This is a genomic window from Dyella thiooxydans (assembly GCF_001641285.1).
Classification (GTDB): Bacteria; Pseudomonadota; Gammaproteobacteria; order Xanthomonadales; family Rhodanobacteraceae; genus Dyella_A; species Dyella_A thiooxydans.
This window is the reverse complement of the sequence record NZ_CP014841.1, coordinates 227,644-342,144: the sequence shown is the minus strand read 5'-3', so window position 1 is coordinate 342,144 and position 114,501 is coordinate 227,644. Positions and strand designations below refer to the sequence as shown.

99 protein-coding genes, 1 tRNA gene and 1 riboswitch (2 of these 101 cut by a window edge) are annotated in these 114,501 nt (G+C 67.6%); of the genes, 54 read left to right on the top strand and 46 right to left on the bottom strand.

Annotated features, from left to right (window positions below):
* The 3 genes in view from ATSB10_RS01475 to pcp are tightly spaced (at most 20 nt apart) and all read left to right on the top strand, a layout consistent with a single transcriptional unit that may run on beyond the window.
* A protein-coding gene (locus tag ATSB10_RS01475) for a DUF969 domain-containing protein (RefSeq protein WP_063670101.1) crosses the window boundary here: on the top strand, positions 1-647 show its 3' portion. Its footprint begins 40 nt before the window's first position; 647 of the gene's 687 nt are visible here — the last part of the coding sequence; the start codon falls outside the window, past its left edge; its stop codon occupies positions 645-647.
* A gap of 3 nt (positions 648-650) precedes the next feature.
* Positions 651-1,622: a 5-oxoproline transporter, DUF979 family subunit gene (locus tag ATSB10_RS01470; protein ID WP_063670100.1), complete on the top strand. Its 972-nt coding sequence runs from the start codon at positions 651-653 to the stop codon at positions 1,620-1,622.
* Positions 1,623-1,642: 20 nt separating this feature from the next.
* Entirely contained in the window at positions 1,643-2,296 is a 654-nt protein-coding gene (gene pcp / locus ATSB10_RS01465; protein WP_063670099.1) for a pyroglutamyl-peptidase I, read from the top strand.
* A gap of 24 nt (positions 2,297-2,320) precedes the next feature.
* Here pcp and ATSB10_RS01460 read toward each other — a convergent pair whose 3' ends face one another.
* The 4 genes from ATSB10_RS01460 to apbC form a co-directional block, all read right to left on the bottom strand.
* Positions 2,321-2,818 (bottom strand): hypothetical protein, encoded by a 498-nt coding sequence (locus ATSB10_RS01460; RefSeq protein WP_063670098.1) that lies wholly within the window; start codon positions 2,816-2,818, stop codon positions 2,321-2,323.
* Between the two features lie 93 nt (positions 2,819-2,911).
* Entirely contained in the window at positions 2,912-3,478 is a 567-nt protein-coding gene (gene dcd / locus ATSB10_RS01455) for a dCTP deaminase (protein WP_017460385.1), read from the bottom strand.
* 103 nt (positions 3,479-3,581) lie between these two features.
* Positions 3,582-4,130 (bottom strand): NADPH-dependent FMN reductase, encoded by a 549-nt coding sequence (locus tag ATSB10_RS01450; RefSeq protein WP_063670097.1) that lies wholly within the window; start codon positions 4,128-4,130, stop codon positions 3,582-3,584.
* Positions 4,127-5,221 (bottom strand): iron-sulfur cluster carrier protein ApbC, encoded by a 1,095-nt coding sequence (apbC, locus tag ATSB10_RS01445; RefSeq protein WP_063670096.1) that lies wholly within the window; start codon positions 5,219-5,221, stop codon positions 4,127-4,129. Before apbC ends, ATSB10_RS01450 begins: the two co-directional genes overlap by 4 nt.
* 170 nt (positions 5,222-5,391) lie before the next feature.
* Between apbC and ATSB10_RS01440 the strand changes: the two genes are divergently transcribed.
* From ATSB10_RS01440 to nth, 4 genes are all read left to right on the top strand, one after another.
* Positions 5,392-5,856: a DUF2147 domain-containing protein gene (locus ATSB10_RS01440; RefSeq protein ID WP_063670095.1), complete on the top strand. Its 465-nt coding sequence runs from the start codon at positions 5,392-5,394 to the stop codon at positions 5,854-5,856.
* A 126-nt stretch (positions 5,857-5,982) separates the two neighbouring features.
* Positions 5,983-8,082 carry a methionine--tRNA ligase gene (metG, locus tag ATSB10_RS01435; protein WP_063670094.1) on the top strand — a complete coding sequence of 700 codons (2,100 nt, stop codon included), beginning with the start codon at positions 5,983-5,985 and terminating at the stop codon, positions 8,080-8,082.
* A 10-nt stretch (positions 8,083-8,092) separates the two neighbouring features.
* Entirely contained in the window at positions 8,093-8,698 is a 606-nt protein-coding gene (locus ATSB10_RS01430) for an RnfABCDGE type electron transport complex subunit B (protein ID WP_063670093.1), read from the top strand.
* A gap of 121 nt (positions 8,699-8,819) precedes the next feature.
* Positions 8,820-9,455 (top strand): endonuclease III, encoded by a 636-nt coding sequence (nth, locus tag ATSB10_RS01425; RefSeq protein WP_063674290.1) that lies wholly within the window; start codon positions 8,820-8,822, stop codon positions 9,453-9,455.
* 233 nt (positions 9,456-9,688) lie between these two features.
* On the opposite strand, the gene ATSB10_RS01420 is transcribed toward nth, so the two are convergent.
* Positions 9,689-10,957: a porin gene (locus ATSB10_RS01420; protein WP_063670092.1), complete on the bottom strand. Its 1,269-nt coding sequence runs from the start codon at positions 10,955-10,957 to the stop codon at positions 9,689-9,691.
* Positions 10,958-11,169: 212 nt separating this feature from the next.
* Between ATSB10_RS01420 and rnt the strand changes: the two genes are divergently transcribed.
* The 6 genes from rnt (at position 11,170) to phoU (ending at position 16,600) form a co-directional block, all read left to right on the top strand.
* The gene (gene rnt / locus ATSB10_RS01415; RefSeq protein ID WP_063670091.1) at positions 11,170-11,829 is read left to right on the top strand and encodes a ribonuclease T; all 660 of its coding nucleotides are present in this window, start codon (positions 11,170-11,172) and stop codon (positions 11,827-11,829) included.
* 121 nt (positions 11,830-11,950) lie between these two features.
* Entirely contained in the window at positions 11,951-12,973 is a 1,023-nt protein-coding gene (gene pstS / locus ATSB10_RS01410; protein ID WP_205631083.1) for a phosphate ABC transporter substrate-binding protein PstS, read from the top strand.
* Between the two features lie 149 nt (positions 12,974-13,122).
* Positions 13,123-14,142 carry a phosphate ABC transporter permease subunit PstC gene (gene pstC / locus ATSB10_RS01405; RefSeq protein ID WP_063670089.1) on the top strand — a complete coding sequence of 340 codons (1,020 nt, stop codon included), beginning with the start codon at positions 13,123-13,125 and terminating at the stop codon, positions 14,140-14,142.
* Positions 14,142-15,008: a phosphate ABC transporter permease PstA gene (pstA, locus tag ATSB10_RS01400; RefSeq protein WP_063670088.1), complete on the top strand. Its 867-nt coding sequence runs from the start codon at positions 14,142-14,144 to the stop codon at positions 15,006-15,008. Before pstC ends, pstA begins: the two co-directional genes overlap by 1 nt.
* Positions 15,001-15,816 (top strand): phosphate ABC transporter ATP-binding protein PstB, encoded by an 816-nt coding sequence (gene pstB / locus ATSB10_RS01395; protein WP_063670087.1) that lies wholly within the window; start codon positions 15,001-15,003, stop codon positions 15,814-15,816. The genes pstA and pstB overlap by 8 nt, the downstream gene beginning before the upstream one ends.
* A 61-nt stretch (positions 15,817-15,877) precedes the next feature.
* Positions 15,878-16,600 (top strand): phosphate signaling complex protein PhoU, encoded by a 723-nt coding sequence (phoU, locus tag ATSB10_RS01390; protein ID WP_063670086.1) that lies wholly within the window; start codon positions 15,878-15,880, stop codon positions 16,598-16,600.
* Between the two features lie 212 nt (positions 16,601-16,812).
* Here phoU and ATSB10_RS01385 read toward each other — a convergent pair whose 3' ends face one another.
* From ATSB10_RS01385 to rnr, 3 genes are read right to left on the bottom strand one after another with little or no spacing between them, the layout of a single operon-like run.
* Positions 16,813-17,079: a CBU_0592 family membrane protein gene (locus tag ATSB10_RS01385; RefSeq protein WP_063670085.1), complete on the bottom strand. Its 267-nt coding sequence runs from the start codon at positions 17,077-17,079 to the stop codon at positions 16,813-16,815.
* Positions 17,076-17,822, bottom strand: coding sequence for a 23S rRNA (guanosine(2251)-2'-O)-methyltransferase RlmB (gene rlmB / locus ATSB10_RS01380; RefSeq protein ID WP_063670084.1), 747 nt, complete (start codon positions 17,820-17,822; stop codon positions 17,076-17,078). The genes ATSB10_RS01385 and rlmB overlap by 4 nt, the downstream gene beginning before the upstream one ends.
* A 4-nt stretch (positions 17,823-17,826) precedes the next feature.
* Positions 17,827-20,526, bottom strand: coding sequence for a ribonuclease R (gene rnr / locus ATSB10_RS01375; RefSeq protein ID WP_083966033.1), 2,700 nt, complete (start codon positions 20,524-20,526; stop codon positions 17,827-17,829).
* Between the two features lie 139 nt (positions 20,527-20,665).
* On the opposite strand from rnr, the gene ATSB10_RS01370 reads away from it, so the two are divergent.
* Together ATSB10_RS01370 and ATSB10_RS01365 are read left to right on the top strand one after the other, a co-directional pair.
* Positions 20,666-20,750, top strand: a tRNA-Leu gene (locus ATSB10_RS01370).
* 76 nt (positions 20,751-20,826) lie between these two features.
* Complete coding sequence (locus ATSB10_RS01365; protein ID WP_063674288.1) at positions 20,827-21,432, top strand: HAD family hydrolase; 606 nt, start codon at positions 20,827-20,829, stop codon at positions 21,430-21,432.
* A gap of 107 nt (positions 21,433-21,539) precedes the next feature.
* On the opposite strand, the gene ATSB10_RS01360 is transcribed toward ATSB10_RS01365, so the two are convergent.
* Positions 21,540-21,950, bottom strand: a complete 411-nt coding sequence (locus ATSB10_RS01360; RefSeq protein WP_063670083.1) for a VOC family protein — start codon at positions 21,948-21,950, stop codon at positions 21,540-21,542.
* A 201-nt stretch (positions 21,951-22,151) separates the two neighbouring features.
* Positions 22,152-22,255: riboswitch (glycine riboswitch) on the top strand.
* Between the two features lie 39 nt (positions 22,256-22,294).
* Here ATSB10_RS01360 and gcvP point away from each other — a divergent pair.
* Positions 22,295-25,186, top strand: coding sequence for an aminomethyl-transferring glycine dehydrogenase (gcvP, locus tag ATSB10_RS01355; protein ID WP_063670082.1), 2,892 nt, complete (start codon positions 22,295-22,297; stop codon positions 25,184-25,186).
* A gap of 75 nt (positions 25,187-25,261) precedes the next feature.
* Here the strand turns inward: gcvP and ATSB10_RS19150 are convergent, their stop codons facing one another.
* On the bottom strand, positions 25,262-25,399 hold the full coding sequence (locus tag ATSB10_RS19150; protein ID WP_157468974.1) for a hypothetical protein: 138 nt from the start codon (positions 25,397-25,399) through the stop codon (positions 25,262-25,264).
* 260 nt (positions 25,400-25,659) lie between these two features.
* On the opposite strand from ATSB10_RS19150, the gene ATSB10_RS01350 reads away from it, so the two are divergent.
* Genes ATSB10_RS01350 through ATSB10_RS01320 form a run of 7 tightly spaced genes read left to right on the top strand, consistent with a single transcriptional unit; the run spans position 25,660 to position 30,760 of the window.
* Entirely contained in the window at positions 25,660-26,079 is a 420-nt protein-coding gene (locus ATSB10_RS01350) for a YjfI family protein (RefSeq protein WP_063670081.1), read from the top strand.
* A gap of 8 nt (positions 26,080-26,087) precedes the next feature.
* Complete coding sequence (locus ATSB10_RS01345) at positions 26,088-26,819, top strand: PspA/IM30 family protein (RefSeq protein WP_063670080.1); 732 nt, start codon at positions 26,088-26,090, stop codon at positions 26,817-26,819.
* A gap of 27 nt (positions 26,820-26,846) precedes the next feature.
* On the top strand, positions 26,847-27,896 hold the full coding sequence (locus ATSB10_RS01340; protein WP_063670079.1) for a potassium channel family protein: 1,050 nt from the start codon (positions 26,847-26,849) through the stop codon (positions 27,894-27,896).
* Positions 27,872-28,555 (top strand): DUF2491 family protein, encoded by a 684-nt coding sequence (locus ATSB10_RS01335; protein ID WP_063670078.1) that lies wholly within the window; start codon positions 27,872-27,874, stop codon positions 28,553-28,555. Before ATSB10_RS01340 ends, ATSB10_RS01335 begins: the two co-directional genes overlap by 25 nt.
* A 36-nt stretch (positions 28,556-28,591) precedes the next feature.
* On the top strand, positions 28,592-28,999 hold the full coding sequence (locus ATSB10_RS01330; RefSeq protein ID WP_063670077.1) for a DUF350 domain-containing protein: 408 nt from the start codon (positions 28,592-28,594) through the stop codon (positions 28,997-28,999).
* A 10-nt stretch (positions 29,000-29,009) separates the two neighbouring features.
* Entirely contained in the window at positions 29,010-29,579 is a 570-nt protein-coding gene (locus ATSB10_RS01325) for a DUF1190 domain-containing protein (protein WP_063670076.1), read from the top strand.
* An 11-nt stretch (positions 29,580-29,590) separates the two neighbouring features.
* Positions 29,591-30,760, top strand: coding sequence for a glutathionylspermidine synthase family protein (locus ATSB10_RS01320; protein ID WP_063674287.1), 1,170 nt, complete (start codon positions 29,591-29,593; stop codon positions 30,758-30,760).
* A 36-nt stretch (positions 30,761-30,796) separates the two neighbouring features.
* Here ATSB10_RS01320 and ATSB10_RS01315 read toward each other — a convergent pair whose 3' ends face one another.
* Positions 30,797-32,875, bottom strand: a complete 2,079-nt coding sequence (locus ATSB10_RS01315) for a putative bifunctional diguanylate cyclase/phosphodiesterase (protein WP_063670075.1) — start codon at positions 32,873-32,875, stop codon at positions 30,797-30,799.
* 207 nt (positions 32,876-33,082) lie between these two features.
* Between ATSB10_RS01315 and ATSB10_RS01310 the strand changes: the two genes are divergently transcribed.
* From ATSB10_RS01310 to ATSB10_RS01295, 4 genes are all read left to right on the top strand, one after another.
* Positions 33,083-34,345: a sensor histidine kinase gene (locus ATSB10_RS01310; RefSeq protein WP_063670074.1), complete on the top strand. Its 1,263-nt coding sequence runs from the start codon at positions 33,083-33,085 to the stop codon at positions 34,343-34,345.
* On the top strand, positions 34,342-35,109 hold the full coding sequence (locus ATSB10_RS01305; protein WP_063670073.1) for a LytR/AlgR family response regulator transcription factor: 768 nt from the start codon (positions 34,342-34,344) through the stop codon (positions 35,107-35,109). The genes ATSB10_RS01310 and ATSB10_RS01305 overlap by 4 nt, the downstream gene beginning before the upstream one ends.
* A gap of 18 nt (positions 35,110-35,127) precedes the next feature.
* A complete protein-coding gene (locus ATSB10_RS01300; RefSeq protein WP_063670072.1) occupies positions 35,128-35,514 on the top strand; it encodes a hypothetical protein in 387 nt (128 codons plus the stop codon).
* Between the two features lie 67 nt (positions 35,515-35,581).
* Positions 35,582-36,811, top strand: coding sequence for a carbohydrate porin (locus tag ATSB10_RS01295; RefSeq protein WP_063670071.1), 1,230 nt, complete (start codon positions 35,582-35,584; stop codon positions 36,809-36,811).
* A 549-nt stretch (positions 36,812-37,360) separates the two neighbouring features.
* Here the strand turns inward: ATSB10_RS01295 and ATSB10_RS01290 are convergent.
* A complete protein-coding gene (locus tag ATSB10_RS01290) occupies positions 37,361-40,009 on the bottom strand; it encodes a M1 family metallopeptidase (protein WP_063670070.1) in 2,649 nt (882 codons plus the stop codon).
* Positions 40,010-40,352: 343 nt separating this feature from the next.
* On the opposite strand from ATSB10_RS01290, the gene ATSB10_RS01285 reads away from it, so the two are divergent.
* From ATSB10_RS01285 to ATSB10_RS01245, 9 genes are all read left to right on the top strand, one after another.
* Positions 40,353-40,703 (top strand): hypothetical protein, encoded by a 351-nt coding sequence (locus ATSB10_RS01285; protein WP_063670069.1) that lies wholly within the window; start codon positions 40,353-40,355, stop codon positions 40,701-40,703.
* A 550-nt stretch (positions 40,704-41,253) separates the two neighbouring features.
* Positions 41,254-42,537: a 4-aminobutyrate--2-oxoglutarate transaminase gene (gene gabT, locus ATSB10_RS01280; RefSeq protein ID WP_063670068.1), complete on the top strand. Its 1,284-nt coding sequence runs from the start codon at positions 41,254-41,256 to the stop codon at positions 42,535-42,537.
* Positions 42,538-42,630: 93 nt separating this feature from the next.
* The gene (locus tag ATSB10_RS01275) at positions 42,631-44,454 is read left to right on the top strand and encodes an aminotransferase-like domain-containing protein (RefSeq protein WP_063670067.1); all 1,824 of its coding nucleotides are present in this window, start codon (positions 42,631-42,633) and stop codon (positions 44,452-44,454) included.
* Between the two features lie 77 nt (positions 44,455-44,531).
* The gene (locus ATSB10_RS01270) at positions 44,532-45,428 is read left to right on the top strand and encodes a carbon-nitrogen hydrolase family protein (protein ID WP_205631082.1); all 897 of its coding nucleotides are present in this window, start codon (positions 44,532-44,534) and stop codon (positions 45,426-45,428) included.
* A gap of 47 nt (positions 45,429-45,475) precedes the next feature.
* Positions 45,476-47,920, top strand: coding sequence for a TonB-dependent receptor (locus ATSB10_RS01265; RefSeq protein WP_083966031.1), 2,445 nt, complete (start codon positions 45,476-45,478; stop codon positions 47,918-47,920).
* 34 nt (positions 47,921-47,954) lie between these two features.
* Positions 47,955-49,553 (top strand): tetratricopeptide repeat-containing sulfotransferase family protein, encoded by a 1,599-nt coding sequence (locus tag ATSB10_RS01260; RefSeq protein ID WP_169816693.1) that lies wholly within the window; start codon positions 47,955-47,957, stop codon positions 49,551-49,553.
* Entirely contained in the window at positions 49,550-50,746 is a 1,197-nt protein-coding gene (locus ATSB10_RS01255; protein ID WP_157468972.1) for an MFS transporter, read from the top strand. The genes ATSB10_RS01260 and ATSB10_RS01255 overlap by 4 nt, the downstream gene beginning before the upstream one ends.
* Positions 50,743-52,227, top strand: coding sequence for an NAD-dependent succinate-semialdehyde dehydrogenase (locus ATSB10_RS01250; RefSeq protein ID WP_205631081.1), 1,485 nt, complete (start codon positions 50,743-50,745; stop codon positions 52,225-52,227). Before ATSB10_RS01255 ends, ATSB10_RS01250 begins: the two co-directional genes overlap by 4 nt.
* 1 nt (position 52,228) lies before the next feature.
* Entirely contained in the window at positions 52,229-53,977 is a 1,749-nt protein-coding gene (locus ATSB10_RS01245) for a serine hydrolase (protein ID WP_063670063.1), read from the top strand.
* A 142-nt stretch (positions 53,978-54,119) separates the two neighbouring features.
* Here ATSB10_RS01245 and ATSB10_RS01240 read toward each other — a convergent pair whose 3' ends face one another.
* The 3 genes from ATSB10_RS01240 to ATSB10_RS01230 form a co-directional block, all read right to left on the bottom strand.
* Positions 54,120-57,233, bottom strand: a complete 3,114-nt coding sequence (locus tag ATSB10_RS01240) for a type I restriction endonuclease subunit R (protein WP_063670062.1) — start codon at positions 57,231-57,233, stop codon at positions 54,120-54,122.
* A 36-nt stretch (positions 57,234-57,269) separates the two neighbouring features.
* Positions 57,270-58,424, bottom strand: coding sequence for a Fic family protein (locus ATSB10_RS01235; protein ID WP_063670061.1), 1,155 nt, complete (start codon positions 58,422-58,424; stop codon positions 57,270-57,272).
* Between the two features lie 105 nt (positions 58,425-58,529).
* Positions 58,530-59,168, bottom strand: a complete 639-nt coding sequence (locus ATSB10_RS01230; RefSeq protein WP_205631080.1) for a hypothetical protein — start codon at positions 59,166-59,168, stop codon at positions 58,530-58,532.
* Between ATSB10_RS01230 and ATSB10_RS01225 the strand changes: the two genes are divergently transcribed.
* Positions 59,167-60,393: an IS256 family transposase gene (locus tag ATSB10_RS01225; protein WP_063670059.1), complete on the top strand. Its 1,227-nt coding sequence runs from the start codon at positions 59,167-59,169 to the stop codon at positions 60,391-60,393. The genes ATSB10_RS01230 and ATSB10_RS01225 overlap by 2 nt on opposite strands.
* 339 nt (positions 60,394-60,732) lie before the next feature.
* Entirely contained in the window at positions 60,733-61,116 is a 384-nt protein-coding gene (locus ATSB10_RS01220; RefSeq protein WP_063670058.1) for a DUF302 domain-containing protein, read from the top strand.
* Between the two features lie 430 nt (positions 61,117-61,546).
* Here ATSB10_RS01220 and ATSB10_RS01215 read toward each other — a convergent pair whose 3' ends face one another.
* The 13 genes from ATSB10_RS01215 to miaA form a co-directional block, all read right to left on the bottom strand.
* A complete protein-coding gene (locus tag ATSB10_RS01215; RefSeq protein WP_063670057.1) occupies positions 61,547-62,002 on the bottom strand; it encodes a fasciclin domain-containing protein in 456 nt (151 codons plus the stop codon).
* A gap of 798 nt (positions 62,003-62,800) precedes the next feature.
* Entirely contained in the window at positions 62,801-62,941 is a 141-nt protein-coding gene (locus tag ATSB10_RS19145; RefSeq protein ID WP_157468970.1) for a hypothetical protein, read from the bottom strand.
* The gene (locus ATSB10_RS01210; protein ID WP_063670056.1) at positions 62,938-64,173 is read right to left on the bottom strand and encodes a type II toxin-antitoxin system HipA family toxin; all 1,236 of its coding nucleotides are present in this window, start codon (positions 64,171-64,173) and stop codon (positions 62,938-62,940) included. Before ATSB10_RS01210 ends, ATSB10_RS19145 begins: the two co-directional genes overlap by 4 nt.
* Positions 64,163-64,417, bottom strand: coding sequence for a helix-turn-helix domain-containing protein (locus tag ATSB10_RS01205; RefSeq protein ID WP_063674284.1), 255 nt, complete (start codon positions 64,415-64,417; stop codon positions 64,163-64,165). The genes ATSB10_RS01210 and ATSB10_RS01205 overlap by 11 nt, the downstream gene beginning before the upstream one ends.
* Before the next feature lie 221 nt (positions 64,418-64,638).
* The gene (locus tag ATSB10_RS01200; RefSeq protein ID WP_157468968.1) at positions 64,639-66,741 is read right to left on the bottom strand and encodes an XVIPCD domain-containing protein; all 2,103 of its coding nucleotides are present in this window, start codon (positions 66,739-66,741) and stop codon (positions 64,639-64,641) included.
* A complete protein-coding gene (locus ATSB10_RS01195; protein WP_063670054.1) occupies positions 66,722-67,081 on the bottom strand; it encodes a hypothetical protein in 360 nt (119 codons plus the stop codon). The genes ATSB10_RS01200 and ATSB10_RS01195 overlap by 20 nt, the downstream gene beginning before the upstream one ends.
* 97 nt (positions 67,082-67,178) lie before the next feature.
* Positions 67,179-67,529, bottom strand: coding sequence for a hypothetical protein (locus ATSB10_RS01190; protein WP_063670053.1), 351 nt, complete (start codon positions 67,527-67,529; stop codon positions 67,179-67,181).
* Positions 67,530-67,693: 164 nt separating this feature from the next.
* Positions 67,694-68,986, bottom strand: a complete 1,293-nt coding sequence (locus tag ATSB10_RS01185) for an adenylosuccinate synthase (RefSeq protein ID WP_063670052.1) — start codon at positions 68,984-68,986, stop codon at positions 67,694-67,696.
* Between the two features lie 192 nt (positions 68,987-69,178).
* Complete coding sequence (hflC, locus tag ATSB10_RS01180; protein WP_063670051.1) at positions 69,179-70,045, bottom strand: protease modulator HflC; 867 nt, start codon at positions 70,043-70,045, stop codon at positions 69,179-69,181.
* A complete protein-coding gene (gene hflK, locus ATSB10_RS01175; RefSeq protein ID WP_063670050.1) occupies positions 70,042-71,193 on the bottom strand; it encodes an FtsH protease activity modulator HflK in 1,152 nt (383 codons plus the stop codon). Before hflK ends, hflC begins: the two co-directional genes overlap by 4 nt.
* Before the next feature lie 168 nt (positions 71,194-71,361).
* On the bottom strand, positions 71,362-72,675 hold the full coding sequence (hflX, locus tag ATSB10_RS01170) for a ribosome rescue GTPase HflX (protein ID WP_063670049.1): 1,314 nt from the start codon (positions 72,673-72,675) through the stop codon (positions 71,362-71,364).
* Positions 72,676-72,769: 94 nt separating this feature from the next.
* Positions 72,770-73,039, bottom strand: a complete 270-nt coding sequence (gene hfq / locus ATSB10_RS01165; RefSeq protein ID WP_063670048.1) for an RNA chaperone Hfq — start codon at positions 73,037-73,039, stop codon at positions 72,770-72,772.
* Positions 73,040-73,198: 159 nt separating this feature from the next.
* Positions 73,199-74,149 (bottom strand): tRNA (adenosine(37)-N6)-dimethylallyltransferase MiaA, encoded by a 951-nt coding sequence (gene miaA, locus ATSB10_RS01160; protein WP_063670047.1) that lies wholly within the window; start codon positions 74,147-74,149, stop codon positions 73,199-73,201.
* Between the two features lie 101 nt (positions 74,150-74,250).
* On the opposite strand from miaA, the gene ATSB10_RS19525 reads away from it, so the two are divergent.
* From ATSB10_RS19525 to kbl, 4 genes are all read left to right on the top strand, one after another.
* Positions 74,251-75,000 carry a hypothetical protein gene (locus ATSB10_RS19525; RefSeq protein ID WP_063670046.1) on the top strand — a complete coding sequence of 250 codons (750 nt, stop codon included), beginning with the start codon at positions 74,251-74,253 and terminating at the stop codon, positions 74,998-75,000.
* Between the two features lie 105 nt (positions 75,001-75,105).
* Positions 75,106-76,140, top strand: coding sequence for an L-threonine 3-dehydrogenase (gene tdh / locus ATSB10_RS01150; RefSeq protein WP_205631079.1), 1,035 nt, complete (start codon positions 75,106-75,108; stop codon positions 76,138-76,140).
* A 183-nt stretch (positions 76,141-76,323) separates the two neighbouring features.
* Positions 76,324-79,989, top strand: coding sequence for a DUF748 domain-containing protein (locus ATSB10_RS01145; protein WP_063670044.1), 3,666 nt, complete (start codon positions 76,324-76,326; stop codon positions 79,987-79,989).
* 82 nt (positions 79,990-80,071) lie between these two features.
* Entirely contained in the window at positions 80,072-81,268 is a 1,197-nt protein-coding gene (kbl, locus tag ATSB10_RS01140) for a glycine C-acetyltransferase (protein ID WP_063670043.1), read from the top strand.
* 19 nt (positions 81,269-81,287) lie between these two features.
* Here kbl and ATSB10_RS01135 read toward each other — a convergent pair whose 3' ends face one another.
* Positions 81,288-82,043 carry a pseudouridine synthase gene (locus tag ATSB10_RS01135; protein ID WP_063670042.1) on the bottom strand — a complete coding sequence of 252 codons (756 nt, stop codon included), beginning with the start codon at positions 82,041-82,043 and terminating at the stop codon, positions 81,288-81,290.
* A gap of 204 nt (positions 82,044-82,247) precedes the next feature.
* Here ATSB10_RS01135 and ATSB10_RS01130 point away from each other — a divergent pair, with 204 nt between their 5' ends.
* From ATSB10_RS01130 to ATSB10_RS01100, 7 genes are read left to right on the top strand one after another with little or no spacing between them, the layout of a single operon-like run.
* A complete protein-coding gene (locus ATSB10_RS01130) occupies positions 82,248-83,192 on the top strand; it encodes an acyl-CoA desaturase (RefSeq protein ID WP_425478146.1) in 945 nt (314 codons plus the stop codon).
* A 7-nt stretch (positions 83,193-83,199) separates the two neighbouring features.
* Positions 83,200-84,441, top strand: coding sequence for an NAD(P)/FAD-dependent oxidoreductase (locus ATSB10_RS01125; protein WP_063674282.1), 1,242 nt, complete (start codon positions 83,200-83,202; stop codon positions 84,439-84,441).
* On the top strand, positions 84,435-85,286 hold the full coding sequence (locus ATSB10_RS01120; RefSeq protein ID WP_205631117.1) for a DUF1365 domain-containing protein: 852 nt from the start codon (positions 84,435-84,437) through the stop codon (positions 85,284-85,286). The genes ATSB10_RS01125 and ATSB10_RS01120 overlap by 7 nt, the downstream gene beginning before the upstream one ends.
* Before the next feature lie 3 nt (positions 85,287-85,289).
* Positions 85,290-86,588, top strand: a complete 1,299-nt coding sequence (locus ATSB10_RS01115; RefSeq protein ID WP_063670040.1) for an SAM-dependent methyltransferase — start codon at positions 85,290-85,292, stop codon at positions 86,586-86,588.
* 10 nt (positions 86,589-86,598) lie between these two features.
* Positions 86,599-87,150, top strand: coding sequence for a DUF2878 domain-containing protein (locus ATSB10_RS01110; protein WP_063670039.1), 552 nt, complete (start codon positions 86,599-86,601; stop codon positions 87,148-87,150).
* Positions 87,140-87,925: a DUF1295 domain-containing protein gene (locus tag ATSB10_RS01105; protein ID WP_063670038.1), complete on the top strand. Its 786-nt coding sequence runs from the start codon at positions 87,140-87,142 to the stop codon at positions 87,923-87,925. Before ATSB10_RS01110 ends, ATSB10_RS01105 begins: the two co-directional genes overlap by 11 nt.
* 11 nt (positions 87,926-87,936) lie before the next feature.
* Complete coding sequence (locus ATSB10_RS01100; protein ID WP_063670037.1) at positions 87,937-89,025, top strand: SAM-dependent methyltransferase; 1,089 nt, start codon at positions 87,937-87,939, stop codon at positions 89,023-89,025.
* 135 nt (positions 89,026-89,160) lie between these two features.
* Here ATSB10_RS01100 and ATSB10_RS01095 read toward each other — a convergent pair whose 3' ends face one another.
* The 6 genes from ATSB10_RS01095 to acnD form a co-directional block, all read right to left on the bottom strand.
* Positions 89,161-90,294 carry an OmpA family protein gene (locus tag ATSB10_RS01095; protein WP_063670036.1) on the bottom strand — a complete coding sequence of 378 codons (1,134 nt, stop codon included), beginning with the start codon at positions 90,292-90,294 and terminating at the stop codon, positions 89,161-89,163.
* A gap of 295 nt (positions 90,295-90,589) precedes the next feature.
* The gene (locus tag ATSB10_RS01090) at positions 90,590-91,723 is read right to left on the bottom strand and encodes an OmpA family protein (protein WP_063670035.1); all 1,134 of its coding nucleotides are present in this window, start codon (positions 91,721-91,723) and stop codon (positions 90,590-90,592) included.
* 148 nt (positions 91,724-91,871) lie between these two features.
* Entirely contained in the window at positions 91,872-93,323 is a 1,452-nt protein-coding gene (locus tag ATSB10_RS01085; RefSeq protein ID WP_063670034.1) for a bifunctional 2-methylcitrate dehydratase/aconitate hydratase, read from the bottom strand.
* Positions 93,324-93,456: 133 nt separating this feature from the next.
* Positions 93,457-94,641, bottom strand: a complete 1,185-nt coding sequence (prpF, locus tag ATSB10_RS01080) for a 2-methylaconitate cis-trans isomerase PrpF (RefSeq protein ID WP_063670033.1) — start codon at positions 94,639-94,641, stop codon at positions 93,457-93,459.
* 27 nt (positions 94,642-94,668) lie between these two features.
* Positions 94,669-95,253, bottom strand: a complete 585-nt coding sequence (locus ATSB10_RS01075) for a 2'-5' RNA ligase family protein (RefSeq protein ID WP_063670032.1) — start codon at positions 95,251-95,253, stop codon at positions 94,669-94,671.
* On the bottom strand, positions 95,250-97,844 hold the full coding sequence (gene acnD / locus ATSB10_RS01070) for a Fe/S-dependent 2-methylisocitrate dehydratase AcnD (RefSeq protein ID WP_063670031.1): 2,595 nt from the start codon (positions 97,842-97,844) through the stop codon (positions 95,250-95,252). The genes ATSB10_RS01075 and acnD overlap by 4 nt, the downstream gene beginning before the upstream one ends.
* A 400-nt stretch (positions 97,845-98,244) precedes the next feature.
* Here acnD and ATSB10_RS01065 point away from each other — a divergent pair, with 400 nt between their 5' ends.
* Positions 98,245-98,925 carry a TerC family protein gene (locus ATSB10_RS01065; protein ID WP_063670030.1) on the top strand — a complete coding sequence of 227 codons (681 nt, stop codon included), beginning with the start codon at positions 98,245-98,247 and terminating at the stop codon, positions 98,923-98,925.
* A gap of 1 nt (position 98,926) precedes the next feature.
* Here the strand turns inward: ATSB10_RS01065 and ATSB10_RS01060 are convergent, their stop codons facing one another.
* The 8 genes from ATSB10_RS01060 to prpB form a co-directional block, all read right to left on the bottom strand.
* Positions 98,927-99,451, bottom strand: a complete 525-nt coding sequence (locus ATSB10_RS01060) for a potassium channel family protein (protein ID WP_083966028.1) — start codon at positions 99,449-99,451, stop codon at positions 98,927-98,929.
* 134 nt (positions 99,452-99,585) lie between these two features.
* On the bottom strand, positions 99,586-100,950 hold the full coding sequence (locus ATSB10_RS01055; RefSeq protein WP_063670029.1) for a hypothetical protein: 1,365 nt from the start codon (positions 100,948-100,950) through the stop codon (positions 99,586-99,588).
* A gap of 62 nt (positions 100,951-101,012) precedes the next feature.
* Positions 101,013-101,558 carry a hypothetical protein gene (locus ATSB10_RS01050; RefSeq protein ID WP_063670028.1) on the bottom strand — a complete coding sequence of 182 codons (546 nt, stop codon included), beginning with the start codon at positions 101,556-101,558 and terminating at the stop codon, positions 101,013-101,015.
* Between the two features lie 11 nt (positions 101,559-101,569).
* A complete protein-coding gene (locus ATSB10_RS01045) occupies positions 101,570-102,259 on the bottom strand; it encodes a C39 family peptidase (protein ID WP_063670027.1) in 690 nt (229 codons plus the stop codon).
* On the bottom strand, positions 102,256-102,528 hold the full coding sequence (locus tag ATSB10_RS01040; RefSeq protein WP_236886467.1) for a hypothetical protein: 273 nt from the start codon (positions 102,526-102,528) through the stop codon (positions 102,256-102,258). Before ATSB10_RS01040 ends, ATSB10_RS01045 begins: the two co-directional genes overlap by 4 nt.
* A 269-nt stretch (positions 102,529-102,797) precedes the next feature.
* Positions 102,798-103,700 carry a hypothetical protein gene (locus ATSB10_RS01035; protein WP_063670025.1) on the bottom strand — a complete coding sequence of 301 codons (903 nt, stop codon included), beginning with the start codon at positions 103,698-103,700 and terminating at the stop codon, positions 102,798-102,800.
* A 386-nt stretch (positions 103,701-104,086) separates the two neighbouring features.
* Entirely contained in the window at positions 104,087-105,232 is a 1,146-nt protein-coding gene (prpC, locus tag ATSB10_RS01030; protein WP_063670024.1) for a bifunctional 2-methylcitrate synthase/citrate synthase, read from the bottom strand.
* Positions 105,233-105,361: 129 nt separating this feature from the next.
* Entirely contained in the window at positions 105,362-106,246 is an 885-nt protein-coding gene (gene prpB / locus ATSB10_RS01025; protein WP_063670023.1) for a methylisocitrate lyase, read from the bottom strand.
* A gap of 162 nt (positions 106,247-106,408) precedes the next feature.
* On the opposite strand from prpB, the gene ATSB10_RS01020 reads away from it, so the two are divergent.
* The 3 genes from ATSB10_RS01020 (at position 106,409) to ahpF (ending at position 110,073) form a co-directional block, all read left to right on the top strand.
* Complete coding sequence (locus tag ATSB10_RS01020; protein ID WP_063670022.1) at positions 106,409-107,626, top strand: citrate synthase family protein; 1,218 nt, start codon at positions 106,409-106,411, stop codon at positions 107,624-107,626.
* 151 nt (positions 107,627-107,777) lie between these two features.
* Entirely contained in the window at positions 107,778-108,341 is a 564-nt protein-coding gene (gene ahpC, locus ATSB10_RS01015) for an alkyl hydroperoxide reductase subunit C (protein ID WP_063670021.1), read from the top strand.
* Between the two features lie 142 nt (positions 108,342-108,483).
* Positions 108,484-110,073, top strand: coding sequence for an alkyl hydroperoxide reductase subunit F (gene ahpF, locus ATSB10_RS01010; RefSeq protein WP_063670020.1), 1,590 nt, complete (start codon positions 108,484-108,486; stop codon positions 110,071-110,073).
* A gap of 121 nt (positions 110,074-110,194) precedes the next feature.
* Here ahpF and prpE read toward each other — a convergent pair whose 3' ends face one another.
* The gene (gene prpE, locus ATSB10_RS01005) at positions 110,195-112,087 is read right to left on the bottom strand and encodes a propionate--CoA ligase (RefSeq protein ID WP_063670019.1); all 1,893 of its coding nucleotides are present in this window, start codon (positions 112,085-112,087) and stop codon (positions 110,195-110,197) included.
* Positions 112,088-112,289: 202 nt separating this feature from the next.
* On the bottom strand, positions 112,290-112,712 hold the full coding sequence (locus ATSB10_RS01000; protein WP_063670018.1) for a hypothetical protein: 423 nt from the start codon (positions 112,710-112,712) through the stop codon (positions 112,290-112,292).
* A 307-nt stretch (positions 112,713-113,019) separates the two neighbouring features.
* Between ATSB10_RS01000 and ATSB10_RS00995 the strand changes: the two genes are divergently transcribed.
* Positions 113,020-114,048 (top strand): MerR family transcriptional regulator, encoded by a 1,029-nt coding sequence (locus ATSB10_RS00995; protein ID WP_063670017.1) that lies wholly within the window; start codon positions 113,020-113,022, stop codon positions 114,046-114,048.
* Between the two features lie 40 nt (positions 114,049-114,088).
* Here ATSB10_RS00995 and ATSB10_RS00990 read toward each other — a convergent pair whose 3' ends face one another.
* On the bottom strand, positions 114,089-114,501 hold the 3' portion of the coding sequence (locus tag ATSB10_RS00990) for a hypothetical protein (protein WP_063674280.1). Its footprint extends 403 nt past the window's final position; the window shows 413 of its 816 coding nt (coding positions 404-816); the start codon falls outside the window, past its right edge; it ends in the stop codon at positions 114,089-114,091.

Sequence of the window (114,501 nt, the reverse complement as noted above, 5' to 3'; positions counted from 1 at the left end):
TGGGCTTCGTACTGCGCTTCAACCCGGTACTGGTGGTGGTCACCGCGGCAATCACCAGTGGTCTGCTCTCCGGCATGAGCGTGCCCGACCTGCTGACCCTGCTCGGCACCAGCTTTGCCTCCAGCCGCATCCTGCTGATCATCGTGATGACGCTGCCGGCGATCGGCCTGCTCGAACGCGCCGGCCTGCGAGAGCACGCCCGCGCCTGGATGGAGCGTCTGCGTGGCATGACCCTGGCCCGGCTGCTGATCGGCTACCTGCTCGGGCGCCAGCTGCTGTCGATGATCGGCCTGCAGAGCGTGGCCGGGCCGGCGCAGACGGTGCGCCCGCTGCTGGCGCCGATGGCCGAGGCCGCTGCCGCGCGGATCGATCCCGATCTGCCCGAAGACGAGCGCGACCGCCTGCGCGCACTGTGTGCGGCCACCGATAATGTCGGCCTGTTCTTCGGCGAGGATGTGTTCATCGCGCTGGGCGCGGTGCTGCTGATCCAGGGCTTCTACAGCCAGCACGGCATCGAACTGACGCCGCTGTCGATCGCCCTGTGGGCACTGCCGACGGCGATCGCCGCGTTTGTCGTCCACGGCGTGCGGATCGCGCTGTTCCAGCGCCACCTGCGGCGCCGCGTCGCGACCCGGCAGGAGACCTGAGCGATGCTCCGCGTCGAACATGTGCACCTGCTGCTTGCGCTGTTCATGGCCTACGCCGGCTGGCGCAACCTGCGCGAGCGCGAGGCCTGGCGCGGCGCGTTCTGGCTGATCCTGGCCGCGCTGTTCGGCACCGGCGGCGCGGTGCTCGACGCGACGCATGCCGGTCATCCGCTGCCGGCCCGGCTGGCCGGCGCGACGGTGATCGTGCTGGCTCTGATCGCGCCGAAGCTCGGCCACCGGCGGCCGGAGGAGGAGACCACGCCGACGCAGCGCGCGGCATCGGCCGCGCGGCTCGGCCACCGGCTGTTCCTGCCGGCCCTGCTGATTCCACTGGTGACGGTCGGCGTGGCGCTGGGTGGCGCGAAGCTGCAGTGGCACGGCTGGCAGCTGTTCGACCCGGTGCAGATGACCCTCACCGGACTGGCGCTGGCCTGCGTGCTGGCCCTGTTCGCGGCAGCCGCGGTGACCCGCGAGGCGCCGTCGCTGGGCCTGCTGGAAGGCCGCCGCCTGCTCGACACCATGGGCTGGGCCGCGCTGTTGCCGGTGCTGCTGGCCGCGCTGGGCCAGGTGTTCACCCGCAGCGGCGTGGGCGATGCGATCGCCCAACTCACCACCGACTGGCTGCCCGCCGGCAGTGCCATCGCCTGCCTGCTCGCCTACGGGCTGGGCATGGTGGTGTTTACCGTGATCATGGGCAATGCGTTCGCCGCCTTTCCGGTGATGACCGCCGGCATCGGCCTGCCGCTGCTGGTGCATCGCTACGGCGCCAACCCCGCCACGCTCGGCGCGCTGGGCATGCTGTGCGGCTACTGCGGCACCCTGCTCACGCCGATGGCGGCCAACTTCAACCTGGTACCGGCCGCATTGCTGGAACTGCGCTCGCCGTACGGCGTGATCCGTGCCCAGGTGGTCACCGCGCTGGTGCTGCTGGCGGTGAACCTGGCGCTGATGGCGCTGCTGGTATTCCGCCACTGAACCGTCGAGGCCAACCGACCATGACCCGCTCACCGCACATCCTGCTTACCGGCTTCGACCCATTCGGCGGCGAGACGATCAATCCGTCGTGGGAAGCGGTGCGCTCGCTGCACGGCCGCCGGGCAGGAGGCCATCGCATCGTGGCCGTGCAGCTGCCGACCGAGTTCGCCGCCTCGCTGAAGGCCTTGCGGCGGGCGCTGCGCGAGGTGCGCCCGGCGATCGTGCTTGGGGTCGGCCAGGCGGGAGGGCGCAGCCGCCTGTCGATCGAGCGCGTGGCGATCAACGTCAACGACGCGCGCATCCCGGACAACGCCGGCGCGCAGCCGGTGGACGAGCCGGTGGTCGCCGATGGTCCGGCGGCCTACTTCAGCAGCCTGCCGATCAAGGCGATGCTCGCCGCGTTGCGCGAGGCCGGCCTGCCGGCGGAAGTTTCGAACACGGCCGGCACCTACGTCTGCAACCACATCGCCTATGCCATGGCGCACTACACAGCGCGACAGCGTGGTGTGCGCACGGGCTTCGTGCACATTCCCTTCCTGCCGGACCAGGCCGTGACGCATGCGCATGCACCGAGCATGTCGCTGGAGGACGTACGCCGGGGCCTGCTGGTCGCCCTGCGCACCGCGGCGCGCGTCCAAACGGACGCGCGGCTGGCGGCGGGCGCGATCAGCTGAGCCGTCGCGCCCGCGAGGCGGGGCTCAGTAGCCCCGGGTGGCGTCTTCCACGCTCGATCCGGCCGCATCCTTGCCCTTGAGGTGATCATCCATCTTGACCGGACCGTGGTAGTCCTCAAGGCTGCGGGCCTTGGTGTCCTGGGGGTTGATCTCCACCAGCTTGCCATCCTTGTCATAGTAGGCGACGAAACCGTAATCCAGCTGCATGCGTGCCAGATATTGCAGGTGCTCCTTGCGCACCTTGTAGTCGTCGCTGGGAACCAGCAGCACGGTCTTGGGCAGCTTGCCGACTTCCTTCAGATAGGCGAAGTGGCTGCCGGTGTCGAGCGCCGAAAGCACCGCACCGTCGACCAGGAACTGGCCGCCCTTGTACGCCTTGATCACGGTATCGAACTGGCCCTTGGATTCAATCGCGGCCACCTGCTCCTTGGTCGCGCCGCGGTGGCATCCCGCCAGCAGCACGGTGCCGCCGACAAGGACAGCCATCGCCAGCCGGCCGGCGAGGGAAGAAAGACGGGTCATGCGGATCTCCTGCAAGGCATTCATCACAACTGGGTGAGTGTAGCGCCGGTACGGCGCGCGCGATGGGCGACGATCGCCATCGCCAGCGAACATTCAGGTGCGCGGCAGGGTCACGCCCTGCTGGCCCTGGTACTTGCCGCCGCGGTCGCGATAGCTGGTCTCGCACGATTCGTCGGATTCGAAGAACAGCATCTGCGCCACGCCCTCGTTGGCGTAGATCTTGGCCGGCAGCGGCGTGGTGTTGGAGAACTCCAGCGTCACGTGGCCCTCCCACTCCGGCTCCAGCGGCGTGACGTTGACGATGATGCCGCAGCGCGCGTAGGTGCTCTTGCCCAGGCACACCACCAGCACGTCGCGCGGGATGCGGAAGTACTCCACCGTGCGCGCCAGCGCGAACGAGTTCGGCGGGATGATGCACACGTCCGCCTCGACGTCGACGAAGCTGGTCGGATCGAACGCCTTCGGGTCGACGATGGTGGAGTTGATGTTGGTGAAGATCTTGAATTCGCGGGCGCAGCGCACGTCGTAGCCGTAGCTGGAGGTGCCATAGGACACCAGCTTCTCGCCATCGCGCATCTTCACCTGGCCGGGCTCGAACGGCTCGATCATGCCGTGCTGCTCAGCCATCCGGCGGATCCACTTGTCGGGTTTGATGCTCACACGCGCTCCGGTCGTCGGGTAGTGGGCAACCGAAGCATCCGGCTGCCGCAAAGACCCGGAAAAATACCACGCGAACCGGCCCGACAGGCCAGCATCGGGCCGATCAGTCGCTCCCGAGCGCCCGCGCAAGCCGCTTCAGCAGGGCCTCCAGCTCGCCGCGCGGTTGCGGCTGGGCGAGCACGGATGCCCGGTCGCAGCCCGCACCCGGCAAGGGCACGGTGCCGGACGCCGCGTCCAGCAGCTCGGCCGACATGGTTCGCAGGATTTCGCGAAGCGCGTCCTGCGCATGGTGGGATCCGCGCGCCGAGGCGTTGAGCAGGGCCACCGGCTTGCCCGGAAACCGCGGGCAGCCGACCAGCCAGTCGAGCAGGTTCTTGAAGGCGCCGGGCACGCCGTGCGCATATTCCGGACAGGCAATCAGCAGCGCGTCGCTGCCGTCGACGGCAGCACGCAAGCGCGCCACGGTGGGCGGCAGGGGATCCCGCTCGTCATCCGGATTGAACCAGGGCAGCGCGGCGAGACCGTCGTAGAGAACCAGCTCCAGCGAGGCCGGCGCCAGTTCGCGTGCGGCCTCAAGCACCGCCCGGTTCGCCGACACCGCCCGCAGGCTGCCCGCCAGGCACAGCACGCGATGGCGTGCGGCGACCGTCATGCCGACGGCGCGCCCTGCACCACCACCTTGCCCAGGCCCAGCGACTTGTTCCGCGGCTGGCGCGACAGGCGGCCCGCCGCGTTGCGGGCGATCTCGCGATAGCGCGCCGCCAGGTCGGACTCCGGCATCGCCACCACGGTCGGCGTGCCGCCGTCGGCCTGCTCGCGGATGCGGATGTCCAGCGGCAGCGAACCGAGGTAGGCCACGCCGTACTGGTCGGCCATGCGCTGGCCGCCGCCCGCGCCGAAGATGTGCTCCTCGTGGCCGCAGGCCGAGCACACGTGGGTGGCCATGTTCTCCACCACGCCGAGCACCGGCACCTCGACCTTCTCGAACATCTTCAGCGCCTTGCGCGCGTCCAGCAGGGCGATGTCCTGTGGCGTGGTGACGATCACCGCGCCGGCCACCGGCACCTTCTGCGCCAGGGTGAGCTGGATGTCGCCGGTGCCGGGCGGCAGGTCGACCACCAGGTAATCGAGCTGCTCCCAGCGCGAGTCGCCGAGCAGCTGCATCATCGCCTGGGTAACCATCGGTCCGCGCCAGATCATCGGCGTCTCCTCGTCGACCAGGAAGCCGATCGACATCGCCTGCAGGCCATGCGCCTGGAGCGGAATGATGGTCTTGCCGTCGGGCGACTCGGGCTTGCCGGACAGGCCGAGCATGCGCGGCTGGCTGGGGCCGTAGATGTCGGCGTCGAGAATGCCGACCTTGGCCCCTTCCGCGGCCAGCGCCAGCGCCAGGTTCACCGACACGGTGGACTTGCCCACGCCGCCCTTGCCGGAAGCGACCACGATGATGTTCTTCACGTTCGGCAGCGGCGCCAGCTGGCCCTGCACCTTGTGCACCTGCACGCGGCTGCCGACCGACACCGCAGCCGCGGCGATCGCCGGGTGGGCCTCCAGCGCCCGGCGGGCCTGCGCGGCAAGGTCCGCCGTCGCCGAGGCCGCGGGATAGCCGAGCTGGAGATCGACCGACACACGGTCGCCGTCCACCCCGATGGCGCGAACGGATTCGGCCAGGGGGGCGCCCGTGTGGGGGTCGGTAAGCGCGGCGAGCAACTCGCGCACCAGGGCTTCATTTGCCTGCGTCATGGGGGACTGTTTTGGGGGGAAAGAGCGCAATTATGCCAGTCATGCCGGTGTCACCGGCTGCGCTGGATCATGGCCCGACGGCCCCGAGTGGCTCTTGCGCATTGCAGCTTGACGCTCCCCCCGGCCCTCGCCAGTCTCATCGCCATACGCTTTCGTACGGGAGGAAAACCATGACCCTGCTGTCCCGCCTCACCCTCGCCACCGGCCTGCTGCTGATCGCCGGTTCCGCCTTCGCCGCCAGCGACACCCCGGTCGGCACCTGGAAGACCATCGACGACGAGACCCACATGGCCAAGTCGATCGTCGAGATCACCGACCACAACGGCGAGCTGCAGGCACGCATCGTCAAGCTGCTCAACCGCAGCCCCGAGGACATTGCCCGTGACGGCGCCGAGCCGATCTGCAAGAAGTGCGACGGCGATCGGCACAACCAGCCGATCGAGGGCATGAACATCATGTGGGGCGTCAGCAAGGACGACGACGTGTGGGACGGCGGCAAGATCCTCGACCCGAAGACCGGCAAGGTCTACAAGGTGCGCCTGAAGATGCTCGACGGTGGTCAGAAGCTCGACGTGCACGGCTACATCGGCTTCGCCCTGATCGGCCGCTCGCAGGTGTGGGAACGGCAGAACTGACGTTTCCCGCTTCCGCGGAACCCGGAGGCCCGCCACCTGGCGGGCCTTTTGTTTGCGGCATGCGCCGATCGGAGGGTTTGGACGGCCATGCCATAATGTGTGGTCACTTAAGCCAAGCAAGCCGCCATGAGCCGACGCATCCTCGTCACCAACGCCCTGCCCTATGCCAACGGCCCGCTGCACATGGGCCACCTGCTGGGCTACATCCAGGCCGACATCTGGGTGCGGGCGCAGCGCATGGCCGGCAACGAGGCCATCTACGTCTGTGCCGACGACGCGCACGGCACGCCGATCATGCTCGCCGCGGAGAAGGCCGGACTGGCGCCGGAGGACTACATCGCCGGCATCCGCGCCGGCCATGAGGCGGACTTCGCCGCGTTCGGCGTGGACTTCGACCACTACCACACCACCCATTCGGACGAAAACCGCGAACTGGCGACGCTGATCTACACGCGCCTGCGCGACGGCGGCGCCATCGCCCGCCGCGACATCCAGCAGCTGTTCGACCCGGACAAGCAGATGTTCCTGCCGGACCGCTACATCAAGGGCACCTGCCCGGTCTGCAAGACGCCCGACCAGTACGGCGACAACTGCGAGAACTGCGGCGCCACCTACGCGCCGACCGACCTGATCAATCCGTACTCGGTGATGTCCGGCGCCACCCCGGTGCTGCGTGCGTCGGAGCACTACTTCTTCGAGCTGTCGAAGTTCGAGGGCCTGCTGCGCGACTGGTTCGCCGGCAAGTACTCCGGCGGCCAGCCGGTGGCCAACAGCGGTGTGGCGGCCAAGCTGCGCGAGTGGCTGGACGGTGGGCTGAAGGACTGGGACATCTCGCGCGACGCGCCTTACTTCGGCTTCCCGATCCCCGACGCGCCGGGCAAGTTCTTCTATGTCTGGCTGGATGCGCCGGTCGGCTACCTGGCCAGCTTCAAGGCGCTGTGCGAGCGCACCGGCATCGATTTCGACGCCTATCTGGGACCGGACAGCGCCGCCGAGATGCACCACTTCATCGGCAAGGACATCATCAATTTCCACGGCCTGTTCTGGCCGGCGATGCTGCACGGGGCCGGCTTCCGCGTGCCGACCGCGCTGCACGTCAACGGCTACCTCACCGTCAACGGCGCGAAGATGTCCAAGTCGCGCGGCACCTTCATCCAGGCCCGCACCTACCTCGATGTCGGCCTGAACCCGGAGTGTCTGCGCTACTACTTCGCCACCATGCTCGACGACGCCCCGGTGGACGTGGACCTCGACCTCAAGGCCTTCGAGGAGCGCGTCAACTCGCACCTGGTCGGCAAGTGGGTGAACATCGCCAGCCGCACCGCGGGCTTCGTGCACAAGTTCTTCGACGGCCAGCTCGCCGAGCGCTTCGGCAGCACCGAGGCGGAGCTCTGGAACCGGCTGCTCGAGCACTACGACGGCATCGCCGAACTCTACGACCGCGGCCTGTTCGCCGAGGTCACCCGCCGCTTCGTGACCATGGCCGACCTGGTCAACGGCCACATCGCCGCCACCGCTCCGTGGACGCTGGCCAAGGACGAGTCGCGCCGGCTCGAGCTGCACCAGGTGTGCTCGTTCGCGATTGCCGCGTTCCGCCTGCTCGGCGGCCTGCTCAAGCCGATCGTGCCGGCCACGGTGACCGCGGCCGAACAGTTCCTCGCTGCGCCGATCCTCGATTTCGACGGTGCCCGCGCGCCGCTGCACAACCACATCATTTCGCCGTTCGAGCCGCTGCTCGGCCGCCTCGATCCCAAGCAGATCGAGGCGATGGTCGAAGCCTCAAAGGAATCCCTGGCCGCTCCCGCGGCGACCGCTCCCACCCCCAGCAAGACCGAAAAGAAGACCATGACCGAAAGCACCGCCACGCCCGCCACCGACGCTCCGGCCACCGCCCCGACCATCGGCATCGACGATTTCGCCAAGCTCGACCTGCGCGTGGGCAAGGTCACCGTGTGCGAGTTCGTGGAGGGCTCGGACAAGCTGCTGCGCTTCGAACTGGATGCCGGCCCGCTGGGCACCCGGCAGATCTTCTCCGGCATCCGCGCCGCCTACGGCGAGCCGGAGAAACTGGTCGGCCGCAACGTGGTGTTCATCGCCAACCTGGCGCCGCGCAAGATGCGCTTCGGCCTGTCCGAGGGGATGATCCTGTCCGCCGGCGACGGCGGCAGCGACCTGTTCCTGCTCGACGCCGACCAGGGCGCCAAGCCGGGTGCCACCGTCCGCTGACCGTATTGCCGTGGAGACGCTGGCCGAGCGCATCGACGCGATCCTGCCGCAGACCCAGTGCGAGCAGTGCGGTTTCCACGGCTGTCGCCCCTACGCCGAGGCGATCGCCGCCGGTGAGGCGCCGATCAACCGCTGCCCGCCCGGCGGCGCGGCCGGCATTGCCCGGCTGGCGGACCTGCTCGGGCAGCCGGTGCTGCCGCTGGACCCGGCCCACGGCGTGGAAAAGCCGCGCACGCTGGCACGCATCGTCGAGGCCGACTGCATCGGCTGCACCAAGTGCATCCAGGCCTGTCCGGTCGACGCTATCGTCGGCGCGGCCAAGCTGATGCACACCGTGCTGGTCGATGACTGCACCGGCTGCGAGCTGTGCGTGCCGGCCTGCCCGGTCGACTGCATCATGCTCGAACCGATGCCCCTGGCATGGGTGGACCACCCGGAACGCACCAACGCCGCGCGCAGGCACTTCCAGCGCCGCGAGGCGCGACTGGAAGGCGAACGCCTGGCGCACGAGGCCGAGCTGGCCGCGCGCAAGGCCGCCCTGGATGTCACCAGCCAGGCCAATCCGGTCCTGGCCGCACTCGCCCGCGCCCGCATGAAAAGCAACAAGTCGCCATGAAGACGAGCCGCGCCATGTCGTCATTCCAGCGCGCGCTGGAATCCAGTGACTCTCTCACCTCGACGACTTCAAGCCGCTTGGCGGCCACCCTCGCAGACAACGGAGGCGTTCCGCCATGCCCATGAAGCGTGCCGATGTCGTCGAGCTGTTCACCCGCCTGCGCGAACTGAACCCCAGGCCCACCACCGAACTGGACTACACCACGCCGTTCGAACTGCTGGTGGCCGTGGTGCTTTCCGCCCAGGCCACCGACGTCGGCGTGAACAAGGCCACGCGCCGGCTCTACCCGGTCGCCAACACGCCCGAGGCGATCCTCGCACTGGGCGAGGACAGGCTGAAGACCTTCATCTCCACCATCGGCCTGTTCAACGCCAAGGCGAAGAACGTGATCGCGCTGTGCCGGATCCTGGTCGATCAGCACGACAGCGAGGTGCCGCGCGAACGCGCGGCGCTGGAGGCCCTACCCGGCGTCGGTCGCAAGACCGCCAACGTGGTGCTCAACACCGCCTTCGGCGAGCCGACCATCGCGGTGGACACGCACATCTTCCGCGTGGCAAACCGCACCGGACTGGCCCCGGGCAAGGATGTGCGGGCGGTCGAGGACAAGCTGGAGAAAGTGGTGCCGCCCGAGTTCAAACTCGACGCCCACCACTGGCTGATCCTGCACGGCCGCTACGTGTGCAAGGCGCGCAAGCCGGATTGCCCGGACTGCGTGATCCGCGACCTGTGCCGGTTCAAGGACAAGACGCCGGGCTGATCCGCTCCGCCCGGAAAGCCCCGTAGGAGCCCGCTCGCGGGCGATGCTCCTGTGTCGAATCAGAGCGGCAGGCATCGCCCGCGAGCGGGCTCCTACCGGGAGCACATGGCGCTGGCTCGGCGCACAAAAGCAAACGGCGGGCTGCTGCCCGCCGTTTTTCCGTCCCTGGGTCGAACTCCCTTCCGATAACCGGAATGCGACACCGGCATCATGCCGGTGTCGCATGACAGTTTTTAGAACGCCACCTGGCCGAAGATACCCACTTCGTCCGTCTTCACGTTCTGCACGTGCGGCGGAACCGGGGTGCCCACCGACTTGTCGCCCTTCTCGTGCTTGTACACCGCGGCCAGCTGGAAGCCCTTGGTGATGTCGAACTGCACGCCGGCGTTGTAGTAGGTGTCCTTCGCCTTCGGGTCGAGCGTCTTGCTCAGCTTGGCGCTGTCGTAGCGGGCGAACAGCGAGACGCCGTCGGCGACCGCCACGCTGCCCCACACCGAGTAGCCGTCGGCCTTGTCGGTGGAGATCGTGGTCACGTTGTTCCAGTTCTTGGCCGTGAAGTACTCGGCGCCGAAGCGGTAGTTCTTGTCGGCGTAGGCCAGCAGCAGGTCGGCGCGCGAGGCGGTGTTGGTCGAGCCGCCGCCCTGGACTTCCTTGCCGCGATGACCGTCGTAGCCGCCAACGGCGATGACCGCGTTCTCGAACGGGACGAAACCGACGCGGGCCTCGACGTCCACGCCCTTCGAGCGACCCGGGTTCTTGTAGCCGTTGCCGTTGACCACGGACACCGCGTAGTTGACCGTCTTGCCGCCGAAGTCACCCATCGTGTGCAGGCCCCAGTCGGCCGAGTTGGCGTAGTGCAGGCGGTCGGTCAGGGTGTTCTCGACGTAACGGAAGCCGTAGTAGTTCTCGACGAACGGGATCCACGGCATGTCGGCCGAACCGATGCGCAGCTTGAACGCCGGGTCGAAGCTGCCTTCCACGTAGGCCTTCTTCACGAACAGGCTGGTCTGGCCGATGGCGCTGGCGTAGTTGAAGTCGGTGGTCAGGTTGGCCGACCAGACGTCGTCGAACTTGTGGGTCACCGACAGGTAGAAGCGCTTCACGTCGACGCCGGTGCCGCTGGCAGCGGTCTTGCCGGTATCGCTGTTCTTCTGGCTGATGTTGGAGAAGTCGAAGTACATCTTGCCGCCGATGCTGGTGTTGTTCACCAGCTTCTCGAGCTTGGCCAGCGACTTGTCGTTGGAGCCGGTGGCCTGCACCTTCTCGATCGCCTGGCCGGTGCTGACGTTGATCTGCGACTGGGCGTCGGCGCGCTGCTCGAGGTCGTCGAGCTTGGACTGCATGGCGGCGAGCTGGGCCTTCAGGGCCTCGATTTCGGCGTTGGTGGCGGCCGACGTCTGCTCGGCCCTGGCGGTCTTGGTCTTCTGGGCCGGCGCGGCCGAAACAAGGCTGGTGAAGCCGAGGCCGGCAGCGATGGCTACCACGAGCAACTTGGAACGCATGGGAAATCTCCGCTGGATGGATAACGCCACCTCGACCGCGCCCCTGGAAATTCCGTGGTCGGCGAAGCAGGACGTTAAAAGTTTGCGGGCATCCCTTTGCAGTCATGTTGACGGAATGTGACAAAACGAAGTCAGCGGGCCATGGCCGTCATCTTTCCGTATGGTGGCCAGCGGTCACCGGGATGTCGCGCCCCGACTGATATGCTTGTCCGATGGACGACCTCAACAAGAGCCTGGCCACACGCATGGCCGACCGTTTCCGCGGCTTCCTGCCGGTGATCGTGGACGTGGAAACAGGCGGCTTCGACGCCGAGCGCGATGCCCTGCTGGAAATCGCCGCGGTCAACCTGACCATGGACGCGGACGGCTACCTGCGCCCCCTGCCGGCGGTTTCGGCCCACGTCGAGCCCTTCCCGGGTGCCAACCTGGACCCGCGGGCACTGGAAGTCACCGGGATCGATCCGGACAACCCGCTGCGCGGCGCCCTCGCCGAGCGCCTGGCGCTGGATCACATATTCAATGAAGTTCGCCAGGCCATGCGCCACCAGCACTGCCAGCGCGCCGTACTGGTCGGCCATAACGCGGCCTTCGACCTGGGTTTCCTGAACGCCGCGGTGCGCCGGGTCGGACACAAGCGCAACCCGTTCCACCCGTTCAGCTGCTTCGATACGGCCACCCTGAGCGGGCTCGCCTTCGGCCAGACCGTGCTGAGCAAGGCCGTGCTGGCCGCAGGACACGGCTTCGACAGCCGCGAGGCGCATTCGGCGGTCTACGACGCCGAGCGCACCGCCGAGCTGTTCTGCGGCATCATCAACCGCTGGCGCCGGCTGGAAACCTTCGAGCGCGAGCACATCGGCGAAGGGGTGCTGTGACGGCCCGATGACAGGCTGTCACACGCGTGCAACATTGATCTCATTTCATTGCAACACGTCCCCCCTGTAATGGGGAAAGGACGGGCTTACCTCCCGTGTCTTTCCTCCTCAAGGAGCTACCGTGTTGACCTCGACCAAATCCCGTATCGCCCTGATCGCTGCCGCTTCGCTGTTCAGCGTGGCCGCCGCTCAGGCCACCGACATCACCGGTGCCGGTTCCAGCTTCGTCTACCCGGTCCTGACCAAGTGGTCGGCCGCCTATGCCGAGAAGACCGGCAACCAGCTCAACTACCAGTCGGTCGGCTCGGGCGCGGGCATCGCGCAGATCAAGGCCGGCACCATCGACTTCGGCGCCTCCGACGCTCCGCTGAGCGGCGAGGACCTGAAGAAGTTCGGTCTGGGCCAGTTCCCGCTGGTCGTCGGCGGTATCGTGCCGGTGGTCAACATCAACGGCATCCAGGCTGACCAGATCAAGCTCGACGGCCCGACCCTGGCCGACATCTTCATGGGCAAGATCACCAACTGGAACGACCCGAAGATCGCCGCCCTGAACGCTGGCGTGAACCTGCCGGCCGGCAAGATCACCGTCGTGCATCGCTCGGACGGCTCGGGCACCACCTACAACTTCACCAACTACCTGACCAAGGTCAGCCCGGCATGGGCCGGCAAGGTCAAGTTCGGCACCTCCGTCGACTGGCCGACCGGCGTGGGCGGCAAGGGCAACGAAGGCGTGTCGCAGTACGTGCGCCAGATCAAGGGTGCGATCGGCTACGTCGAGTACGCCTACGCGCTGAAGAACAAGATCAGCTGGGTCGACATGAAGAACGCCGCCGGTGAGGTGGTCAAGCCGAGCGCCGACAGCTTCGCCGCCGCCGCCGCCACCGCCGACTGGGCACACGCCAAGGACTTCAACCTGGTCATGACCAACGCTCCGGGTCAGACCGCGTGGCCGATCACCGCCACCACCTGGGCGATCATGTACAAGCAGCCGAAGAATGCCGAGCACACCAAGGTGGCGTTCGACTTCTTCAAGTGGTCCTACGAGAACGGCCAGCCGCAGGCCGCCTCGCTCGACTACGTGCCGCTGCCGCCGTCGCTGGTCAAGCAGATCGAAGCCTACTGGGCCTCGGAGTTCCAGAAGTAAGATGGTCTTCCCGGAGAGGGTGGTATCACGATGACCACCCTTTCCGTCGGAGGACAGCCGAACAGCCGCCCCGGAGGACCAGGGGCGGCTTTTCTTTGAAGGCGCCGGTATCCTTGCGCCCTTGAGTTACCCAGAGGACGGCCCGTTCCATGTCCAGTGCCCCCGACGCCCTCGCGATCCGCGATACCGGCGACCAGCGCAATCATCGCGATGCGCGCAACGACCGCTGGTTCCGCTGGCTGCTCATGGCCTGCGCGCTGCTGGTGCTCGCCTCGCTGCTCGGCGCCGCCGGCGCGACCCTGTGGGGGGGCCGGCATGCCTTCGGCACCTTCGGCTGGCACTTCCTCACCAGTTCCGCCTGGGATCCGGGCAACGACGTCTACGGCGCGCTGGTCCCGGTCTACGGCACCATCGCCACCTCGATCATCGCCCTGATCATCGCCGTGCCGATCAGCTTCGGCATCGCGCTGTACCTGTCCGAGGTCGCGCCGCCCTGGCTGCGTACCCCGGTCGCCTCGGCGATCGAGCTTCTGGCCGGCATCCCGTCGATCATCTACGGCATGTGGGGCCTGTTCATCTTCGCGCCGTTCTTCTCCGCGCACATCAAGCCCTGGCTGACCAGCTACCTGGGCGACAGCCCAGACGACGGCAAGGTGTCCTGGGTGGCGGCGCACGTGCCTTTCATCGGCAAGCTGTTCGCCAGCAACTACCCGTTCGGCGCCAGCGTGCTGACCGCAGGCATCGTGCTGGCGATCATGATCATCCCGTTCATCTCCTCGGTGATGCGCGAGGTGTTCCAGACCGTGCCCACGCGCCTGAAGGAGTCGGCCTATGCGCTGGGCTCGAGCACCTGGGAAGTGGTCTGGGACATCGTGCTGCCGTACACCCGCTCGGCGGTGATCGGTGGCGTGTTCCTCGGCCTCGGCCGCGCTCTGGGCGAGACCATGGCGGTGACCTTCGTGCTGGGCAACGCGATGAACCTGTCCGCCTCGCTGCTGGATCCGGGCGCCTCGATCGCGTCGACCATCGCCAACCAGTTCAGCGAGGCGGTGGGCCTGCAGAAGTCCACCCTGATGGCGCTGGCCTTCCTGCTGTTCGTGGTCACATTCTTCGTGCTGTTGATCGCGCGCCTGATGCTGCGCCAGCTGAAGAAGCGGGAGGGCGTGTGATGAATGCCCTATACCTTCGACGCCGCCTCACCAACTGGCTCGCGCTCGGCTTGAGCGTGTTCGCCACCCTGATCGGCCTGGGCTTCCTGGCCTGGATCCTGTGGGAAACCCTGCGCCAGGGCATCAGCGCGCTGGACCTGAAGCTGTTCACCAAGATCACCGCCTACGGCGCCGATGGCGGCCTGTCCAACGCCATGGTCGGCAGCCTGATCATCAACTTCATCGGCATCGCCATCGCCACCCCGATCGGCGTGTTGGCCGGCACCTGGCTGGCCGAGTATGCCAACCGCACCAAACTCGGCGAGACGATCCGCTTCCTCAACGACATCCTGCTGTCGGCGCCGTCGATCGTGATGGGCCTGTTCGTCTATACGATCGTGGTGCTGCCCAGCACCGCGCTGACCCACGGCAACACCACCTTCTCCGGCTTTGCCGGCGGCGTGGCGCTGGCACTGATCGCCCTGCCGGTGATCGTGCGCACCACCGACGAGATGCTGCGCCTGGTGCCCTCCACGCTGCGCGAGGCGGCGCTGTCGCTGGGCGTGCCGCAATGGAAGCTGACCCTGCAGATCCTGATCCGCGCGGCGCGTTCGGGCATCATCACCGGTGTGCTGCTGGCGCTGGCTCGTATCAGCGGCGAAACCGCACCGCTGCTGTTCACCGCGTTCGGCAACAACTTCATGGTGCTGAGCCCGATGAGCAAGATGGCCAGCCTGCCGCAGATCATCTACCAGTACGCGAACGACCCGGGCGACGCGATGCACGCGCTGGCCTGGGCCGGCGCCTTCGTGGTGACCATGTTCGTGCTGCTGCTGAGCCTCGCTTCCCGCCTGGTCCTTTCCCGCAACAAGGTGTCCCATGACTGAGTCCGCCGCCGCCGGCCTCCACCCGCAGCCCGCGGCCAGCCCCGAGGCCGTCGCGCCGACCAAGATCCAGGTCAACGACCTGCACTTCTACTACAACGGGTTCCATGCGCTGAAAGGCATCAGCATGGCGATCCCGGAGAAGAAGGTGACGGCCATCATCGGCCCGTCCGGCTGCGGCAAGTCCACCCTGCTGCGCATCTTCAACCGCATCTACGCGATCTACCCGAAGCTGGAAGCGCGCGGCGAGGTGATCCTGGACGGCGAGAACGTGCTCGACGCCCGGTACTCCATGAACCGCCTGCGCAGCAAGGTCGGTATGGTGTTCCAGAAGCCGGTGCCGTTCCCGATGACGATCTTCGAGAACGTCGCCTACGGCATCCGCCATCACGAGAAGCTGTCTCGTGCCGACATGGACGTGCGCGTGGAGAAGGCCCTGCGCGACGCGGCGCTCTGGGACGAGGTGAAGGACAAGCTCAAGCAGAACGCGCTCGGCCTGTCCGGCGGCCAGCAGCAACGCCTGTGCATTGCCCGCGCCATCGCGCTGCGCCCCGAGGTGCTGCTGCTGGACGAGCCGACCTCGGCGCTGGACCCAATCGCCACCGGCCGCATCGAGCAGCTGGTGGAAGAGCTCAAGAGCCAGTTCACCATCGTCATCGTCACCCACAACATGCAGCAGGCGGCGCGCTGTTCGGACCTCACCGCGTTCATGTACATGGGCGAGCTGATCGAATTCGACGGCACCGAGAAGATCTTCACCAAGCCGAGCAAGAAGCAGACCGAGGACTACATCACCGGCCGCTTCGGCTGATCCGGCTGAGCCGTCCCCGCGTTCCACCCGTTCCACGCATCCCAGACAGGCAGGTATCGACATGAGCAGCGGCAGCGAGCACATCATCAAGAGCTACGACAGCGAACTGGCCCGCCTCACCGGCGAGATCGTGCGCATGGGCGAGCTGTCGGTGACCCAGCTGGAGTCGGCGATCGACGTGATCGCCCGCCGCGACGAGCGCGCCGCCCAGCGCGTGGTGGCCAACGACGACGCGATCGACCAGCTCGAGCAGGAAATCAGCCACGACGTGGTGCGCCTGCTGGCCCTGCGTGCGCCGATGGCCGGCGACCTGCGCAATGTGTTCGCCGCCCTGCGCATCGCCGCCGACATCGAGCGCATCGGCGACTACGCCGCCAACGTGGCCAAACGCTCGATCCCGCTGTCGATGGTCGCCCCGGTCTCGCCGACCAAGGGCCTGGACTACCTGGCCAAGCTGGCCGCCGCGGAGGTCCGCGAAGTGCTGGTGGCCTACCGCGACCAGGACGCCGAGCACGCCTACCAGGTGTGGAAGAGCGACGCCGAGCTGGACGAGGCCTACACCGGCTACTTCCGCCAGCTGCTCACCTACATGATGGAAGACCCGCGCAACATCACGCCGTGCACGCACCTCTTGTTCATGGCCAAGAACATCGAGCGCATCGGCGACCATGCCACCAACATCGCCGAGAGCATCTGGTTCCAGGTGCATGGCGAGACGCTGGACAAGCAGCGCGTGAAGCGCGACTTCACCTCCAGCCCGGAGCTGACCAAGCTCGGCGAGTAGGAGCGCACCCTGTGCGCGATGCCCTCGGGCCCAGGAAGGACATCCGGTGGTCGCGCACAGGGTGCGCTCCTACCGCTCGTTCCGGGCAGCGGTGATCGAGGCCCGGCCAGCCCCAGGACGGCCCCGCGCGCGGGGCCGTCTTCATTTGAGCCTTCCGAGGATATGGAATTCGCCGGCCATCCAGCGGCGGAACGCTCCGCCGCCCCAGCGATTCAGCCACCCATCCGCCGCAGCCGCACGCCGCGCACGATGCCGTAGATGCCGATGGCGATCCAGGCCAGCTCGAGCAGAAACGCCGACCAGTTGAAGCTGCCGAACACCAGCGACACCAGCACGCCGAGCGCACCGGCGATGTTCATCAACTGGTAGGCCAGCCGGTTGCCGTGCAACTTGTGGGCCTGCAGCAGGAAGTAGGCCAGCAGGATCAGCAGAACCCCGGCAAAACCCACCAAGTCGTACCAGTGCAGTCCCGTCGTCATCGTTTCGCACTCCGCTGCCTGAGGGCCTCGAACAGCACCACGCCGGTGGCGACGGAGACGTTGAGGCTCTCCATCGCGCCCGGCATCGGGATCTTCGCCACGAAATCGCACAGCTCGCGGGTCAGCCGGCGCATGCCTTCGCCTTCGCTGCCCAGCACCAGCGCCACCGGCCCCTTCAGGTCGATGCCGTAGATCGAGTCGTCGGTGTCGCCGGCCATGCCGGTGATCCACACGCCGGCATCCTTCAGCTCGCGCAGGGTGCGCGCCAGGTTGGTCACCGCGATCAGCGGCACGCGATCGGCACCGCCGGCCGAGGCCCGGCGGACCACCGGGGTCAGGCCCACCGCGCGGTCCTTCGGCACGATCACCGCGGTGACCCTGGCCGCCGCGGCGCTGCGCAGGCAGGCGCCGAGGTTGTGCGGATCGGTCACGCCGTCGAGCACCAGCACCAGCGTGTCGGCGCCATCACGCTCGAGCAGCGCCGGCAGGTCGCCCTCGTGCGCCATCGGCGGCGGCTCGTAAAGCGCTACCACGCCCTGGTGGCGCGCCTCGCCGGACAGCTTGTCCAGTTGCTCGCGCGGCCGGTGATGCACGGGAATCTTCAGCGCCTTGGCCCGCTCGGCCAGCGCTTGCACGCGCGCGTTGCGCTGGCCCTGTTCGACCAGCAGTTCGCGCACCTGCCCGGCATCGTTGCTGAGGGCACCTTCCACCGGGTTGATGCCGACGATCCAGCTTTCGCTCATCTACTTACTTGCCTTTCGATCGAGTGGGACGCCCGCCCCGGCCTTTCGGCTTCTGCTTCGGCTCGGCCTTGGGCTTGGGCTCGGGCCGAGCACGGGACGCCTTGGTAGCCGCCTTTTTCGTTGCCTTGCCCTTCGGCTTGCCGGCGGGCGCTGCGACTGGCGGCAGCGCAGGCAAGGCCGAAGCCGGCCGCGCATGGGCGCGGGGCGGCGGATTATCGCTCACCGGCGCCTTTGCCGGCACCTCGGCGTCACGACGGCCGAAAGCGCGGCCGATCGCATTGGCCGCACGACCGAACATGCCCTGGCTCTTCGCGACCGGCGCCGGTGCGGCCGCGGTCTTGGGCAACGAGTAGCGTTCGCCACTGGCCGCGTAGTCATAGGCCCTGGCGGTCTTCGGAGGCGGCGCGCCGCGCTTCTTCTGCGGCACCAGCCGGAAGTCGATCTTGCGATCCTCCAGGCTGGCGCGCAGCACCTGCACGCGCACATGGTCGCCGAGGCGGAACTGCTCGCCGGACTTTTCGCCCTTGAGCAGCTTGCGCACCGGGTCGAAGTGGTAATAGTCGTTGGCCAGCTGGCTGATGTGCACCAGGCCGGACACCTTCGACTCGTCCAGCTCCACGAACAGGCCGAACGAGGTGACGCCGGTGACCACGCCGTCGAACTCGCTGCCGACGTGCTTGCTCATCCAGGCGCACTTGAAGCGCTCGTCGACGTCGCGCTCGGCCTCCTCCGCACGCCGCTCGCGCTGCGAGCAGTGCACCGCCAGCGAACCCATTTCGGCCGGGGTGTAGACGTAATTGGCCAGCTTGCCGCCAGCGAGTGCGAAGCGGATCGCGCGATGGACCAGCAGGTCGGGGTAGCGACGGATCGGCGAAGTGAAGTGCGCGTACGCACTCAGCGCCAGGCCGAAGTGGCCACGATTCTCCGGCTGGTAGGCGGCCATGCTCTGCGCCCGCAACAGCACCGACTGGATCAGCTCGCGCTCGGGGCGCTCGTGTACCAGCCGCAACAGCTCGGCGAAATCACCCGGGGTGACCTCGGCCAGCGGCGGCAGGCTGAGCTTGAACTCACGCAGGAACTGCTGCAGGTCCTCGTACTTCTCTGCCGGCGGCGGCTCGTGGGCGCGGAACAGCGCGGGGATCTTCTTCTTTTCCAGGAACAGCGCCGCCTGCACGTTGGCGGCGATCATGCACTCCTCGATCAGCTTGTGCGCGTCGTTGCGCTCGATCGCGCCCATCGCCTCGACCTCGCCACGCTGGTCGAGGCGGAACTTCACCTCCGGCGTCTCGAAATCGATCGCACCGCGGCGCAGGCGCTGGGCCGCCATCGCCTTGTACAGCGCGTGCAGGTGGCGGATCTGCGGCAGCACGTCGGCCACCTCGGCGATCGTGTCGGCATCTTCCAGCCCGACCACCTGCCACACCTTGTCGTAGGTCAGGCGCGCATGCGACAGCATCACCGCGTCGTAGAACTTCGACTTGGTCACCTCGCCCTCGGCATTGATCTGCATGTCGCACACCATGCACAGCCGCTCCACCTTCGGGTTGAGCGAACAGATGCCGTTGGACAGCGTCTCCGGCAGCATCGGCACCACGAAGCCGGGGAAGTAGGTCGAGGTGCTGCGCTCCTGCGCCTCGGTATCCAGCGCGGTGCCCGGCTTGACGTAGTGCGACACGTCGGCGATCGCCACGATCAGCCGCCAGCCGCCACCACGTTTCGGCTCGGCATACACGGCATCATCGAAGTCGCGCGCGTCGGCGCCGTCGATGGTCACCAGCGGCAGCTTGCGCAGGTCGACGCGGCCCTCGCGCTCGGCGGCGGTGACTTCCGGCTCGACCTGGGCGGCGTCGCGCAGCACCTCCGGCGACCATTCACGCGGCAGGTCGTAGCTGGCGATCGCCATCTCCACCAGCAGCGAAGGCTGCAGGCGTTCGCCCAGCACCGAGCGGATCTCTCCCAGCGGCGCACGATGCGCGGTCGGCGGGTCGGTGATCTCGACGACGACGATCTGCCCGTTGCGGGCGCCCTGCTCCTTGCCCGGCGGAATCAGGATGTCCTGGTGCAGGCGGCGATCGTCGGGCGCCACCACGGTGACGCCGTTCTCGACCGTCACGCGGCCGACCAGCCGCGGCGAGCGTCGCTGCAGCACTTCGACGATGGCGCCCTGGCGGCGGCCACGCCGGTCGAGGCCCACCACGCTGGCGAGGACGCGATCGCCGTGCATCACCGCACGCATCTGCTGCGGCGAAAGGTAGAGGTCGTCGCCACCCTCGTCCGGACGCAGGAAGCCGTAGCCCTCGGCGTTGGCGATCACCAGTCCGGGAATCAGGTCCAGCTTCTGTGCAGGGGCGTAGTCGCCGCGACGCCCCTGCAGCAGCTGGCCATCGCGCACCATCGCGCCGAGGCGCTTGCGCAGGGCCATCAGGTCGGTGGGATGGTCGAGCTGCAGGGTTTCGGCGATGCGGGCTTCGCTGAGCCATTCGCCGCGGTCGGCCAGCATCGAGAGGATCGCCTCGCGGCTGGGGATCGGTCGTTCGTAGCGCTGCGCCTCGCGCTCGGCCTGCGGATCGCGGACCGCGCCGGCGCCCTTGCGCGGCGCTCCGCCGTTGGAGCGGGGCTTGCCGGACGGCCGCAGGGGGGCGTCGTCGCGGTTGGGTGCTGCTGCGCGGCGCTTGCCGCCACGCGTGTTTTTCTTCTGGGTCACTCAGTTACCTTGGTTGAAGGCCTCCGGGACGGAAATCGTCCGGAAGCAGGGGAAAATTTTTGTCGACGTATTGTTGACAACCCTGGGGTAGATGCCTAATCTACGCGGCTCGCGCAGCCCGAACGGTTGCGCGGCACCTGCCCAGGTGGCGGAATTGGTAGACGCACTAGTTTCAGGTACTAGCGGGTAAAACCGTGGAGGTTCGAGTCCTCTCCTGGGCACCAATTGTAGACGAAGCCCGCAGCGATGCGGGCTTTGTCGTTTCTGCGGTTCATGCAGGCCGCCGGGGGTGATCCGCCGATGACGACCACGCGCCACGCCCTCGCCTCGCACCGCCACTGGGTGTTCGACCTGGACGGCACGCTGACGATTGCCGTGCACGACTTCGCCGCGATCCGCCGCGCACTGGCGATCCGCGACGACGAGGACATCCTCGCCCACATCGCCGCCCTGCCCGCCGCCGAAGCCGATGCCAAGCGCGCGTGGCTGCTGGAGCACGAGCGCGAACTGGCGCTCGCGTCGCGCCCGGCCTCCGGCGCCGTCCCACTCGTCCGCACGCTCGCAGCGCGCGGCTGCCGGCTCGGCATCCTCACCCGCAACCTGCGCGAACTGGCCCTGCTGTCGCTGGAGGCGATCGGCCTGGCCGACTGCTTCGATCCGGCGGTCGTGCTCGGTCGCGAGGATGCGCCACCCAAACCCGCCCCCATCGGCCTGCAACATATCGCCGCGCACTGGTCGGTCGATCCCGCCGAACTGACCATGGTCGGCGACTACGCCTACGACCTGGCCAGCGCCCGCGCCGCCGGCGCGCGCTCGGTGTTGGTGAACCTGCCCGACAACCGCTGGCCGGAACTGGCCGACTGGTACTTCGCCGACTGCCACGCCCTGGCCGCCGCGCTGGCCTGAGGCCCTGGCAGATCGGTAGGAGCCCGCTTGCGGGCGATGCTCTTCGCTCTGATCGGGCACCGGAGCGAAGAGCATCGCCCGGGAGCGGGTTCCTGCAGGAGCGGACATCAGCCCGGATGGGGCGGGCCCTTCAGCTCAATCATGTTGCCCTGCGGGTCGTACAGGTAGATCGATGGGCCTTCGCCTTTCGCGCCATAGCGCATGCCGAGGTCGCCGATGCGCACGCCGTGGGCGCGCAGGTGGGCCAGGATCGCCGCCTCGTCGTAGTCCTCCACGCGAAGGCAGACGTGGTCCATGTTGTGACCCTCCACGCCGGGCGGCGCACCGCCGTGACGGCCGATCCGCCCATCCACGCTCACCAGGTCGATCAACGAGGCCCCGGCGCGCAGCTGCACCAGGCCGATCTCGTCCTGCCGGCGCTCCTCGCGGCAGCCCAGCACGTCGCAGTAGAACCGCTGCATCGCGTCCAGGTCGCATACGCGCAGCACCACGTGGTCGATCTCGCCGATCCGGATCATGGGAAACCTCTTGTCGAAACCACCCCAGCTTAACCGGCCCCATCGGCCCCGCGACCGGGTGCCCCACCCGCTGACCACCACCCGGGCGGCCTGTATAATCGCCGCGGTAAACGTACGGTGGGAGAAGCGTCGGGCCTTCCAGGGCCACGTCGCTGCCGAAGGCGCAACGCCCGTAATCGCTCAGGCCCCGTAACCACCGCGCGCAAACACTCTGGAGAGACCGGTTGAATCCGGCGCCGAAGGGGCACAAGGCAGCAGTCCATCGCTGCCTCCAAACTCTCAGGCAAAAGGACAGAGGGGCGCCCCGCGTGCGGCACGGCACGCTATTCCCGGATGCCCCAGACATGAGCCAGTCCTCCTCCCCCTCGTTGCGCGAGCTCGAGCACCACGGTGCCTTCATCGAGCGTCACATCGGCCCGAACGATGCCGAGATCGCCCACATGCTCGCCGCCATCGGCCAGCCCTCGCTGGAAGCGATGACCGACGCGATCGTGCCCGGCTCGATCAAGTCGCCCGCCCCGCTGGCGCTGCCGGCGCCGCTGACCGAGGTGGAAGCGCTGGCCAAGATCCGCGCCGTCGCCTCGAAGAACCGCGTGTTCCGGAGCTTCATCGGCCAGGGCTACTACGGCACCCACACGCCGAACGTCATCCTGCGCAACGTGCTGGAGAACCCGGCCTGGTACACCGCCTATACGCCGTACCAGGCGGAGATCTCGCAGGGCCGCATGGAGGCGCTGATCAACTTCCAGACGATGTGCGCCGACCTCACCGGCATGGACATCGCCAACGCCTCGCTGCTGGACGAAGGCACCGCCGCCGCCGAGGCGATGACCCTGGCCAAGCGCTCGGGCAAGAGCAAGTCGAACACCTTCTTCGTGTCCCGCGGCGTGCACCCGCAGACGCTGGAAGTGCTGCGCACCCGCGCCGAGGCGATGGGGCTGCAGATCCTGGTCGGTGACGACGCCGACGCCGCCACTGCCGAGAGCTTCGGCGTGCTGCTGCAGTACCCGGACACCTTCGGCCAGGCGCACGACTACGCCGCACTGGTCCAGGCCGTGCACGCGCGCGGCGCGCTGGTGGCGGTCGCCACCGACCTGCTCGCGCTGACCCTGCTCAAGGCGCCGGGCGAATGGGGTGCGGACATCGTGATCGGCAACAGCCAGCGCTTCGGCGTGCCGTTCGGCTTCGGCGGCCCGCACGCCGCCTTCATGGCCTGCCGCGACGCCTACAAGCGCTCGATGCCGGGCCGGCTGATCGGCGTCTCGGTCGATGCCGAGGGCAACAAAGCCTACCGCCTCACCCTGCAGACCCGCGAGCAGCACATCCGCCGCGAGAAGGCCACCTCCAACATCTGCACCGCGCAGGTGCTGCTGGCGGTGATGGCGGCGATGTACGCCGTCTACCACGGCCCGGACGGCCTCAAGCGGATCGCCCGCCGCACCCATCGCCTGGCCGCGATCCTTGCCGCCGCGCTGCGCAAGGCCGGCGTGACGGTGGCCGACGGCTTCTTCGACACGCTGTACATCACCGGCGTGGACGCCGATGCGGTGCACGCCCGCGCCACCGCGCAGCAGATCAACCTGCGCGCCATCCACGGCACCAGCGTCGGCATCAGCCTGGACGAGACCACCACCCGCGCCGACGTCATCGCGCTGGCCGGCCTGTTCGGCGCGGAGATCGACGACATCGACGCGCTCGATGCCGCCACCGCCGATGCCCTGCCGGCCTCGCTGGTGCGCAGCAGTGCGTTCATGACCCACCCGGTGTTCAACACCCACCACAGCGAGACCGAGCTGCTGCGCTACCTGCGCGGCCTGGCCGACAAGGACCTGGCGCTGGACCGCAGCATGATCCCGCTCGGCTCGTGCACCATGAAGCTCAACGCCACCGCCGAGATGATCCCGGTGACCTGGCCCGAGTTCGGCAACATCCACCCGCTGGCCCCGGCCGAGCAGGCCGCCGGCTACAAGGAGCTGATCGACGGGCTGGAAGCGATGCTGGTCGAGTGCACCGGCTACGACGCGGTCAGCCTGCAGCCGAACTCCGGCGCGCAGGGCGAGTACGCCGGCCTGCTGGCGATCCGCGCCTACCACCGCTCGCGCGGCGAGGGCCATCGCGACATCTGCCTGATCCCCGAGTCCGCGCACGGCACCAACCCGGCCAGCGCGCAGATGTGCGGCATGACCGTGGTGGTCACCGCCTGCGACGCCAACGGCAATGTCGATGTCGCCGACATCCGCGCCAAGGCCGAGAAGTATGCCGACCGCCTCGCCGCGCTGATGGTCACCTACCCGTCCACGCACGGCGTGTTCGAGGAGGAGATCGTGCAGATCTGCGAGATCATCCACGCGCACGGCGGCCAGGTGTACACCGACGGCGCCAACATGAACGCCCTGGTCGGCGTGGCCAAACCCGGCAAGTGGGGCTCGGACGTCAGCCACCTCAACCTGCACAAGACCTTCTGCATCCCGCACGGCGGCGGCGGCCCGGGCGTCGGCCCGTGCGCGGTGAAGTCGCACCTGGCGCCGTTCCTGCCCAAGACGTTCGGCGGCGAAGGCGACGTGGGCATGGTCTCGGCCGCCAGCTTCGGCTCGGCCAGCATCCTGCCGATCAGCTGGATGTACATCGCGATGATGGGTGCCGAGGGTCTGCGCCGCGCCACCCAGCTGGCCCTGCTCAACGCCAACTACGTCGCCAAGCGCCTCGCACCGCACTACAAGACGCTGTACACCGGTCGCAACGGCCTGGTGGCGCACGAGTGCATCCTCGACCTGCGCCCGCTCAAGGACGCCACCGGCATCGGTGCCGAGGACGTCGCCAAGCGGCTGATCGACTTCGGCTTCCACGCCCCGACGCTGAGCTTCCCGGTGGCCGGCACGCTGATGGTCGAACCGACCGAGAGCGAGAGCCAGTACGAGCTGGACCGCTTCATCGACGCGATGATCCAGATCCGCGAGGAGATCCGCGCGATCGAGGACGGCCGCCTGGACCGCGAGGACAACCCGCTCAAGCACGCCCCGCACACCGCCGCGATGGTGTCCGGCAGCGAGTGGACCCACACCTACCCGCGCGAGCTGGCCGCGTTCCCGCTGCCCAGCCTGCGGCTGCAGAAGTACTGGTCGCCGGTCGCCCGCGTGGACAACGTCTACGGCGACAAGAACATCATGTGCTCGTGCATCCCGGTCGACGCCTTCAAGGGCGAGATCGAGGCGTTCAGCGAACCGAACGTGATGTAAGCCGTCGCACTCCCGTGCGATGCGAAAGACCCGGCTTCGGCCGGGTTTTTCGTTTCGACGCCCCGTTCACCGCACTCAGCCCGACGATCGCACCGCCTTGATGTCCTGCGCGGCGGCCCAGTCCAGCACATCCTCGCAACGCAGCGCGGTGGCCAACAGGTTGGGGAACTGGTTGGGCGCCAGCGCCTGCACGACATCGAGCGAGAGGGTCATCCGTGCATCACGCGGCACTGCCGGCTGCAGCGCACCCGTTCCATGGAAAACCCGACCCGCATGGCCACATCCCAGTCCCTGATGACCCGCCGGAGATTAGGGAGGCTGCCGTAGCCTTGGCAAGACGGACGAGGGGCCGACCTGCAAGCCGGCGGGACACCCGTCGAAGCCCCGCGTGCCTTTATCGCCAACGCCCTCGCTGGCCCATTCGCCAGTGATCTGCTAAAAACTTGCGTTCACGGTCCAGGGAAGCACTGTTCATGACAGGCAGGGATACGCGCGAGCTACACAGGCAGCTCGACAAGCGCTATGCAGACACGAATGACATCACGGTCGAACTGATCGACGAGGCCGAGCCGGTCATCAACCTCACGCTGCACGCCTACGGCGACATGCAGGTGCAGGTCGCCGCATCCAGCTCGCAGATCGCGGTGTCCACCGTGCTGGTCGACGCGGAACTCGTGCGGGACCGCTCCGGCTTCAACGATGCCTGCATGCGTATCAACCCGATCAACCCGCTGTCCAACCTCGGCCTGACCCAGATCGGCGGTCGCGACACGTACATCGTGTTCGGCGAGTTGTCGACCCAGGCGAGCATGGACGAACTGGACGAGGAACTTCAGGCCCTGGCGCTCAATACCCTGGACGCCGCCGAAACCCTCAAGACCCACTTCCTCTGAGGTCATCCATGAGCCTGCTGACCAAGCTTCTCACCCTGCTGCGCGGCGTCTCGCACGAGACCGGCCAGAAGATCGTCGACGCCAACGCCATCACCATCCTGGAGCAGGAGATCCGCGATACCGGCACCGAGCTCCAACGGGCACGGGACGACCTGGCCAAGCTGATGGCCCAGGCCAAGCTGGCCCAGCAGAAGATGGACGACCGCACCGGCAAGATGGCCGAGTACGCGCATTACATCGAGGGTTCGCTGGACAAGGGCGACGAGGCCCTCGCCCGTGAGGTCGCCGCGAAGCTCGCGCCGCTGGAGGCCGAGCAGAAGGTCGACGAAGGCAACCTGCGCAGGCTGCAGCAGTCGATCGCCACGCTGAAGGCGACGATCGGCAAGACCGAGATCCAGCTGAAGGGGCTGCGCTCGCAGGTCGACACAGTGAAAGCCACCGCGTCCGTGCAGCGCGCGCAGATGGCGATCGCCTCGCGCACCGCCGGCAGCAACAGCCGCATGGGTTCGGCGCTCGACTCGCTGGAACGCATCAAGCAGCGACAGGCCGAGGCCGCCGCGCGCATCGAGGCCAGCGAGGAACTCGATCCCTCCGCCGGCGATGCCGAACTGGAGCGGAAACTGGCAGCTGCCGGACTCGTCAGCGGCGGCACCGGTGCGGAAATGATCCTCGCCCGCTTCAAGCAGGAGCGGACACAGGGAAGCGTAAAGGTCGAGTCCAAGTCGACCGCGGGCAGCTGACGCCGGACGGGGAGACAGGGGGAGCACATGTGGGTTATCGGGCGCCTGACCAGGGCGCTGGCCCGGCACGTCCGCCGGGTAAGCTGGCTGGCCGTGCTGCTGGCGCTGCTGGTGCACATGGGGGTGACCTGGGCGCTGCTCGTGCTGGCGGGCGAATCCGCGCTCGTCGCGCCGCAGGCTTTTCCCTACTACTACATGACCACGGCCACGACCATCGGCTACGGCGACCTGTCGCCGCAGACCACCGCTGGACGCCTGATCGTCGCCTTCCTGCTGATGCCGGGCGCCGTGGCCTTTTTTGCCGCCGTGCTGGCCAAGACCAGCGCATCGCTGGCGAGCTACCTTCGACGCCATCTGGTGGGACGTATGACTTACGAACAAATGCGCGGCCACACCGTGCTGGTCGGTTGGCGAGGCGCCGCCTCGGACCGACTGGTGGACCTGCTGCTGTCCGATACCGCGACGGACGATGAGGGCCTGGTGCTGGTCGCCTGCGAACTGGACGAGAACCCGCGCCCGGAACAGATGCGCTTCGTCGCGGCGGGCAACTATGCGGACAGCCCGGTCTATGCACGCGCGTCGCTGCAGGGTGCCGACCGGATCATCATCCACACCCCCAGCGACGACCAGAGCCTCGCCGCGGTGCTGGCCGTGATGGCACATGCCCCGAACGCCCATGTCGTCGCCCATTTCGAGGGACCCGATGCGCTGCAGCTGGTGCGCTCCCATTACCCGCAGGTGGAATGCACCCGCCCGATGTCCGCCGAGGTGATCGCGCGGGCCGCGCAGGACCCCGGCAGCTCGATCATCGCGCTGGAGCTGCTCTCCACCGCTACCGGCCCCACCCAGTTCAGCGTGGCGATGCCAACCGGTATCGCCACATCGGCGCGCCAGGTCGCACGCTGCTTCAAGGATCAATCGGCGCTTTTCCTGGGCATGCGTGAGTCCGACGTAGCGCCGGTGCAGATCAACCCGCCCGACGACCAGCCGGTGCGCGAGGGCAACATCCTCTATTACCTGGCCCGGCAGCGCATCGATCCGACCGAGCTGGCATGCCTGCAGGGCACGATGGCGTGAGCCTGTTCCATCGTCGACCACCGTCGGATCCAAGTGCCGGCCAGGGACTGCCCGGCACGGCGCGAGCGCTGCTTCCGCTCGGATTGCGCATCGGTGGCCGCGTGCAGTTCGACCGCACCCTGTATCGCTTCGCCCCGCAGGCGATGCTCGCCGAGCTGCCGGATGGCGACCAGGGCATCGAGTGCTACGGGCATATCGAACTCGGCGACGGCTACGTGATGCACCGCTTCTATCTCGAAGACGACGCCTACCTGCAGGTGATGACGGTGGGCGACTCGATCGAGTCCATGCATGCGTTCACCTACTACGAGACGGTCAATCCTCCGAACATCGAAAGCTTCCAGCGCCTGGTGACCGGCGGCGCACACCTGGGCGCGCAGCGGATCAACTATGCCGGCCACGACTGGGATCGGGTCACCAGCGCCGATGCCGGCGACCAGATCCCGCCGATGGCCTTCGACGAGGTGCTGTTCCGCGAGCAGCCGCCCCGTCGCAGCGGCGACCTGACCAACTACGCCGTGGTCTACAGCCGCGCGGTCGCCGACCTGCAGCGCGACGAGCTGCTGGTGGTCAACGCGGAGGACTCCGGTCCGAACCAGTTCTGCATCACCTACGCGGTAGGTATCGAGATCGGGCAAGCCGATCTGGACATCACCTGAGCCCCGATCACCGGACAGCCAACCCAAGGACGCACCATGCAAAGCATCGTCACCCTAACGAGCCTGATCGCCTTCTTCTCCTACCTCGGCATCGGCCTCGCCCTGCTGATCGCTGCCGTCGTTGTGGTGGCGCTGGTGACGCCCCACCGGGATTTCACCCTGATCCGCCAGGGCAACACCGCCGCCTCGCTCGCGTTCTCCGGCACCCTGATCGGCATTGCGCTGCCTCTGCAGGCCGCCATCGCGCATGCAGTCAGCCTCGTGGACGCGGCGGTCTGGGGCGGTCTCGCCGCCCTGGTGCAGATCGTCGCCTATCTGCTGGCACGTGCCGTGGTGCCGGGGATTTCCCGGCAGATCACCGAGGACAAGATCTCCGCAGGCGTGCTCGCCGCGGGCATTTCGATCGCCGTGGGGTTGCTGAACGCCGCGTCGATGACGCCGTGAGGTGCCGCCGATGAAACGCTCAGCGCACCTGCGCCTGACCCTCATGGCCACGGCGCTTCCCGCGACGCTCTCCGGCTGCAGCCACGGCCCGGCGACCGGAGCCGTCGTGCAGTCGGTCGACGAGTGCCGCGCCCTCCCCACCTATATCTCGTCAGACGACTGCAAGGCGGCCTACCAGCAGGCGCTCGCGCAGAGCCAGCTCTACGCACCGAGATTCACCAACGGCAACCAGTGCAACGAACAGTTCGGCGACTGCCAGGCAGACGGCCAGTCGGGGCACGTGACGTACTACCGGCCGCGCATGGGCGGCTTCCTGGTCGGCTACCGGCACAAAGGCAATGTCCTTGACGGATACGACGGTCACAGTGCCCCGCTCTTCCGGGACCGCAGCGGCACGTTCTTCACCTCCGCGGGGGACGTGGTCTCGCGGCACACCGGCGCGGTGCGCGGGGCCCGCGGCAGGGCCAGCGCACCGACGCGCGCCCTGACCGTCTCTCGCCGCGGCTTCGGCTCGGCCAGCTCCGTGCGCAGCTCGTTCGGCCGGAGCGGTCGCTTCGGTGGCTTCCACTTCGGCGGATGACTCGCCAGGGCATGCGACGCATCGCCATCGCCGAGCGCGCCGACTGGCGTAGCCAGGCCGAGCGCCTCGGCTTTCTGTTCCACACCATCGACGGCGAGCGCTACTGGGACGAGCGCGCCTACTACGCGCTCGACCTGCGGCAGGTCGAGGATGACATCGAGGACCCCAGCCTCGCCCTGCATGGCATGGCGATGGATCTGGTGGACGAAGTCGTGCGCTCCGAGGAACTGCTTGCGCGCCTGGCGATCCCGCCGGCCTACTGGGACTGGATCCGCAGTTCGTGGCAGCAGCGCGATCCGCACCTGTACGGACGGATGGACCTGGCCTACGACGGCACCGGTCCGGCCAAGCTCTACGAGTTGAACTACGACACGCCGACCTCGCTCTACGAAGCGGCCTACTTCCAGTGGCTGTGGCTGGAACAACAGATCGAGGCCGGCGTACTGCCGCGGCATGCCGATCAGTACAACCGCATCCAGGAATTGCTGTGCGAAGCCTTTGCCACGCTGGCCAAGGGACGCCTGATCGGCTCACCGGTGCATTTCTCCGCCGTAGCAGACTCGATGGAGGATCGCGCCACGGTCGACTACCTGCGCGATTGCGCGCACCAGGTCGGCATCGCGACCGCCTACGTCGCGATCGAGGATATCGGCCTGAGCGCGGACGGATGGTTCACCGACACCACCGACCGGGTGATCCAGACCCTGTTCAAGCTCTACCCTCTCGAGTTCATGATGGAAGATCGCTTCGGACCGGATCTCCGACGCCACGCCATGCAACTGCTGGAGCCCGCCTGGAAGGCGATCCTGAGCAACAAGGCGATCCTGCCGCTGCTCTGGGAGCGGCACCCCGGCCATCCGAACCTGCTTCCGGCACACTTCGTCGAGGCCGACTTCCAGCCGCAGGCGGGATGGGTACGCAAGCCGCTGTTCTCCCGCGAAGGCGCCAACATCGAGATGGTCACGGCGGGCGGGGAGCGCATCCGCTCGGACGGGCCCTACGGCGACCACCCCGCCGCGATCATCCAGCAATACCACCCGCTACCGTGCTTCGACGGCAACTATCCGCTGATCGGCAGCTGGATCATCGCCGACGTACCGGCCGGCATCGGCATCCGCGAGGACACCAGCCTGATCACCCAGGACACCTCGCGCTTCGTTCCGCACGCGATCATCGACTGACTGCCTTGACGGCAGCGCCTGCCCCGGCACCCCGGGTCAGACCAGCGCCAGCACCATCAGCGTGCGGCAGTGCCGCTCGAACTCCTCCGGCGGCAGCGGGCGGGAGAAGTGGTAGCCCTGCAGCTGGTCGCAGCCGAGGGTGCGCAGCACGCTGGCCTGCAGCTGGGTCTCCACGCCTTCGGCGACCACCTCGATGGCCAGCGTGTGGGCCAGGTCGATGATCGCCGCGATGATCGCGCGCGCCTCCGGCCCGCCCTCGTCCAGCGCCTGCACGAAGAAGCGGTCGATCTTCAGCTGGCGCACCTGGAACTTCTGCAGGTAGGCCAGGCTGGAATACCCGGTACCGAAGTCGTCGATGGCAAACTCGAAGCCGCGCTCGCGGAAGTCCCGCAGCATCAGCCGGGTGCGTTCGGCGTTCTCCATGGCGATGCTTTCGGTCACCTCGAACAGGATCAGCGCCGGATCGACCCCGGCCTCCGCCGCGATGCGCGCAGCCGTGTCCACAAACCCCGACTGGTTCAACTGCAGCGGCGAGAGATTGATCGCGATACGCAGCGGCGCCATCCCCTGGCCGCGCCAGGCACCGATCTGCCGGCAGGCCTCGCGGATCACCCATTCGCCGATGCGACCGATCTGGCCGCTGCGCTCGGCCACCGCGATGAACTCCATCGGCGGCACCTCGCCCAGTTCCGGGTGGGTCCAGCGTGCCAGCGCCTCGGCACCGACGATCGCCCCCGTGGCGCTGTCGTGCTTGGACTGGTAGTGCAGCGACAGGCTGCCGTCCTCGATCGCCGCATGCAGCCCGCGCTGGATCGCCAGCGCCCGCTCGGCACGCCGGCGCATGCTGGTGTCGTAGATGCTGTAGCCGTTGCGGCCGGCCTGCTTGGCCGCGCTCATCGCCACGTCCGCATGCGCGATCAGCGCCTCGGCGGAATCGCCGTCCTGCGGAAAGTGGGCGACACCGATGCTCGGCGTGGCGCAAAGCGTGATCCCCCCGACCACCAGCGGCAGCTGCATGGCGTCGAGCAGGCGCTCGACGATGCGGTGGGCCGAATCCTGCGAACGCATGCGCTCGAGCACGGCGACGAACTCGTCGCCGCCGACGCGACCCACGCTCTCGTACCGCAGGTGCGTGGCCAGCCGCTCGGCCACCGCGCACAGCACCTGGTCGCCCGCGGTCTGGCCGAGCGACTCGTTGATGTGCTTGAAGCCGTCCAGGTCGATGTACAGCACGGCCACGTAACCGCGGCCGTCACGGGCGCCGTCCAGCGCGCGCTCCAGCCGATCGACCAGGGTCGCGCGGTTCGGCAGGCCGGTCAGTGCATCGTGGGTCGAGAGGTAGCGCAGGCGGTCATGCAGGTCGTCCAGCGAACCGGCCAGGCTGCGGGTGCGCTGGTACAGCCGGGTCACCCATTCGGACAGGCCGATGGCCGAGCCCATCGACACCAGCGCGATCACGCCGATCATCGAGCCGACCCAGACCACCGCCGCCGCGTCGCCGGCGTTGCCGGCGGGAAAGCGTTCGCCGGACATGCGCATCGCCAGGTGCAGCGTGGCGCCCAGGATCAGCGCATTGCCGAGGGCGACCGGGATCCGCCGCCGCAGGCTGCGGTTGTGCCGGGCCCGGAACGCGTGCAGCAACTTCAGCACTGCGGCGCCGATCACCACGACCACCACGCACCAGAGCCACAGATGCTGCCCCGCCCCCACCCGCACCGCCGGCAGGTGCAGCGAGGCGACCATCAGCAGATGCATCGGCAGCACGCAGCCGGCCAGCAGCATGCCGCCAGCGATCATCCGGGTGCGGGTGAGCATGACCACGTCGGTCATCGCCAGCACGACATAGGCCGCCAGCAGGGCCAGCAGCCCCGAGGCGATGCACAGCAGCGGATCGAGCCCGTCGCGCAGCTGCGGGACGCGGGCCAAGGTGCCGACGAAATGCTGCGACCACAGCCCGATGCCGATCATCCACACGCCGACCACGTACCACGCGGTGCGCTGCCAGCGCTCGCGCGAGGCGGCCAGCCGGGGCATCACGTCCAGGGCCTGGTAGGTGGTGGTCGCTCCGACAAGAGGGGCCAGCAACGCCAGGGCGAGATGGAAACTGCCGTTCATTGAGCGCCGGGGGAGGCCATTCGGGGAACCAGAAGCATAACGGCAACGCGGCCCCGCACTTGACCCCGCATGCGTGCGGCCGTTCCGGCTTCGCGCCGCGGGATCCGGGTTCCGTCGCCCCCTGGGCCGGTTCCGTCGCCTCCGGCCCGACCGGCGGCGGCCAAGCGACTAAGCTCTGTCGCGATTCCTGCCTCCGGCGAGCCGTCCATGTTCAAGAGCCTGTCCTTCGTCCTGCGCATCGCCCTGGCCTGGTCGGCGGCATTCCTGGTGGGCAGCATGTTCTGGAGCGCCACGCCGGGCTATCACGACGGCCACCTGATTTTCCCCATCTACCTCATCACGCTGGCTTTCGTGATCACCGGCGCGTTCTCGCACCTGGGCCGGGTGCGGCTGATCGCCGGGGAAGTCGACTCCAGCGCGCTGGCCAACCGGCAGCGCCGGCAGATCGAGATCCCGTTCGAGGCCGGCGAGGCGTTCGATCTGGTCGACGCGGCGATCCGCGAGCTGCCGCGCATCCAGGAAGTGGAGAGCGCCCGCGACAGCCTGCAGGTGCGCGCCAAGATCCACCGCCCGCAGCCCTACGGCCGCCACTGGGTGCAGCGGCTCAACCCGGCCAACTGGCTGGGCAGCCTGCGCAACCAGATCACCGCCACGGTCACCCCGGTCAACGGCACCGGCAGCGTCACCCTGCTGTGCGAGCCGGAGGCGGCCGCGTGGAGCGACTGGTTCCGCGTCGACGACGGCACCAACCTGGAGAACGCCGAGGCGATCACCCGCGCCATCGCCCGGCGGGTCGCCGAGCATCGCCGCAACGAGCAGCGCGCCGCAGCGCAGACGGCCACTGAGAAGGAACTCACCGTCGCCCGGCTCAACCTGCTGCACGCCCAGGTGGAACCGCACTTCCTCTACAACACGCTGGCCAGCGCGCAGCTGCTCACCCGCAGCGAGCCGGCCCAGGCCGACCGCATGCTCGGCCATCTCATCCAGTACCTGCGCCACTCGCTGCCCAGCGCCGACGAATCGCTGTCCACCCTCGGCGACGAGCTGGAGCGCACCCGCGCCTACCTGGAGATCATCCGCATCCGCATGGGCGCGCGGCTGACGATGGAGGTGGACGTGCCCGACGCGCTGCGCGCCATCTCGATGCCGCCGATGATGCTGCAGACGCTGGTGGAGAACGCCATCAAGCACGGCCTGGAGCCGAAACCCGGCGGCGGCACGGTATGGATCTTCGCCCGCCGCGACGAGGACCGCGTGATGGTCACCGTCGCCGACAACGGCCAGGGCTTCGGCGTCGCCACCGGCGGCACCGGCATCGGCCTGAAGAACGTGCGCGAACGGCTGCGCCTGATCTACGGCGAGCGTGCCTCACTGTCGGTGGTCGCCAACGTGCCCGACGGCGTCGCCGCCACCCTCGCCGTGCCGGCGGTCACCGAGACACCGAGCGACAAGACCCGGGGGACGCCATGACCCGCGCCGTCGTCGCCGAAGACGAAGCCCTGCTGCGCAGCGAGCTGGTGCGCCAGCTGCACCAGGTGTGGCCGGACCTGACCGTGGTGGCCGAATGCGAGGACGGCGCCAGCGCGCTGGAAGCGATCGCCACGCAGCAGCCCGAGGTCGCCTTCCTCGACATCCGCATGCCCGGCCTGACCGGCATGGACGTCGCCACCGCAGCCGCCACCTGCAGCCCCGGCACGCAGATCGTGTTCACCACCGCCTACCACCAGTACGCCATCGACGCGTTCGAGCGTGGCGCCATCGACTATCTGCTCAAGCCGGTAACGCCGGAGCGCCTGGCCGCCACCGTGCAGCGCGTCCGGTCGCGGCTGGCCAGCGGCCAGCTGCCCGCCAACCTCGGCCAGCTGCTGCGCGATCTGGCGCAGGGCGCGGCCACCACACCGAGGGCTCCGCCATTGACCTGGATCACCGCCAGCACCGGCCGCGAGACGCGGCTCATCATGGTTGACGACGTCGCCTACTTCCGCGCCGACCACAAGTACACCGTGGCGATGACCGCCGACGGCGAGGCGCTGTTGCGCACCTCGCTGCGCGAGCTGCTCGAGGTGCTCGACGCCAACGTGTTCCGGCAGATCCACCGCTCCACCATCGTCAACCTCAAGGCGATCGCCTCGATCGTGCGCGACGACACCGGCCGCGGCACCGTGCGGCTGAAGCAGCGACCGGAAACGCTCACCGTCAGCGCGCCGTTCATGACGCTTTTCAAGACCATGTAGACGCAAGGAGCGCCTGCCGTGGATACCGCCATGCACATGCTCTACCGACTGGTTGCCCTGCTCGCCTTCGCCGCCAGCGCGCTCGGCTGCGACCATCCGCACCGCAGCTTCACCCAGCGCTCCACCGCCAACGGCGTGGACCAGCTCGACAGCCGGGTGGAGATCACCGCCACCGGCGCCCATTTTGACTGCCGCGCCAGCCGCAGCGGGCAATGCCACTACAGCCTGTTCGCCGCCGGCTGCGACCGCGCGGACGACTGCCGCATCCCCGCCCTGAAGACGCTGACCGTGGCGGCCGGCAGCGAACGCGACGTCAGCCACCTGCCCGCCGTGGGGCAGGTGTGCGTGCGTACCGACGACGCCGCGGTGGACGCGCGCTGCCGGGCGCTCGCGCCCGGCGCCTGAGGCGCCGACCCGCCGTCCGCCACACCGAGGCCTATACTTCGCGCACTTTTCCGCCGAAGCGCCACGCATGCCCCACCGCTACGCCCTTGCACTGGCTGCGCTGCTGGCGCTGGCGGCGACCCGCGCACGCGCCGACGACGCGCCCTGGGCCCGCACCACGCTGACCTACGACGGCGCCGCCATCGGCAACCTCGAGGGCGGCGCGGCGCGCTCGTCCACCTACGTCGGCAACCTGCGCCTGCGCAGCCTGCTGGACCTGCAGCGCGCCGCCGGCTGGACCGGCACCCACGCCTACGTCGATGCGCTGTGGATCCACGGCGGCCAGCCCGATGCCTTCGTCGGCGACGCGACGGGCGTGAACAACCTGGCCGCGCCGCCCAACCTGCAGCTGGAAGAGGCGTGGATCGAGCACAACCTCGCCCGTGCCGACGTCTCGCTGCTGGCCGGCCTGTACGACGTCAACAGCGAGTTCGACCGCACCCAGTCCGGCGGGCTGTTCCTCAACAGTTCGTTCGGCATCGGTCCGGAGTTCTCGCAGACCGGCGTCGACGGTCCGTCGATCTTCCCGCGCACCGCGCTGGGTGCGCGCATCGCCTACAAGCCGGCGGCCGGCGTGGTGCTGCGCGCGGCGGTGCTCGACGGCGTGCCGCTGATCCGCAGCGGCGACCGCCTGCGCGCCTTCCAGGCCGGCGACGGCCGACTGTACGTGGCCGAGCTGGCCCTGCTCGACCGCCCCGGCGCGCGGCGGGCTCCCGACGCGCGCTTCCGCATCGGTCGCAACGCCATGCTGCCGATGTACGAGGGCAAGCTCGCCATCGGCGCCTGGCACTACACCACCACGTTCGACCGCCTGGTGCCGGCCGGCAGTCGCACCACGCAGCACGGCGCCACCGGCTACTACGCCGTGGCCGACCGCACCGTGGTGCACGATCCGCACGACAGCGATCGCAGCCTGTCGCTATTCGCGCAGCTCGGCGCGGGCGACCCGGACGTGGCGCGCTTCGGCCGCTACTTCGGTGCCGGCGCCGTGCTGGCCGGACCGTTCGCTTCGCGCCGCCAGGACGAACTCGGCCTGGCCGTCGCGGTGGCGCGCAACGGCCGCCCCTGGCGCCAGCAACAGGCTCCGCGGCCGACCACCGCCACCGAACGCTCGATCGAACTGAGCTACCTGGCGCAGGCCCGGGACTGGCTCGCGGTGCAACCAGACCTGCAGTACGTGATCCACCCGGACACCGATCCCACCGTGCGCAATGCACTGGTGTTCACCCTGCGCTTCGAGCTGTCCACCGGGCTGTGAACCCGCCCGACATCCCAACGCCCGCCCACCCGGTAGGAGCCCGCTCGCGGGCGATGCTTCTGCTCCTGATACACACCAGAGCCCAAGAGCATCGCCCGCGAGCGGGCTCCTACAGGGGTTCGCGCGTCGTGTGCCGCTCGGCGATGGGTGGCGCGTCGCGTGCCGTTCGGGAGCGTGTTCGCGGTCATGCCCGCGGATCCGGAGAATGCACTGGTGTTCACCCTGCGCTTCGAGCTGTCCACCGACCTGTAACCCCGCCCGGTATCCCAACGCCCGCCCACCCATTGTAGGAGCCCGCTCGCGGGCGATGCTTCTGCTCCTGATACACACCAGAGCCCAAGAGCATCGCCCGCGAGCGGGCTCCTACAGGGGTTCGCGCATCGTGTGCCGTTCGGCGGTGGGTAGCGCGCCGTGTGCACCGTCATTCTCGCCGACGCGGGAATCGATCCTGCCCGCACGATGCGGCACGAGCCGCCACGGTGCACCAGCCGCCAAAAAGAGAAGCCCCGCATGGCGGGGCTTCTCTCGTCACCCCTACGGCAACGCCGCTCAGTCGGCGTGCTTGGCCAGCCAGGCATCCACGTCGGGCAGGCGATCGTTGCGGATCATCATGCGGTACTGGATGTTGGCGATCACCGTGTTGGCCACGCGCTGCGAGCTCTTGGCGATATGCGCGTCGGCGTACGCCTTGATCTTGTCGATCATCTCCGGCTTCAGCGAGCTCGCGCCCAGCGCCGGGTAGTAGCGGCTGGCCGAGGTGGAGTCGACCAGCTTGTCCACCTGGTCGCGGTGCGCCACGGCGAAGTCGAACGCCATGTCCGGATGACGGTAGGCGACGATGCGGATCATGCCCGCGCTGTTGGTCGCGCCCGGCTCCGGGGTCAGCGCCAGGTCCAGTGCCTGCCTGGCCAGAGTGTCGTCCTTGGCCAGCGAGAGCATGGCGTACAGCTGGTCCTTGATCAGCGGCGTGGTCTCCGCCTTGGCCTCGGCGTGCAGCTGGTTCCAGGTGGCGGTGTCGGCACTGCGCGCGACGACCGCGGTGACGGTCTTGCGCAGGGCCACCGGCAGCGCCTTCGGATCGGTCTTCTGCGCGGCGAAACGACGGCGCGCCTCGGCGATCACGTCCTGGTCGCCCAGTTCGGCCAGCGAGCCGATCAGCTGGGTGCGCAGCAGGGTGGTCGGCACGCTCTCGCCGGGCCTGGCTTCCCAGCCGATGCGCGCGAACACCGGACGCAGGCGGCTGCGGGCGAAGGCGCGGAAACGCTCCTGGCGGGCCGCGTCGCCGTCGTAGTAGTTGTCGATGGCGTCGAAGTAGCCGGCCACCTCGCCCCACACCTGCGGGTCGGCATCGGCCGGGGTGGCCTGGGCCAGCGCCAGCACATTGGCCACCGGCTCCTTGCCGGCCATCGCCAACGCCCAGGTGTCGCCCATCAGGCCGAGCTGGTCGATCGGCCTGAGCTTGGCGAAGTCACCCTTCAGCGCGTCGAAGCCGGCGGTGGAGTACAGCGTGCGGTAGTAGCCCGCCTGGCCGGCGTTCACCAGCACCGGGCCGCAGCCCGGCAGGGTCATCGTGCCCTTGCCGTCCAGCACGGTGGTGACCGGCTTGCCGCCGACGGTCTGCGCGATCACCGGCACGTGCCAGCGCAGCGGCTTCTTGTCCGGGCGATCCTTGGTGAACTCGCCCTGGCTCAGCAGCACCTTGGTCGAGCCGGCGTTGCAGGCCATGGCCTGCACGTTGACCAGCGGGATGCCCGGCTGCAGCGTGAAGTCGTGGGCGATCTGCATGATCGGCTTGCCGGCCGCGGCCTGCACCGACTTCCACAGGTCGTCGGACACCGTGTTGCCGTACTCGTGCGCCTTGATGTAGTTGCGCACACCGGTGCGCCAGGTCTCCGGACCCACATAGGCCTCGAGCATGGTGATCACCGCCTCGCCCTTGGAGTAGGTGATCGAGTCGAACGCCTGGCTGGCCTGCTCCACCGTTTCCACGTGCTGCACCACCGGGTGGGTGGTGGCGACCGCGTCGAGCGACATCGCTCCTTCACGCGTGCCGACCAGATCCAGGTTGGTGTGCCATTCCGGATGCAGCTTCTCGGTGGTGCGCGCGGCCATCCACGAGGCGAAGCCCTCGTTGAGCCACAGGTCGTCCCACCAGCTCATGGTCACCAGGTCACCGAACCACTGGTGCGCCATCTCGTGCGCTGCGGTGTTGAACACGCGCTGCTTGTCGCCCTGGGTGGAGATGCTTGGATCGAGCAGCAGCGCGTACTCGAAGGTGAAGATCGCGCCCCAGTTCTCCATCGCCGAGAAGAACTGGCTCTGCCCCGGCGCGGCGATGTTGTCCAGCTTCGGCAGCGGGTACGGTACGCCGAAGTAGTCGTTGTATTCCTTCAGCACGGCACGCGCCGAGTCCAGCGTGAAGCCGGCCTGCTTGACCATGCCCTTCTGGGTGATCACGCCGATCTCGGTGCCGTTCACCTTCTCGGTGGCGCGCTCGAAATCACCCACGCTGAAGAACAGCAGATACGTGGACATCTTCGGCGACTGGCCGAAATGCACCTCGGTGAGACCGTTGCCCAGGTCCTTGCGCGAGGCGATCGGCATGTTGCTCACCGCCATCTCGTCGGTGGGCACGGTGGCGGTGAGATCGAAGGTGGCCTTGTAGTTCGGCTCGTCCCACGAGGGGATGAAGCGGCGCGCGTCGGAGTTCTCGAACTGCGTGTACAGCGCGCGCTTCTTGCCGTCCTTGGTGTCGTAGTCCAGCGCGAACAGGCCGTTGGCCTGGGTCTCGACCTTGCCGCTGTAGTCCATCGCCAGCTTGTACTGGCCGGCCGGGATCGGATGGGACAGGGTGAACGTGGCGGTCTGCGCCTTGGCGTCCACCGACACGGTGGGTGTCGGCACGGCGATCTTGAGCTTCGTCGGGGTCAGCGTGGCCGAATGGAAGGTGAGGTCCGCCGCATTCAGCGTGATGCTGCTGGTCGGCTTGAGCACGTTGAGCGTGATGGTGACCTTGCCGTCGAACGCCAGCTTGTCCGCATGCGGCACGATGGACACGTCGTAATGCGTGGGCACCACGCCGCGCGGCAACTGGGTGGTGGCTTCGCGCACCGGCGCCGCCTTGGCCTGGGCGGCGAGCGGCGCCATCGACACGCCGGCCAGGGCCAGCGCAATGGCGGAAACGAGATATCGACGCATGACAACTCCCTGCTTGGGTGGACCCGGGTGACGACCACCGGCGCACGCGCCGGCCCTGCCCGGAAAACGGAAACGGAAATCCCCTGATGCCGCCCATGGTGCGGGCACGCACCGGGCATCGGACACGGCCGGAAGTCACGACCGGCACCACCCGTCGTGCTGCAACGCCGCGAGACTGAACCGGCGCCATCGCCTCCACCGGATCGGTCAACTCCTTGCGAGGGAGTGGCGTTACTGTCCGCGCCCACCGGCCACCGCCGACAAATCCCTTGCCACGCAAGGTTTTACGGCGCACCGGCGGCCCACAACCGTGCCTGTCCATTCCACCCATCGAGGAATCGCCATGAGCCTTCGTACCACGCTTTGCCGCAGCCTGATCGCCCTGCTCGCCACCAGCGCCCTCGCCGCCACCGGCGTCATGGCGCAGACCGCCCCCGTGCCGCACCACCCCCGCGTCAACGAGGTGAACAAGCGCGTCGACCACCAGCAGCAGCGCATCGACAAGGGCGTCGCCAACGGCACCATCACCGGCAAGCAGGCCGCCCGCGACGAGAAGCACGACGCCAACATCGCCCAGCGCGCCAGCGCCGACGAGGCGAAGCACAACGGCCACCTCACCAAGAAGGAAACCCGCCGGCTCAACCGCTCGGAGAACCGCAACAGCCGGCATATCCGGAAGCAGCGGAGGCACTGAGAGATTCGTCGAAGCCCGCGCGGATCGCCTTGCCTGCGCACCCTCCGCCGGACGCGCTCCCTGCCGCAATGACGGTCGCTTGAAATGCCGCCTTGCCCGAGATCGGGCAAGGCGGCGAGGCGCCCCTTGATGGCGCTACCCGATCGCTGCTCCGATTGACGTCTGGTTCCCGTCGGTTGGCTCGATCGGCCGTTTGAGCCCAGTCACCTCGCCGGAGGATGCCGGCACGCCCAGTGTGTAGTCCTGCCGGGCGCTGCAAGCGCACCATCCGCTGCAGGCACAGACCGCCTTGCAACCGCCGGCCACCACCATCGTCCCGACCCAGCCGCACAGTAGCCTCGCGGCTCCCCAGCGGGCTTGCCCGCCGTTTCAGCCCGATGCGCGCGACCACAGTCATGCCGGCGCCCAGCGCTACGCGGCCTGTGGGGCGACTCCACGCGTTCCAGGGCGCGGCGGCGGACGATATTTCTGGCACCAATCCAGCATCACATCTGGCACTACTTGGCGTGCTGCCTTGCACACACACTGGCGCCATTGATGGAGATTCGCCATGAGCAAGAACAGTGATTGGGTGCTGCGCCGGGCCAACGCCCTTCCCCGGGGTATCGCCACGGCCATGCCGATCTGCGTGGAGCGGGCCTCGAACGCCGAGCTGTGGGACGTCGACGGTCGACGCTTCATCGACTTTGCCGCGGGCATCGCGGTGCTGAACGTGGGTCACCAGCATCCGCGCGTGGTGGAGGCGGTGCAGGCGCAGATGCAACGCTTTGCGCATACTGCGTTCCAGGTGGCGGCGTACGACGTCTACATCGAACTGTGCGAGCGACTTAACTCGCTGGCGCCGATTGCCGGCAAACGCAAGTCGATCCTGTTTTCGACCGGCGCCGAAGCGGTGGAGAACGCGATCAAGATCGCCCGCGCCGCCACCCGGCGGCATGCCGTGATTGCTTTCCATGGCGGGTTCCACGGCCGCAGCTTCATGGCCATGGCGCTGACCGGCAAGACCGCGCCGTACAAGCGTGGCTTTGGTCCGTTGTCTGCCGGTGTTTTCCATGCGCCGTTCCCCTGCGCGCATCGAGGCATCAGCGTGGCGGACAGCCTGCAGGCGATCGAGCGCATTTTCATGGCTGACGTGGCCGCCGAGGATGTGGCTGCCATCATCGTGGAGCCGGTGCAGGGCGAGGGTGGGTTCAACCCGGCGCCCGATGAACTGCTGCAGGGTTTGCGCGAACTGGCGGACCGGCACGGCATCCTGCTGGTGGCCGACGAGGTGCAGAGCGGCATCGCCCGCACCGGACGCCTGTTCGGCATGGAGCACAGCGGTGTGCAGCCGGACCTGATGATCGTGGCCAAGTCGCTGGCGGCCGGGTTTCCGCTGTCCGCCGTGATCGGTCGCGCCGAAGTGATGGACGCGGTCGACCCGGGTGGACTGGGCGGTACCTATGCCGGTTCGCCCACGGCATGCGCCGCGGCCCTGGCGGTGCTCGATCTTGTCCAAGAGCAAGGCCTGGCAGCGCATGCCGAAGCGCTGGGGCAGCAGGTGCGGGCTTTCCTTCAAGGCCTGCAGGGGCGGCCCGACCTGCATCCGATCGGGCATATCCGCGGCCGTGGCTCGATGCTGGCCTTCGACCTGTTGCAGTCGACCGGTGCCGATGCGGTGGCGCCGGAGAAAACCCGCGAAGTGATCCGGCGCGCGCACGAGCTGGGACTGGTGGTGCTGGGCTGCGGCGCCTACGGCGAATCGATCCGCCTGCTGTACCCGCTGACCATCGACGAACAGGTACTCGACGAGGGACTGGGTCTGCTGGAGCAGGCACTGAAAAACCCAGGCTGACGATCACTCAGGGAACAGCTTGCAGGCGCGCGCGGCAGGCCGGGCCATGTGTGAATATTGAGCCATGCTTGCACGCTGCCCGGAGCCGAAGTCTTGGAGGATCTGAACATCCTGCTGGATCCCGCCAGCCCGACAAGCCTGCAGCATCAGTTGCGGCAGAAGCTCATCGACGCCATCTACAGCGGCGTGCTGCGCCCGGGGCAACGGCTGCCATCGACCCGCAACCTGGCCAGGCGCATCAACGTGTCGCGGAACACGATCAGCCTGGCCTACGACGCGCTGATCGCCGAGGGCCATCTGGACAGCCGTCCGCGCAGCGGTATCTACGTGGCCCGGGAGGTGGCCGGGGCACATGTTGCGACCGGCCGCCGCGAGCATCACAACGGCGCTCTGTTCACCTCGCGGATGCGCTCGCGCGAGCCATCGTCCGGGTTCCAGGTACCGGGCAACTGGAGCCAGTACCCCTATCCCTTCATCGACGGTTGCGGCGACCTGGCGCTGTTGCCGGTCGATGAATGGCGCGAAGCCATGCGCCTTGCCTGTACCCGCCACGAATTGAGCCGGGCCTGGCAAGGGCCCGGGGACAACCGCAACGTGACCCTGGTCGAGGAGGTGCGCGGCAAGGTACTGCCCACCCAGGGCATCGTCGCCGGCTCCGATGAGGTCCTGATCACGCAATCTGTTCGTCATGCCCTGCAGTTGCTGGCCGACCTGCTGATCCAGCGCGGCACGCCGGTGGTACTGGAGGAGCCCACGGACGAAAGCCTCGGAAACTTGCTGGCGCACAACCAGATACCCATCGCCGCGCTTGACCCGGCATTGCCTGCGCCGCTGCCGCAGCGGGTGGTGGTGTTCACCGGCGCACGGCGCTCACCTCTGTATCAGCGCCCGGAGCCACGCCGTCTGCTTGAGGTCGTAACAGCGGCCGACGGCATCATCATCGAGTACGCCACGCTGCCGGGGATACTCGAGGAAGCCGCGACCACGTCGGCGCTTCGGGCCATGGATTCGGGCGGGCGCGTGATCCACGTCGGCAGCCTGGCGTCGTGGCTGTCCTGTGACAATCCGTTGGGCCTGGTGGTCGCCGCGGCGTCACTGATCGAGCGGCTGCGCCAGAGCCAGCGGGCAATGGGCACGCTCCCGTCGACGGTGGTGCAGGCCGGCTGGGCGTACTTCATCAGCCTGGGACACTATTCGGCATCGCTGGCGCGGGCACGACGTGTGCTGGAAAGCCGCAAGACCGCATTGCGCGACGCGCTCAATCACTACCTGCACAAGTCGGTCAGCATCACCACCTTGCCCGGGTCGTCGGCGTACTGGGTCAAGCTGAAGGACGACACCGGCATGAGCGCACTGGAGCTGGCGCAGCGCGCCGCCAGGATCGGCGTACTGATGGAGCCCATGCAACTGCCCAACGGCGAGTCTGCCCTGTGCATGGGTGTGACCAGTCTGGATGAACCGCGGATACGCGCGGGCGTCAAGGCACTGTCGCGGCTTCTTCGTGGTGACCTGGCGGCCACCCCGGCATTGTTGCGGGATGAGCCGATTGCCCCGCTGCACGGCGCCGCGCTTGCAGGGGCCATGTCCGGTGTGCGACTGGTCTACACCACCGTTTATGGCGAGCCGTGCACCCTGGAGCTGCTCGCCGACGGCCAGCTCCAGGGGGTCGCCGGGCACGCCGGCGAGGACTGCGACCACGGCCGCTGGTGGATCGAGGAGGATCGCTGGTTCCGGCAGTGGGAGCATTGGGCCTATGGCGAGGCTTCCGGCTACAGCGTGGTGGTCGATGGCGACCAGGTGCGCTGGTATGACCAGCAAGGCCTGCTGGCCGATGTGGCGGTGATCATTCGCGGCGCGAACAACCCGCAGGGTCTGCTGGAGCCCGGCAGTGAGGCCGGGGACAAACTGGTCCCATGATTGGCAGCTGACTGGCTCTAATTCAGCGAGCGCACTGGTTCTACGGTGGCCATGAAACTGGCCACACCGGAACCCACGTGATCAAGCAAGTCAACCCCTATGCAGCCCCCGGCAACGGCATCTTCGGCATTGCCGCGCTGCAACTCGCGCTGTCTCCCGGCGACAACGTCGAGCAGATCGTGCTCGAGGTCGCGCGGGTGGCGACGCGCTTTCCGTGGGTGAGCATGGTGGTGGCCAGCGAGCTGTGCGCTTTTGGTACCTCCCCGGACAAGGCGCAGAGCATGCCCGGCGACGCCGAACGGATGCTGTGTGACGCAGCGCGCGCGCACGGTCTGTGGCTGGTACCCGGATCGTTGTACGAGTCCTCGGGGGGCAAGGTCTACAACACCACGCCGGTGATCAACCCCGACGGCGAGGTGGTGGCGCGCTATCGCAAGGTATTTCCCTTCTACCCGTACGAGAAAGGCGTCTCGCCGGGCGAGGAATTCGTGGTGTTTGACGTGCCCGGCGCCGGACGCTTCGGCATCTCGATCTGCTACGACATGTGGTTTCCGGAAACCACCCGGTCACTGGTCAGCATGGGCGCCGAGGTGATCCTGCACCCGACGCTGACCAACACCATCGATCGCGATGTGGAGCTGGCGATGGCGCGGGCCAGTGCCGCCAGCAACCAGTGCTATTTCGTCGACGTCAACGCCGGAGGCGAACTGGGGCTGGGCCAATCCCTGCTGTGCGGTCCAGGCGGCGAAGTGATTTATCAGGCCGGCAGCGGCCGCGACATCATGACCTTCGAGATCGACTTCCATTACGTGCGCCGCTGCCGCGAAAGCGGCTGGCATGGGCTGGGACAGCCCTTGAAGAGTTTCAGGGATCACAAGGTGACCTTTCCCGCCTATGGGGTGGCGCGGGCCGAATCGGCAGCGCTGGCAGGACTGGGACCATTGCAATTGCCCGGATACGGCAAGCCCGGTTGACCAGCTGAACCCGCGATCAAACCATCCTTTGGGGGGAGAACCAGACCATGAACGCATCACGCAAGACCTTGCCGTCAGATTCCAGGGGTACGCTCCGCCATTCGCTGCTGGTCAGCGCCATTGTGCTTGGACTGGGCGCGTGTGGCGGGGCCGCTGCGCAGGACGCGACGGTGCCGGGCCAGGGCCGGGCGCAGAAGCCCGCGGACAAGGACAAGACGAACGCGCAGGTCAAGGAACTCGGCGCCGTCACCGTCACCGCGCAGGGCCGCACGGAAGACATCCTCAAGGTGCCCTACAACATCAGCGCGGTGTCGGGCGATGCTATCGAGCAGGATCAGATCCTCGACACCGCCGAATTGATGCGTCGCGTGCCGGGCGTCGGCGTGGTCGATCGCGGTCCCCGCAATTCGAATGTGGTCAGCGGCATTCGCATCCGTGGCCTGAATGTCGACAGCTCGGCGATGGGTGACTACGCCGTCGGGGCCAGCGCCACGGTGGCCACCTATGTCGACAGCACGCCGCTGTTTGCCAACTTCCTGCTGTCCGACATCGACCGCGTGGAAGTCCTGCGTGGGCCGCAGGGAACGTTGTACGGATCGGGTGCGCTCGGTGGCGCCGTGCGCTACATCATGCGCAAACCGGAGCTGGAAAGCTTCAACGGCAAGGTCAGCCTCAGCGCATCCAGCGTCGACCACGCCGGAGGGATCGGCAAATCCGGCACGGTCACCTTGAATGTGCCGCTCGCCAGCTCCCTGGCGGTGCGCTTCGACGGCACGACGAACCGCTATCCCGGCATCACCGATTACCGCAACGTCTATGTTCTCGACCAGCAGGGCACGCCGGTCGCTCCCAACGGCGTGCTTGCTCCCGACGCCCGGTATCAGGACAAGAAGAACGCCGATTATGTGGATCAGTCCTATGCACGCGCGGCCATGCTGTGGAAACCCAACGACTGGTTCGACCTGACCCTGAGCCACATGGCGCAGGCCGACACCTTCGGCGGCCGGCGCGGAACGACCCTTGGCACGGACGGCTGGGGCGTGCCCTACGGCGACCTGCAGATCGGCTCGGTGCAACTGGAACCGGCCAAGCGCCACGTCCACCTGACCGGCCTCGAAGCCAACGTCGACCTGGGCTTTGCCACGCTGACCTCCAGCTCGTCGTCGTACGACCAGCGCGGCGACATCACCAGCGAAAATACGGGCTTCTACGCCCAGAACCACTGGCTATCGGCGTTCTACTACAACTACCCCCGGCCGATGGCCTCGGCGGTACGCACCTACGGCGACAAGGCGTTCATCCAGGAATTGCGCCTGGTGTCGAAGCAAGGGCCGAGGTTCTCCTACATCGTTGGCGCCTTCTACCAGAACCAGCACCGGGTCAGCACCCAGAACAGCTACCTGCGCGGTTTCAAGCAGTGGTGGGACGCGGCCTACCCCGCCTATGCGGCTGCGGTCGTGAGCGACAACGACTACCTGTACCGCCAGAACGAGCACTTCCAGGAAAGCGCGGTCTATGGCGAGCTGACCTGGCACGCCACCGACACCCTGGATTTCACCGGCGGCTTCCGCTACTTCCGCGACCAGACCCGTACGGACGTACATCAGGTGACAGGCCTGTATGCCGCCATCAGGGAAGGCTCCGACTCGCATGGCAGCGAAACCGATACCCGGCCCCTGTTCAAAGGCAATGTCGCCTGGACGTTTGCTCCCGACAACCAGCTCTACGCGACCATCTCCGAAGGTTATCGCCGCGGCGGAACCAATGGCACGCCCACCACCGGCAACTTCGCCGAAAGCCCCGCCTGGTTGACGTACAAGCCCGATACGGTGCGCAACTACGATCTGGGCATCAAGGGCCGGGTGGGCCGCACCACGTACAACGCCGACGTGTTCTACGTGGACTGGAGGAACGCGCAGATCAACAGCTCGACCACCAACTGGGGCTTCTTCGCCGTACAGAATGTCGGCAAGGCGCACACCCGGGGTGTCGAGTTGAGCCTGGAGTCGAGCGTCGGCAAAGCCTTCAACTACGGGATGGGTTACACCTATACCGGTGCCTCGCTGGACCAGGCTGCGGTGGCCGCTGACAACGCCTACGTGATTGCCCCAAGCGGCACCCGCCTGCCGGGCACCCCGAAGCAGCGGTTCAATGCCTGGGCAAGCTATGGCATCCCCGTCGGCGCGGGGTTCCTCACCCTGCGCGGCGATGCCTATGTGCAGTCCAGCGCGCAGAACGCCCTCAGCCAGAACCCCAAGTTCCATGTCGAGATGCCGGGCTTCAGCCTGTTCAACCTGTCGGCCACGTACAGCCGGGATGCCTGGGACCTGACCCTGTGGATCAAGAACCTGACCAACCAGGCCGCCGTCACCGGTGTATACACCCAGCAGTACATGGGCTCCTCGCCGACACAGAACTATTACGGCAATGGTTCCAAGGCATTGGTTTCGCTGCCGCGAACCGTGGGCCTGACGCTCACCTACCAGTTCTGATTCCATGTCAGCCAACGGCGCCACGGACAGTGTGATGGCAGCAGCGGATATGCACGAGCTGCAGGCAGTGCACCGCGTCGAGTCGCTCTTGCAGCGCGGCGATATCGGCGCTGCGAGGGCGATGGCGATGCAGGCCAGCAGCCAATGGCCTCGCAGCGTGCCGATCCGGGTGCTGCTGGGCCACGCATTGTGTCGCGAAGGCCAGGCGGCGGAAGCACTGGACACGGCCGATGCCGCACTGGCGCTGGACCGGCATGATCCGGCGCCCCGCATGCTGCGCATCGATGCCTTGCTGCAACTGGGGCGCAATGAGGAAGCACTGGCCAACCTGCGGGTGCTGCAGGCGAAGCCCGACATCCGTCATGCACGACTGCTGCAGGACATCGCGCAGCGCCTCACTGCGCTCGGGCAACACGTCGACGCGGAGTGCTGCCAGGCACGGGCACGCGCGCTGCAGCCGGCCGACCCCGGCGCGATCTACAACCACGCCACCAGCCTGATCGCGCTGGGCAAGCTGCAGGACGCGGAGGCGGCGCTGGACAAAGTGATCGCGCTGAAGCCGGACGACAGCGACGCCTGGTACAACCGCGCCACCCTGCGCAAGCAGACTGCCGAGCGCAATCACGTGGTGGAAATCGAACGGCGCCTGCAACTGCCCGATGGCGGCCAGGCCGACCCGGTACCGCTGTACTTCGCGCTGGCCAAGGAACAGGAGGACCTCGGCCGTCACGACGCCTCGTTCGCGGCGCTCAGGCGCGGCGCCGACCTGCGCCGCAGTCGCCTGAGCTATCGGGTCGAAGAGGACATCGACACCATGCGCCTGATCGCGGAGGCCTTCGATGCCGAGCAACTGGCGGCGGCCGCACCGGGCCATGCCGATCCGCGGCCCGTGTTCATCGTCGGCCTGCCGCGCAGCGGCACGACGCTGGTGGACCGCATCCTCAGTTCGCACAGCGCGGTGGTCAGCCGCGGCGAGACCACGGACCTGGCGATGTCGGTAGTGCGCGAGGCAGGCGCGGCACGCAGCAAGGCCGAGCTGATCCGGTTGTCCGCCACGCTCGATCCGGCGGCCCTGGGACGGCGCTATTGCGGTCATCTGCCGCCTGCTTCCGGCGCCATGCAGATCGACAAGACGCCGACCAACTTCCTCTACCTGGGGCTGGTGGCGGCAGCCATGCCGCAGGCGCGCATCATCCATGTGCGGCGCCACCCGATGGACGTGTGCTACGCCATGTACAAGACGCTGTTCCGCATGGCTTACCCGTTTTCCTACGCGCTGGACGACCTGGGGCGCTACTGGCTGGCGTGGAACACCTTGATGACCCACTGGCGTCGCGTGCTGCCAGCAGAGCGCTATCTGGAAATCGACTACGAAGACTTGATCGAGGATCAGGAGCCCGTCAGTCGCCGCCTGGTGGCGCACCTGGGGTTGCCGTGGGAGGAGGCCTGCATGGCGTTCGAGCGCAACCGCCAGCCCTCGCTGACCGCCAGCGCGGCACAGGTGCGTCAGCCGATCTATCGCTCATCGATGGGGTTGTGGAAAAACTATCGCCAGCAACTGGCGCCGCTTCGCGAAATGTTCGAATCCGCCGGCATCACCGTCGAGGTTCATGACACGGGCCACCGCGAGTGAGCGCGGGGACTCGCCACAGGGAGCAGGCCGCCGGGCCGGCAAAGCGGCTCGACAGCCTGTGGATGTATGCGCTGCTGGCGCTGGTCGCGACCGCCGGCTTCTTCTACGTCAACCTGATGGCGGCGATCGTCGACGGCCTGGTGACCGGCCTCGCTTTCAGCAACGCCCAGGCCGGCATGGTCGGTGCGGCGAACACCTATGGCGCCACGGCCGGTGCGCTGATCGCGGTATTCCTGGTCGGGCGCCTGCGCTGGAAGCCGGCCGTGGTGGTCCTGCTGGCCGCCATGATCGGCATCGATCTGCTGTCGACCCTGGTCCACGCCCCCTGGCTGATGATCGCCTTGCGTGGACTGGACGGTCTGCTCGGCGGCATGGCGACGGGCCTGATCTATGCGGTGATGGCGCGGACCGCTTCGCCGGATCGTGCGTTTGGCATGTTGCTGGCCGTGCAGTTCGGGCTCGGCGGTCTCGGCATGATGCTGTTGCCGCCGCTGGTGCCTGCACTTGGCGCGAAGATCCTGTTCCTGTCGCTGGCCGGGGTTTCCTGCCTAGCCTTGCTGGCGATCCTCGCCATCCCGCGGATCGAGACCGGCAAGGGCGCCGGCAGCATCGCCTACCAGCCGATAGGCACGCGCAAGAGGCTCACCGTCAGCCTGGTCATGCTGGGGTTGTTCCTGTTTCAGGCCGCCAACATGGCGCTGCTGGCCTTCATCATCGGTCTCGGCGAGCACGCCGGGCTGTCGCGCGCGTTCATCGGCCAGGCGCTGGGCTGGGCAACCTGGGTGGCGATCCTCGGCGCGCTGCTGGTGGTGTTCATGGGCGAGCGATTCGGACGCTTTCAGCCGCTGTGGATCGCCTTCGTGCTCACCCTGGTCGGAACGGTCGGGTTCTATGGGAGCGCGTCCGGCGCCATCTACTTCATCGCCAACGTGGGTACCGGCATCACCTGGTCGTTTGTGGTGCCGTACCTGTTCGGCATGGCCTCGAGCATCGATGCCAGTGGTCGCCTGACGTCGCTGGCCGGGTTCATCTCCCACCTCGGCCTTGCCAGCGGCCCGCTGGCAGCCGGGCTGGTGCTGGGCAGCGGCCAATTCCACTTCCTGATAACGGCGGCGCTGGCTGTGCTGGCCGCCTCTGCCGCAGCTACGTTGCTGGCGGCGCGTCGCATTGATTCCCCGGAGCACGCACGATGAACGAGCCTCTCGACTCGCACCCTTCCCTGTCGCTCGTCGACCCCACCCTGCTGCGCACGCAGTGCCTGATCGATGGCTCCTGGCGTGACGCCGACGGCGGTGCCGTCTGCACAGTGCACAACCCGGCCAGCGGCGCACGCCTGGGCACGGTTCCCGACATGGGCGCGACCGAGACCACGCGTGCGATCGAAGCCGCGCAGGCTGCCCTCCCCGCCTGGGCGGCGCTGACGGCAAAACAGCGCGCACACATCCTGCGCAAGATGCACGACCTGATGCTCCAGCACCAGGACGACCTGGCCCGCCTGATGACGGCCGAGCAGGGCAAGCCGCTGGCCGAGGCGCGCGGGGAAATTGCCTATTCCGCGGCTTTTCTGGAGTGGTTCGCCGAAGAGGGAAAGCGGCTGTACGGCGACGTCATCCCCGCGCACGCCAGCGACAAGCGCATCCTCGTACTGCGTCAGCCCATCGGCGTGGTCGCCGCGATCACACCGTGGAATTTCCCGTCGGCCATGCTCGGCCGAAAGATCGGACCGGCGCTCGCGGCCGGATGCACCGTGGTGTGCAAGCCGGCGCTGCAGACACCATATTCGGCGCTGGCGATCGCCGAATTGGCGATGCGCGCGGGAATGCCCAGGGGTGTGCTCAACATCGTCACCGGCCAGGATGCGGCGGCCATCGGCGAAACCATGACGTCCCATCCTGCGGTCCGGAAGATCAGCTTTACCGGCTCGACCGGGGTGGGCAAACGGCTGTTGGCCCAATGCGCGCCGGGGATGAAGCGCGTCTCTCTGGAGCTGGGCGGCAACGCCCCGTTCATCGTGTTCGAGGATGCCGACCTGGATGCCGCGGTGGCCGGCGCGATGGCCAGCAAGTACCGCAACAGCGGCCAAACCTGCGTCTGCGCCAATCGCCTGTTCGTGCATGCCGATGTCTACGACGCATTCGCGGAAAAGTTGATGGCGGCCGTGTCCGCGTTGCGCGTCGGTGACGGTCTGGCCGGCCCCACGGAGCAGGGCCCGCTGATCGATGAAAAGGCGATGCTCAAGGTCGAGCAGCATGTCGCGGACGCCTGTGCCAAGGGCGCACGCGTTGCCATGGGCGGCAGGCGCCATGCGCTGGGCGGGATGTTCTACGAGCCGACGGTGTTGCTCGACGCGAGCGTCGACATGCTGGTGGCACAGGAGGAAACCTTCGGCCCGGTGGCGCCGCTGATCCGCTTCGACAGCGAACAGCAGGTGATCGCCATGGCCAACGCCACCGAGGCGGGCCTGGCCGGTTACTTCTACACCCGCGATCTCGGGCGCTGCTGGCGCGTCACCGAGGCCCTCGAATGCGGCATCGTGGGCGTGAATACCGGCCTCATCTCCACCGAGGTGGCGCCGTTCGGCGGCATCAAGCAATCCGGTTTCGGCCGCGAGGGCTCCAAGTACGGCCTGCACGATTACACCGAGATCAAGTACGCCTGCATCGGTGGGATCTGAGATGCGCAGATGGCCGCTCGACGCGTGTCTTGCGACGCTGTTGCTGCTTGGCGCAACGGCGCTGCAGGCACGCGGGACGCTCGACTTCAAGGCCATGCAATCGGGCCAGGGCTATCGCAGCAGCGTCGACCTGTCCGCGTTCGCGCCCGATGAAGCCAGCCTGCCGGCGACGCATCGGTTCGAAGGCCGCCTGCAGCTCTCCGGCCAGCCGCAGACGCGCACCTTGCTGGCCGACACGGATTTCCTCGCCTTCACCGAGGCGGACTACCGGCAGGCGCGCACGATCCCGCAGGATTTCGACTATGCGTTCGTGCAGGACAAGGACACGCTGATTCCGGTGCGCCGCGGACCGATTCCGAGCGACCACCCATGGTGGGAGTTCATCCTGGAGCCCGGCAAAGTGTGGGACGAACCGGGCGACCGGGGCTACACCCGCGCAGCCATTCCGTTCTCGCTGGCGCAGAAGAACCAGAACTGCACCAGCAACGGCGTGCTGATGCTGCTGTTCAACGCACAGGGCGCACTGGCGCATGCCGCCTTCCAGGTGAGCAGCGAGACCTGCCGCTACCTGCACATGGACATGTGGGGTTTCCTGCAGGCGCGTTACCTCCCGGGAGCCGTGGCCAACAAGGCCGCGATCGTCGCCGCCTACCGCACTGAACTCGCCGCCCGGCTGCCGACCCGGCCGCTGTCCGCCTTGAAAGCAGCCTACCCGGACCTCGACCTCGCCCGGCTGGCGATCGGTGACCCGACGGCACGCACCCGCTATGGGCTGTATGTCGACGGCGTCGACTATGCCTCGCCGTGCCCCACCCGGCACGGCGACTACCCGTATTGCCAGGTGATGGACCTGCCGTCGTACTCGACCGCGAAAACCATCGTGGCCGGCATCGCCGCCATGCGCATGCAGCAACGCTGGCCCGGTGTGATGCAGCAGCACGTCGGCGACTATGCCCCCACCCCGGCATGCGCGGCAGCGCGCTGGCGCGACGTCAGCTTCATGAACCTGCTGGACATGGCCAGCGGCAACTATGGCTCGGCCGACTACATGGCCGACGAGGATTCGCCCAAGGTCGCGGCCCTGCTGCGGCCGCTGACCAACGCGGGCAAGCTTCGGGCGGCGTGTTCGTCGTGGCCGCGCAGTGCGCCGCCCGGCAGCCGCTGGGTCTATCACACCTCCGACACCTACCTGCTGGGCATCATGCTCAACCGGTTCCTGCGCACCCAGACAGGCCAGGCGGACCTGGATGTGTTTTCCAGCGTCCTGCTGCCGGACGTGCTTGCCCCGCTGCAGTTGAGCCCGACGGCCCGCGTCAGTCGACGCACCCTCGACACCGACGCGCAACCGTTCTTTGGCTACGGGCTGTTTGTGCACGCCGACGACTTCATCAAGCTGGCGCGATTCCTCGACACCGATCATGGCCGCATGGATGGCCGGCAGATCCTCGACCCGCAGATGCTGGACGCCGCCATGCAGCGGAACCCCGAGCAGCGGGGATTGCCGGTGACCTCGCTGGAACAGACCTTCCGCTATCAGCACGCCGTCTGGGCGCGCAACGTGCAGAAGCTGCTGAACTGCAAGACGGCGGCATGGGTGCCTTTCATGTCCGGCTACGGCGGCATCACCGTGGCCATGTTTCCCAACGGCGTGGTCTGGTACAACGTCGCCGACGACGGCAAGCCCGCCTCGTTCGATTTCGCCGACCCCGCACGCGAGATCAACAAGATTCGCGGCTATTGCCCTGGGTAGCGCGCCAGTCGCTTCCGGCGCGGGCGTCGTGCGGCCCACCTGGCGACAATCCTCCCCATGTCCGCAAGCAACGCAGACCCTGGGCAAGTCACCGGAAAGACAAGGCCCCGCAATGCGGGGCCTTGGTGGCTTTCGGGTTGCCTCAGGGCGGTGCAGCGCGCCGCTCGGCACGTGCACGCAGGGATTCGTAGAGCTGGCCCGGCCCGAGCAGGATGTCCATCAAACCATCCTGGGTCCGCTCCGAGCGCAGCGCCTGCGAGCTCATCGCCGAATGCGCATCCAGCGCGTCCATGATGGCGTGGACCAGGGCCTGGCGAAGGTCGGGCGAGCTGGCGAACTGCTCCTTGCTGTTGCTGCCGGCCTGCTGCACCAGGGTCTCGTTCTCCAGCAGCTTTCCCTTGAGCACGCCGTTGACGTACACCAGTTGGTCGCCGTCGGTGACCTGCCCCTCGAACAGGCCGTTGACCCGTTCGATGATCTCGGCCAGCAGCGCCTTTTCCTTGTCCTGTACGGAGCCGCTGCCCACCGCATCGAGCGGCGACAGCTTGTATTCGCCCTTGCCGTCCTTGAGGTTCAGCGGCTGTCGCCCGGCACTGCGCAGGGTGTGATGGGTCAGCACCACCTTGGACAGATCCACCGTCTCGCGCTCGCGACCAAACTCCAGCAGCGGGATCAGCCGCTTGTAGAAGATGAAGCGCTTCTCGATGTCGGTGTTGCCGTAATCGATCATCTGCGAGAGGAACGCGTACAGCCGCACATAGGCGCCCATGTCGCCCTTGAACAGCTGCAGCGCGTCCATGATGTCTTTCTGCGCCTGCGCCACCGGCTCGTCGCCGCTCCCCAGCGCATCGGCGCGTGCCAGCTGCGCCGCTCGGTAGCGCTTGAGCAGGCGGTCGGCGACTGGCGCCATCGCGGAGCTCAGCTGGGCCTGCCTAGCGTCGGGATCGGTCTCGATCTTCGCCACGCGATCCACTTCGAAATTATCGTAGTGACCGCTGGCGTCGAGCTTGGCGCGCAGGTCGAACACCATGTTCGGATCGGTGGCCGCTTCCAGCTCGGCGGTGGCGTAGTAGGTCTTGAATGCCTTGAGGATCTCGTCCGCGTCGTTGACGAAATCGAGGATGTAGGTGGTGTCCTTGCGCGGGTAGGCGCGATTGAGGCGCGACAGCGTCTGCACGGCCTGGATGCCGCCCAGCATCTTGTCCACGTACATGCCACACAACAGCGGCTGGTCGAAGCCGGTCTGGAACTTGTTGGCCACCAGCAGCAGGTGGTACTCCGGCTGCGCGAAGGCGTCGCGGATGTCGCGCCCTTTCAGCCCGGGGTTGAGATCCGTGCTGGTCTCGGTCACCGGTTGCGGATAGCTGTCCGGGTCGTTCACCTCCCCGGAGAACGCCACCAGCACGCCCAGCGGGTAGTTCTGCCGCGCGATGTACTCGCGCACCGCCTTCTGCCAGCGCACGGCCTCCTTGCGGCTGCCGACCACCACCATCGCCTTGGCCTTGCCGTCCAGCAGCGGTTGCACGTGCTCGCGGTAGTGCTCCACCACGATCTGCACCTTGGCGGCGATGTTGTAGGGATGCAGGCGTACCCACTGCATGATCCCCTTCATCGCTGCGCTGCGCTCGACCTCGGCCTGGTCGTATTCCTTGCCTTCGTGGGCCAGTCGGAATGCCAGTTTGTAAGGGGTGTAGTTGCGCAGCACGTCGAGGATGAAACCCTCCTCGATCGCCTGTCGCATCGAATACACGTGGAATGGCAGCGGCAGCCCATCCGGCCCCGGCCGCCCGAACAACTCCAGCGTCTTGGCCTTGGGCGTGGCAGTAAAGGCCACGTAGGTCAGACCCTGCTCGCCACCGGCGCGAGCGGCCATGCCCGCCGCCAACATGGTTTCGGTATCGATCTCGCCGCCGTCCTGCAGCTCGGCCCACTCCTGCGCACTCAGCAACTGCTTGAGCTTGGCGGCGGACTCACCCGTCTGCGAGCTGTGCGCCTCGTCGGCGATCACCGCGAAACGCTTGCCCTCGGTCTTGGCCAGTTCCTGGGCGGCGCTCATCGCGGCGGGAAAAGTCTGGATGGTGCACACGATGATCTTCTTGCCGGCCTCCAGCGCCTCACGCAGCTGCGCGCTCTTGCTGCCGCGCTCGCTGGTGATGGTTTCGACCACGCCGGCGGTGCGCTCGAAATCGAAGATCGCCTCCTGCAGCTGCGCGTCCAGCACGTTGCGGTCGGACACCACCAGCACGCTGTCGAACAGTTTGGCGTTCCGATCGTCGTGCAGGTCGGCGAGGAAGTGCGCACTCCAGGCGATGGAGTTGGTCTTGCCCGAGCCGGCCGAATGCTGGATGAGATAGCGCTTCCCCGGCCCGTTGGCGCGCACGTCGGCCACCAGCTTCCGCGTCGCATCGAGCTGGTGGTAGCGCGGAAAGATCACGCTGGTGAGCCGCTTCTTGTCGTCACGCTTGCCGATCAGGTAGCGACCCAGGATCTCCAGCCAGCTGTCGCGCGCCCACACCTGCTCCCACAGGTAGGCGGTGGCAAAGCCGTCCGGATTGGGCGGGTTGCCCGCGCCGCCGTCGTGGCCCAGGTTGAAAGGCAGGAAGCGCGTGGACGCACCGGCCAGTCGCGTGGTCATCATCGCCTCGGCCTGGCTCACCGCGAAATGCACCAGCGCGCCGCCGGGGAACGACAGCAGCGGCTCGGTTACACCGCCCTTAGGGTTCGGATCGCGGTCATAGCGGTACTGGTCCACCGCATCACCCACGCTCTGGGTGAAATCGGACTTCAGCTCCGCCGTCGCCACCGCAATGCCGTTGACGAACAGCACCAGGTCCAGCGCGTCATGCGGGTTGTTGGGTGAATGCTTCACCTGCCGCACCACGCGCAGGCGGTTGGCGGCATAGCGCTGCTCCAGCGCCGGGTTCATCGCCAGCGCCGGCTTGAACTGCACCAGCGCCAGCGGCGCCTTCAACCCGATCATCTCCACGCCCCGGCGCAGCACCTCCAGCGAGCCGCGCTCGTCCAGGTTCTTGCGCACGCGCTCGGCGAGGCGTTCCGCCGTGGCCGGGCCGTGCGCCTTGGTCAGGCGCTCCCAGCTGTCCGGCTGGGTCGCTTCGATCCAGGCCAGCAGATCCGGCAGGTACAGACCGTGAGCGCGGTCGAAGTGCTGGGCGTCGCCTTCGGCGTAGAGCCAGCCGTGGGCGGCGAGGTGGTCGCAGATCGCCGTTTCGAAATGGACTTCCCTGTGCAGGTTCATGCACCCGCTCCCCTGGAACGAAAAAGGACGCGGCCGTCAGAGCTCTGCATTGAGAGCGTCCACGTAAGCGCGGTAGCTGAAGATGCGGTCACGCTGGCGCTGGGTCAGTTCGGACACGATGCCCGCATCCACCAGTTGCACCAGCATGCGGTTCACCGTGGCGAGTGCCAGGCCGGTGGCCTTGACCAGTGCCGCCGCACTCGTCACCGGCTGACGCTGCAGCGCCTGTAGCACAGCCAGCGCCGAGGTCGCGCTGCGCCCCAGGGTCGCGATGCGGTCACGGTCCTGGTCAACCAGCGCCAGCAGCTGCTTCGCCGTAGCGACAGCCTGCGTCGCGCTTTGCTCGACGCCTTCGGCAAAGTAGTCCAGCCAGCGCTCCCAATCGCCCTGCAAACGCACGGCATTGAGCAGTTCGTAATACAGCGGCCGGTGCTTCTTGAAGAACAGACTGGGATACAGCAGCGGCTCGCGCAGCAGGCCGTCGTGCACCAGTTGCAGCACGATCAGCAATCGCCCGATGCGCCCGTTACCGTCCAGGAACGGATGGATCGTCTCGAACTGCACGTGGGCCAGTGCGGCCTTGATCAGCGGCGGCGTCGACTCCGGCACATCGTTGAGAAAGCGCTCCAGGTCGCCCAGGCAATCCGCCACCGCGTCGGCAGGCGGGGGAACGAACACCGCGTTGCCAGGACGCGTGCCGCCGATCCACACCTGGCTGCGCCGGAACTCGCCCGGCGTCTTGCCACGACCCTGCGGGTGATCCAGCAGCACGGCATGCATCTCGCCGATGAGCCGCAGGCTGAGCGGAAAGCCACCGCGCAGACGCGCGAGCCCATGCTCCAGCGCAGCCACATAGCGACTGACCTCCTGCGCATCCTCCACCGGCACGCCCGGCTGCTCGTCGATCTCGTACAGCAGAAGGTCCGCCAGCGAAGATTGCGTGCCCTCGATCTGCGAAGACAGCACCGCCTCCTTGCGGATGAAGCTGTACAGCACCAGCGCCGCATTCGGCAGCAGCGTCGACACCGCATCCAGCCGCCCCAGCGCAACCAGCGCATCATCGAAGCGGCGGCGCAGCGCGGGATTCCAGTCGATGGGCGGAAGCGGCGGCAAGGCCGCCGGCACGAACGCGCGAAACGGCTCGCCCGCCGTGGACACGGTGCGGTACTCCCCTGGCGGCGGACGGTGCATGGCGATCCCCAGTGCGAAGTGAAATTAGCGGCGCCCGTTAATTTCATTTGGGCTTTTATCTGAAATTAACCTGATTCGCAACGCTCGGATCGCGAGCATGGTCCTCTAGGACACCGCAGCGCCGGCGACGGGCAGCCCTGCTTTCTCGCTGACGAAGCGATTCATCCTCTCGGCCAAGGCCTCCCGCCTTGCCTTGAGGAAATCGCGATAGCGATCCGTGTCCCAGAGTGAGGCGTCCAGCGGAACGCACTGACTCATCAACGCCTGCTCGCCTTGCTTGACAACAATCTCAGCCAAGTAGCCGGTCGCGTCCTTGTTGCTGATGCGTCGATTGGTCTGCCCGGTGATGAAGGCCATGTTGGCGATCTCGTTGATCTCGCCGGTTTCGTAGCGGTTCTTGAGCAGGGACTTCGGAATGATGTGGTGCCACTGAATGAAGTGCAGCTTGCCTTGATGGGTCAGCGACAGGCCAAGCCCGCTGTACCAATCGCGCGCTCCGGCGTCCTTCAACGCGAGGTAAGCCAGCGAGAACAAGGGACTATTGGCACCTCGTCCAGCGAGATCCCCCGGCTCAACATGCAGGCGGCCAAACTGTCGGCGAACCGGTTCGATAAGCGCAGCCAAATCGCCGCCACGAAAGATGATGGCTAGATCCTCGTTGAGCAGCGTTTCGGTGGGGCGTGTCCTAGATTTTGTGTAACCGGGTCCCAGGCAGGACACTGCCGCCAGACCCGGAGAGACCATGAGTCCACGCAAACACGAGGTGCCCGACGAGCTGCTTAGCAGCCTGTTGGCGAACTACAAGAAGCCCGAAGACCTGATCGGCGAGAACGGCCTGCTCAAGCAGCTGACCAAGCTGCTGGTCGAGAAGGCGCTGGATGCGGAGATGACCGAGCACCTCGGTCACGATAAGCACGAGCCGGTGGCCAACCCGGCCGGCAACACCCGCAACGGCCGCAGCCGCAAGACGCTCAAGGGCGAGTTCGGCGAGCTGCCGATCGAGATCCCGCGCGACCGGCACGGCAGCTTCGAGCCGAAGCTGATTCCCAAGCACCAGACTCGCTGGAGCGGCTTCGACGACAAGATCCTGTCGCTCTACGCCCGCGGCATGACGGTGCGCGAGATCCAGGCGCACCTGGAAGAGATGTATGGCACGGAGGTCTCGCCGAGCCTGATCTCCTCGGTCACCGATGCAGTGATCGACGAGGTGAAGGCCTGGCAAGGCCGGCCGCTCGATCCGGTGTATCCGATCGTCTACCTGGACTGCATCCATGTGAAGGTGCGCGAGGGCGCGGTGCGGGTGAAGGCGGTCTACCTGGCCATTGGCATCACCATGGCCGGCGAGAAGGAGGTCCTTGGGCTGTGGCTGGCGCAGACCGAGGGCGCCAAGTTCTGGCTGCAGGTGGTGACCGAGCTGCGCAACCGCGGGGTGCAGGACATCTTCATCGCCTGCGTCGACGGCCTGAAGGGTTTCCCCGAAGCGATCGAGACCGTATTCCCGCACACGACGGTGCAGTTGTGCCTCGTACACATGGTGCGGCACAGCCTGAACTACGTGTCGTGGAAGCGACGGCCGGAGGTGGCCGCCGACCTCAAGCGCATCTACACCTGTGCCACCGCCGAGGAGGCCGAGCAGCGGCTCGCCGAGTTCGAGGCCCGCTGGGACAAGGAATACCTGCCGATCGGGCAGTCCTGGCGACGCAACTGGCCGCGCCTGATCCCGTTCTTCGACTACCCGCCAGAGATCCGCAAGGTGATCTACACGACCAACGCCATCGAGTCGGTGAACATGAGCCTGCGCAAGCTGACCAAGCACCGCGGGGCCTTCCCGAGCGACGAGGCACTGGTGAAGCTGTTCTATCTGGCCCTGCGCAACATCAGCAAGAAATGGACGCTGCCGATCCGTGATTGGAAGGCCGCGCTCAACCGCTTTACGATCCAGTTCGAGGAACGACTCCCTCAGCTGTAACTCGAATCCCGGTTACACAAAATTCTGCACACGCTCGCCCCTGGAAACAACTGGATGGTGATGCAGCGCGCTCTGTCCGATGCCCCCATACCCGCGGACGTCGGCGCGCAGCGCGACAAGCGAGTGATCTTAGGTGGCATGGGCGCAACCACCAAGGGCGGATATACCCCTACCTGACTGCCCTGCAGATGCGGCCTGGCGGCAAGGGAGGCCGCGTCCCTCCCTTACGCCGGATATCCACGTCGCACGAACCCGCGATGTCGCTTCGACTTGACGAAACCCGTACTCGCTCAGGCGCACAGTGCGCGACGATCGGCTTACCCACACGGAGACCTGACCATGATCTACAAGAAGCAAACCGCCAAATCGGTCACCACGGCCTTCGAGGCCATGCAGGCCGCGGTGAAGGCGCATGGGTTCGGCGTGCTGCACACCTACGACTTCAAGCAGACGCTGGCGGACAAGGGTTTTCCGCTGGCCCACGGCTGCATCGTGATGGAGGTGTGCAACCCGAAGCAGGCGTCGGAGGTGCTGGCGATGGACATGGCGCTGAATATGGCGCTGCCGTGCCGGGTGTCGATCTACGAACAGGACGGCACGACCTGGATCGGCATGGTGCCGCCCACCGAGCAGCTGTCGCTGATCTCCGGCGACGAGCGGATCGCCGAGGCGGCGCGCGGGGTGGAGGCGGCGATGAAGGAGATGATCGACGAGGCGGCTTGAGGGTTTCGGGGTTCACTTGCCTTAAAGGCGCTGGATGACCGGCATTCGCCGTTGAAAAGCACCTCCAGCGTTCGCTGGGATGACGGGTGGAGAGTTTGCGTCGGCATCCACGTAGCCGTATCACCGACGCAACCAGAAGAAGAGAAAAAGCCCCGCATCGCGGGGCTTTTTCGTGTCACGCCTGGCTGGAAGCTCAGGCGAACGGGCCGCCCAGAAAGATGGTGTCGTCGCGGCCCGCGTCCGTGACGACGGGGCGATGCGCCAGCCGACGAGTTCTGTGCGAGGTGGACCATCGGGCGGTCCTGCCGGGGACCCGATGCAGAAAGCCCGCACGGGGCGGGCTTCCGGATGCTTCGCTGTCCGATGTGGCGAGCGGTGCGCTCGCCACCACGGTCAGGTGGATCGACTCGGTGCGAGTCGGTTCGGTGGCTCAGTGCTTGGTGGCCGACTTGGGCGGCTGCATCACCGCATCGATGGTGTGGATCACGCCGTTGCCCGCGGCGATTTCCGCACCGATCAGGTGGGCGCCGTCGATGGTAAGGCGATCACCGTCCCTGGCGATATGGGCCGACAGACCCTGCATCATCTTCGGATGGCTGAGCGTGCCCACATCGGCGGTCGACGCGCGACCGGGAAGGACGTGGTACTTCAGCACCGAAATCAGCTCGGCCTTGTTCTCCGGCTTGAGCCAGTTCTCCAGCGTGCCCTGCGGCAGTTTGCCGAAGGCTTCGTCGGTCGGCGCGAAGACGGTGTAGGGGCCCGAGCCCTTCAGCACGCCGGTAAGTTCGGCGGCATCCAGTGCCTTGCAGAGGGTCTTGAAGGAGCCGTTGGCGACGGCCGAATCGATGAGGTTGCTGGTGCGAGTGTTGTTGACGGAATGGTTCATGGGGTTGCCTTTGAGTGATGACCTGCAGACGCAGGCCCAGGGCGGCCGAAGCCGCGGCCCCGGGGTGACCCGGGGGCGTACTCAGTGGCGTTAGGGAGAGTACCGCGATGCTGAGGCGTGGCAGGAGCGACGTGCTTCCTGATGCCAGTGCAGCATGCGCGTTGTGTTGTTACTTCCCTGTAATGCGATCCGCGGGATGCCCAGCGCGAGCGCTGCGCCGTGCTTCGCCCTTCAGTTTGCGCAACAGCGCGAGTTGGCGCGAGCGCTGCTCGCTTTTCCTCAGATCCTGCGCCGCCAGCAGTTGGTGCCGGCGGCTCAGCGGTACGGAGGGAACGCGCGCTGCGACGGGGCCAGGCCATCCAAGCAGATGCTGGATGCGGGCGAGCCAGGTACCGACATGCCAGGGGGAAGGAGTTCGAATTCCGGCGTGGGATTTCATGGCGTCAACCTCAGCCACATGCCGGGGCTTTCGGGCGGCAGATCAATCCCTGCCAGCGTGACCACTGTGCGCCGCGCCCTGTTAGTCGGCTGTAACCACCCAATGCCGGGTCGCGCCCGCCGGCCACATGGCGGGCCACGGTGGCGCCCTGTTCCGCCCCGCGGACGGCCCTGAGCCTCGTCAGCGCGACACCCACCCGGCCGCAGGTCGGGTGGCCCGGGACGGCGGCCCGGTCGCCTTGCCCCAGTTCGTGGGGAGGGGCGTTGCTGTGCCGGGTGGATGGCTGCATTGGCGCGGTGGTGCGGGCATGGAAGAGCCCTGCATCGCGGGGCTTTTTCGTGTCACGCCTTGCCGGGAACTCAGGCGAACGGGTCGTCCAGGATGATGGTGTCATCGCGGTCGGCGCCGGTGGCGACGAGGGCGATGCGGCAGCCGGAGAGTTCTTCCAGGGCGCGCAGGTAGGCGCGGGCGGCGGTACCGCCCCATACCTTGCCCCTCATGCCGCTCCCAGCGGCTTGCTGAAACCCGGCTCCATACGCTGGATGTCGCGCTGCAGGGCATCGCGCACCTGCGGCACCTCGGCCAGCAGGTCGGCGTGGCGCTGGCACTGCTGGTGGGCCGCTTCGAGCAGTTGCCGGATACGTTCGCGGGGTTCGTCTACCTGGCAGCGGCCGGCGAATTCCAGCAGGTGTTGTCGGGCTGCGATGAAGCTCTTGCTGCCGCCCAGCGTTAGGGCCAACGTGTCGTTGGGTAGATACGCGGTGGTGTTGACGATGTCGTAGGCCGGCGCCATGCGCACGTCGTCGCTAGCCGGGTGGGTGTAGAGCAGGCCGAAGTTCTTCAGGTGCGCGTCGCCGTTCCCGACGATGACGGACAGCGCCACCATGTCGAACAGCTGCGCCAGGGCCAGGCGTACCTGCTCCGCGAGGCAGTTGTTGCCGATGACCTTGGTCAGCCGCTCGTAACCGCCCTGGTATTTCTGGGCGGTACCGAGACCCATCAGCGTCGCCATGTCCTCGAAGCCCAGCGGCTTGCCGTGGGCATCGCGGTCGAAACGGCGCATCACGAACAGATCGTGCCGCTCGGACAGGAAGAACTCCGGCACCGGGATACCAGCGGCCCTGGCGATGGACATGCAGACGAACTCGTTGATCGCCAGACCGGGGTACTCGCCCTGCCCGCTCTTGACGATGAGATCGCCGGTGAGAAGGGTCGCCTTGGCTGCGTCGCCCATTGCGCGCTCCGGCACCAGCACCTTGGGCTGCACGCCCGACACGCCGCTGCGCAGCAGGTAGCGATCGACCAGTTCGGTGAACAGGTCTTCGGCGCCGTCCCAGGCCAGGATCTCGTCCAGCCGCTCGCCGCGCTCGGGCTCGCGGCCACGTTGCAGCAAGCGGCCGACCGCGGGCGCATCGACGGCGAGGCGGCCGATGGTGCCGCCCTGGCCGGTGATCGCCAGCAGCAGCATGGGATCGAGCTGCGTGAGCTTGGCCAGGCGCAGGCGCAGCTGCTCCAGCACGTAACCCTCCGGCAGGCTCTGCTGGAAGATCGGCAGCAGTTCGGAGGATGTGTACGGACTGCGCCGTACCGGCATGGTGAGACTCACCGCCACATCCGGCGTGGTGCCGGTGTAGGCGAACGCGTATGGCCTGCCTTCGTGGTAAAGCTCACCACTGACGCCCTGCGGGGTCAGCACGCGCGCGCTGGCGACGGCCACCGGCTCATTCGCCATAGATGTCCCCCAGCTCCTCCAGCGTCGGACGCTGCGCGACATCCACCTTCAGGGTGGCATCGAGGGCAGCGGCGAGCCGGGCGTAGCTTTCGAACGCGATCGATCCCCGACCCTGCTCCATCTGCACGATCTTGGGCCGCGGCATGCCCGTTCGCGTGGCCAGCGCGGCCTGGGTCAGCCCACGACGCTTGCGCAGCAGACGCAGCTGCTGGCCGAGATCGCGCATGAGGGTGTCGGTATCCATGTTCGAAATATCGAACATTAATTAGATGATGTCTAGCTTTTAATACATTTCATTCATTTTTATGGCCATCCGGTTCCTGGACACACGGAGAACGCGACCGCCGATGGCGCTTTGGCATTCCGGGCCTACGGTCACCCAGGCCTGCCGGGAATCCAGCCGCGCTGACCTTCCGGGGCGCGCAGCATCGCCCCATCCATGGGCACATGCCGGGACTTCCGGCCCTAACGCGCCAGACCCGGCCCCGGCATGCCCTGCTGCATCTGCGCCTGTATTACCGTCGGTGCCTGCATCGCGCCCTGCTGCTGCGTGATCTGCTGGAACCGCTCCATTGCCTGCGGCCAGCGGGCGGCGCTCTGCTCCATGGGGGTGTTGGCGCTGGCGGTGGGGACCTGGGTGCGCAGATCGAGCAAGTGGTCCTGCCGGCCCGGTGGCGTCTGCACCGCCCACAGCCGGGTGCCATCGTCGGAGAGCGCGATGCGGTCGATGCGCTGCAGGCCGTCGGCGCGCGCCTGCACGGCGAGCGACGAAGCCACCTGATCGCAGTGGATGTCGGGGGCGCGGCCGAGCGAACGGTCCAGCGCGTGCACGTGTTGCCGGGTCTGCTGGAAGAAGGCGTGGTCCGGATGCTGCGGGTCGTCCAGTCGCGCAGGCAAGGCCGGCTCGGGGGGATTGACCGGACGAGACGCTGGCGACTCGCGACCGCCGTGTCCCTGCGCCGCAGGCACCTTCGACGCCTCCATATCCCGGGTTTCACGGATTTCCGCCGCGACGTTGCCTTCGGCGGCGTGCCGCCCGAAGAGCATGCCGGGCGCGCTCCACTGGCCCTGCGCATCGCGGGTATAGCTGCGGCCATCGGAGGCCAGCACCGTCCGGTCCGCATCACGGAGCGTGCTGGCCACTGCTTCAGGCATCGTCCCGAATGCAGACCAGCCGCGCTGCTCATAAAGCGTCCGGTAGGCCTCGGCCACGCCCTGCGGCGAGTTGGCGCGGTTGTGGGCAATGGTCCGCTCGGCCGCCTGGTCGAGTTCGGCAGCACGCTGGGGAGAGGCCACCTCGGTACCGCGCTCGACCACGCGCCCCACCACGCCGGTCACCACCGACCGCGTCCACTGCCCGCTCTCGGCGTCGCGCTGCCAGTCGTCGGCTTGGAGGCGGGCCGGGTCGGCGGCACTGGCGGGCTGCCGATACGGATCGGCTAATTCGCCCGGTTGCGCCATGCGCAGTTCGGCCATGCGGGTGGAGGCTTGGTAGTCGAGCCGGTTCTGCAACGCCGCGTCCGCCACGGGGCGCTGCACATCGCCGGGAAGCGGCGGCAGATCGGATACCCAGCCCTGCCCCGGGTGCGCCGGGTCGTAGCGCCAGGGCCGTCCCTGCGGATCGTCCTGGTGGTAGATGCGGTAGTCGTCGATGGCATTGACCAGCCTGTCGCCCCCGATCGCGCCAACCACCCCGCCCACCGCGCCGGTGACGAACGCACCCGGGCCGGATTCGATGCCGGCGAGCGTGCCAAGCCCGCCCGGGACCTCGGCCCCCGCCACCATGCCCAGCGTGCGACCGCCCAGATGCAACATGCCGGACTGCGCGCCGGTGACGTTGCCCTGGCGAAGCAGATCGGTGGTGTGATCGACGGTGCTTGCGGTGTCCTCGATAACCGCGGCGGCACCGAGCACACCCAGGCCGCGGGCCAGTCCCGATTTGGCGCCGGCCCGTGCGACCGCCAGCTCGGGCTTCGGCAGGTTGTCCACCGATTTGACGTAGACCGGTTCATGGAAGAGTTGCCGGTTGGGTACCAGCGCCTGCTCGGCACCGCCCGGCTTGGTGACCAAGCCGTCCAGCTCCGACGTCGGAGCCACGGTGCTGAAGAACACCTGCGTCGGCACCTTCGGCGTCATGCGGTAGGCGTCGTAGCGCGGCGCCTCGCTGGCTATGGGCAGACCGAAGAACTCGGAGATGTTCCTCCTCTGTGCGACCGCCGCCTCGGCTTCGCTGGCCCTGATCCAGAACGAGGAATAGCGACTGGGGCGGGTGCCCGCGGGGACGAACTTCACCAGGGCTTCGCCGGTGTCCAGCGTTTCCATGCGAGGAAGCTCGCGGCCGGATCTGAGATGACTGATGGCCCGCGTCTTGATGTCTTCCGCTGACGCGTTTGGGTCAGCCTCGACCAGACGATGCAGGTAAAGCGCACCCTCATCGGTACCCAAATAGTCCAGTGCAGCTTTTTTACTGATCCCCTCAGGGAGAAATGTGTTGGCTTTCAGTATCGACTCGGCATGCTTCGCCCTCAGGTACTCCGACGTGAGGTCATCAAGCCCGGCCACGATCATTCTCCTTGGCAATCGCCTGCCGCATGGCCTCTATCCGTGCGAGCAGTTCCTTGTCTTTTTCTGTCTGCCCACCTTCGAGCTCGATGACGAAGCGCGAAAAAGCGTCACCGACGCTTGGCTCCTTGTAGGGTACGTAGCGCCCATCCCCGTGGTTATACGCACCGGGGACGCGAATACCGTCCATAGGCTCTGAGATCTTCCCCGCCTTGGCGTTCTCGATGAGGGGGCGCAGAGACTGCAGAAGGTCCCGTACATCCTCCACATCGGGGTACTGCTTCAGGACCCACTCGAGATGCTCTGCGGCGTCCTTGAGCTTCTTGGTGTCGATGGTTTGGCTCATGACACGATTTCCTTGCGTAGCAGGGGATTTCAGATTTTCGATTCTCTCACCACGAGCAGGACTACCGCGCCGCGGTGCTGGCGATGCGCAGCCGTTCTCAGGACTTTCCGTTCTCGTTTGCCATCGCCCGCATCGCATCCATGCGCGCATGGATACGCTTTTCCTGTTCGGTCAGACCGCCACGCATTTCAATCGAAAAACGGACGAATGCACCGTCCACGCTCGGATCGCTGAAATCGATATAGCGACCGTCGGCAAAGTTATAGGTCCCCGGAATATCCCACCTGTCGACAGGCTCGAGCACCCGACCCGCCTTGGCGTCATCAAGCAAGGGTGTCAGGGCTCGCAGAAGGCTCTGCACATCCGCGCTGTCCGGATACTGCTTCAGCGCCCACTCCAGGTGCTCGGCGGCTGACTTGAGACGTATGGGATCGATGGTCTGGGCCATGGGCACGCTCCGTGTGCTGTGCGCGAAGGGTGGCACAGTTTGCGATGGTGGCACCGTGATGGCTGCCGCGAAGTGGGCGCTTATCCCGATGGTCGGTGCGGCGAGGCCGCCAAAGAAAAAGCCCCGCATCGCGGGGCTTTTTCGTGTCACGCCTTGCCGGAAGCTCAGGCGAACGGGTCGTCCAGGATGATGGTGTCATCGCGGTCGGCGCCGGTGGCGACGAGGGCGATGCGGCAGCCGGAGAGTTCTTCCAGGGCGCGCAGGTAGGCGCGGGCGGCGGGCGGGAGCTTGTCCCACTCGCGGATGCCGGCGGTGGACTCTTCCCAGCCCGGGAACTCCAGGTAGACCGGCTTGCACTCTTCCCAGCCGTCGGCGTCCAGCGGAGCCAGCTCGCGGCGCTTGCCGCGGTATTCGTAGGCGATGCAGACCTTGATGCTGGGCAGGCCGTCGAGCACGTCGAGCTTGGTGATGGCCAGGCCGTTGATGCCGTTGATCTGCACGGCGCGCTTGAGCGCGACGAGGTCGATCCAGCCGCAGCGGCGCGGACGGCCGGTGCTGGCGCCGAACTCGTTGCCGACCTTGCGCAGGCGCTCGCCCATCTCGTCTTCGAGCTCGGTGGGGAACGGCCCGCCGCCGACGCGGGTGGCGTAGGCCTTGCAGATGCCCAGCACGTAGTCGATGTCGCCGGCGCCCACGCCGGTGCCGGCGAGCGCGCCGCCGACGGTGGTGTTGGACGAGGTGACGTACGGGTAGGTGCCGTGGTCGATGTCCAGCAGCGCGCCCTGCGCGCCCTCGAACAGGATGTTGCCGCCTTCCTTGCGCACGTCGTGCAGGATGGTGGCGACGTCGTCGACCATCGGGCGGATGAACTCGCCGTAGGCCAGCGCGTCGTCGAGCACGGTCTGGTAGTCCACCGGCTCGGCGTTGAGCCACTGGGTGAGGATGAAGTTGTGGTACTCGACGGCCGTCTTGATCTTCTCCGGCAGCTCGTGCGGGTACATCAGGTCGGCGACGCGGATGGAGCGGCGGGCGACCTTGTCTTCGTAGGCCGGGCCGATGCCGCGGCCGGTGGTGCCGATGGCGCTCTTGCCGGCCTTGGCCTCGCGCGCCTTATCCACCGCGATGTGGTACGGCATGATCAGCGGCGTGGCGGGGCTGATCTTCAGGCGCGGGCGCACGTTGACGCCGTTGGCCTCCAGCTCCTCGATCTCGCTCTTGAGCGCGGCGGGGCTGAGCACCACGCCGTTGCCGATCAGGCACAGCGCGTCGTCGCGCAGGATGCCCGAGGGAATCAGGTGGAGGACGGTCTTCTTGCCCTTGATGACCAGCGTGTGGCCGGCGTTGTGGCCGCCCTGGAAGCGCGCGACGGCGCCTACGCGTTCGGTCAGCAGGTCGACGATCTTGCCTTTGCCTTCGTCGCCCCACTGGGCTCCAAGAATGACTACGGACTTGCCCATGGCTTTGCTCTCGTGTGGCACCCCGATCGGCGGGGCGGGAGGTACTGCGGTGGTGTTGCCGGTATTGCATTGGCGCGGCGGGCGGCGTCCCTACCCCCACTCACGCCCGCGCGTGACGCACCCTCGGGCCTTGCGGCCGGAGCCTGATGGAACGGGCCGATCGGCGGCCCGCCGGTGTGTCGCGAACGTGTCTCAGCGCTTTCCGGCGCTGTTCTGGAAATACTGCAGGAACGGGTCGTCCGGCTTGAGGACGAGCACGTTCTTGCCGTCGTCGAAGGCGTGACGATACGCCTGCATGGATCGATAGAACGCGAAGAACTCCGGGTCCTGGCCATAGGCCTGGGCGTAGATCAGCGCGGCCTGGGCGTCGCCCTCGCCGCGGATCTTGGCGGCGTCACGATCGGCGTCTGCGCGCAGCACCTGGGCCTGACGATCGGCGTCGGCGTTGATGGTGGTGGCCATCTGCTCGCCGGTGTAGCGCAGCTCGTTGGCCAGCTGCAGGCGCTCGGCCTTCATGCGCTTGTAGACCGAGTCGCTGACCTCGTTGGGCAGCTCGATCTGCTTGATGCGCACATCCACCACTTCGATGCCGAGGCTCTTGCGGGAGGCCAGGTCGGTCTGCTCGCGCACCTTGTTGGTGATGTCGCGGCGGCCGCCGGAGATCAGCTCCTGCAGGGTGCGGCTGTTGAACTCGAAGCGCAGCGCGTTCTTGACGATCGGGCTGAGGCGCTGGGCGGCCTGCACCGGGTCGCCGCCGGTGGCGCGGTAGTAGTCGGCGTTGTTGGCGATGCGCCACTTCACGTAGAAGTCGACGTTGACGCTCTTTTTCTCCGAGGTGAGGTAGCGCTCGGGACTGGCGTCCATGGTGAGGATGCGGTTGTCGAAGCGCATCACCTGCTGCAGCACCGGCAGCTTGAAGTGCAGGCCGGGCTGGTCGCCGGTGCGCACGATGCGGCCGAACTGCAGCAGCAGCGCCGACTGCCCCTCGCCCACCACATACATGCTGTTGAGGCCGAGCAGGGCCAGCAGGATCACGGCGATGATGGCGGAGATCTTCATGGCTGCTTCTCCTGCGAGGCCGCGTCGGCGCTGACGGTGGCGGGCGGGCTGAGCGAGGTCCCCAGGCCGGCCGGCAGGTTGATGATGTTGCGACCGCCGGAGCCGTCGACCACCTTCGGGTTGCGCGCCATCACGTCTTCCATGGTTTCCAGCCACAGCCGCTGGCGGGTCACCGCCGGGGCGGCCTTGTATTCCTTCAGCAGCAGGTTGAAGCGCTCGGCGTCGCCGGTGGCGCGGGCGATGCGCTCGGCCTTGTCGCCCTTGGCCTGGGCCAGGATGCGGGCCGCCTCGCCGGTGGCCTGCGGGATCACCTGGTTGGCGTAGGCATGGGCCTTGTTGACCGCGCTCTGCTTGTCCTCGCGGGCGGCGTTGACGTCGTCGAAGGCGGCCTTCACCTCGTCCGGCGGGGCCACGTTCTGGAAGCTGACGTCGGTGACCTGCAGGCCGGCGTGGTAGCTGTCGAGCGTGTGCTGCAGGGCGTCGAGGGTCTGCTGCTGCAGGGTGACGCGGTCGTCCTTGCCCGGCTTGGCGTTGGCGGTCAGCTTGGCGGCGGTCGCGGCACTGGTCGAGGCGGCGGAAGCCGGCAGCGAATCGGGGTCATCGCCGGGGCTGGTGAGGATCTCGTCCATCGAGTGCGAGCCGACCACCGAGCGCACCGCCGCCTCGGCGGCCTGCGCCAGGGTGTCGTCCGGATCGTTGGTGGAGAACAGGTACTGGCGCGGGTCGGACACCTGGTACTGCACGTTGTAGGCGACCGAGATGATGTTCTCGTCGCTGGTGAGCATGCGCACCTGGCCGACCTGGGCACGGATGCGCGTGGTCTCGACCTTCGCCACCGTCTCGATCGGCGCGGGCAGCTTGAAGTGGAAGCCCGGGGTGAGCGTGCGCGAGTACTTGCCGAAGCGCAGCACCACGCCGGTCTGACTGGTGTTGATCACGGTGGCGCTGGAGACCAGCAGCCACGCCAGCAGCACCGCCAGCACGATGGTGAAGATGCCGCCCGGGCCACCGCCGAGCTTGCCGAAGCGCTGGCGCAGCCGCTTGAGCAGCTGGTCCAGGCCGTTCGGGCCGCTGTTGCCGTTCGGGCGGTTGTTCTTGCCCCAGGGGTCGCGTTGCCCGTCGTTCTTGCCGGGTTCGTTCCAGGCCATGGTCAGTCTCCTTGGGGCCGCTGGGAGGCCGGCAAATACAGCCGGAACACAGGTGTGACGGGTTGGGTCATGACTCGATCGGGCACGCTTGGCGTGAATGTCCGCCCCGAGGGGCGCCACAGGCACAAAACGGGCGCAATTCTACCAGAGCTGTCCGACGCCCGTGGGTCACTCCAGCGGCGGGGCGGTGCGTTCGAGCAGGTCACGCAGCAGCACGGCGTCGCCACCGGGGCCGCCGCTGAGCGGGGCGATGACGCTGCGCGGAGCGTCGATGTCCAGGTGCCAGCCGTCCTCGTCGACCCGCTCGCCGGCAATCGCGCCGGCGGCCTTGAGCCGGGCGTGCAGGCGACCGGCCGACAACGGCAGGCTCAGTTCGGAACGCACGCGGTCGCCGCCGAGCAGTTCGCCCAGCGCCTCGCGCAGCAACTCCAGCCCCTGCCCGGTTCCGGCCGAGAGCCACACCTGCACCGGGCGGCCTTCGCCGTCGCGGACGATGCGCGGCTCGGCACCGGCCAGATCGATCTTGTTCATCACGTGCAGCTGCGGCAGGTCGCCGGCGCCGATCTCCTCCAGCACGCCGTCGACCACGCGGTGCAGGCGGTCGCGCTCCTCGTCGGCGGCGTCGCTGACGTGCAGCAGCAGGTCGGCGTCGCGTGCCTCGGCCAGGGTGCCGCGGAAGGCGGCGACCAGGTCGTGCGGCAGGTCGCGCACGAAGCCGACGGTGTCGGCGATCACCGCCGGCCCGCAGCTGAGGTCCTCGATGCGCCGCACGGTGGGGTCGAGCGTGGCGAACAGCTGGTCGGCGGCATACACGCCGCCGGCGGTGATCGCGTTGAACAGGGTGGACTTGCCGGCGTTGGTGTAGCCCACCAGCGCCACCCGCGGCACCGTGTTGCGCAGCCGCGCCCGGCGCTGCTGGCCGCGCTGCACCTGCACCTTCTCCAGCCGTTTGGTGAGCATCTTCACCCGCTCGGCGAGCAGGCGGCGGTCGGTTTCCAGCTGGGTCTCGCCCGGACCGCGGTTGCCGATGGCACCGCCGCGCTGGGCGTCCAGGTGGGTCCAGCCGCGCACCAGCCGGGTGGCGATGTGCTTGAGCTGCGCCAGCTCCACTTCCAGCTTGCCCTCGTGCGAGCGGGCGCGCTGGGCGAAGATGTCCAGGATCAGCCCGGCGCGGTCGACCACGCGCACGCCCAGGTGTTTTTCCAGGTTGCGCTCCTGCACCGGGCTGAGCAGATGGTCGACCAGCACCAGGTCGGCCTCGAGCGCGCGGGCCATCTCGGCCACCTCGTCGGCCTTGCCGGTGCCGATGTAGAAGCGCGGATTGGGCACGTCGACGCGCGCCGGCACCGTGCCGAGGATTTCGGCACCGGCGGATTTGGCGAGCTCGGCGAACTCTTCCGCGCGACGCGCGGCGTCGCCCTCGCCGCGCGAATGCGGCTGGACGAGCAGGGCGCGGTCGCCTCTCTTCTGTCTATCGAACACGGGGGCTTGCAGCTCCGGCGGATGGAACGTCCCAAGCTGGGGGCGACGCCGGCGCGATCAAGCGGGCGGCCGCGTCACGGCCGCCCGCATGGGTTCAGGCCTCGGCGTCGGCTGCCGTGGCAGGCGTCTCGGACTGGCCGTCATGGCCATTGCCCACCCGCACGTTGCGGCTGGGCACCACGGTGGAGATGGCGTGCTTGTAGACCATCTGGCTGACCTGGTTGCGCAGCAGCACGACGAACTGGTCGAAGGACTCGACCGTGCCCTGCAGCTTGATGCCGTTCACCAGGTAGATGGACACCGGGATGCGCTCGCGGCGCAGGGCGTTGAGAAAAGGATCCTGCAAAGACTGCCCCTTGGACATTGTTCTGGTTCTCCCCCGTCTGATGCGGCGGTCCGGACAAAAAAAGCGGGTTATGCCCGCTCCGGACCAAGTGCGATGGATCTTAACCGCTTTTAAATCGGGGGCGAAAGCGCCGCGACACGCCGGATCGCGGATCGCGATGGCTGTCACATCAGGCATTTAACCGGCATGTCCGAGGAACAGCTCCAGTGCGTCGACGGCGCGGCCGGTCAGGCCTTCGCGCTCCGGGTCGAGCACGCGGGCATCCAGCTCGCTGCGCAGCCAGGTGATCTGCCGCTTGGCCAGCTGGCGGGTGGCGTAGATGCCGCGGTTGCGCAGCTCGGCGGCGTCGAATGCGCCGTCCAGGTGCTGCCAGGCCTGCCGGTAGCCCACCGCGCGGATCGCCGGCAGGTCGGCATGCAGGTCGCCGCGGCCCTTGAGCGCGCGCACTTCGTCGAGGAAGCCGGCGGCCAGCATGGCGTCGAAGCGCTCGGCGATGCGGGCGTGCAGCGGTGCCCGGTCGGCCGGCAGCAGGGCCAGCTTCAGCACCCGCCACGGGAACGGCTCGCGCCGCTGGCTGCCCTGCAGCTCGGAGATCGGCCGGCCGGTGAGCGCGATCACCTCCAGCGCGCGCTGGATGCGCTGGGCATCGTGGATGCCGATGCGCGCGGCGGCGACCGGGTCCTGCCCGGTGAGCCGGGCGTGCAGCTCGGGCCAGCCGATTTCGGCGGCCTCGGCGCTGATCTGCGCTCGGATCTCCGCGTCTGCCTCCGGCAGCGACGACAGTCCCTGCTGCAGGGCGCGGAAATACAGTCCGGTGCCGCCGACCAGCAGCGGGACCCGGCCGGCGTCGGTGATCGCGCGCATCGCCTCCAGCGCGTCGGCGCGGAAGTCCGCCGCCGAATACGGTTCGGCCGGGTCGCGGATGTCGACCAGCGCATGCGGATAACGCGCCAGCGTGGCGGCATCCGGCTTGGCGCTGCCGATGTCCAGGCCGCGGTAGACCAGCGCCGAGTCCACGCTGACCAGCGCGACCGGAAAACGGTCGGCCAGCGCGCAGGCGAGCGCGGTCTTGCCCGACGCGGTCGGGCCCATCAGAAAGATCGCGAGCGGTCGCGCATCGGTAGTCATCCGGCAAGTGTAGAGACAGCCGCCGCCGGGCGGGCCGGGTCAACCGCATCGGCGCTCCGCACGTTGCCTGCGCACCCCGCCCCCGCGTACAGGCCACGCCGATGTCACGACTGTCCCTTCGCCATGCCCCGGCGCTTGCCCTGGCCCTGCTGTGCGGTGCTTCACCGATCCTGCGCGCGGCCCCGCCGGACCCGGCAGACCTGAGCGGCATCTGGCGACTGGACGATGGCGCCAGCAACACTCCGACGGTGGTGGAGGCCCTGCTGCGGCACGAGGCGATGCGCGAACAGTCGCCGCAGCTGCCGCACCCGCCGGGCACGCCCGGCACCGGCGAACGCCCGGCCGATGGCTCCGGCGCACGCCGCGGCGGCATGGGGGGCGGAGGCTTCGGCGGGCATGGTGGCGGGATGGGCGGTGGCGGCTTCGGCGGCCACGAAGGTGGCATGGGCGGCGGACACCACGGCGGCCGCCACCACGGAAGCGACGCCCCCTCCGAGCACACCGCGGCGGCCCCGGCGCACTACGCCACACCGCCCTGGCTGGACGACGACGGCGTACTGATCGTGCAGGAGGACGCCCGCACCCTGCAGTTGCAGCTGGACTCCGGCACCCGGCTCGACCTGCGCTTTGGCCATCCGGCGCAGCAGGGATTCAACGGCAGCGCGCTGATCCGCAGCTTCCGCGACGACGCCGGGGTGCATGTGGAGATGCGCTATGCCGATGGCTCACAGCTCACCCAGGACTGGGCGCTCGGTGCCGACGGCCGGCATCTGGTGCTGCACCAGCGCTGGCAGCTGCCGTCGCTGCAGCGCCCGGTGGACTTCGTACGGCTCTACCAGCGGCTGAACTGAGCCGCCGCATGCTGCGCTGCCGAAGCGGCGCGTGGCGCACGGCCCGTATAATCGTCGGCTGATTCCGCGGCTACCGGCCGCGTCACCCCACCCACGGATGTCCCCATGCCTCAGACGATGAAAGCCCTGGTCAAGCGCCATGCCGAACCCGGCATCTGGATGGAAGAAGTGCCGGTGCCCGAGGTCGGCCCGAACGAGGTGCTGATCAAGCTGGAGAAGACCGCGATCTGCGGCACCGACCTGCACATCTACAAGTGGGACGAGTGGAGCCAGCGCACGATCAAGCCGGGCCTGACCATCGGCCACGAGTTCGTCGGCCGCATCGTGGAGATCGGCCCGGGCGTGACCGGCTACCAGATCGGCGACCGCGTCTCGGCCGAGGGCCACATCGTCTGCGGCCACTGCCGCAACTGCCGCGCCGGTCGCCAGCACCTGTGCCCGAACACGGTGGGCATCGGCGTCAACCGCAACGGTGCGTTCGCCGAGTACATGACCATGCCGGCCAGCAACCTGTGGCCGATCCCGGACCAGATCCCGTCCGAGCTGGCGGCGTTCTTCGATCCCTACGGCAACGCCGCGCACTGCGCGCTGGAGTTCGACCTGATCGGCGAGGACGTGCTGATCACCGGTGCCGGCCCGATCGGCATCATCGCCGCCGGCATCGCCAAGCACGTGGGCGCGCGCAACGTGGTGGTCACCGACGTCAACGACTACCGCCTGAAGCTGGCCGCCGACATGGGCGCCACCCGCGTGGTGAACGTGGCCAACCAGTCGCTGCGCGACGTGGTGAAGGACCTGCACATCCAGGGCTTCGACGTGGGCCTGGAGATGAGCGGCAATCCGCGCGCGTTCAACGACATGCTCGAGGTGATGTACCACGGCGGCAAGATCGCCATGCTCGGCATCATGCCGCGCGGTGCCGGCATCGACTGGGACAAGGTGATCTTCAAGGGCCTCACCCTGCAGGGCATCTACGGCCGCAAGATGTACGAGACCTGGTACAAGATGACGCAGATGGTGCTCACCGGCTTCCCGCTGCAGAAGGTGCTCACCCACCAGATCGCCATCGACGACTTCCAGCGCGGCTTCGACCTGATGGCCGAAGGCCACTGCGGCAAGGTCGTCTGCAGCTGGAACTGAGGCCGCCGGGCTGATCCGCCGGCCGCCTCGCGCGGTCGGCTCCGCACCTGATCCGCTGGAACTTTCGCCCCGCCGCACCTGTGCGTACGCGGGGCTTCTTCGTACACTTCCGTACGGGTCCGCAGGGGCAACGGAACCACCACCCGCGGCCGGCACTTGGCCGGCGCCCAGGGAGTGCTGTCGATGCGCGTCCGACGTCTGCTGGAAGATCCCCGCGCCGCCCGCGCGCTCGACCGCGCCCGCGAGCTGGGGCGTTCCCGGCGCACCCGCCGCACGCTGGCGATCGTCGCCGGGCTGCTGGTGCTGTTCGGCCTGCTCGGCTTCTTCGCCGCACCGCCTATCCTGCGCGGGCAGATCGAGAAACGCGCCAGCGCGGCGCTGTCCCGCCCGGTGACGCTGGGCAAGGTGCACTTCAACCCGTTCACCCTGCGCCTGCAGCTCGACCATCTGCACATCGGCGGCCGCGACGGCAAGGCCGCCTTCGTCGACGTGGACCAGGCGGTGATCAACGCCTCGTGGACCTCGCTGTTCCGCATGGCGCCGGTGCTCGACGCCCTGCGCCTGGAGCACCCGCAGATCCAGCTCACCCGCGGCGCGGACGGCCGCTTCAACTTCTCCGACCTGATCGACCGCTACGCGGCCAAACCGGGCGCCCCGCCCTCGCCGCCGGCGCGTTTCGCGCTGGCCAACATCGAGGTGAAGAACGGCGACATCCGCTTCGACGACCAGCTCGCCAAGGCGACCCACCGGGTCGACCAGCTCGACGTCGGTATCCCGTTCCTGGCCAACCTGCCCAGCGACACCGACATCTACGTGCAGCCGCTGCTGGCGATGCGGGTGGACGGCAGTCCGCTGCGCATCGACGGACAGACCAAGCCGTTCGCGGACTCGCGCGAATCGATCATGCATGTCCAGTTCGACAAACTGGATCTGCCGCGTTACCTCGCCTATGTGCCGCCGGCCGCGCTGCCGGTGGCGATCCCGAAGGGCCTGCTCTCAGGCGTACTGGACCTGCACTTCGTGCAGAGCCAGCCGACCCCGCAGCTCAAGCTCACCGGCCATCTGCAGCTGGACGGCTTCGCACTGGCGACGCGCCAGGGGGCGCCGATCCTCGAGCTCGGCCACGGCGGCGCGCAACTGGTCGACGTACAGCCGCTGGTCTCGCGCTACCACCTCGGCACCGTGATGCTGGACCACGCCGCGCTGAGCTACCGGCAGGGGGCCGACGGCCATAGCAATTTCGATGCGCTGACCGCCGGCAGCCCTGCCCCCGCCGGCCAGCCGCCGGCCGCACCCACCGACCTGCGCATCGACGGGCTGTTCCTGACCGACAGCGCGGTGCACTACACCAACGCCACGCAGCAGACGCTGGACCTGGTCAGCCTGCGTGGCGCCCTGCACGGCCTCAGCCTGCTGCAGGCCCCCGCCGGCACGCTGAACCTGGCTGCCGGACTGGGCGGTGGCGCCATCACCGCCAAGGGCACGCTGGATCTGGCCGCCGGCCAGCTCAAGGGGGCGGTCGGCCTCAAGCAGGTGGCGGTGGCGCCGTTGCAGGCGATCGCCGCGCCCGACCTGCGCACGCCGGTCACCCAGGGACGGCTCGATGCCGGCGGCCAGCTCGCGCTGGATTGGGGCAAGGCGGTCAACGTGCACCTGACCGACGCGCATGCCACGGTGGACGATTTCGCGCTTGCCCCGCTGCAGAAGGAACATGGCCCGGTCATCGCCTGGAACCGCCTCGACGCAGCGATTCCGCTGTTCGACCTGGCCAGCCGGCAGGTGCAGCTGGGCGACGTGAGCCTGCACCAGCCGGCGCTGGACATCGAGCGGGCGCGGAACGGCCGGCTGAGCCTGATGGAGCTGATGCCGGATACGCCCTCCGCGCCCGCGGACGATCACGCGGCAGCGGCCCCCTGGCACTGGCAACTGGGCCACTTCACACTGGAAGAAGGCAGCCTGGACTTCACCGACCTGGCCGTCGGCACGCGACCGGTGAACACCCGGCTCACGGCCATGAAGGGGCACCTGGACGGCCTCAGCGACAAGCTCGGTGAAGCGCGTCCCTTCGCCCTGCAGGGCTCGCTCGACCGCGGCGGCTTCGATGCCAGCGGTACGCTGCGCCCGGACCCGCTCGGTGCCGAGCTGAAGCTGACGACGCGCAACCTCGACATCGCCCGCTTCGAGCCCTACCTCAGCGTGCCGCTGAACGTGACCATCGCCGACGCGCGCCTGACCAGCGACGGCAAGCTGCACTACGACGCCCGCGGCCGCACCCCCTCGCTGCACTACCAGGGCAACGCGGCGCTGGAACGGGTACGCGTGCAGGACAAGGTCACCGGCGACGACTTCCTGCGCTGGCGCACGCTGACCGCATCGCGGCTGGACGCCGAGCTCGGCCCGGGTACGCCGCGGGTGGACATCGGCGCGCTGGTGCTCACCTCGTTCTATGCCCGCGTGATCATCAATGCGGATGGACGGCTGAACCTGTCCGACGTGGTGGCCTCGCCGGAGTCCGCCCCGGTGTCGGTGACCCGCGCCGAGGGCAGCGTGCCCACGCCACCGGCCAGCGCCCCCACGCCACCGCCGGCCGCGTCGACCGCCGTGGCACAAGCCCCGGCACCGGCGACGAGCGCGGCACCGCCGGCCGAGATCCACCTGGGCGGCATCACCCTGGTCAACGGCCAGCTCAACTACACCGACAATTTCATCAAGCCCAACTACACCGCCAACCTCACCAAGCTCACCGGCAAGATCGGCGCCTTCGGCACCAAGCCCGGCGACCCGCCCGCCGACCTCACCGTACAGGCCGCGCTGGACGAGAACTCGCCGGTGGACATCAGCGGCACCATCAACCCGCTGCAGCCGGTGGCCTTCCTCGACATCAAGGGCAAGGCCGACGAGGTCGAGCTGACCCGGCTGGCCGCGTATTCGCGCAAGTACGCCGGCTACCCGATTACCTCGGGCAAGCTCAACATGGACGTCCACTACCAGCTCGACCACCGCAAGCTGGAGGCCGACAACCACATCTTCATCACCCAGCTCACCTTCGGCGACCGCGACAACAGCCCCGGCGCGAAGCACCTGCCAGTGAAGCTGGCGGTGGCGCTGCTGCGCGACACCGAGGGCAACATCGACGTGAGCCTGCCGGTGTCCGGCTCGCTGGACGACCCGCAGTTCAGCGTCGGCGGGCTGGTCTGGCGTGCGCTGGGCAACCTGATCGCCAAGGCAGTGACCGCACCGTTCCGCCTGCTCGGGGCGGCCTTCGGCGGACCGGGTGCGGACCTCGGCTACGTCGAGTTCGCGCCCGGCTCGGCCATCCTCGACGCCAAGGCGCAGGAACGGCTGGGCAAGCTGGTGGCGATCCTCGAGAAGAAGCCGTCGCTGAAGCTGGACATCATCGGCCGGGTCGACCCGACCAAGGATCGCGACGGCCTGCGCAAGGTCACCGTGGAGAACCTGATCCGCCGCGAGCTGGTGCTCGACGAAAAGGGCAAGGACGCCGACGTGTCCGATGCCGGCCTTGCCGACGTGCGGGTGACGCCGGACCAGGTCGAAAAATACCTCAAGCGCGCCTACAAGCACGACGACATCCCGAACAAGCCGCGCAACTTCCTCGGCCTGAAGAAATCGCTGGACCCGGACGAGATGCGCGGCCTGATGGAGGCCAACGTGGCGGTGGACGAAGCGGCGATGCGGGCGCTGGCCAAACGACGCGCCGACGCCGTCCGCACCTGGCTGACCGGCAAGCTCGATGCCGCCCGCTACGACGCCAAGCCGGTGCTGCTCGATGCCAAGGGCATCGACGACAAGGGCAAGACCACGCGGGTGGACTTCGGCCTGCACCAGTAGCGGCGGCCGGTGGCGGGGTTTCCTTCACAGCCCCGCCGCGAGCGGCGACAATAGCGTTTTGCCCACGCACAAGGTCCCCGCCATGAGCTACCCCGGCCAGTCCCGTTTCGCCGCCGAACTCGCCTCCATCCGCGAGCAGGGCCTGTTCAAGGCCGAGCGCGTGATCGTCTCGCCGCAGTCGGCCGAGATCGAGCTGGAGGGCGGGCGCAAGGTGCTCAACTTCTGCGCCAACAACTACCTGGGCCTGGCCGACCACCCGGACGTGATCGCCGCCGCCAAGGAGGCGCTGGACACCCACGGCTTCGGCATGGCCAGCGTGCGCTTCATCTGCGGCACGCAGGACCTGCACAAGCAGCTGGAAGCGAAGATCGCGCAGTTCTTCGGCACCGAGGACACCATCCTCTACGCCGCCTGCTTCGACGCCAACGGCGGCCTGTACGAGCCGCTGCTGGGCGAGGAGGACGCGATCATCTCCGACGCGCTCAACCACGCCTCGATCATCGACGGCATCCGCCTGTGCAAGGCCAAGCGCTTCCGCTACGCCAACTGCGACATGGCCGACCTGGAGCAGCAGCTGCAGGCCGCTGACGCCGCGGGCGCGCGCACCAAGCTGATCACCACCGACGGCGCGTTCTCGATGGATGGCTTCATCGCACCGCTGGACCAGATCACCGCACTGGCCGAGAAGTACAACGCCCTGGTGCACATCGACGAGTGCCACTGCACCGGCTTCCTCGGCGCTACCGGTCGCGGCTCGGCCGAGGTCAACGGCGTGATGGACAAGGTCGACATCTTCACCGGCACCCTGGGCAAGGCGCTGGGCGGTGCGCTGGGCGGCTTCACCACGGGACCGGCCGAGGTGATCGAGATGCTGCGCCAGCGCTCGCGCCCCTACCTGTTCTCCAACTCGCTGCCGCCGCACGTGGTGGCCGCGGCGATCAAGGTGTTCGACATGCTGGAGAGCGCCGGCGAGCTGCGCACCCGGGTGCAGGAGAACACCGCCTACTTCCGCGAGCGCATGACCGCCGCCGGCTTCGACATCAAGCCGGGCGTGCACCCGATCGTGCCGGTGATGATCTACGACGCACCGAAGGCGCAGGCGATGGCCAGCGCGCTGCTGGAGGAAGGCATCTACGTCACCGGCTTCTTCTTTCCGGTGGTGCCCAAGGGCCAGGCGCGCATCCGCACCCAGATGAGCGCGGCGCATACCCGCGAGCACCTGGACCGCGCGATCGACGCGTTCACCCGCATCGGCAAACAGTTGGGCGTGATCGGCTGAGTTGCCGCCGCGCCGCGGCTCAGCCGCGGCGCAACGCCTGCACCTCGTCCGCCGTGAGGTGCCGCCACTGGCCCTTGGGCAGCTCGCCCAGGGCCAGCGGACCGATCGCCACGCGGATCAGGCGCAGCACCCCGATGTCGTGCGCCGCCAGCAGGCGGCGGATATGCCGGTTGCGCCCCTCGTCCAGCACGACTTCCAGCCAGGCGTTCTTCTCGCCTTCGCGCAGCACGCTCACCACGACCGCAGCCAGCCGCTCACCGGCATCGACCACGCCGGCACGCAGCTTCGCGAGCAGGGCTTCGTCCGGACGGCAGTCGACCTGCACGTGGTAGGTCTTGTCCACGTGGTGCCTGGGCTCGGTGAGTCCGGCCGCCCACCCGGTGTCGTTGCTCAACAGCAGCAGGCCTTCGCTGGCCCGATCAAGCCGGCCGACCGGGCCGAGCCAGGGCAGTCCCGCCGCCTCCAGCAGGCCGTAGACGGTGTCGCGTCCGCGTTCGTCCGCCGCGCTCACCACCACCCCGCGCGGCTTGTTGAGGGCGATGTAGACCCGTTCGGCGGCGGCAACCGGGCGGCCGTCCAGGGCCAGGCGCTCGCGCTCGGCGTCGGTGGGGCGCTCCGGATCGCGGATGCAGCGGCCATCGACCGTCACCCTGCCCTCGCGCACCGCCTGTTCGGCCTGGCTGCGCGAGCACACGCCGAGCTTGCTCAGCACGCGGGCGAGTCCGTGCCGCGGGCGACCGGTGACAGGAACGGAGGGCGGGCGGGGACGAGGCATCGCGCCAGCGTAGCGAGCGGCCGCCAACCACGGCAACACGCCGGGGAACGTGCAAGAGTGCCGCATCGTCCGCACGGCCGACGGCAACGTTCGACGACGTATGTCACCGCAGCGACGATCCGCCCGGTCCAGTGCATCCGCGGCGACATGGCGCGCGTATCTTCTCGCGTCCCCTGTCACCTTCCACACGGATCGAACGCCCCCATGACCAGCGGCCCTGCGGCACCCCCCATGATCAAGCGGATGGCGACCGGGCTGGTGCGCTGGTTCGACACCAGTGCCCAGGACGCCGTCGGCGACGAGGATGACCGCATCGACTGGACCCGCGTGCTGCCCTTCATCGGCATGCACCTGGCCTGCGTGGCGGTGATCTGGGTCGGCTTCTCCTGGTTCGCGTTCTGGGTGGCATTGGGGCTGTACGCGCTGCGCATGTTCGCGGTGACGGCGTTCTACCACCGCTACTTTTCCCATCGCGCGTTCAAGACCTCGCGCGTCGTGCAGTTCGTGTTCGCCGTGATCGGCGCCAGCGCGGTGCAGCGCGGCCCGCTGTGGTGGGCGGCGCACCACCGCAACCACCATCGCCATGCCGACACGCCGGCGGACGTGCATTCGCCGGTGCAGCACGGCTTTCTGCGCAGCCACATGGGCTGGTTCATGACCCGCAGCGGCTTCCGCACCGACTGGTCGAAGATCCCCGACCTGGTGAAGTACCCGGAGCTGCGCCTGCTCGACCGCTTCGACCTGCTGGTGCCGGTGGCGCTGGCGGTGGGCCTGTTCTTCTGGGGCCGCTGGCTGGGCGTGGCGCATCCGGAGCTGGGCACCAGCGGGCCGCAGCTGCTGGTGTGGGGCTTCTTCGTCTCCACCATCGTGCTGTTCCATGTGACGGTGACGATCAACTCGCTGGCGCACCGCTTCGGCAGCCGCCGCTTCGAGACGCGCGACAACAGCCGCAACAACTGGATGCTGGCGCTGCTCACCTTCGGCGAGGGCTGGCACAACAACCACCATTTCTTCCCGGGCTCGGCGCGGCAGGGCTTCCGCTGGTGGGAGGTGGACCTGACCTTCTACCTCCTGCGCACACTCTCGCTGTTCGGCGTGGTGCGGGGACTGAAGGCCGTGCCGGCCGGCCTCAAACGTGGCCGGCGCTGAGGTGGGCATGCGCATCGCGGTGATCGGCGGCGGGATCTCCGGCATGGCCTCGGCATGGCTGCTGTCGCAACAGCACTCGGTCGATCTGTACGAAGCCAACGCCTACATCGGCGGCCACACGCATACTCACGACGTGGAATCGGGCGGCCGCGACTACGCCGTGGATTCCGGCTTCATCGTGTTCAATCCGGACAACTACCCGCTGCTGTCCCGGCTGTTCGGCGAGCTGGGGGTCGAGTCGCAGCCCACCACGATGAGCTTCGCCGTGCACAACGAGGCGAGCGGGCTGGAATACGGCGCCACCAGCCTGGACGCGCTGTTCTGCCAGCGCCGCAACCTGCTCTCGCCGAAGTTCTACGGCATGGTGCGCGACATCGTGCGCTTCTACCGCGAGTCGCAGGGATTGCTGGAAACCGCGGACGCCGGCCCGACGCTCGGCGACTATCTGGAGCGCCACCGCTACGGCGCGATGTTCCGTGACGAGCACATCGTGCCGATGGCCTCTGCGCTGTGGTCGTCGCCGTCGCGCAAGGTGCTGGACTTCCCGGCCCGTTATCTCGTGCAGTTCATGGCCAACCACCACATGCTGCAGCTCGACGACCGACCGGAATGGAGGGTGGTGCGCGGCGGGTCGCAGCGTTACGTGGATGCGCTGCGCGAGCGCTGGATGGTGCGCGAGCGCATCGCCAGCCCGGTGACCGCGGTGCGCCGCGTCGAGGGCGGCGTGGAGATCACCAGCCTCGGCCAGACCGAGCGCTACGACCAGGTGGTGCTGGCCTGCCACAGCAACGAGGCGCTGGCGCTGCTGGCCGACGCCACGCCGGCGGAGCGCGAGGTACTCGGTGCGATCCGCTACCAGGAAAACGAGACCGTGCTGCACACCGACACCCGCCTGCTGCCGAAGCGGCGCAAGGCGTGGTCGGCGTGGAACGTGCTGATCCCCGCCTCGCCCACCGAGGCCTGCACCGTCACCTACTGCATGAACCTGCTGCAGACGCTGGACGCACCGGACACGTTCTGCGTGTCGCTCAACTGCGCCGACCGGATCGATCCGGCCAAGGTGATCCGGCGCATGCGCTATGCGCACCCGGAATACACCCACGCCTCGGTGGCCGCGCAGCAGCGCAAGGGTGAGATCCAGGGCCGGTCCGGCACCTGGTTCGCCGGCGCGTACTGGGGCTGGGGCTTCCACGAGGACGGCATGCGCAGTGCGGTCGAGGTCGCCCGTGCGCTGGGGGTGGCCTGGTGAATCCGGCCCTGCGCGAGCCGCTCGACGCCGCGCCGACGGTGACCGGGGCGAAGCCGGATCGGGAACGCGCCACCGCCCGGCCGCTGGCCAGCGCGATCTACGAAGGCTGGGTCCGCCACCGCCGCCATGCGCCGCACCCGCACGCGTTCCGCTATCCGATCACGATGCTGTACCTGGACCTCGACGAGCTGCCCGACCTGTTCGACCGCCGCTGGCTGTGGTCGGTGAACCGCCGCAACGTGGCCGAGTTCCGCCGCAGCGACTACCTCGGACCGGTCGAGCTGCCGCTGGACGAAGCCGTGCGCCGGCGCGTGGCCGAGCACACCGGCCGACGCCCGACCGGGCCGATCCGGCTGCTCACCCACCTGCGCTACGGCGGGCACGTGTTCAACCCGGTGAGCTTCTACTACTGCTTCGCCGCCGACGGCCACACGCTGGAGACGATCGTCGCAGAGATCACCAACACGCCGTGGAAGGAGCGCCATGCCTACGTGCTGCCGGTCGCGGAAGGCCGCAGCCACCGGCACACCACCGCCTGGCGCTTCGACAAGTCGTTCCACGTGTCGCCGTTCATGCCGATGGACCGCGGCTACGACTGGCGCTTCTGCATCCCCGAGGCGGTCCTGCGCGTACACATGAACGTGATGGACGGCGAGCGGCGCGACTTCGATGCCACGCTGGTGCTCGAACGCCGCCCGCTCGACGGCGCCGGACTGGCCCGCGTGCTGTGGCGCTTCCCGCTGATGACGCTGCAGGTGGTGCTGGCAATCCACTGGCAGGCGTTGAGGCTTTGGCTCAAGCGCAACCCCGTCTACGACCACCCAGGTAAGACCACCGGGAACTGATCCATGGACATCGAACTGACCCAGCCGCTGGACACCGCTCTCGCCACCGCCCTGCCCGGCCGGCTGGAGCGCCTGCTGCGCGACCGCCTGCTGGCGCAGATGGCCCAGCTCAAGGGCTGCCGACTGCGACTGGACGACGCGCTGGGCTCGGTGGAGCTGGGCACGCCGCTATCGGGCGAGGAGCCGCTGAAAGTGCACCTGACGGTACGCGACCCGCGCTTCTACCGACTGGTGGCGGCCACCGGCAGCGTCGGGGCGGGCGAGGCCTACATCGAGGACCTGTGGCACTGCGACGACCTGGTCGCGCTGATCCGCGTGATGGTGCGCAACCGCGACCTGCTCGACGGCATGGAGACCGGCCTGGCCCGGCTCGGCGGCCTGGCGATGAAGGCCTGGCACGCGCTCAACCGCAACACCCGCGCCGGCAGCCGCCGCAACATCGCCGCGCACTACGACCTGGGCAACGAGCTGTTCGGCCTGTTCCTTTCCAGCGACCTGATGTATTCCTCGGCGATCTACGCCAGCGACGACGAATCGCTGGAGGTCGCCTCCACCCGCAAGCTCGATCGTATCTGCCAGAAGCTGGCACTCACCCCGGACGACCACGTGCTGGAGATCGGCACCGGCTGGGGCGGTTTCGCGATCCACGCCGCGCGCCACTACGGCTGCCGCGTGACCACCACCACCATCTCCCGGGAGCAGTACGAGCTGGCCTCCCGGCGCGTGGCCGAGGCTGGCCTGTCCGACCGCATCGAACTGCTGCTGGAGGACTACCGCGATCTCGACGGCCGCTACGACAAGCTGGTGTCGATCGAGATGATCGAGGCGATCGGTGCGGAGTTCATGCCCACCTACTTCGGCGCGATCTCGCGCCTGCTCAAGGACGAGGGCATGGCGCTGATCCAGGCGATCACCATCGAGGACCACCGCTACGCGCAGGCGCTGAAGTCGGTGGACTACATCAAGCGCTACATCTTCCCCGGCAGCTTCATCCCCTCGGTGAGTGCGATGCTGGGCGCGGCACGTCAGTCCAGCGACCTGCGGCTGTATCACCTGGAGGACATCGGGCCGAGCTACGCGCTCACCCTCAAGGCGTGGCGCGAGCGCTTTCTCGCCCGCCGCGACGAGGTGCTGAAGGCCGGCTACGACGAGCGCTTCGTGCGCATGTGGGAGTTCTACCTCGCCTACTGCGAAGGCGGCTTCCGCGAGCGCTCGATCGGCGACGTGCAGATGCTGCTGACCCGGCCGGGCTGCCGCCGCGCTTCCTACCTGCCCGACATGGCCACGGCGGCCTCGGCCTGACGGTGTCCGCATGAACGCCTGGGCCAATGCCATCGCCTACCAACTGGTCTGGTTCGCCGCGATCTGGGGCGCATCCAGCGGCCACTGGTGGCTGGCGCCGCTGGCGCTGCTGCCGTTCGCGGCCTGGATGCTGGGGCGCTCCGAAGGCGGCGCCGATGCGCTGCTCATGCCGATCGCCGTGCTGATCGGCGCGGTGCTCGACTCCAGTCTCGCGGCGAGCGGGCTGGTCGCCTACGCCTCGCCGGTGCCGTTCGCGCAAGCCGCGCCGTTGTGGATCCTGTCGATCTGGGCGGCGTTCTCGCTGACCCTGCGGCACAGCTTCCGCTTCCTGCACGGACGATGGCCGCTCGCCGCCATGCTCGGCGCAGTGGGTGCACCGATGGCCTATCTCGGCGCCGCGCGGGGCTGGCACGCGGTGGCCTTTCCGCTGGGTACCACGCCCGCGGTGGTCGCGCTGGCCGCCGGCTGGGCGGTCGCCATGCCGCTGCTGATCGGCCTGGCCGTGCGGGTTGAACGCACGTCCACCCCCGCTCCCGCCCGGGGAGAAGCCCATGTGGCATGAGCTTGGCTGGCAGGTGCTGACGGTCTGGCTGGTGACCGCCGCGGCGATGACGGTGGGCTGGATGGTGCAATACCGCACCCGCAACGCCACCCTGGTCGACGCGATCTGGAGCGCCACCATGGGCCTGGCGGCGCTGTTCTATGCGGCGATGGGCGACGGCGATCCCCTGATCCGCGGTCTGCTGGCGCTGTTCGGCGGCCTGTGGGCGCTGCGCCTGTTCCTGCACCTGCTCGACCGGGTGCGCCACGAGGACGAGGACGGCCGCTACCGCTATCTGCGCGAGCACTGGCAGGACAGCCAGCCGAAGTTCTTCGCGTTCTTCCAGGCGCAGGCGCTGTTCACCACCGTCTTTTCGCTGCCGTTCCTCGCCGTGGGGGCCAACCCGGGCAGCGAGCAGTCGTCGGGCTGGATCGCGGCGGCGCTGGTGGTGTGGCTGCTGAGCCTCAGCGGCGAGGCGATCGCCGACCGGCAGCTGGCGCAGTTCCGTCGCCGCCCTGACAGCCGCGGCAGGACCTGTCGCGAAGGACTGTGGCGCTACTCGCGGCATCCCAACTACTTCTTCGAGTGGACGCACTGGTTCGCCTACGTGCTGCTGGCGGTCGGCTCGCCGATCGGCTGGCTGGCCATCCTCGGCCCGGTGTTGATGCTCGTATCGCTGTACCGCTTCACCGGCATTCCCTACACCGAGGCGCAGGCGCTGCGCAGCCGCGGCGACGACTACCGCGACTACCAGGCCCGCACCAGCGCCTTCATTCCCTGGTTTCCCAAGACATGAGGATCACGGCCATGACCGACAGCCTTGCCATGCCGTCCGATGCGATCGAACAGACCGAAGAACATGGCCTGACCCGCCTGGCCGAATCGGGACTGATCCCGGACGGGCTGCTGCGGCTCGGTATCCGGCGGCTGTGCGCCACCCGCCTGCGCGAAGAGCGCGCCGGCGGCGAAGAGGCGGTGTGGTCGCGCTTCCGCGACCGGCTCCAGCAGCTGCGCCAGAGTCCGCTCGCGCTGCATACCGACGCAGCCAACCGCCAGCACTACGAGCTGCCGCCGCGCTTCTTCGAGCTGTGCCTGGGCAAGCGGCTGAAGTACTCCAGTTGCTACTACCCGACCGGCCACGAGACGCTGGACGAGGCCGAGGAGAAGATGCTCGCCCTCTACGACGAGCGCGCCGACCTGGTCGATGGCCAGGACATCCTCGAGCTGGGCTGCGGCTGGGGTTCGCTGACGCTGTGGATGGCGGCGCGCTACCCCGGATCGCGGATCACCGCGGTCTCCAACTCCCGCCCGCAGCGCGAGCACATCGAGGCGCGATGCCGCGAGCTCGGCCTGCGCAACGTGCAGGTGATCACTCAGGACGTCAACCGGCTGTCGCTCGATGCGGGCCGATTCGACCGGGTGGTGTCGGTGGAGATGTTCGAGCACGTGCGCAACTACCAGGTGCTGCTGGAGCGCATCGCCGGTTGGCTGCGTCCCGGCGGCAAGCTGTTCGTGCATATCTTCTGCCATCGCGAACTGATGTATCCGTTCGAGACCGAGCGCGACGACGACTGGATGGGCCGGCACTTCTTCACCGGTGGCCTGATGCCCGCGGCCGACACGTTCCTGCATTTCCAGCAACACATGGTGGTGGAGCAGGAGTGGCGCCTCGCCGGCAGCCATTACGAGAAGACCGCGAACCACTGGCTGGCCCACCAGGACGCGCACCGCGAAGAGATCCTGCGCGTGCTGGCGGGCACCTACGGCGCGGCGCAGGCGAAGCTGTGGCACCAGCGCTGGCGCATGTTCTGGATGGCCTGCGCGGAGCTGTTCGGCTACGACCACGGCAACGAGTGGCTGGTGGGCCACTATCGGTTCCAGCGACGCGCCGGTTGACGGTTGCCGCCCCGCCCGCAGAAAGCCCGGCCGAACCGGGCTTTTTGTTGTGCACCGCCCGGCTCCGGGACGGATGCCGCGCAAAAAAGAAGCCCGGCCAAAGCCGGGCTTCTTCATGACACGCGGTGCCGATCCTTACTGCTGGACCTGCAGCTCCGTGCGGCGGTTGCGGGCGCGACCGGCATCGGTGTCGTTGGTGTCCACCGGATCGCTCTCGCCGTGGCCGACCGGGCCTTCCAGGCGGCTCGCGTCCACGCCGTGCGCCGTCAGGTAGTCGTACACGATCTGCGCACGACGCTCCGACAGGGCCTGGTTGTACTGCTCCGTGCCCTTCGAGTCGGTGTAGCCGGCAACCATCACCTTCACCTGCGGGTAGCGCTGCAGCGTATCCACCGCCTGGTCAAGGATCGACAGCGAGTCCGCCGTCGGCTCGGCCAGCGCCTTGCCGATCTCGTCGGCCTTCACGTGGCCCTTCTTCGGATAGTCGAACTTGAAGTTCACGCCGCGCAGATCGATCACCACCTTCTGCGGGCAGCCGTCCGGACCCACGATCGTGCCGGCAGCCGTCGCCGGGCACTTGTCGTCGCAGTCGTTCACGCCGTCATGATCGCTGTCCAGCGTCGAGCAATCCGGCTTCGGCGGCGGCGGGGCCACGACCGGAGCCGGCGGGGCCGGCGGCGCGCCAAAGCGCGACACGACGCTGAAGCCCAGGAACCAGTCACCGTAACCGTCCTGCGCCGGCTGGCTCTTGTCGTCGAAGTCGTAGCGGTAGCCCGTCTCGATCCGCACATCGGAGCTATCCGTCACCGTCTTGGACACACCCACGCCCAACTCCGCCGCAGGGGCCCAACCGCTGTCGCCGCGATTATGGTGGTTGCTGCCCATCAAGCCGACGAGCAGGTACGGACGCCAGGCGTTCCAGTCGCCGCGGTAGAAGCGAGCCGCCGCGCCGAACGAGTTGTTCGACCAGCTGCCGCCACCCACCGCGCCGTCCACGTTCCGCTTGGTGCGGTCCACGAACAGGTCGATCGACGCGTCCGGCGAAATGAAACGCCCCACGCCCAGACCGTAATACAGCTGACGGCTGTTCGTGTTCCGGTCGGTGTCGTTGTAATAACCACCAATGGTCGGCGCGATGTACCAGCGATCGTCGTAGCTCGACGAACTCGTACCCGGTGCGCTGTCCGCCGGCGCCGTGTCCTGCGCGTGAACGGCACCCACGCCGCCCAGGGCCAGAGCAATCAGAAAATACAAGCCCTTACGTTTCATCAGGTGTCTCCTTCGATTATTGGTTTTCGCGTCCGTTCCACGTCAGACGGGAGATCGCGCGTCAGAACATTATTCATGCCGACAGGGCCGAGGTCCCCGGCTTGTCATTTCTGCCGCAAGCGCGAGAAAGTGTATCAAAACCGTTAAATAGTGCTATCTGCATCACATTGTCGCGCCAGAGGCCGGTGAAGCCTTGTTCAGGTACGCGGCACCTTCCGCACTCGTCTTATAACGGAATGGAAAAAGAAAAAGCCCGGCCAAAGCCGGGCTTCTTCATGACACGCGGTGCCGATCCTTACTGCTGGACCTGCAGCTCCGTGCGGCGGTTGCGGGCGCGACCGGCATCGGTGTCGTTGGTGTCCACCGGATCGCTCTCGCCGTGGCCGACCGGGCCTTCCAGGCGGCTCGCGTCCACGCCGTGCGCCGTCAGGTAGTCGTACACGATCTGCGCACGACGCTCCGACAGGGCCTGGTTGTACTGCTCCGTGCCCTTCGAGTCGGTGTAGCCGGCAACCATCACCTTCACCTGCGGGTAGCGCTGCAGCGTATCCACCGCCTGGTCAAGGATCGACAGCGAGTCCGCCGTCGGCTCGGCCAGCGCCTTGCCGATCTCGTCGGCCTTCACGTGGCCCTTCTTCGGATAGTCGAACTTGAAGTTCACGCCGCGCAGATCGATCACCACCTTCTGCGGGCAGCCGTCCGGACCCACGATCGTGCCGGCAGCCGTCGCCGGGCACTTGTCGTCGCAGTCGTTCACGCCGTCATGATCGCTGTCCAGCGTCGAGCAATCCGGCTTCGGCGGCGGCGGGGCCACGACCGGAGCCGGCGGGGCCGGCGGCGCGCCAAAGCGCGACACGACGCTGAAGCCCAGGAACCAGTCACCGTAACCGTCCTGCGCCGGCTGGCTCTTGTTGTCCCAGTCGTAACGGTAGCCACCTTCGATACGGACGTCCGAGCTGTCCGTCACCGTCTTGGACACGCCCAGACCCAGCTCGGCCGCCGGCGAGAAACCCTGATCGCCACGGTCGTGGTGGTTGCTCGCCATCACGCCGGCCAGCAGGTATGGACGCCAGGCGTTCCAGTCGCCGCGGTAGAAGCGAGCCGCCGCGCCGAACGAGTTGTTCGACCAGCTGCCGCCACCCACCGCGCCGTCCACGTTCCGCTTGGTGCGGTCCACGAACAGGTCGATCGACGCGTCCGGCGAAATGAAACGCCCCACGCCCAGACCGTAATACAGCTGACGGCTGTTCGTGTTCCGGTCGGTGTCGTTGTAATAACCACCAATGGTCGGCGCGATGTACCAGCGATCGTCGTAGCTCGACGAACTCGTACCCGGTGCGCTGTCCGCCGGCGCCGTGTCCTGCGCGTGAACGGCACCCACGCCGCCCAGGGCCAGAGCAATCAGAAAATACAAGCCCTTACGTTTCATCAGGTGTCTCCTTGGTGGTAATCCGCATTCGAAAATCCCGCGGGAATGTTCGCCGCAACCTCCATGGTCGAAAAGCGGAACTTCCCGATCGTCGGAGGACTTGGGCGCCACCCCTTAAGGCGAATTCGATTATCGGGTCACGCCGTCTTTACAGCGTGAAAAGTTCCAGGAAATGCTGAACCGGCATTGAGTCGAGGCGGGAATCATCAGCTGCCGCATTCATGATTTCCTCGACCTTCATTGGCGGCAGATGCCCGCGCATGGCAGCCTCGAACTTGTCCCACAGCAGCGCAATACCCTCGGCGCGACGCATGCGATGACCGATCGGATAGTCGATCGACACCTTGCCCGTGCTCGACCCATCCTTGAAGAACACTTGCACCGAGTTCCCGATGTAGCGTTTGGCGGGATCGAAATAGTCCCTGGTGAAATCCGGATTCTCGCCAACCACCATCTTCTCGCGCAGCGCGTCGATGCGCGGATCGGCTGCGACGTCGTCGTTGTAGTCGTCCGCGGTGAGGCGACCGAAGATCAGCGGCACGGCGACCATGTACTGGATGCAGTGGTCGCGGTCGGCATAGTTGGCCAGCGGGCCAGTCTTGTCGATGATGCGGCGTCCCGCCTCCTGGGTCTCGATCGCCACCTTCTCGATCTGATCGATCCTGCCCGCCACCTGCCCGTGCAGCTGCATGGCGCACTCCACCGCGGTCTGCGCATGGAACTCGGCGGGGAAGCTGATCTTGAACAGCACGTTCTCCATCACATAGCTGCCGAACGGTCGCTCGAACTCGAACGCGTGACCTTTGAAGGCGACGTCGTAGTAGCCCCACGTCCCGGCGCTGAGCGCCGAGGGATAGCCGATCACATCGCGGTACACGGCGTTGATTGCATGGATGACGGCGCGGCGGCAGGCGTCGCCGGCGGCCCAGCTCTTGCGCGGGCCGGTGTTCGGGGCATGGCGATAGGTGCGCAGCGCGCCGTTGTCGATCCAGCTGTGCGACACCGCGGCGATGACCTGCTCCTTGTCACCACCGAGCATCGCGGTGGTCACCGCGGTGGACGCCAGGCGAACCAGGATGACGTGATCCTGGCCGACGCGGTTGAAGCTGTTCCTGAGCGCATAGCAGCCCTGGATCTCGTGCGCCTTGATCGCCCAGGTCAGCACGTCGCGCACGGTCAGCGGCTCGCCACCTTCGCGTTCGGCCTTGCGGCTGAGGTAATCGGCCACCGCGAGGATCGCGCCGAGGTTGTCCGACGGATGGCCCCACTCCGCCGCCAGCCAGGTGTCGTTGAAGTCGAGCCAGCGGATCTGCGTGCCGATCGCGAACGCGGCCTGCGCTGGATCGAGCTCATGGCTGGTGCCTGGCACGCGGGCGCCACCTGTCAGCGTGGCCCCCGGCACCAGGGGGCCGAGATGCTTGACGCACTCGGGGAACTTCATCGCCAGCATCGCGCAGGCCAGCGAGTCGAGCAGCATGATGCGGGCGGTGTCGTACGCCTCGACCGAATCGATCCGGTAATCGATCACATAGTCGGCGATGTCGACCATCGGCTGGTCGGGATCGGGACGCTTGGCATAACGAATATCGTGCGCGCTCATGAGGCTCGTCTCCTGGCAGCAGGGAAAACGCCTCAGAGTCGGGGGTGCTGCCCCCGTCACCGGACGCGATCCTCCCAGAGATTACCGATGCGACGTCACGGCAGCGAAAAAGCGCTACGCGTGCCCTGCGGACTTACCCCGCAGGCACCCGCACCCGGCCTTCCATCAGCACGCGCGCGCTACGGCTCATGACCGCCTTGGTGACGGTCCAGGTGCCGTCGACCAGCGTGGCCTCGGCGCCCACCCGCAGGGTTCCCGACGGATGACCGAAACGCACCGACTGGCGCTCGCCACCGCCAGCGGCCCGGTTCACCAGCGTGCCGGGAATGGCCGCGGCGGTGCCGATCGCCACCGCCGCCGTGCCCATCATGGCGTGATGCAGCTTGCCCATCGAGATCGCCCGCACCAGCAGGTCGATGTCGGTGGCCCTCACGTGCTTGCCACTCGACGCGACGTAGTCGGCCGGCCCGGCGACGAAGGCCACCTTGGGCGTGTGCTGGCGCGTGGCGATCTGATCCAGTGACTGGATCAGGCCCATGCGCAACGCGCCGTGCGCCCGGATGGTCTCGAACATCGTCAGCGCCTTGTCGTCGCCGTTGATGGCGTCCTGCAGTTCCGTGCCGGCGTAGCCGATCGCGGCGGCCTCGATGAAGATCGTCGGAATGCCGGCGTTGATCATGGTCGCCTTGAGCGTGCCGACGCCAGGCACCTCCAGGTCGTCGACCAGGTTGCCGGTGGGGAACATGGCGCCACCTGCGCCCTCTTCCTCGGCGGCCGGATCCATGAATTCCAGCTGCACCTCGGCTGCGGGGAAGGTCACACCGTCCAGCTCGAAGTCGCCGGTCTCCTGCACCGCGCCGTCGGTCATCGGCACATGGGCGATGATCGTCTTGGCGATATTGGCCTGCCAGATGCGCACGATGGCGATGCCGTCGCGCGGCACGCGGGCGCGATCGACCAGGCCACTGGCGATGGCGAACGGACCGACCGCCGCGGAGAGATTCCCGCAGTTGCCGCTCCAGTCGACGAAGGCCTTGTCGATCGCCACCTGGCCGAACAGGTAGTCCACGTCGTGGGCCGGCCGTGTGCTTTTGGACACGATCACCGTCTTGCTGGTGCTGGAGGTGGCGCCGCCCATACCGTCGATCTGCTTGCCGTAGGGATCGGGACTGCCGATCACCCGTTGCAGCAGCGCGTCGCGCGCAGCGCCCGGCACCTTGGCGACCTCGGGCAAATCCTCGAGGCGGAAGAACACACCCTTGCTGGTGCCCCCGCGCATGTAGGTGGCGGGAATGCGGATCTGTGCAGCATGCGACATGGGAATCTCCGGAAGTGCCCGCGCCGCTTAAAACAAAGCGGGCTGCATGGCAGGGGGATCGATTTCTGGCAGCAACGGCCAACGACCGATGATCTCGTAACGGTAAGGATGGCCGCCGCCCATGACGAGACACAGTTCGTCGATGGTCCAGCGGAGGGGTGGATCAAGCACGATCTTGTTCAGCGGCGAGGGGGCGCTATAACTCAGAGTCATATGCGGCGTGACGCCCGTGGCGATATGGCCGAATCCCGCTTCAGCGAGGCGCTGCTGCACCTCCTTGAGTAAGGCAGTGAACGCCCTCGGCACCCCGTACGCGCTCATCCTCCAATGGATATGCCCCGGCAAACCAGCCGATCCCTCGATGCGGTTGAAATCGAGCGTGCAAGAGGATGCGGAGACGGCTGCACCCACCCGCAGCAACGCCGCACGGTCTGAAGCGGTCGGTGAAAAAATGCGCTCGGAAAACGACTGATGCAGGTTAGCCAGCGCGAACATGGCGGTTCCCAAGCGTTTATCCAGTCCGTACCGCTCCAGAAGAGCACCGATGTACTCCACCAGGGCCGGCGACGGCATGGCCGCAAAGAACAGGCGCCACTCCGCGATCCGACTCATGCCGCCTGCGACGCCTCAAGGAAATCCTGAGCGAAGCGCTGCAGCACGCCGCCCGCCTCGTAGATCGACACTTCCTCAGCGGTATCCAGCCGGCAGGTCACCGGCACCTCGATGCGTTCGCCGGTGCTGCGATGGATCACCAGGGTGAGGTCCGTCCCCGGCGTGCGCGCTCCCACCACGTCGAAGGTCTCGCTGCCGTCGATGCCCAGCGTCTTGCGGTTGGTGCCGGGCTTGAACTGCAGCGGCAGCACGCCCATGCCGATCAGGTTGGTGCGATGGATGCGCTCGAAGCCCTCGGCCGCGATCGCCTCCACGCCGGCCAGCCGCACGCCCTTCGCGGCCCAGTCGCGCGAGGAGCCCTGGCCATAGTCGGCGCCGGCGATCACGATCAGCGGCTGCTTGCGCTCCATGTAGGTCTCGATCGCCTCCCACATGCGCATCACCCGGCCTTCCGGCTCCACGCGAGCCAGCGAACCGCGCTTCACCTCGCCATCGACCACCGCCATCTCGTTGACCAGGGTCGGGTTGGCGAAGGTGGCGCGCTGCGCGGTGAGATGGTCGCCGCGGTGGGTGGCATACGAATTGAAGTCCTCTTCCGGCAGACCCATTTTCGCCAGGTACTCGCCCGCCGCGCTGGTCGGCAGGATCGCGTTGGACGGCGACAGGTGGTCGGTGGTGATGTTGTCACCGAGCACCGCCAGCGCGCGCATGCCGGTGAGCGTGCGCTCACCCGCGAGTGCGCCCTCCCAGTACGGCGGACGACGGATGTAGGTGCTCTGCGCACGCCAGTCGTACAGCGGCGCGGCGCGGATGCCCATTGGGCCGGTGCGCGCGAACATCGGCTCGTAGACGGCGCGGAACTGCTCGGGCTTCACGCTGGAAGCCACGATCGCGTCGATCTCCTCGTCGCTCGGCCAGATGTCCTTGAGCGTGACCGGCTGACCGTTGGCATCGACGCCGAGCACGTCCTTCTCGATGTCGAAGCGGATGGTGCCGGCGATGGCGTAGGCCACCACCAGCGGCGGCGAGGCCAGGAAGGCCTGCTTCGCGTACGGATGGATGCGACCGTCGAAGTTGCGGTTGCCCGAAAGCACGGCGGTGGCATACAGGTCGCGGTCGATGATCTCCTGCTGGATCTTCGGATCGAGCGCGCCGGACATGCCGTTGCAGGTGGTGCAGGCGAACGCGACGATGCCGAAGCCGAGCCGCTCCAGTTCCGGCAGCAGGTTCGCCTCCTTCAGGTACAGCTCCACCGCCTTCGAGCCAGGCGCCAGCGAACTCTTCACCCACGGCTTGCGGGTGAGGCCGCGCGCGTTGGCGTTGCGTGCCAGCAGCGCGGCCGCGATCACGTTGCGCGGGTTGCTGGTGTTGGTGCAGCTGGTGATGGCGGCGATGATCACCGCACCGTCCGGCATCTGCCCCGACTGCTCCTCCCAATGGCCGGCGATACCGCGCGCAGCGAGATCGGACGTCGGCAGCCGCTTGTGCGGATTGGACGGGCCGGCCATGTTGCGCACGACCGAGGAGAGATCGAAGGTGAGCGTGCGCTCGTACTGCGCGCCGGCCAGCGCGTCGGCCCACAGCCCGGTCGTCCTGGCGTAGGTCTCCACCAGCTTGACCTGCTCGTCGCTGCGGCCGGTCAGGCGCAGATAGTCGGTGGTCTGGCTGTCGATGAAGAACATCGCCGCCGTGGCCCCGTATTCGGGGGCCATGTTGGAGATGGTGGCGCGATCGCCCAGCGTGAGCGCCGCGGCACCCTCGCCGCGGAACTCCAGCCACGCGCCCACCACCTTCGAAGCCCGCAGGAACTCGGTCAGTGCCAGCACGATGTCGGTGGCGGTAATGCCCGGCTGCGGACGCCCGGTGAGTTCCACCCCGATGATGTCGGGCAGGCGCATCCACGAGGCACGGCCGAGCATCACGCTCTCGGCTTCCAGCCCGCCCACGCCGACGGCGATCACGCCGAGCGCATCCACGTGCGGGGTATGGCTGTCGGTGCCGACGCAGGTATCGGGATAGGCCACGCCATCGAGCACCTGCACCACCGGCGACATCTTCTCCAGGTTGATCTGGTGCATGATCCCGTTGCCCGGCGGGATCACGTCGACGTTCTCGAACGCCCGCTTGGTCCACTCGATGAAGTGGAAGCGGTCCTCGTTGCGGCGATCCTCGATGGCGCGGTTCTTCGCGAAGGCGTCCGGATCGAAGCCGCCGCACTCCACCGCCAGCGAGTGGTCGACGATCAGCTGCACCGGCACCACCGGGTTCACCTTGGCCGGGTCGCCGCCGCGATCGGCGATCGCATCGCGCAGGCCAGCCAGGTCCACCAGCGCCGTCTGGCCGAGGATGTCGTGGCACACCACGCGCGCCGGGAACCACGGGAAGTCGCGCTCGCGCTTGCGCTCGATCAGCTGCATCAGCGAGTCGGCGAGGATGGCCGGATCACAGCGGCGCACCAAGTTCTCGGCCAGCACGCGCGAGGTGTACGGCAACGCGTCGTAGGCGCCCGGCTGGATCGCCTCCACGGCGGCGCGTGCATCGAAGTAGTCCAGCGAGGTGCCGGGGAGGGACTTTCGGTAGGCGTTGTTCATAGAGGTCGGCAATCCTGGAGACAAGCACTCGCTGGGAACAGGTCGTTTCCGCGCCCGCGCACCGTTTTCCGGACACTGCCCGGGGCATCGCTGGCCGATGGCCCGAAACGGCGGCAGACACGACACAAAGCCTGCCTATTGTAGCGGGATGAAGGCGCCACCCCGAGGGCTTTGGCTTGACCGGCATGCGCGGCGAGCTCGACAATGCACTGGTACTAACCCCAAAAGGGAGTAGTTCCGGACGTCGATTCTTCGGACGTTCGTGCGGTGGTCGTCATCACGAGCGGAGCACCGCTCCGGTCACCCCAGCGGCTTTGTCGCGAACGAGACTTTTGCGGTAACCACGGGGCGGCGTGCGCCCGCGGTTGCTGCATTCGTCCCGCGCGCAGGAATGAACCGCATGGATTTCCTCTCCCCCGAATTCTTCTCCGGCCTGGCGGCGATCGTCCTGCTCGATCTCGTGCTGGCCGGCGACAACGCGATCGTGATCGCCCTCGCCGCGCGCAACCTGCCACCCAGGCTGCAGAAGAAGGCGGTGTTCTGGGGCACCTTCGGCGCCGTCGGCGTGCGCGTGCTGCTGACCGCGATCGTGGTCTACCTGCTCAAGCTGCCCGGCCTGATGCTGGCCGGCGGCCTGCTGCTGCTGCCGATCGCCTGGAAGCTGCTCAGGCACGAGGAGGAGGACCCCGACGTCAGCCCCGGCGACACGTTCTGGTCGGCGCTCAAGACCATCGTGGTGGCCGACGCCCTGATGGGCCTGGACAACGTGCTGGCGATCGCCGGTGCGTCGAAGGGCCACATGGGCCTGGTGATCCTGGGACTGCTGATCAGCGTGCCGCTGGTGGTGTGGGGAAGCACGCTGATCCTGAAGCTGATCGCGCGCTTCCCGGTGATCATCTACGTCGGCGCGGGCGCCATCGCCTGGACCGCAGCACGCATGATCGCCCACGACAACCTGGTCGCGCGCTGGTTCGACCCGCGCCCGTGGGCCGCCTATGCGCTCGACGCGCTGCTGGTGCTGGCGGTCTGCGGCGGCGGCTGGCTGGTCCGGCGCCGCCAGCTGCGGGATGCGCGCGACTGACTCAGTCGCGTCGCCAGAAGCGCCCCATCTCCAGGAACGTGAACGAGGCCGACCAGGTGATCAGCACGAAGCCGGTGAGCGCCTCGGTGCCCGCCAGGAAGCGCACCGGCCCGAAGGGAATCACGTCACCGAAGCCCACCGTGGTGAACGTCACGGCCGAAAAGTACACGTGGTCGACCAGCGAACCGGCCGCGATGCCGTGGACGTGGCCGAACGAAGGACTGATCGACTGCAGCAGATAGAACGCCAGGCCGAAGATCCAGATTTCGCAGACGTGCACGCTGAGCACGCCGAAGATGCCGTAGAGCACCTGGCGGCGGTGATGCCGCCCGGTCCGGTCCTTGCCCCCCAGCCGGCGCGACAGCCAGGAGAGCACCTCGTAATGCAGCGTCACGCAGAGGCCGACCGCCACGATGGTGGCGACGATCACAGCGAGGTTCACGCCCCAGTCGCCATAGGCATCGCCGTCTGACGGTGCGCCAGCGGATACGGCCTGCACCAGTCCACCGAGCAGCCACGCCTGCATGGTTCCTCCCTCGCGGAGACCGTCCTTCCGCGCGGTCACTGACACCATGCCAGAGCCGCCCGCCGTCGATCTTACAGACGAGGACCGCGGCAGCGAAGCCAGCCAAGGCCGCCCCTCACTGTCGCAGATGGAACTCAGTACATCATCGGCACGCGCACCGTGACGGTGGCGTCCGGCGTGTCGCGGGTCACCCCGACCCCGAGCGTGAAGTTCAGGGTGCGCTTGTTGTCGTAGCGGTAGGAACCACCCACCAGCAGGGTGCCCAGTACGCTGCGCGCCGTTCCCGCCACTTTCTGGCCGTTCTGCCGGGTCAGCCCGACCAGGCTCATGTCGTAGCCGATGCTGAAGGAAGCCTTTTCGTTCAGGGCCAGTCCCATGCCGACGCTGGCATCGACGATGTCGCCGATCTTCACCGTGCCGAGCGGCTCCTTGCCGCCCGCCAGGACGGTGCGCGTGACATGGCTGCGCGGGAAGTTGTGCAGGTAGCTGACATTGCCGAAGAACACCACCGGGTCGGACGGGAACAGCCAGGTCAGGCCGGGCTGGACCGAGTAGAACCCCGAGCCCCGCGGCAGCTCCAGCGGAAGCCCGGTGCCCGTGGTGTTCTGCACGCAGCGGCTCACGCAGTCCGTGGTGACTTCGAAGGGATCCTTGCCGGTGCGCGATTTCACCCGCAGCCAGCCGATGTAGTAGGGCCGGTCGGCGCCGCCATCGTTCATCTGGTAGCGCGCGGTGGCCTCGATATCGCCGATCCCGTGGCCGTGGGAAGTGAACACCTTGTCGGTGGCGCTGCCGGTGAAGATCTCCCGGCTGATCGTGTCGGTGTGCCCGTACACGTACGGGACCCGCAGCTCTACTTCCATGCGGTTGTTGACGCCATAGCGGAACGCCAGTGCTCCGGTCTGGGTGGTGGTCTTGACCTGCCGCGCGTCGACCAGGCCGATCAGCACGGCGGGAATCACCGTGTAACCGATCAGCGCGACACGCTCGTTCGACGAATAGGCGAACTGGTACGACGGCTCGACCACGAGCTTGCCGCGTGCCGTCAGGACGCCTGGCTGATCGAAGATCGGAGCTACTTCGGGTGGCCGCTGGTCACGCTCGGGGGCTTTTCCGACGGGCCGCTCCTGCGACTGCAGGACCGGGGCCGCATCATCCGGCATGGGCAGCGCGGTGGCCATGCGTCCGGCCGCGGCCACGTTGCCTGCCCGCTGCTGGTCGAGCACGTCGGCGCCCACGGCGTGCCGCAAGGCCCGGTAGTCGGCTTCCTGTGCGGCGAGCGCGCGCTTCAACTGGGCAATCTGCTGGTCCTGCCTGGCGAGCTCGCTGCGCATGGCATCGAGTCGCGCGGCCTGCTCGGCCAGGTTCTTCCGGATCACGGCAGACAACGGATCCGGATCCGAGGGCGCCGGTGCGTCCTGCGCACGGACCATGCCACCGAGCAGGATCATTCCGGCACAGGCCACGATGCGCCCGGCTTGACATGCTTTCTGCTTCATCGGATTTCCCCGGAGTCGGTGGCAGGCAGGTCGTTTCAGGCAGTCGCTCGCGCCCGGCTTCCTCACGGGCCCGCGCGACTGGACATGGCAGCCTGCAGCGAACCCTGCAGGTCCACGCCGTTGAGCAGCCCCAGGCCGCTCAACGTCACATCCAGGCGGGTCAGGCTCTGGATGTTCTGGTTGTCCAGGCTGTTCTGGATCACCGTTGCACCGAGACCTGCGGCCTGCTGCAGCACGATCGGGTCGACCGTGTTGCCAGGGCCGATCTGGATCACGTTCACCGCGCCGGTCGCGGCCGCTAGCGCCTCGGCCTGCTCCCGGGTGATGTGCGCGATATCGGGAATCTCCACGCTGCTGCTGGAAACCAGGTTGCCGCCGACATACACCAGCCGGTCGAGGCCGAACGAGACCACCAGCCCGCGGCCGTCGTCGAAACCGCCGCGCACACCCGCGAGACGCTGGTCGCTGACGGGCCGCCAGGCATGGAACGTCCCCAGTGCCGCTCCCGCGGCGGGAACAGAAGCATCCTGCGCCGAGGCAAGGCCACTGAAGGCGATGCCGCCCAGGACACAGAGGCAACCGCACAGGCACGTCATGGTTCGTTTCATCGCAGGCTCCTTCAGATGTCGCCCGGCCCGCGACGCGGCATCACGATGCCCTCGAGCCCGCGGCGGTCGATGGCCAGCCCGAGCGGCGCCAGCGGAGCCACGCGCCAGTCCTTCGGACTGTTGAAGATGGCCAGCCCGCGCCGGTTGTGAATCACGAAGACGAGGTGTGTCTTCCACGCCGCCTCGAACTGCCGCAGCGGTATCGAGCGCGTCCCCATGGCCGGGTCGCCCACCAGCACCCGCCCGTCCCGCAGGCCCTTGATCACCACGAAATGGTGATAGCCGCGCTCGTCGATCAACACGATCGCCGGCAGGTGCTCCTGCCGGAGCTTCTCCAGCGGTACCTCGAAGCCGTCGGCGTCGAACCCGTGGGCGGCGAGAAAGCGCTTGATGTCGAGCAGCGAAAACCCTTCGCGATTGATCTTCGCCTGGTCGCCGTGCGCGTACATCTGGGCGAAGGCGGTCTGCTCGCTCACCGGATAGTCGTACTGGTAGGTGAGCAGGGTGGCCACCGCCGCAGAGCCGCAGCTGAAGTCGTACTTCTGCCGGATCGTGTTGCGGAAGCGCGCCTCTTTCAGGCTCGTCACGTGCAAGGTGTATACGCCGCCGGAGACACCTGCCAGCTCCACCGGCGAGTGCGCCACGGCTCCCACCGGGATACCGGCGAGCAGCCACATCAGCTGCACGGACCATCGCTTCATGGCTGCAGCTTCACGCTGATGATCGTGGCGTTCTGGATCAGCACGCCGTTGCCGGTGTTCTGGATCACCATCGGCAGGCCGGTCGCTCCATCGAACGATCCGGAGCTGATCACGTTGCTTCCGGTCACCGCGTGATCGATCTGGTTGTTGCCCACCGTTCCGGTGAGCGTCATCTCCTGGCTGACTTCGGTGCCGCCGCTGAGACGGCCCAGCGTCGCAGCATCGACCCGCGGCCCCAGACCCTCGACCCGTCCGGACGGGGTCCCCACCGCGCTGCGCACGGATACAGCAGACGGCTGAGAGAATGTGACGGATGCCGCCGGGGTTTCTGCTGCGACGCTCCACGGCGCAAACATCACTCCAAGCAGAACCAGCCCATATCGCGCACTGACTGATCGCATGGCCTTGTCTCCGGTCGCTTCCGCGCCACCGCCACACTGCGCGGCAGCACGCGATGGCCATCCGCCAGGTCAATGGCTCCCGGCATCCGGCACAAAGTCATGGGGCGCCCGAGGCGCCCCATGACGTTTCCCTGCGCTTATGGCCCGACGTTGAGATTCGCCTGGACATTCACGCTTTGCTGGACCAGGGCCCCGATGCCGCTGTTCTGCGCCATCACGGTGACGCCAGCGGCCGCTGCCGCAGCGCCGTCCATGTGGTTGGACATGTCGAACATGCCCGCATCGACGCTGTTCGATCCGCCGTTGCCACCCGTGCCGCCGTTGCCGGCAAGCGCCGAACCGCCGGTTCCGGCCGCGCCGGCACCACCCATGCCGCCGGCACCACCGGTGGCATCGGACGCACCGCTGCTGCCGCCGGAGGCGGTCGCCGAGCCGCTGGTGCTGCTGTTGCTGCCGCCCGTCGCGCTGCCGCCGGCCCAGCCGCCGCTTCCGCCGGAAGCCGTACTGGTATTGGTGCCGCCACCACGCGACCGAGCGTGCGCATCGGCATAGTTGTCGCCGTTGCTGTCGCCACCCCAGGCCCCGGCGTAACCGGCGGCGTCGCCGCTGGCCGCTCCACTGCCGCCGACGTGGCCGCTGCGGGAGGAGGCATTGCCGCCGTCGCCACCGGAGCCACCCCGGCCGCCGTAGCCCTTGCCGCCGTAGGCGTCGCCGCCGTAGCCGCCCGAGCCGCCGTTGGCATCACCGAAGTTCTTGGCCACGTTGCCGATGTCGCGGACGTGGATATCCGTCACCGCGCCGTCGAGCCGGCTGGTGGCGATCGCCTTGCTGGTGTTGAACGAGCTGGCGATCGACGAGGTGGAGGTACTGCTGTTGTTTGCCGAGGCGCTTCCCTGGCCCGTGGCATACGCGTCCGCGTTTGCCGAGGAATTGGCCTGGGCACTGGGTCCGGCTCCGCCGGTCTGGGTCTTGTCCGCCATCGCCGGGAGCGTGAATCCCAGGCCGAGACATACCGCTGTTACGAGAAGAGTCTTGCGCATGATCGTTCTCCGGAACATCGCGTTATCCCCCTGCTTCTTGTCTTACGGTCGCCCAGCTGCTTGGCAACATGCGTGCCACGTCCCGCGCGACCTCACGGGCCGCCGGTAGCGCAAGGAAAAATCAATGATTTGAGCAACTTGCCGGACATCCGCCGCGCATCGACCGCTGCACGAAAAGCGCGCACCTGTTTCATCCATGAAGCACCGCTGCGCATGCCGCATGCCAGGGACGCCGTGAGGTCTCCGAACTGACGGAGCCCGGGGCCGGGCGCCTTCCGGGACGGGGTGTATCACCGCTGTTACAGGTTGTATCCGCGCGGATCGGGGCGACGCGCAAAAAGAAAAAAGGGGCCGCAGCCCCTTTTTCCCTGTGACGACCTGATCGGTCAGCGCTTGTCGATCGGCACGTAGGTCTGGTCTTCCGGACCGGTGTAGTTCGCGCTCGGGCGGATGATCTTGCCGTCCTGGCGCTGCTCGATCACGTGAGCGCTCCAGCCGGAGGTACGGGCGATCACGAACAGCGGCGTGAACATCGCGGTCGGCACACCCATCATGTGGTACGCGCTGGCCGAGAACCAGTCGAGGTTGGGGAACATCTTCTTCTGTTCCCACATCAGCTTCTCGATCCGCTCGGACACCTCGAACAGGGTCGGGTTGCCGCCGTCGGTGCAGAGCTTGCGCGAGATCTCCTTGATGATCTCGTTGCGCGGATCGGACACCGTGTACACCGGATGGCCGAAGCCGATGATGATTTCCTTGCGCTCGACGCGGGCACGAATGTCGGCCTCGGCGTCGGCGGCATTGCGGTAGCGCGCGATGATCTCCATCGCCACCTCGTTCGCGCCGCCGTGCTTCGGGCCGCGCAGCGCGCCGATCGCGCCGGTGATCGAGGAGTACATGTCCGAACCGGTGCCGGCGATCACGCGGGCGGTGAAGGTCGAGGCGTTGAACTCGTGCTCGGCGTACAGCACCAGCGACTTGTCCAGCGAGTGCGCGTGCAGTTCGCTCGGCTTCCTGCCGTGCAGCAGGTGCAGGAAGTGCGCGGCGATGGTCTCGTCGTCGGTCTCGGTCTCGATGCGCTTGCCGTTGTGGCTGAAGTGGTACCAGTACAGCAGCATCGAGCCGAAGCTGGCCATCAGGCGATCGGCGATGTCGCGCGCGCCGGTGAGGTTGTGGTCTTCCTTCTCCGGCAGCACCGTGCCCAGCACCGAGCAGCCGGTACGCAGCACGTCCATCGGGTGGGTGGCGGCAGGCAGCAGCTCCATCGCCGCCTTCACCGGCGCCGGCAGGCCGCGCAGGCGCTTCAGCTTCGCCTTGTAGTTCTGCAGTTCGGTCCAGTTCGGCAGCACGCCGTAGACCAGCAGATGCGCCACCTCCTCGAAGCAGCCCTTGGCCGCCAGGTCATGGATGTCGTAGCCGCGGTAGTGCAGGTCGTTGCCGCTGCGGCCAACCGTGCACAGCGCAGTGTTGCCGGCGGCAACGCCGGACAGCGCCACGGATTTCTTCGGCTTGGGCAGGGTTTGCTCGGTCATCGTGTGTCTCCTGGTGATGCAGGGAATTCGAACAGTGGCGCAATGTGCTTTTCGTAGGAGCGCACCCTGTGCGCGAGAGCTTTTCGCGGAGGATCCTCGCGCACAGGGTGCGCTCCTACATGACTGGCTTCAGTGCTTCTTGGCGAACAGGGCGTCGAGCTTGTCCTCGTAGGCGTGGTAGCCGAGGAAGTCGTACAGCTCGGCGCGCGTCTGCAGCGTGTCGATGAGGTTCTTCTGGGTGCCTTCGCGGCGCACCGTCTCGTAGAAGTTCAGCGCGGCCTTGTTCATGGCGCGGTAGGCGCCGCAGCAGTACAGCGCGATGTCCACGTGGGCCGAGCGCAGCTCGTCGGTGGTGAAGAACGGGGTGGAGCCGAATTCGGTGAGATTGGCCAGGATCGGTACCTTCACCGCCGCCTTGAACCTGCGGTAGTCGTCCAGCGTCTTCATCGCCTCGGGGAAGATCATGTCCGCGCCCGCCTCGACGTAGGCGCAGGCGCGGTCAATGGCGGCGTCGATACCTTCGGCCGCAGCCGCGTCGGTGCGCGCCATGATCACGAAGCCGGCGTCGGTGCGCGCATCCACCGCGGCCTTGACGCGGTCGACCATCTCTTCCTTCGGCACCACTTCCTTGCCGGGACGGTGGCCGCAGCGCTTCTGGCCGACCTGGTCCTCGATGTGCACGGCGGCGACGCCGACATTGATGAACGACCGGATCGTGCGGCCGATGTTGAAGGCGCCACCCCAGCCGGTGTCGATGTCGACCAGCAGCGGCATGCCGGTGGCGTCGACGATGCGGCGCGCGTCGGTGAGCACGTCTTCCATCGTGCTGATGCCCAGGTCTGGCATGCCCAGCGAGTTGGCGGCCACGCCGCCGCCGGACAGGTACAGCGCCTTGTAGCCGACCCGCTTCGCCATCAGGCCCGCATAGGCGGTGATGGCGCCCATCACCTGCAGCGGGGTCTCTTCGGAGAGGGCGGCGCGGAAGCGGGCGCCGGCGGAAGCTTGGGCTGTCATGGGGAATCTCCTGAATCGCATAGTGTAGGCGACGGGGTCCGGCGCAGTGCTGCGATGCGACCGTGCACACCCGTCGTGGCCAGCCACCGGTTTTCGCTGCCGCGCACTGTAGGCCGACGAAATAGGTTGATCAATCTTGATCAAAATGATCAACATATCGACATGGCCAGCGACTATCTCTCCGCGCAGGACGCAGCCGAACGCCTCGGCGTCAGCCTGGCGACGCTCTACGCGTACGTCAGCCGCGGCAAGATCGACTCCCGCCCCGGCCCCGACGGCCGCAGCCGGATCTATCTCGCCGAGGACGTCGCGCAACTGATCGAGCGGCGCCAGGCCGGTCGCGGTGCGGCGCAGGGAGCGGCGCACAGCCTCACCTGGGGCTTGCCGGTGATGGAGACACGGATCTCGCTGATCCGCCCGCATGGTTACTATTACCGGGGGCAGTCGGCATTGGCACTGGCCCGGGACGGCGCCTCGCTGGAACAGGTGGCCCGGCTGCTGTGGGACGCACTGGCGCAGGATCCCTTCGCTGCGCCGCCCCGCCGCAGCTGGCCGGTGGAAGTCGCCGGTCTGATGCGTCATGCGGACCTCCCGCCGCTGGAACGGACCGCTGCCGCACTCCCCCTGCTCGGGCTCAGCGCCGACTATCCGCACAGCAGCGATCCCGAGCAGCAGCGCCTGGCAGCCGCACAGCTTCTGCGGGAGACGGCCGCCCTGCTCTGCCGGGCCGAGCCGGATGCGCAGCCGATCCACGCCCGCATGGCCGCCTGCTGGCAGCCGAACGCCAGGGAGCTGCCCGAACTGCTGCGCGCCGCGCTGGTGTTATGCGCCGACCACGAACTGAACGCCTCGGCCTTCGCCACGCGGGTCGCCGCATCCACCGGCGCCAGTCTGCACGCGGCGGTCGGGGCCGGCCTGGCGGCACTGTCAGGACCGAAGCACGGTGGCGCCACGGCTCGTGCCCATGCCCTGCTCCGCCAGGCGTCACGGGAACGCGATGCCGAGGTGCTGGTGCGCGACCTGCTCCGCCGCGGCGAACCGCTGGCCGGGTTCGGGCATCCGCTCTATCCCGAAGGCGATCCCCGCGCATCGCTCCTGCTCGATACGCTGGCGCGGCAGCACCCGCGGCGGAGTTCGGTCGCGAGCATCCAGCGCCTGACCAGCGCGGTGGAGGCCGCCACCGGGCAGCATCCCAGTCTGGACTTCGCATTGGCAGCGATCGCCATCACCTATGGCTGGGAGGCCGGACGCGGCCTGGCCGTGTTCGCCGCCAGCCGCATGGCCGGCTGGCTGGCCCACGCGCTGGAACAACGGGCGGAGGGTGGACTCATCCGGCCCCGCGCCACTTACGCCGGCCTCATGCCACCCCGGGCAGAGTGAAATACGGGAGCGCCTTACGATAGATAAAGCAAATCGACACTATCCAATCAATCGATTTGCTGCATCGCACAGCAAGCCCGTAAGCTACAGGCATTGGCTTCGGCGATGCCCGACGCACCAACCCACCATCCACCAACCACAGGAAGCTGCAATGTCCCTGATCAACACCGAAATCAAGCCGTTCAAGGCGAATGCGTTCAAGGATGGCAAGTTCATCGAGGTGACCGATGCCGACCTGAAGGGCAAGTGGTCCGTCGTGATCTTCATGCCGGCCGCCTTCACCTTCAACTGCCCGACCGAGGTCGAGGACGCTGCCGAGCACTACGAGGAGTTCAAGAAGGCCGGCGCCGAGGTGTACATCGTCACCACCGACACCCACTTCTCGCACAAGGTGTGGCACGAGACCTCTCCGGCAGTGGGCAAGGCCAAGTTCGCGCTGGTCGGCGACCCGACCCACCAGCTGACCCGCGCGTTCGACGTGCACATCGAAGAGGAAGGCCTGGCCCTGCGCGGCACCTTCATCATCAACCCGGAAGGCGTGATCAAGACGCTGGAGATCCACGACAACGCGATCGCCCGCGACGTCACCGAGACCCTGCGCAAGCTCAAGGCCGCCCAGTACGTCGCCGCCCACCCGAACGAGGTGTGCCCGGCCAAGTGGAAGGAAGGCGAGAAGACCCTCGCCCCGTCGCTGGACCTGGTCGGCAAGATCTGATGCCGCCCGGCGCGCGCATCGCCCCGATGCGCGCGCCCGGTCCGCGGATCACCCGGACCTTTCGTTCTCCCATTGAACGCTCGCGACGCCCGGGATTTTCCCGGGCGCTCGCCAGACTCACCCCATCATCAGGGACATCGCCATGTTGGACGCCAATCTCTCCGCCCAGTTGAAGGCCTACCTCGAGAAGGTCACGCAGCCGATCGAGATCGTCGAGTCGCTCGACGACGGCGCCAAGTCCGCCGAGCTGCACGAGCTGCTGGAAGAAATCGCCTCGCTCTCGGACCGGATCACCCTGGTGCGCCGCGACGACGACGCGCGCAAGCCGTCCTTTGCGATCAACCGTGTGGGCACGGACATCGGCGTGCGCTTCGCCGGCATCCCGATGGGCCACGAATTCACCTCGCTCGTGCTCGCGCTGCTGCAGGTCGGCGGTCATCCGTCCAAGGCCACGCAGGACGTGATCGAGCAGGTAAAGAGCCTCGACGGCGACTTCGTCTTCGAGACCTATTTCTCGCAGTCCTGCCAGAACTGCCCGGACGTGGTGCAGGCGCTCAACCTGATGAGCGTGCTGAATCCGAAGATCAAGCACATTGCCATCGACGGCGCGCTGTTCCAGGACGAGGTGGATGCCCGCCAGGTGATGTCGGTGCCCACCGTCTATCTCAACGGTGAGGTGTTCGACCAGGGCCGCATGAGCCTGGAACAGATCGTCGCCAAGCTCGACACCGGTGCCGCCAGGCGTGACGCCGAGAAGCTCAAGACCAAGGACGCCTTCGACGTGCTGATCGTCGGCGGCGGCCCGGCCGGCGCGGCGGCGGCGATCTACAGCGCGCGCAAGGGCATCCGCACCGGCGTCGCCGCCGAGCGCTTCGGCGGCCAGGTGCTGGACACCATGGGCATCGAGAACCTGATCTCGGTGCCGCACACCGAAGGCCCGAAGCTCGCCGCCGCGCTGGAGCAGAACGTGCGCGAGCACGAGGTCGACGTGATGAACCTGCAGTGCGCGACCAGGCTCATTCCTGCCAGCGAAGCCACCGGTGGCCTGGTCCAGGTGCAGCTGGAGAACGGCGCCGCGCTGAAGTCCAAGACCGTGATCCTCTCCACCGGCGCGCGCTGGCGGCAGATGAACGTGCCGGGCGAGAACGACTACCGCAACAAGGGCGTGGCCTACTGCCCACACTGCGACGGCCCGCTGTTCAAGGGCAAGCGCGTGGCGGTGATCGGCGGCGGCAACTCCGGCGTGGAGGCGGCGATCGACCTGGCCGGCATCGTCAGCCACGTCACCCTGCTCGAGTTCGACAGCCAGCTGCGCGCCGACGAAGTCCTGCAGCGCAAGCTGCGCAGCCTGCCGAACGTGGCGATCCTGGTGAACGCGCAGACCACCGAGGTGCTGGGCGACGGCCAGAAGGTCAACGGACTCGTCTACACCGACCGCGTCAGCGGCAACACCCACACGATCGACCTGGAAGGCATCTTCGTGCAGATCGGCCTGCTGCCGAATACCGAGTGGCTGAAGGGCACGGTGGAACTGTCGGCCCGCGGCGAGATCGTCATCAACGACCGCGGCGAGACCTCGGTACCGGGCGTGTTCGCCGCCGGCGACGCCACCACGGTACCGTACAAGCAGATCGTGATCGCCATGGGTGCCGGCTCCACCGCGGCGCTGAGCGCCTTCGACCACCTGATGCGTCTGCCGGTGGCGGCGAAGCCAGAAGCGGTGGCGGCCTGAGCGGGGCCGCCGGCATCCATACCCTGCTGTAGGAGCGCACCCTGTGCGCGAAGGCTCTTGGTTTTGATGTCGATCACGGGCAAAAGCATTCGCGCACAGGGTGCGCTCCTACGACAAATCGTCAGCCCAGGTCCGGCCCCCGCTCCAGCGCCTTGCGCACCTCATCGAGCGACGACGGATCGTCCAGCGTGGACAGGTCGCCCGGATCGGTGTGCTGCACCAGTGCCTGCAGCGAGCGGCGCAGCAGCTTTCCCGAGCGGGTCTTCGGCAAGGCATTCACCACGTAGATGCGCGCGGGCCGGGCGATCGCGCCGAGCTGCTCGGTCACCGCCTGCTGCATGCCGCGCGCCGCCTCCTCCGACGAGGCGGTGGCGCCCTGCTTGAGCGTGGCGAACACCACCGGCACCTGCCCCTTGAGATCGTCCTTCATGCCGATCACCGCCGCCTCGGCCACCGACGCATAGGTGGCGACGGACTCCTCGATCTCGCGCGTGCCCAGGCGATGCCCGGCCACGTTGATCACGTCGTCGGTGCGGCCGAGGATGTTGGTGTAGCCGTCCGCGTCGCGGATCGCCCAGTCCAGCGAGCTGTACAGCAGCTCCCTGAAGTGGCTGAAGTAGCTGTTGACGTAGCGATCGTCGTCGCGCCACACCGTGGTCAGGCAGCCCGGCGGCAGCGGCGGCACCATCACCAGTACGCCCTTCTCGCCCGCGGCGGCTTCCTCGCCGGTGGTCTCGTTGATGACCTTCATGCGGTAGCCCGGAGCGGGCAGGCCCGGGGAACCCCACTTCACCGGCTTCAACTCCAGCCCCGGCATCAGGGTGAGCGCCGGCCAGCCGGTCTCGGTCTGCCAGTAGTTGTCGATCACCGGCACCCCGAGACCGTCGGTGATCCAGTGCGCGGTCGGTTCGTCCAGCGGCTCGCCAGCGAGGAACAGCCACTTGAGCGAGGAAAGGTCCGCGTTCTTCAGCCACGACACGTCCTGCTTCTTCAGCAGGCGGATGCCGGTGGGTGAGGAGAACATGGTGCGCACGCGATACTTCTCGCACAGCCGCCACCAGATGCCGGGGTCGGGATTCGTCGGCAGTCCTTCGTAGAGCAGCGACGTCGCGCCGACGATCAACGGGCCATACACGTTGTACGAGTGGCCCACCGCCCAACCGACGTCGGAGGTGGAGAACATCACCTGCCCCGGCCCGATGTCGAACACCAGGCGCGTGGACATCGCCATCGCCACCGCGTAACCGCCCACGTCGCGCTGGATGCCCTTGGGTTTGCCGGTGGTGCCCGACGTGTAGAGCAGGTAGCTGGGCTCGTTCGATTCGAGCCATTCCACCGGCACCTCGTCGTTCATGTGTTCGGCGCGCAGGCGGGCGTAGTCGACATCGCGACCGGCGACCCGCTGCATGTCCTTGTCCAGCCCGCGGCTGACGATCAGCACGTGTGGTGGCGGTGCCTTCGCCTCGGCCAGCGCCGCATCCACCAGCGGCTTGTACGGGATCACCTTGCCGCCGCGCATGCCGGCATCGGCGCAGATCAGCAGCTTGGGCTCCGCGTCGTCGATGCGCAGCGCAAGGTTGTGCGCGGCAAAGCCACCGAACACCACCGAGTGGATCGCACCGATGCGCGCGCACGCCAGCATCGCGTACACCGCTTCGGCCATGTTCGGCATGTAGATCACCACGCGATCGCCGCGACCCACGCCCAGGCCCTTGAGGATGCCGGCAAAGCGGTTCACCTCGCGGTACAGCACGCGATAGCTGATCTCCTCGGTAACGCCGGTCTCGGTGGAGATCGCCACCAGCGCCAGCTGCTCGCCGCGCTCGGCCAGATGCCGATCCACCGCGTTGTAGCAGAGGTTGGTGGTGCCGCCGACGAACCACTGGCGGAACGGCAGCTTCGTGGCATCGAGGATCTGCTGTGGCGGCGTCTCCCAGTGGATCAGCCGCGCCTGCTCGCCCCAGAACCGTTCCGGCTCATCGATCGACTGCCGGTAGAACTCGTCGTAGCCCATGGCTCACCCCGCATGCGGAATATCCGTCCGACGATATACCAAGCGCCATCCACCGTATGACAAGACTTTCGTCGGAACCGGAGCGACGAGTCATGAAGCCGCCTGCGGACCTCAGCCGTGCTGACCAATGCGTGAGCCAGGCCGCCAATCCACATGGCCACACTCGGGCAGTGCACGTTCCAGCAATGCGGCGACGTGCGATTTAAGAGCCGGAAGCCTGAGAGGGTATCGAGGAATGATCAGCTCCCCATTTGTCGAACAGCCACAGCCAGATCTGGGGAGCGATCAGCGCGGCGAGAATATCGCCGACCATGCCGGCATTAAGCACAGCGGACCACCGCGCGTGGCCGCCAGCTGGCTTGGCAATCGCGTCCAGCAGATAAACAATCGCGGCCAATTCGATGCACAAGACCACAAAACTGGCCGCCAACAGAGCAACCCGGGTGACCTCGCCTACCTGGCGTGCCGCAATGAGCGCGACCGGACAGACACACACGTACACCGCTATTTGGCTGACCAGGCCCGACTCGACCCCGGTCGATTCGAGGACGAGCTGGAAAACAATACCGAGGGCAATGCTAAGCCCTGCAAAAGTCACCATTGCCAGCACTGACTTCTTGTTCATGGATTTTCATCCTTGGCGGCTAATGAAAAGTTGGTCGTCGTAAATTTCAGGATGAGGCCATAGCCGAGCCGCGCATTGCCACGCCGCGCCGCCCGCCATTCGTCCTACTGCCAAAACCGCCAACCAACCATGGCGAGCAGCGACCTTACCAAGTAACGGCTTTGCCGACACCGAGAGCCGTGCGAAGAGCTTCAACCGTTCAACATTTGGCACATCGCCACGAAGACCGTCATCGCCTTACTGTTGACCCTCACGTAACGTGAGCCCTTAGCGTGGCGGCCACGCAGGACGGATGGAGGAATGGACGATGCAGCTGACGGTGGGCGAACTGGCGAAGCGTAGCGGGCTGACCGTGCGCACCCTGCACCACTACGACGCGATCGGCCTGCTGCGCCCGTCCTCGCGGTCCGATGCCGGCTACCGGCTTTACGGGCAGGCGGACATCGAACGCCTGCACCGCATCCAGGCGCTGCGCCAGCTGGGCCTGGCGCTGGCCGACATCGGGCAAGCCCTGTCCGGACCGCAGCCACCGCTGGCCGAGGTGGTGGATCGCCAGATCGCCCAACTCGACCGCGACCTGGCCGATGCCGCCCGCCTGCGCGAACGGCTGGTGCACCTGCGTGCGCAGCTGTCGTCCGGACAGTCCCCCGACCTGGCCGACTGGCTGGAAACGCTGGAGCAGATGACGATGTACGAAAAGTATTTCACCCCCGAGGAATTGAAAGCCCTGCCGCTGCATACCGACCCGGACGTGTTGCCGGCCTGGAGCGCCCTGGTGACTGCCGTGCAGTCGGCGATGGACCGCGGCGCCACGCCGGACGACGCCGACGCGCAGCAACTTGCCCTGCAGTGGATGGAAATGGTCGGCCGCGGCACCGGCAACAACCCGGCCTTCCTGCTGCGGCTGCGCACGATGACCGAGAAGGAGCCGGGCATGCGTGAACGCAGCGGCATCACGCCGGCTCTGGAGCGCTTCGTGGAGGAATCCATGGTGAGTGCGCGGCTGGCGATCTTCGAGCGCTACCTCGACGAGCACGAAATGCAACGGATGCGCCAGCACTACGGCAAGCAGATGTACGCCTGGCCCGAACTCATCGCCGAGCTGCGCGCCGCGCTCGCTGACGGCGTGCCAGCGCACGATCCGGCGGTGCAGGCCATGGCGCAGCGCTGGATGGCGATGTTCCGCGCATATGCCGGTGACGACCCGGCTACGCACGCGAAGATCCGCGAGGCCTATGCGAAGGAGCCGGAGCTGCGTACCGGCAGCTCGGTCGACGATGCCTTGCTCGCCTACGTGCGCGAGGCCGCGGCGAGCGCGACCGCCCGCCCACACTGACGGCTCGGCCGGCGCGCAGCCCAGCTGTCGCGCCGCGCCGTCACCCGCCCTGCAGCTCGGCCAGCTGCTGGCGCAGCGAAGCGACCTCGGCGGTCAGCTCCGCCACGCGCTGGCGCAACTGCTGCAGCTCATCTTCCGCGCCCGCCGCTGGAATCTCCTTCGGCTTGCGCCGCGACTCGCGCACGCGTTTGGCGGCCTCCTTCAGTTCCCTGTCGCCGCCGCTGGCCGCCGCGCGCTGCTCGTCCTCCGGCAGGCTGGCCACGGCGGCGGCGGCGTTGATCGAGATCGTGCCGGCCTTCACCGCCTCCACCACCTCGGGCGCGGCCTGCTTGCGGATCTTCTCGATCAGCCCGACCTGCGTGTGGCTCAACCGCGCGGCCTTCGCCAAGGCCTCGCGGCTGGGCGGTGCCTCCACCGGCGCTTCCGGCGTGCTGACTGCCGGTTCGTTCACCT

Bases quoted from the DNA above. Each gene is read 5' to 3' on its own strand.
- ATSB10_RS01470 (WP_063670100.1), top strand. From the start codon at position 651: ATGCTCCGCGTCGAACATGTGCACCTGCTGCTTGCGCTGTTCATGGCC.
- pcp (WP_063670099.1), top strand. From the start codon at position 1,643: ATGACCCGCTCACCGCACATCCTGCTTACCGGCTTCGACCCATTCGGC.
- ATSB10_RS01460 (WP_063670098.1), bottom strand. From the start codon at position 2,818: ATGACCCGTCTTTCTTCCCTCGCCGGCCGGCTGGCGATGGCTGTCCTT.
- ATSB10_RS01450 (WP_063670097.1), bottom strand. From the start codon at position 4,130: ATGACGGTCGCCGCACGCCATCGCGTGCTGTGCCTGGCGGGCAGCCTG.
- apbC (WP_063670096.1), bottom strand. From the start codon at position 5,221: ATGACGCAGGCAAATGAAGCCCTGGTGCGCGAGTTGCTCGCCGCGCTT.
- ATSB10_RS01440 (WP_063670095.1), top strand. From the start codon at position 5,392: ATGACCCTGCTGTCCCGCCTCACCCTCGCCACCGGCCTGCTGCTGATC.
- metG (WP_063670094.1), top strand. From the start codon at position 5,983: ATGAGCCGACGCATCCTCGTCACCAACGCCCTGCCCTATGCCAACGGC.
- nth (WP_063674290.1), top strand. From the start codon at position 8,820: ATGAAGCGTGCCGATGTCGTCGAGCTGTTCACCCGCCTGCGCGAACTG.
- ATSB10_RS01420 (WP_063670092.1), bottom strand. From the start codon at position 10,957: ATGCGTTCCAAGTTGCTCGTGGTAGCCATCGCTGCCGGCCTCGGCTTC.
- rnt (WP_063670091.1), top strand. From the start codon at position 11,170: ATGGACGACCTCAACAAGAGCCTGGCCACACGCATGGCCGACCGTTTC.
- pstC (WP_063670089.1), top strand. From the start codon at position 13,123: ATGTCCAGTGCCCCCGACGCCCTCGCGATCCGCGATACCGGCGACCAG.
- pstA (WP_063670088.1), top strand. From the start codon at position 14,142: ATGAATGCCCTATACCTTCGACGCCGCCTCACCAACTGGCTCGCGCTC.
- pstB (WP_063670087.1), top strand. From the start codon at position 15,001: ATGACTGAGTCCGCCGCCGCCGGCCTCCACCCGCAGCCCGCGGCCAGC.
- phoU (WP_063670086.1), top strand. From the start codon at position 15,878: ATGAGCAGCGGCAGCGAGCACATCATCAAGAGCTACGACAGCGAACTG.
- ATSB10_RS01385 (WP_063670085.1), bottom strand. From the start codon at position 17,079: ATGACGACGGGACTGCACTGGTACGACTTGGTGGGTTTTGCCGGGGTT.
- rlmB (WP_063670084.1), bottom strand. From the start codon at position 17,822: ATGAGCGAAAGCTGGATCGTCGGCATCAACCCGGTGGAAGGTGCCCTC.
- ATSB10_RS01365 (WP_063674288.1), top strand. From the start codon at position 20,827: ATGACGACCACGCGCCACGCCCTCGCCTCGCACCGCCACTGGGTGTTC.
- ATSB10_RS01360 (WP_063670083.1), bottom strand. From the start codon at position 21,950: ATGATCCGGATCGGCGAGATCGACCACGTGGTGCTGCGCGTATGCGAC.
- gcvP (WP_063670082.1), top strand. From the start codon at position 22,295: ATGAGCCAGTCCTCCTCCCCCTCGTTGCGCGAGCTCGAGCACCACGGT.
- ATSB10_RS19150 (WP_157468974.1), bottom strand. From the start codon at position 25,399: ATGACCCTCTCGCTCGATGTCGTGCAGGCGCTGGCGCCCAACCAGTTC.
- ATSB10_RS01350 (WP_063670081.1), top strand. From the start codon at position 25,660: ATGACAGGCAGGGATACGCGCGAGCTACACAGGCAGCTCGACAAGCGC.
- ATSB10_RS01345 (WP_063670080.1), top strand. From the start codon at position 26,088: ATGAGCCTGCTGACCAAGCTTCTCACCCTGCTGCGCGGCGTCTCGCAC.
- ATSB10_RS01340 (WP_063670079.1), top strand. From the start codon at position 26,847: ATGTGGGTTATCGGGCGCCTGACCAGGGCGCTGGCCCGGCACGTCCGC.
- ATSB10_RS01335 (WP_063670078.1), top strand. From the start codon at position 27,872: ATGCCTGCAGGGCACGATGGCGTGAGCCTGTTCCATCGTCGACCACCG.
- ATSB10_RS01330 (WP_063670077.1), top strand. From the start codon at position 28,592: ATGCAAAGCATCGTCACCCTAACGAGCCTGATCGCCTTCTTCTCCTAC.
- ATSB10_RS01325 (WP_063670076.1), top strand. From the start codon at position 29,010: ATGAAACGCTCAGCGCACCTGCGCCTGACCCTCATGGCCACGGCGCTT.
- ATSB10_RS01320 (WP_063674287.1), top strand. From the start codon at position 29,591: ATGCGACGCATCGCCATCGCCGAGCGCGCCGACTGGCGTAGCCAGGCC.
- ATSB10_RS01315 (WP_063670075.1), bottom strand. From the start codon at position 32,875: ATGAACGGCAGTTTCCATCTCGCCCTGGCGTTGCTGGCCCCTCTTGTC.
- ATSB10_RS01310 (WP_063670074.1), top strand. From the start codon at position 33,083: ATGTTCAAGAGCCTGTCCTTCGTCCTGCGCATCGCCCTGGCCTGGTCG.
- ATSB10_RS01305 (WP_063670073.1), top strand. From the start codon at position 34,342: ATGACCCGCGCCGTCGTCGCCGAAGACGAAGCCCTGCTGCGCAGCGAG.
- ATSB10_RS01295 (WP_063670071.1), top strand. From the start codon at position 35,582: ATGCCCCACCGCTACGCCCTTGCACTGGCTGCGCTGCTGGCGCTGGCG.
- ATSB10_RS01290 (WP_063670070.1), bottom strand. From the start codon at position 40,009: ATGCGTCGATATCTCGTTTCCGCCATTGCGCTGGCCCTGGCCGGCGTG.
- ATSB10_RS01285 (WP_063670069.1), top strand. From the start codon at position 40,353: ATGAGCCTTCGTACCACGCTTTGCCGCAGCCTGATCGCCCTGCTCGCC.
- gabT (WP_063670068.1), top strand. From the start codon at position 41,254: ATGAGCAAGAACAGTGATTGGGTGCTGCGCCGGGCCAACGCCCTTCCC.
- ATSB10_RS01265 (WP_083966031.1), top strand. From the start codon at position 45,476: ATGAACGCATCACGCAAGACCTTGCCGTCAGATTCCAGGGGTACGCTC.
- ATSB10_RS01260 (WP_169816693.1), top strand. From the start codon at position 47,955: ATGGCAGCAGCGGATATGCACGAGCTGCAGGCAGTGCACCGCGTCGAG.
- ATSB10_RS01250 (WP_205631081.1), top strand. From the start codon at position 50,743: ATGAACGAGCCTCTCGACTCGCACCCTTCCCTGTCGCTCGTCGACCCC.
- ATSB10_RS01245 (WP_063670063.1), top strand. From the start codon at position 52,229: ATGCGCAGATGGCCGCTCGACGCGTGTCTTGCGACGCTGTTGCTGCTT.
- ATSB10_RS01240 (WP_063670062.1), bottom strand. From the start codon at position 57,233: ATGAACCTGCACAGGGAAGTCCATTTCGAAACGGCGATCTGCGACCAC.
- ATSB10_RS01235 (WP_063670061.1), bottom strand. From the start codon at position 58,424: ATGCACCGTCCGCCGCCAGGGGAGTACCGCACCGTGTCCACGGCGGGC.
- ATSB10_RS01225 (WP_063670059.1), top strand. From the start codon at position 59,167: ATGAGTCCACGCAAACACGAGGTGCCCGACGAGCTGCTTAGCAGCCTG.
- ATSB10_RS01230 (WP_205631080.1), bottom strand. From the start codon at position 59,168: ATGGTCTCTCCGGGTCTGGCGGCAGTGTCCTGCCTGGGACCCGGTTAC.
- ATSB10_RS01220 (WP_063670058.1), top strand. From the start codon at position 60,733: ATGATCTACAAGAAGCAAACCGCCAAATCGGTCACCACGGCCTTCGAG.
- ATSB10_RS01215 (WP_063670057.1), bottom strand. From the start codon at position 62,002: ATGAACCATTCCGTCAACAACACTCGCACCAGCAACCTCATCGATTCG.
- ATSB10_RS19145 (WP_157468970.1), bottom strand. From the start codon at position 62,941: ATGAGGGGCAAGGTATGGGGCGGTACCGCCGCCCGCGCCTACCTGCGC.
- ATSB10_RS01210 (WP_063670056.1), bottom strand. From the start codon at position 64,173: ATGGCGAATGAGCCGGTGGCCGTCGCCAGCGCGCGCGTGCTGACCCCG.
- ATSB10_RS01205 (WP_063674284.1), bottom strand. From the start codon at position 64,417: ATGGATACCGACACCCTCATGCGCGATCTCGGCCAGCAGCTGCGTCTG.
- ATSB10_RS01200 (WP_157468968.1), bottom strand. From the start codon at position 66,741: ATGATCGTGGCCGGGCTTGATGACCTCACGTCGGAGTACCTGAGGGCG.
- ATSB10_RS01195 (WP_063670054.1), bottom strand. From the start codon at position 67,081: ATGAGCCAAACCATCGACACCAAGAAGCTCAAGGACGCCGCAGAGCAT.
- ATSB10_RS01190 (WP_063670053.1), bottom strand. From the start codon at position 67,529: ATGGCCCAGACCATCGATCCCATACGTCTCAAGTCAGCCGCCGAGCAC.
- ATSB10_RS01185 (WP_063670052.1), bottom strand. From the start codon at position 68,986: ATGGGCAAGTCCGTAGTCATTCTTGGAGCCCAGTGGGGCGACGAAGGC.
- hflC (WP_063670051.1), bottom strand. From the start codon at position 70,045: ATGAAGATCTCCGCCATCATCGCCGTGATCCTGCTGGCCCTGCTCGGC.
- hflK (WP_063670050.1), bottom strand. From the start codon at position 71,193: ATGGCCTGGAACGAACCCGGCAAGAACGACGGGCAACGCGACCCCTGG.
- hfq (WP_063670048.1), bottom strand. From the start codon at position 73,039: ATGTCCAAGGGGCAGTCTTTGCAGGATCCTTTTCTCAACGCCCTGCGC.
- miaA (WP_063670047.1), bottom strand. From the start codon at position 74,149: ATGACTACCGATGCGCGACCGCTCGCGATCTTTCTGATGGGCCCGACC.
- ATSB10_RS19525 (WP_063670046.1), top strand. From the start codon at position 74,251: ATGTCACGACTGTCCCTTCGCCATGCCCCGGCGCTTGCCCTGGCCCTG.
- tdh (WP_205631079.1), top strand. From the start codon at position 75,106: ATGCCTCAGACGATGAAAGCCCTGGTCAAGCGCCATGCCGAACCCGGC.
- ATSB10_RS01145 (WP_063670044.1), top strand. From the start codon at position 76,324: ATGCGCGTCCGACGTCTGCTGGAAGATCCCCGCGCCGCCCGCGCGCTC.
- kbl (WP_063670043.1), top strand. From the start codon at position 80,072: ATGAGCTACCCCGGCCAGTCCCGTTTCGCCGCCGAACTCGCCTCCATC.
- ATSB10_RS01135 (WP_063670042.1), bottom strand. From the start codon at position 82,043: ATGCCTCGTCCCCGCCCGCCCTCCGTTCCTGTCACCGGTCGCCCGCGG.
- ATSB10_RS01130 (WP_425478146.1), top strand. From the start codon at position 82,248: ATGACCAGCGGCCCTGCGGCACCCCCCATGATCAAGCGGATGGCGACC.
- ATSB10_RS01125 (WP_063674282.1), top strand. From the start codon at position 83,200: ATGCGCATCGCGGTGATCGGCGGCGGGATCTCCGGCATGGCCTCGGCA.
- ATSB10_RS01115 (WP_063670040.1), top strand. From the start codon at position 85,290: ATGGACATCGAACTGACCCAGCCGCTGGACACCGCTCTCGCCACCGCC.
- ATSB10_RS01110 (WP_063670039.1), top strand. From the start codon at position 86,599: ATGAACGCCTGGGCCAATGCCATCGCCTACCAACTGGTCTGGTTCGCC.
- ATSB10_RS01105 (WP_063670038.1), top strand. From the start codon at position 87,140: ATGTGGCATGAGCTTGGCTGGCAGGTGCTGACGGTCTGGCTGGTGACC.
- ATSB10_RS01100 (WP_063670037.1), top strand. From the start codon at position 87,937: ATGACCGACAGCCTTGCCATGCCGTCCGATGCGATCGAACAGACCGAA.
- ATSB10_RS01095 (WP_063670036.1), bottom strand. From the start codon at position 90,294: ATGAAACGTAAGGGCTTGTATTTTCTGATTGCTCTGGCCCTGGGCGGC.
- ATSB10_RS01090 (WP_063670035.1), bottom strand. From the start codon at position 91,723: ATGAAACGTAAGGGCTTGTATTTTCTGATTGCTCTGGCCCTGGGCGGC.
- ATSB10_RS01085 (WP_063670034.1), bottom strand. From the start codon at position 93,323: ATGAGCGCGCACGATATTCGTTATGCCAAGCGTCCCGATCCCGACCAG.
- prpF (WP_063670033.1), bottom strand. From the start codon at position 94,641: ATGTCGCATGCTGCACAGATCCGCATTCCCGCCACCTACATGCGCGGG.
- ATSB10_RS01075 (WP_063670032.1), bottom strand. From the start codon at position 95,253: ATGAGTCGGATCGCGGAGTGGCGCCTGTTCTTTGCGGCCATGCCGTCG.
- acnD (WP_063670031.1), bottom strand. From the start codon at position 97,844: ATGAACAACGCCTACCGAAAGTCCCTCCCCGGCACCTCGCTGGACTAC.
- ATSB10_RS01065 (WP_063670030.1), top strand. From the start codon at position 98,245: ATGGATTTCCTCTCCCCCGAATTCTTCTCCGGCCTGGCGGCGATCGTC.
- ATSB10_RS01060 (WP_083966028.1), bottom strand. From the start codon at position 99,451: ATGCAGGCGTGGCTGCTCGGTGGACTGGTGCAGGCCGTATCCGCTGGC.
- ATSB10_RS01055 (WP_063670029.1), bottom strand. From the start codon at position 100,950: ATGAAGCAGAAAGCATGTCAAGCCGGGCGCATCGTGGCCTGTGCCGGA.
- ATSB10_RS01050 (WP_063670028.1), bottom strand. From the start codon at position 101,558: ATGAAACGAACCATGACGTGCCTGTGCGGTTGCCTCTGTGTCCTGGGC.
- ATSB10_RS01045 (WP_063670027.1), bottom strand. From the start codon at position 102,259: ATGAAGCGATGGTCCGTGCAGCTGATGTGGCTGCTCGCCGGTATCCCG.
- ATSB10_RS01035 (WP_063670025.1), bottom strand. From the start codon at position 103,700: ATGCGCAAGACTCTTCTCGTAACAGCGGTATGTCTCGGCCTGGGATTC.
- prpC (WP_063670024.1), bottom strand. From the start codon at position 105,232: ATGACCGAGCAAACCCTGCCCAAGCCGAAGAAATCCGTGGCGCTGTCC.
- prpB (WP_063670023.1), bottom strand. From the start codon at position 106,246: ATGACAGCCCAAGCTTCCGCCGGCGCCCGCTTCCGCGCCGCCCTCTCC.
- ATSB10_RS01020 (WP_063670022.1), top strand. From the start codon at position 106,409: ATGGCCAGCGACTATCTCTCCGCGCAGGACGCAGCCGAACGCCTCGGC.
- ahpC (WP_063670021.1), top strand. From the start codon at position 107,778: ATGTCCCTGATCAACACCGAAATCAAGCCGTTCAAGGCGAATGCGTTC.
- ahpF (WP_063670020.1), top strand. From the start codon at position 108,484: ATGTTGGACGCCAATCTCTCCGCCCAGTTGAAGGCCTACCTCGAGAAG.
- prpE (WP_063670019.1), bottom strand. From the start codon at position 112,087: ATGGGCTACGACGAGTTCTACCGGCAGTCGATCGATGAGCCGGAACGG.
- ATSB10_RS01000 (WP_063670018.1), bottom strand. From the start codon at position 112,712: ATGAACAAGAAGTCAGTGCTGGCAATGGTGACTTTTGCAGGGCTTAGC.
- ATSB10_RS00995 (WP_063670017.1), top strand. From the start codon at position 113,020: ATGCAGCTGACGGTGGGCGAACTGGCGAAGCGTAGCGGGCTGACCGTG.